This window comes from Pseudomonas sp. MS646 (genome assembly GCF_036693845.1).
GTDB classification, from domain to species: Bacteria; Pseudomonadota; Gammaproteobacteria; order Pseudomonadales; family Pseudomonadaceae; genus Aquipseudomonas; species Aquipseudomonas chlororaphis_E.
Genome location: NZ_CP144763.1, coordinates 4,966,959 through 5,079,934 on the forward strand (window position 1 = coordinate 4,966,959; position 112,976 = coordinate 5,079,934).

Consider the following 112,976-nt stretch of genomic DNA (forward strand, 5'->3'; position numbering starts at 1 on the left):
CCGCGCCGCACCGCCTCGCCGATCATCGCCTGGTCGTCGACGAGCAGGACCATCGCGGCGTTCTCGTCGCTCTTGAATTCGTCGAGCTGTAAATCATGCATGGGGGCTTACCTGAATACGGCCTGAGGCAAGACGGCCGGGGGTCGTCATGGGGCAAAAATCTCCAACAGCCTTGGCGCTATGCGGTCCAGGGCAAGTATATGGGCGGCAGCATCGATGGCGGCGGCGGCCTTTGGCATACCGTAGACCGCGCTGCTGCTCTGGTCCTGGGCGATGGTCACGCAACCCTGCTGGCGCATCAGTTTAAGCCCTTGCGCGCCATCGCGCCCCATGCCGGTGAGCAATACACCCACTGCGTCACCACTCCAGAAGTGCGCGACGCTCTCGAAAAACACGTCGATGGAAGGGCGGTAGATCTCGTGCACCGGCTCGGCGGTGTAGGCCAGGGTGCCGTCCTTCAACAGCCGCAGGTGATGGTTGGTCCCGGCCAGCAGCACCGTGCCGCCCTGGGGTGTCTCGCCTTCCCGGGCCAGGCGAACGGTGTGCCCCGAGGCACTGCTCAGCCACTCGGCCATGCCCGCGGCAAATACCTCGTCCACGTGCTGGACCAGCACGATGGCCGGGGCAAAGTCGCGCGGCAAACCCTTGAGCAGGATCTCCAGGGCCGCCGGGCCGCCGGCCGACGAGCCGATGGCCACCAGGCGCTTGCGCGATACCGCCGCACGCTGCGACGCCGGCGCCGAGCGCTCGCGGTTGCCGCGCTCACCGATCAACCAGCCGATGTTGGCGATCTTGCGCAACAAGGGCGCCGCCGCATCGGCCGGGTTGCCGACGCCCAGGGCCGGCGTGTCGACCACGTCCAGCGCCCCGTGCCCCATGGCCTCGAACACGCGGTGGACGTTCTGCTGACTGTCACCGGTGACGATCACGATCGCGCACGGCGTGTCGGCCATGATCCGCCGGGTCGCCTCCACGCCGTCCATGATCGGCATGAACAGGTCCATCAGGATCAGGTCCGGGGTGTATTCGGCGCAGCGCTGCACCGCCTCGGCGCCATTGGCGGCCACCCAGACCAACTGGTGCGCCGGTTCTAATGCCAGGGCGCGGCGCAGGGCCTCGACCGCCAGGGGCATGTCATTGACGATGGCGACCTTCAAGCGCGTGCTCCTCCGATCAATTCGACCACGGCGTCGAGCAAGGCGTCGTCATGGAAGCTCGCCTTGGCTAGATAATAGTCGGCGCCGGCGTCCAGGCCACGACGGCGATCTTCTTCGCGGTCCTTGTAGGACACCACCATCACCGGCAGCGATTGCAGACGGTTGTCGCGCCGCAGCAGGGAGACCAGCTCGATGCCGTCCATGCGCGGCATGTCGATGTCGGTGATCAGCAGGTCGAAGTCTTCCGAACGCAAGGCGTTCCAGCCGTCCATGCCGTCCACCGCCACCGCCACGTCGTAACCGCGCCCCAGCAGCAGCTTGCGTTGCAGCTCGCGCACGGTCAGCGAATCGTCCACCACCAGGATGCGCTTGCGCGGGGCCTGGGCCTGGTCCTGCCGGGCAATGCGCTCCAGGCGCCCGGTGTCGAGCAGCTTGTCCACCGAACGCAACAGGTCTTCGACGTCGACGATCAACACCACCGAGCCGTCGTCCAGCAGGGCCCCGGCGGAAATGTCCTGGACCTTGCCCAGGCGTTCGTCCAGGGGCAGCACCACCAGGGTCCGCTCGCCAATGAAACGCTCCACCGCCACGCCATAGATCGCCTCACGCTCGCGGATCACCACCACTTTGAGGGTCTGTTGGTTGTTCTGCGTCGCCGGGCGATTGAGCAATTGGGTGGCCGCCACCAAGCCGACGTGCCGACCTTCGTACCAGAAATGCTGGCGTCCTTCGACCTGGACGATGTCTTCCGGCGCCAGGTCGCACATCCGCTCGATGTGGGCCAGGGGAAAGGCATAGGCCTCGTTGCCGACATCCACCACCAGGCTGCGCACCACCGACAGCGTCAACGGCACTTCGAGGTGGAAACGGCTGCCCTCGCCCGCCGTCTGCTCCAGCACCACCGACCCGCGCAACTGCCGGACCATGTGCTGGACGGCGTCCAGGCCGACACCGCGCCCGGACACTTCGGTGACTTTGTCGCGCAGACTGAAACCGGGCAGGAACAGGAACGTCAGCAGCTCCTCTTCGCTCAGGCTGGCGGCCGTCTGCTCAAGGGACAGGCCGCGCTCGACGATGCTGCGACGGACCCGCTCCAGGTCCACGCCGGCACCGTCGTCGGCCAGCTCCAGGACCAGCAACCCGGCCTGGTGAGAGGCCCGCAGGCGAATCAGGCCTTCGGCGGGCTTGCCGGCCAGTTGCCGTTGCTCCGGGGTTTCGATGCCATGGTCCACGGCGTTGCGCAAGAGGTGGGTCAGCGGCGCCTCGAGCTTCTCCAGCACATCGCGGTCGACCTGGGTTTTCTCGCCTTCGATTTCCAGGCGCACTTGCTTGCCCAGGCTGCGCCCCAGGTCGCGCACCATGCGCACCTGGCCGGAGAGCACATCGGCGAACGGGCGCATGCGGCAGGCCAGCGCCGTGTCATACAGCACTTGCGCCCGCTGACCGGCCTGCCAAGCGAATTCGTCCAGCTCGGCGGTTTTCTGCGCCAACAGTTGCTGGGTCTCGGCCAATAAGCGCCGCGCATCGTCGAGGGCTTCCTGGGCTTGCAGGCTCAGGGCGTGCTCCTTGAGGTGCACGTTCAACGCCTCAAGGGCACGCAAGCCATTGCCCTGTTGGCGCTTGAGCCGTTGCAGGGTCGCCAGCCAGGGCTTGAGGCGCTGGGTTTCCACCAGGGACTTGCTCGACAGGTCGAGCAAGCCGTTGAGACGCTCGGCGGTCACCCGCAGGACCCGCTCGCCACCTTCGATGACCCGCTTGCCCTTGGTGGCCGGCTCCGCGGGCTGCGGGGCTTGCGGCTCGGGCAACTCGACGCGGACCGGCGCCACCGGCACCTCGATCCTGGCCGGCGTCACCAACGCGTCCTGCACGACGCTGGGATCCAGCCAACGCCCCATCAGGCTGACATAGGCCTCGATCTCCGCGGCGCCCACGTCGTTGCCCGGCGTGGCGATGCGCGTCAGCAGGTCGGTGCCTTGCAGCAAGGCGTCGATGTGCTCGGCCGTCAGCACCAGGCGCCGTTCCTGGGCGCTGACCAGGCAATCCTCCATCACGTGGGCCACGCTGACCCCGGCGTCCACCCCGACGATCCGCGCCGCGCCCTTGAGCGAGTGCGCGGCGCGCATGCATGACTCCAGGTGATCGGCCTGGGTCGGGTCACGTTCCAGGGCCAGCAGCCCGGCACTCAGCACCTGGGTCTGGGCTTCGGCCTCCAGGCTGAACAACTCCAGCAGCGACGCGTCGCGCATCTGGTCAGGGGTCATGACAGGCTCCGGGTCACGGCAGACAACAACTGTTCTTCGTCCAGCCAGCGCAGGCTGCGCCCCTTGTAGGGCAACACGCCACGGGTGTACTTGCCGGCGGACGGCGAAGCGTTCGCCAGGATGCGTTCGTCGATGGCATGAATACCGTCCACCTCGTCCACCGGTACCACCACCGCCCCGCCCTTGGCGGCGACGATGAGCATGCGCGGCTGGCTCCGGGCGCCGGACGCCGTGATGCCGCCGGGTTCCAGGTCCAACAGCTCCGCCAGCGACAGGCAGGCCACCAACGCCCCGCGCACGTTCGCCACGCCCAGCAAGGCCCGCGAACGCTGGTGCGGCAACGAATGGATCGGCTGCAACGGCGCGACCTCCACCAGGCTGCGGGTGGTCAGGCCCAGCCACTCTTCACCCAGGCGAAACATCAGCAACGAGCGGGTGACAAGGTCGCTGTCCACCGGCGCCTGGACCCGCGCCCGGTCATCCTGCTGCAAGGCGTAGCGGTCGAGCAGCCGGGTAGCGGCGGCCGAATACACCGCGCAATTGCGGCAGTGGATGTGCTCGACCAATAGCGGGCAGGACTTGTCGCCATGGATCCCGATACGGTTCCAGCAATCGTCGATTGCCTGGGCCTCGTCATGGATGACGTGGTAAGAAGCCGGACCGCTCATTGTTTACGCTCACTGTCTGCCGCGCGCCCACTGCGCGCGGCGCGTTCCTGCAATCGACGCGCGCCAGCCGCGTCTCCCTGGGAAGCCAGCAGCGCCGCCAGGTGCACCAGGGCCTCGGCGTGCTGCGGTTCAAGATAAAGCGCCTTGCGGTAGAAACCCTGGGCCTGGAGTGCGTCGCCGGCCATGTCGCTGAGCAACCCCAGCCAATAGAACACCTGGGCCACCGGCGCGTGGTTGCGCAGATACTGTTCGCACGCCGCACGGGCCTCGGCACTTTTGCCACCGTTGGCCAGGGCCGCGATCTGCGCCAGCAAGGCGTCAGCCTCGCGGTTTCCTGGCTCGGCAACCGGCGCCACCGTTGGGGCGAACGGCCGGGGCCTCGCCACCGGGGGGACAACCCGCGGTGGCGGCTGGCGCACCGGTGGCGGGGTCGGCGCCAAGGCCGGCAACGGTTGTGGCTCGGCGACGCCCTGGCGGCTGAAGGCGAACGATTGGGGCACGCCGATTGAACGCATGCCCAGCCGCCCCAGCAGGCTGCCTTCGGCCGGGCCGATAAACAGCACGCCGTCCTGGTGGGTCAGGCGCTTGAGCACCTCGAACACCCGCTGCTGGATCGGTTGGTCGAAATAGATCAGCAGATTGCGGCAAAACACAAAGTCATAAGGCGCCTCGTTCACCAGCAACGCCGGATCCAGCAGGTTGCCCACTTGCAGGCGCACCTGCTCGCGCACCCGTTCGTCGAGGCGATAGCCGTCATCTTCAGCGACGAAATACCGCTCGCGAAAACCCAAGTCCGCCCCACGGAAGGAGTTCCTGTAGTAGCGCGCCCCCCTGGCCCGCTCCACCGACAGCGGGCTGACGTCCAGGCCATCGACCTTGAACTGATGGGGCTTGAGGCCCGCGTCGAACAAGGCCATGGCGATGGAATAGGGCTCCTCGCCGGTGGAGCACGGCAGGCTGAGGACGCGCAACGCACGCAGGTGGTTGATCTCGGCCAGGCGTTTGATGGCCAGCCTGGCCAGGGTGGCGAACGACTCCGGATAGCGAAAGAACCAGGTCTCCGGGACGATCACCGCTTCGATCAGCGCCTGCTGTTCCTGGGTCGAATGCTGCAGGGTTTGCCAGTATTCATCGGCGGTTCGTCCTACCACGGCCAGGATGCGCTGGCGCACGGCCCGCTCGATGATGGCGGTGCCAACAGACGTCACGTCGAGGCCGATGCGCGCCTTGAGGAAGTCGAAAAAGCGTTGGTCACTGCTCATGGCCGCGCCTCGAAATCATGCGGGTTGAGCGGCGGAGTGGGGAACAACATGGCGTGAACCGACGCGTCGAGCAGGTCATTGACCCGCACCCATTGCAGCAACCCCTGGGCGTCTTCGCGCACAGGGCCCAGGTACGGCGCCTGCCGGTTCTCCAGGCCATAGGGTTGGAAGTCCGCCGGATCGCAACGCAAGGTGTCGGTGGCCTGTTCCAGGATCAGCCCCAGCACATGCCCCGCTTGGCCGCTGTCGGGCCGGTAATGGACCAGCACCAAGCGCGTGCTGGTGCGGGCCTCGGCGTCCTGGCCGAATGTCAGGGCGCACAGGTCGATCACCGGCACCACCGTACCGCGCCAGGCAAACACGCCCGCCACCCAGGCCGGCGCTCGCGCAATGGGCTTGAGGGGCAGGCGCGGCAGTACCTCCACCACATCGATGGCCTGCAACGCATAACGTTCGTTGCCGATGCGAAACACCAGGAACAGCGCCTGGCGGGCCGTCGGCGCGGTGCCATGCCGGGTCTCGAATTCGCCCATCAGACTTTGAAACGCGAGACGCCACTGCGCAGCCCTACGGCCACCTGGCTCAGTTCATCGATCGCGGAACTGGCCTGGCGCAAGGACTCCACGGTCTGGCTGCTGGCGTCGCCCAGTTGCACCAGGGCATGGTTGATCTGCTCGGCCCCCGTGGCCTGGGCCTGCATGCCTTCGTTGACCATCAACACCCGCGGTGCCAGCGCCTGGACCTGATGGATGATCTGTGACAGCTGCTCGCCGACCTGCTGCACCTCGGCCATGCCTCGACGCACTTCTTCGGAGAACTTGTCCATGCCCATCACGCCGGCCGATACGGCGGACTGGATCTCGCGCACCATTTGCTCGATGTCGTAGGTCGCCACGGCGGTCTGGTCGGCCAGGCGACGCACTTCGGTGGCCACCACGGCGAAGCCGCGCCCGTATTCACCGGCCTTCTCGGCCTCGATGGCGGCGTTGAGGGACAACAGGTTGGTCTGGTCCGCCACCTTGACGATGGTCACCACCACCTGATTGATGTTGCCAGCCTTCTCGTTGAGGATCGCCAGCTTGGCGTTCACCAGGTCGGCGGCGCCCATCACCGAATGCATGGTGTCTTCCATGCGCGCCAGGCCTTGCTGGCCGGAGCCGGCGGCCACCGAGGCCTGGTCGGCAGCGGTGGAAACCTCGGTCATGGTGCGCACCAGGTCGCGGGACGTGGCGGCGATTTCCCGGGACGTCGCGCCGATCTCGGTGGTGGTGGCGGCGGTTTCAGTGGCCGTGGCCTGTTGCTGCCGTGACGTGGCGGCGATCTCGGTCACCGACGTGGTGACCTGCACCGACGAACGCTGGGCCTGGGCCACCAGCGATGTCAGTTCGGCCATCATGTCGTTGAAGCCGGTTTCCACCGCGCCGAATTCGTCCTTGCGCGCCAGGTTCAGGCGTCCGCTCAGGTCGCCGCTGCGCATGACGTCTAGGATCTCCACGATGCGGTTCATCGGCGCCATGATCGCGCGCATCAGCAACAGCCCGCACAGCAGCGCGATGATGAGCGCGACGAGAAATGACAGGCCCATGGCCACCTTGGCCGCCGTCACCGCATCGCCGATGGTCTGGGTGGCGTTTTGCGCGAGCTCGCGATTGCGTTCGATGATGCGGTTCAGGTGCCCGCGGCCGCCGATCCAGGCCGGCGTCAGCTCCTTGTCCAGGATCTGCCGCGCGCCTTCGTAGTCCTTGCGCTGGTACAAGTCCAGGACCTTGGCCATGGCTTGGTTGAACGCCTGGTGGTTGGCCTCGAACTCGTCGAAAGACGCCTGGTCGGCGGGGTTCTGGATCAGTTTTTCATAGTTCTCTATTTCTTCGCGCAGGTGCTGCTCGAAGCCCTGGTAGCGGGCCTTGTCCTCGGCGGTGAGCTCGCGGTTTCCGGAAAGGCCGACGATCTGCTGGGTCAGGACGTAGTTGTCGACCCAGCCACCGCGAATCATGGAGCTGTAGTACACCCCCGGCACCGCATCGGCACGCACCCGTTCTTCACTGTCCTGGATCTTCAGCAACCGCGAGTACGAGACAACCACCATGAGCAGCATGATGGCGATGATCACCGCGAAACTCGCCAGGATGCGTTGGCGCAATGTCCAGTTCTTCACAGTAAAACCTCAGGCACTTTGAAAATGCTGGGGAGTATAGCTGAGGGCCGGGGAACGGCTGTATGGGCGCGCCCTGCAAAAAACTGTGGGAGCGAGCCTGCTCGCTCCCACAGGAGGTGTTTTCTGAAGGGGTATTTGCGTGGGGGATCAGGCGGCCTGGCGCACCTGTTTCTCCAGCTCAGCCCTCAATCCCGGCTCCAGCTTGAGCTGGCGGGCCAGTTCGTCGAGGTAGGACTTCTCCATGAAGTTTTCCTCGTCCACCAGCATCACGCTGGCGACGTACATTTCCGCGGCGATTTCCGGGGTGCCGGCGGCGCGGGCGACATCGGTGGGGTCCAGGGGCTTGTTGAGTTCGGCGTGCAGCCAGTGTTGCAGTTCCTGGTCGTTGTCGAGCTTGGTGAACTCGCCTTCGATCAGCTCGCGCTCACGCTCATCCACATGGCCGTCGGCCTTGGCGGCCGCCACCAGGGCCTTGAGGATCGCCTGGCTGTGCTGCTCGACCTGCGCCGGGGGCACGCGGTCCAGGGTCTGCGGTTCGGTTTGCGGGGCGCGGCCCTGCTGGGCCTGCCAGTTGCCATAGGCCTTGTAGGCGATCACGCCCAGCGCGGCCAAGCCGCCATAGGCCAAGGCCTTGCCGCCGAAGTGGCGGGCTTTCTTGTTTCCCAGCAGCAGCCCCATGGCCCCGGCGGCCAGGGCCCCCTTGCCGGAGAGCATTGCGCCCAGGTTGCCGGAGCCCCCGAGCAAGCCGCCCAAGCCACCGGACGCCTTGTCTTGTGAGCCGCCGGCCTTGTTCTGCAACATCTCCTGGCCAGACTTGAGGAGTTGATCGAGCAATCCACGGGTGTTCATTTACCACCTCCACGCATTCGGGTTAACCGGATCATTAAGGCCACCAGCCTAGATCGAAAGTGCCCTTGTACAGCGGCAAGTTTGCTTCCAGATGTTGCCTGACTACGCTAATAGCTAGCCATCCATGGCGTATCGCCCCGTTCCGACACTGCCCCGACCACAATTAAAGCAAGAGGGATTCCCATGTACGCGCACAAGACCGTATTGCTCAGCGCAATGACCACGGCGCTGCTGACCGGTGTCAGCCTCCAGGCCGCCGAGCTGCCCAAGGCGATTGGCGCTGGCGAAGGCCAGCTGGATATCGTGGCCTGGCCGGGCTACATCGAACGCGGCGAAAGCGACAAGGCCTACGATTGGGTGAGCGGTTTCGAGCAGGAAACCGGTTGCAAGGTGAACGTGAAGACCGCGGCGACCTCCGACGAAATGGTCAGCCTGATGACCAAGGGTGGCTACGACCTGGTCACCGCCTCGGGCGATGCCTCGCTGCGCTTGATTGCCGGCAAGCGGGTGCAGCCGATCAACACGGCGCTGATCCCCAACTGGCAGAACCTCGACCCACGCCTCAAGGATGCGCCGTGGTACGTGGTCAACCAGCAGACCTACGGCACACCGTACCAGTGGGGCCCGAACGTACTGATGTACAACACCGAGGTGTTCAAGCAGGCGCCGACCAGCTGGGGCGTGCTGTTCAACGCCCAGGACCTGCCCGACGGCAAACCGAACAAGGGGCGCGTGCAAGCCTACGACGGTCCGATCTACATCGCCGACGCAGCGCTCTACCTCAAGACCGCCAAGCCTGAGCTGGGCATCAAGGACCCTTATCAGCTCGACGAGGCGCAATACAAGGCCGTGCTGCAATTGCTGCGAGCGCAGCAACCGTTGATCCACCGCTACTGGCACGACACCACCGTGCAGATGAGTGACTTCAAGAACGAGGGTGTCGTGGCGTCCGGGGCCTGGCCGTACCAGGTCAACGGCCTGATGAACGAGAAACAGCCGATCGCCTCGACCGTCCCGAAAGAAGGCGCCACCGGTTGGGCCGATACCACGATGCTCCACGCCGATGCCAAGCACCCCAACTGCGCCTACAAATGGATGGACTGGTCGCTGCAACCGAAAGTCCAGGGTGACGTGGCCGCCTGGTTCGGATCCCTGCCGGCGGTGCCGGCGGCGTGCAAAGGCAGCGAACTGCTCGGCGCCGAAGGCTGCAAGACCAACGGCTTCGATCAGTTCGACAAGATCGCCTTCTGGAAAACCCCGCAGGCCGAGGGGGGCAAGTACGTGCCCTACAGCCGCTGGACCCAGGACTACATTGCGATCATGGGTGGGCGATAAGGCCCGGTACATAAATGGGAGCAGCCCCTGTGGCGAGGGAGCTTGCTCCCGCTGGCGTGCGAAGCGCGCCCAAAACCGAGCGACGCGGTATTAGCTGACACACCGCATCGCCTGGTTTTAGGGCGGCTGCGCCACCCAGCGGGAGCAAGCTCCCTCGCCACGGGGTCGCGTGCCAATCATTGAAGGTTCATACCCGCCCCGCTTTTTGGAGCCCCGCACCATGACGCTTGCAGTCCAATTCACCCAGGTATCCCGTCAGTTCGGCGATGTGAAAGCCGTTGACCGGGTTTCAATCGATATCCAGGACGGCGAGTTCTTTTCCATGCTGGGCCCCTCCGGTTCGGGCAAGACCACCTGCCTGCGCCTGATCGCCGGGTTCGAGCAGCCCAGTGAAGGCTCGATCCGCATCCACGGCGAGGAAGCCACGGGACTGGCGCCCTACCAGCGGGACGTCAACACGGTGTTCCAGGACTACGCCCTCTTCCCGCACATGAACGTGCGCGACAACGTGGCCTACGGCTTGAAGGTCAAGGGCGTGGCCAAGGCCGAGCGCATCAAGCGCGCCGAAGACGCCCTGGAGATGGTCGCCCTGGGCGGCTACGGCGAGCGCAAGCCGGCCCAGCTCTCCGGCGGCCAGCGCCAACGCGTGGCCCTGGCCCGCGCGCTGGTCAATCGCCCGCGGGTGCTGCTGCTGGACGAGCCCCTGGGGGCTCTGGACCTGAAGCTGCGGGAACAGATGCAGGGCGAGCTGAAAAAACTGCAACGCCAGTTGGGCATCACGTTCATCTTCGTCACCCATGACCAGACCGAAGCGCTGTCGATGTCCGACCGCGTGGCGGTGTTCAACAAGGGGCGCATCGAACAGGTCGACACCCCGCGCAATTTGTACATGAAGCCGGCGACCACCTTCGTCGCCGAGTTCGTCGGCACCTCCAACGTGATCCGTGGCGAGCTGGCGCAAACCCTGAGCGGTTATCCACAGCCCTTCTCGATCCGCCCCGAACACCTGCGGTTTGCCGACGGCCCGCTGGCCGCGCATGAGATCGAAGTCCACGGCCTGCTCCACGACATCCAGTACCAGGGCAGCGCCACGCGCTACGAGTTGAAGCTTGCCAACGGCCAGGTCCTGAACCTCAGCCAGGCCAACACCCAATGGGACGACCCGGGGACCCGCCACCAGGCCGGCCAGCACCTGGCCGTGCGCTGGGCCCGCGAGGCGATGATCCCCCTGCACGACAGCGTCCCGGGCGAGGCGTGACATGAACACACCGGCCTTGCGCTCCGCCACCGCATCGGGCTCGCTGCGACGGTTCTCCAACCTGTTGTACCGACGCCCCAACCTCTACCTGTCGATGTTACTGGTGCCGCCGCTGATCTGGTTCGGCGCGGTCTACCTGGGTTCGCTGCTGACCCTGTTGTGGCAGGGGTTCTACACCTTCGACGACTTCACCATGGCCGTCACGCCGGACCTGACCCTGGCGAACTTCGTCGCCCTGTTCCAACCCTCGAATGTCGACATCATCCTGCGCACCGTGAGCATGGCCATCGTCGTGTCCATCGCCAGCGCGATCGTCGCGTTCCCGATTGCCTACTACATGGCGCGCTACACCCGAGGCAAGACCAAGGCGTTTTTCTACATCGCGGTGATGCTGCCGATGTGGGCCAGCTACATCGTCAAGGCCTATGCCTGGACGCTCCTGCTGGCCAAGGGCGGCGTGGCGCAGTGGTTCATCCAGCAACTGGGCCTGGGACCGTCGCTGCAGTTCGTGCTTGGCGTCCCCGGCGTCGGGGGCAGCACGCTTTCCACCTCGCACCTGGGGCGCTTCCTGGTGTTTGTCTACATCTGGCTGCCCTTCATGATCCTGCCGATCCAGGCCTCCCTCGAACGCCTGCCGCCGTCGCTGCTGCAAGCCTCGGCAGACCTGGGCGCCAAACCGCGCCAGACGTTCATGCAGGTGATTGTGCCGCTGTCGATCCCAGGCATCGCCGCCGGCTCGATCTTCACGTTTTCACTCACCCTGGGGGATTTCATCGTGCCCCAACTGATGGGGCCGCCGGGCTACTTCGTCGGCAGCATGGTCTACGCCCAGCAAGGGGCCATCGGCAACATGCCCATGGCGGCCGCCTTCACGCTGGTGCCCATCGTGCTGATCGCCGTGTACCTGTCCATCGTCAAGCGCCTGGGGGCTTTCGATGCACTCTGACTCCTTGTCCCGAGCGTCCTGGGGGCTGCGTCTTGCGGCATGGGGCGGGCTGGTATTCCTGCACTTTCCGATCCTGATCATCGTCCTCTACGCGTTCAACACCGAGGACGCGGCGTTCAGCTTTCCGCCCAAGGGCCTGACCCTGAAGTGGTTCAGCGTCGCCTTCGCACGCCCCGACGTGCTGGAAGCGATCAAGTTGTCGCTGCAGGTCGCGGCCATCGCCACGCTGATCGCCATGGTGCTTGGCACGTTGGCCTCGGCGGCGCTGTACCGGCGTGAATTCTTCGGCAAGCAGGCCATTTCATTGATGCTGATCCTGCCGATCGCCCTGCCGGGGATCATCACCGGCATCGCGTTGCTGGCGACGTTCAAGAGCCTGGGGATCGAGCCGGGGATGTTCACCATCGTCGTCGGCCATGCAACCTTTTGCGTGGTGATCGTCTATAACAATGTCATCGCGCGCCTGCGCCGCACTGCCCACAGCCTGATCGAGGCGTCGATGGACCTGGGGGCCGACGGCTGGCAGACGTTCCGCTACATCATCCTGCCCAACCTGGGCTCGGCGTTGCTGGCCGGCGGAATGCTGGCGTTTGCGCTGTCGTTCGACGAAATTATCGTCACCACCTTCACCGCCGGCCACGAACGCACGCTGCCGCTGTGGCTGCTCAATCAACTCAGCCGGCCCCGCGACGTGCCGGTGACCAACGTGGTAGCGATGCTGGTGATGCTGGTGACCATGCTGCCGATACTGGGGGCCTATTACCTGACCCGAGGAGGCGAAAGCGTGGCGGGCAGCGGGGGAAAATGAATCAGCCACTGACGACTATCCAGTGAGGGAGCGATCGGCTCTCTGCCACAAAAAACAAAACAGCGAGAGGAGGACAGGGAGATGCAAACCAAACTACTGATCAACGGCCATCTGGTGGACGGCGAAGGGCCTGGTCAAGCCGTGTTCAACCCTGCGCTGGGCCGGGTGCTGGTGGAAATCAACGAGGCCAGCGAAGCCCAGGTGGACGCTGCCGTGCGCGCTGCCGACAGTGCGTTCGACAGCTGGTCCCAGGTGGCCCCCAAGGACCGCTCCTTGCTGCTGCTTCGGCTGGCCGACGCCATCGAGGCCCACGGCGAGGAGCTGGCAAAGCTGGAGTCGGACAATTGCGGCAAGCCCCTGAGCGCCGCGCTGAACGATGAGATCCCGGCGATCGCCGACGTGTTCCGCTTCTTTGCCGGCGCCAGCCGCTGCATGAACGGTTCGGCCGGCGGCGAGTACCTGCCGGGGCACACCTCGATGATCCGTCGCGACCCGGTGGGCGTCGTCGCCTCCATCGCACCGTGGAACTACCCGCTGATGATGGTCGCCTGGAAAATCGCCCCGGCCCTGGCCGCCGGCAATACCGTGGTGCTCAAGCCATCGGAACAGACCCCGCTGACGGCGTTGCGCCTGGCGCAACTGGCGTCAGAGATCTTCCCGGCCGGCGTGCTCAACGTGGTGTTCGGTCGCGGGCCGACCGTTGGCCAGCCCCTGGTGACCCACCCAAAAGTGCGCATGGTCTCGTTGACCGGCTCCATTGCCACCGGCTCGAACATCATTTCCAGCACCGCCGACAGCGTCAAGCGCACGCACATGGAACTGGGCGGCAAGGCCCCGGTGATCATCTTCGACGACGCCGACATCGACGCCGCGGTGGAAGGCATCCGCACCTTCGGCTTCTACAACGCCGGCCAGGATTGCACCGCCGCCTGCCGTATCTATGCCCAGCAAGGCATCTATGACACTTTTGTCGAAAAACTCGGCGCGGCGGTCAGCAGCATCAAGTACGGCCTGCAAACCGCCGCCGACACCGAGATGGGCCCGCTGATCACCGCCCAGCATCGCGACCGCGTGGCCGGGTTCGTCGAGCGCGCCATCGCCCAGGCGCATATTCGCCTGGTCACCGGCGGCAAGGCCGTGGAGGGCAACGGGTTCTTCTTCGAGCCGACCGTGCTGGCCGATGCCCAGCAGGATGACGAAATCGTCCGCCGGGAAGTCTTCGGGCCGGTGGTTTCCGTCACACCGTTCCTCGATGAAGCGCAAGTGCTGGCCTGGGCCAACGATTCGGACTACGGCCTGGCATCCTCGGTATGGACCGCCGACGTCGGTCGCGCCCATCGCCTGGCGGCACGCCTGCAATACGGCTGCACCTGGGTCAACACCCACTTCATGCTCGTCAGCGAAATGCCCCATGGCGGTCAGAAACGCTCCGGCTACGGCAAGGACATGTCCATGTATGGGCTGGAGGATTACACGGTGGTGCGCCATGTGATGTTCAAGCACTGAGTCAAGACAACGTTGGCAACACATGCCCACGGTTGCCGGGTCGAGGTCCTGCTAAGGTTTTCGTCGATCGATGCACGTTCGCCGGTTGACGGAAATCCTGGCAGAACCTAGGGTGTCTACAACGTATACACCCTAGGAGATCAGCCATGGCCTCGCCCGTTTTATCCTTTCGCGTGGAAGAAGGTCTGGCCCAACAGCTGGATTTGTTGGCCATCGCCACCGACCGCGATCGTCAATACCACCTCAAGCGTGCACTGGTCCGATATGTGGAGGCCGAATCCTGGCATCTGCAAGCCATCAGCGAAGGCGTGGCAGATGCCGACGCTGGAAACCTGACCGACCTGGACGCCGTGAAGGCTAAGTGGGCAAAGCGTGCCGAGCATCGTACTGACCAACAAAGCACAGAGTGACCTCGACTCGATTCACGAACACTACCAAGCTGCCCTCGGCAAGAACGGCGCAGATGCCGCCATCATCACGATCCTGGAAACCTTGCAACGCCTGCAGCGTTTTCCGGGTTCGGGCCGCCCCTCGATCGCACCCGATATCCGAGAGCTGGTGCTGACACGCTACCCGTTCGTTATCCCCTACCGTATGGTGCATGCACAAGTGCAGATTCTGCGGATATTGCACCAACGCAACGAGCGTCCACAGGACTGGTCGCCGGAATGACATCGGTGATGCCCGTCCACTCCGGCCGCCGATCCTGCCCTTAGAACCTCGAAACACTCCTCATTGCATCCACCAGGTAGCGCATGGCGATCCGGTCGCTTTCCGACAGTTCCCGATAGCGCTCCACCAGTTTCAGTTCTTCCAGGCTCAAGCGCCGCGACCTGCGCCCATGAGTCAGGTTTGGAAAGATCCCCAGTATTTCAGCGATGCCCTGTATTTTCGTCATGAGCGTATGTCCTTCTGTACGTCGAATGTAACTGATAGCGCGTGTGGATCCCGGCGTGGATCGCCTGTCACGCTAGAGAATAGGGAGGTTTCCAACCGGGAGAAGGGAGTTTTAGAGTAATTAGTCAAAAAATGCCGCAATCCTTATAAAAAAAGAAATAACTGTAAGAAATTTTGACTTAGCCCCGCTTTCCGTTCTCCCGGCACCCGCTCATCCCCTATGATTTTGCGCCTCGGTGAACCGATCCAGCTCTCAGGCATCTGTTCTAACGTTCGTCGCGTTTGGCCAAAGGCATGTCCGAACTCCTTCATCAGTCTTCTGTTGCCAGGATGGGCACGGGATTGTTTCGAGAAAGGTTGTATTTATGCACCGCAGGAACCTGCTCAAGGCCTCCATGGCCTTTGCCGCCTACACCGGGCTGTCAGCCTCAGGGCTCATGGCCGCGCGCGCCTGGGCTGCTGATCAGACCGCCGACGGCGAAGCCCGTCCCTTCGATTTCGATTCACTGAAAGACCAGGCCCGCAAACTGGCCGCCAGCCGCTACGTCGACACCAAGCAAGTCTTGCCGCCGACCCTGGCGCAGATGTCGCCCTTGCAGTTCAACGCCATTCAGTACGACGCCAATCACTCCCTGTGGAATGAGCTGGAAGGTCGGCAACTGGACGCGCAGTTCTTCCACGTCGGCATGGGCTTCAAGCAGCCGGTGCGCATGTACAGCCTCGACCCGAAGACCCGCATGGCCCGTGAGGTGCACTTCCGCCCGGAGCTGTTCAACTACGAGAAAACCACGGTCAACACCTCGCAACTGACGGGTGACCTGGGCTTCGCCGGCTTTCGCGTGTTCAAGGCGCCAGAACTGGCCCGCCACGACATCGTGTCGTTCCTGGGGGCCAGTTATTTCCGCGCCGTCGATGCCAGCGGCCAGTACGGGCTGTCGGCTCGCGGCCTGGCCATCGACACCTACGCCAAGAAGCGCGAGGAGTTCCCGGACTTCACCAAGTTCTGGTTCGAAACCCCGGACAAGAACAGCACCCGCTTCGTGGTCTACGCCTTGCTCGACTCCCCCAGCGCCACCGGTGCCTATCGGTTCGACATCGATTGCCAACCGACCCGTGTGGTGATGGAAATCGATGCGCACATCAACGCCCGCACCGCCATCGAACAACTGGGTATCGCGCCGATGACCAGCATGTTCAGTTGCGGCACCGTCGAGCGGCGCATGTGCGACACCATCCATCCGCAAATCCATGACTCCGACCGGCTGGCCATGTGGCGCGGCAACGGCGAGTGGGTCTGCCGTCCGTTGAACAACCCCGCCACCCTGCAATTCAACGCCTTTGCCGACAACAATCCGAAAGGTTTCGGCCTGGTACAGACCGACCATGACTTCGCCAGCTACCAGGACACCGTGGACTGGTACAGCAAGCGCCCGAGCCTGTGGGTCGAGCCGACGACGGCCTGGGGCGAGGGCTCGGTCGACCTGCTGGAAATTCCTACGACCGGCGAAACCCTGGATAACATCGTCGCGTTCTGGACACCGAAGAAACCGGTGGCCGCCGGCGACTCGTTGAACTACGGCTACAAACTCTACTGGAGCGCCCTGCCCCCGGTCAGCACGGACCTGGCCCATGTCGATGCAACCCGTTCGGGCATGGGCGGCTTCATCGAAGGCTGGGCGCCGGGCGAACACTACCCGACCGTCTGGGCCCGCCGCTTCGCCGTGGACTTCAGCGGCGGCGGTCTCGACCAGTTGCCACCGGGCACTGGCATCGAACCGGTGGTGACCTGCTCCCATGGCGAGGTGAAGGATTTCAACGTACTGGTGCTGGACGCGATCAAGGGCTACCGCATCACCTTCGACTGGTACCCGACCGACGACCGCGTCGACCCGGTGCAGATGCGCCTGTTCATCCGCACCAAGGACCGGACCTTGAGCGAGACCTGGCTGTACCAGTACTTCCCGCCAGCGCCGGACAAGCGCAAGTATCCCTGAGCCCTGCTGCGTCAGGGATGACGCCTTCGCGAGCAAGCCCGCTCCCATAGATTACGTGTGAACAACACGAATCCACTGTGGGAGCGAGCTTGCTCGCGAAGACGGCAGTACCAACACTCACGATTTCAGATAAGCAAAAAGCCCCGGCCAATGACGACCGGGGCTTTTTTGTTTTACCAAACACTCAATCGCGCAAATCCGATTCATGAATCGGCTGGTCCCGATGCGTCGCCCGCTGGTACTGCGCCGGCCACACGGCCTTGCGCCCGCCCAGGTCATCGTCGGCGTGCAAGGCCCAGTACGGATCACGCAACAATTCGCGGGCCAGGAAGATGATGTCTGCCTGGCAGGTCCGCAGGATGTGTTCGGCCTGGGCCGGTTCGGTGATCATGCCCACCGTACCGGTGGCGATTTCCGATTCCTTGCGCACCCGTTCGGCAAAGCGGGTCTGGTAGCCAGGGCCGGTGGGGATCTCGGCGTTGGCGGCGGTGCCACCCGAGGACACGTCGATCAGGTCCACCCCCAACGCCCTGAGGCGCCGTGCCAGCTCCACGGTTTCATCCGGGTTCCAGCCGTCCTCGACCCAGTCGGTGGCGGAAACGCGCACGAACACCGGCAGCTCTTCAGGCCAGACCGCCCGGACCGCTTCGGTGACTTGCAGCACCAGGCGGATGCGGTTTTCGAACGAACCGCCATATTGATCGCGGCGCTGATTGCTCAAGGGCGACAGGAATTGATGCAGCAGGTAACCGTGGGCGGCGTGGACCTCGACCACCTTGAACCCGGCGGTGAGGGCGCGCTTGGCCGAATCGACGAACGCCTGGATCAGGCCGGCGATCTGCCCCTCGTCCAACTGGACCGGCTGGGTGTGTTGTGGGTCGAAGGCGATCGGCGACGGACCGACCGGCACCCAGCCGCCATCCGCCGGCTTCACGCTGCCGTGGTTGCCCAGCCAGGGGCGCCAGGTACTGGCCTTGCGTCCGGCGTGGGCCAACTGGATACCCGGCACAGCCCCCTGGGCGGTGATGAAACGGGTAATGCGTTGCAGCGGTTCGATCTGTTCATCGTTCCACAGCCCCAGGTCCTGGGCGGTGATACGGCCGTCAGCCGTGACGGCGGTGGCTTCGGTGAACACCAGGCCGGCGCCACCAACGGCGCGGCTTCCCAGGTGGACCAAATGCCAGTCGTTGGCCAGGCCATCGACGCTCGAATATTGGCACATCGGTGAGACCGCGATGCGATTGGGCAGGGTCAGTTGACGAAGGGTATAGGGTTCCAGCAGCAGACTCATGGGGCACCTCTCGAATCAGTGGGCAGGCTCCAGGGTTCTGTTTGAACAGTCGACGAGTGACAAAAGCGCAACACCCGCCCCCGCGGGCAACGAAAATCGACAAGACGTCACAAGGGCTATCAAGCAGTGCTTAGAGCCTAGTCGACAACGTGGGATAAGGCAGGGTTCAGAATCTAAAACAAGCTACTGTGGCGAGGGGAGTTATCCCCGCTGGGCTGCGCAGCAGCCCCAAAACCTGGCATCGAGGTGTACCTGGCATACCTCGTCAGCCAATTTGCGGCTGCTGTGCAGCCGAACGGGGATAAATCCCCTCGCCACAGGGAGATCATCGCCTTGGGAATCTGTGTGTTTACCGCGGCTCGATATGAGCAATCATCAACTGCACGGTTTCCTGGCCGCGGAACTCGTTGAGGTCGAGCTTATAGGCCAGTTCCACCCAGCGCACGGTAGGGTTGGGCCAGATCTCGCGGTCGATGCCAAAGGCGATGCCATCAAGCTTCACCGAGCCGCACTCGCTCTTGAGGACCACCTTCAAGTGCCGTTCGCCCACCACCCGCTGTTCCACCAACTGAAACACGCCGTGGAACATCGGCTCGGGGAAATGCTGGCCCCAGGGCCCGGCATGACGCAGCGCCCGGGCCAGTTCCAGGTGGAACTCCTCGACCGCCAACGTGCCGTCCGACAACAGCCGCCCGGTCAGGTCTTCGTCGCGCAGTTGCCTGCGCACTTCAGCGTCGAACGCCTCGGCAAACAACGGGAAATTCGCTTCCGGCAACGTCAGCCCCGCCGCCATGGCGTGGCCGCCGTACTTGCTGATCAGGGTCGGATGCTGCGCCGCCACCACGCTCAGCGCATCGCGAATGTGGAACCCCGGCACCGAGCGTCCCGAGCCCTTGAGTAAGCCGTCACCGGCGTCGGCAAAGGCGATGGTCGGTCGGAAATAGCGCTCTTTCATCCGCGAGGCGAGAATCCCGATCACCCCTTGGTGCCACTGCGGGTCGAACAGGCACAAGCCGAACGGCATCGACTCCACAGGCAGCTCCTTGAGCTGGGCCAGGGCTTCGCGCTGCATGCCTTGCTCGATGGATTTGCGGTCCTGGTTCATGCCATCCAGTTGCGCGGCCATTTCCCGCGCCAGGGCCGGGTCGTCGGTGAGCAGGCATTCAATGCCCAGGCTCATGTCATCCAGGCGCCCCGCCGCATTCAGGCGCGGCCCAAGGATAAACCCGAGGTCCGTGGAGGTGATGCGCGAAGGGTCGCGCTTGGCCACTTCCAGGATGGCCTTGATGCCTGGGCGGGCGCGCCCGGCACGAATCCGCTCCAGCCCCTGGTGCACCAGGATGCGGTTGTTGGCGTCCAGGGGCACCACGTCGGCGACGCTGCCCAGGGCCACCAGGTCGAGCAACTCGCCAATGTTCGGTTGCGGCGTGCTGGCGTACCACCCCAGGCTGCGCAGGCGGGCCCGCAGCGCCATCAGCACGTAGAAGATCACCCCGACCCCGGCCAGCGCCTTGCTCGGAAACTCACAGCCAGGCTGGTTCGGGTTGACGATGGCATCGGCCGCCGGCAGTTCGAGGCCCGGCAAGTGGTGGTCGGTGACCAGCACCTTGAGCCCCGCGGCCTTCGCCGCCGCCACGCCTTCCACGCTGGAAATCCCGTTGTCGACGGTGATCAGCAACTGCGGCTCGCGAGCCAGCGCGACTTCGACGATTTCCGGGGTCAGGCCATAGCCATACTCGAAGCGGTTGGGCACCAGGTAGTCGACATGGGCCGCACCAAGCAGGCGCAGCCCCAGCATGCCGACGGTGCTGGCGGTCGCGCCATCGGCGTCGAAGTCGCCGACGATCAGGATCCGCTGGCGCTGCTCCAGCGCCACCACCAACAGGTCAACCGCCGCGTCGATGCCCTTGAGCTGCTGGAACGGAATCAGGCGCGCCAGGCTCTTGTCCAGCTCGGCCTCGGACTGCACGCCACGGGCGGCGTACAGGCGAGTCAACAAGGGCGGCAGGTCCCCCAGAAACGGCAGGGTGTCGGGTAGCTGGCGGGGTTCTATGCGCATGGAGTGACGGACATTTCTCTATAAAGCTGTGGAATTTTGATGACTTGTGGCGAGGGAGCTTGATGCCGTGGTGGCTCAACCACGCTCGCCCAGCAACCATTGCAACTGGACTTCATGCTGACCGCGGTCATCGGTCACGAACACCGTGCCCTCGCTTATCATCACGTCCCACTTGATCACCCGGGGCATGTCCTGGGCCAGGGTTTCGAGCACTTCTTGGGGCACCGCGGCGATGTTGACGTTCTTCAGGTTCTTGATCGCCGGAATCACCTTGCCTTCCCAGACGCGCAAGCTGCCGTAGGCCAGCAGGCTGGTGCGCTCGGTGCGGCGCGAGCACCAGGTCAGGCGATCGGCATCGGGCTGACCGACTTCGATCCAGTGCAGCACACGGTCATCCAGGCTTTTTTCCCACAACGCTGGCTCATCGACATCCGACAGACCACGTCCAAAAGACAGCAGCTCGTTGTACCAGAGCGCGTAGGCCAGCAGACGCACGGTCATGCGTTCCTCGGTCTCCGAAGGGTGGCGGGCGATGGTCTGCTTCACGTTCTCGTAGACATTACGGTCGAGGTCGGTGAGGTTCAGTTCAAACTTGTAGGTCGTGGACGGCTGGGCCATGAACAGGGCTTCTTGATACGGGGAAAGGCGGCAAGTCTAACCGATGACGCGGGCAATCCACGAATTGCCGACCATCAACCTGCGGCGACTGACCCTGGCCTATGATAAAACGCTCTATTCGTTCTGCCTTGTCCTACAGGATCCGCCATGTCGCTCACTGCCAAACCCCTTGCCGGCGTCAAAGTCATCGAACTGGGCACCCTGATCGCCGGGCCCTTCGCTTCGCGAATCTGCGGTGAATTCGGCGCCGAGGTGATCAAGGTCGAATCGCCGGATGGCGGCGATCCGCTGCGCAAGTGGCGCAAGCTGTATGAAGGCACGTCCCTGTGGTGGTTCGTCCAGGCGCGCAACAAGCAATCCCTGACCCTGAACCTGAAACACCCCGAAGGCCTGCAGATCCTGAAAAAACTGATCGGCGAAGCCGACATCCTGATCGAGAACTTCCGGCCCGGCGTGCTGGAAAAACTCGGCCTGGGCTGGGACGTCCTGCACGCGCTCAACCCCAGGCTGGTGATGGTGCGGCTGTCGGGTTTCGGCCAGACCGGGCCGATGAAAGACCAGCCAGGGTTTGGCGCGGTGGGTGAATCCATGGGAGGCCTGCGCTACATCACCGGCTTCGAAGACCGTCCGCCCGTGCGCACCGGGATTTCCATCGGCGACTCCATCGCCGCACTCTGGGGCGTGATCGGCGCGCTCATGGCCCTGCGCCACCGCGAAGTCAACGGCGGCACCGGCCAGGTGGTGGACGTGGCGTTGTACGAGGCGATCTTCGCCATGATGGAAAGCATGGTGCCGGAGTTCGACGTGTTCGGTTTCATCCGTGAGCGCACCGGCAATATCATGCCCGGCATCACACCGTCGTCGATCCACACCAGCGCCGACGGCAAGCACGTGCAGATCGGCGCCAACGGTGACGCGATCTTCAAGCGCTTCATGCAGCTCATCGGTCGCGACGACCTGGCCAATGACCCGCAACTGGCCAGCAACGATGGCCGTGACGCCCGCCGTGACGAGTTGTATGGCGTCATCGACCGCTGGGTCAATTCACTGCCCCTCGATGTCGTCATCGAACAGTTGAACCAGGCCGGCGTGCCGGCCAGCCGGATATTCAGCGCCGAGGACATGTTCAACGACCCGCAATTCCTCGCCCGGGAAATGTTCCTGCAGGCCAAGTTGCCAGACGGCAAGGGGTTCAAGATGCCCGGTATCGTCCCGAAACTGTCGGACACGCCGGGCACTTGCGACTGGGTCGGGCCGACGTTGGGGGAACACAACGCACAAGTGCTCGGCGAGCTTGGCTACGATGCACAGCAGATCGCCAAGCTGCGCACCGACGGCGCTATTTGACACACCACAGCGGGCCGTCACTGAAGATCAAGTTGTGGGAGCAAGCTTGCTCCCACAAAGGTTGCGCGCTAAAACACAAACGCCAGGCAAAAAGAAACCCCGAGCAGTGGGGAGACAACTCGGGGTTAAACGTAACCATTCATGGTTAGTACAACAAGCGACGAGCACCGGAGCACAATGCTCGCTCTTGTTGGTAAAAGGTCTGACTCACCAAAGCGTAGGAAGGTTCCCACGAACTCGGGTCAATTCGGGGCAACCATGACCTTGTCGCCCGCCAGGTTACGCAGCGCCGCTATCACACAGGGCTCCAGGCGCCCCTCGGCAATCAGTACATCGCGGTGCAGGCCGTCGACCACGTCCGTCAGCTGACGCTTGTCGGTCAATTGGGCTTGGTTGAACACTCGTTCGACCATAATGGCCCCGGAGGCATTCTTCAGCGTCACCAGGCATTCGCCCTTGGCGCCAGAGGGAGTCAGCGAGACCTGATACGGGCTCAAAGCCTCACCCAGCAATAGGCTGATACTTTCCATTCGCTCACCCTTCAATAGTCCGAAAACAACTGCGTGTACCCAGTAAATGACCGTGGGCCGCAACAGAAAGTTCGCCAGCGCAGCGAGGCGGCACACCTGGGCCTCGTTCAACCGAGCATGCGCGTGCAATGTGACAGGCAAACAACAGGCCGGCGCATCGCGAACGCTGCGGGATCAGGCCAGCAAGCCATCGGAACGACACCACCGGCGCCCTGCGTCCTTCCAGCCGCCCAGCAGCCCGCGCAACTGCCCATCGGCCCCGTAGAACGGCACCGACCAATGGTAGATATTGCGCAAACCGCCATTGAACAGCAGTTGCCGGTCGGCAAATCGGGATTGTCCGGTGCGCAACTGCTCCATCATTTCGCCATGCAGCTGTTCGGCGGTGGCCGGGGGGAAAACGCTGGAATCCGTCAATCGCGTGCCCCGCAGCTTTTCGAAACGCGTCGCCAACAGGTCTTCGTAACTTTTGTTGCACATGATCAGGCGCCCTTCCAGGTCGCGGATGAAGATCGGATCGGGAATCGCGTCCATCAAGGCCCGCTGCAACATCAACTGGTCCTTGAGCACGGCCTCGGCCTGGAGGCGCTGATCGATCTGGATCTGCAGGCGACGGTTCCACAGCACGGACAACAGGCCGAACAGCGCGACCGTGATCACGCACCAGTACCCCCACGTCGACACGCGCTGCCACAGCGAAGGCGCAGGGCTGGGGAGCGTGCCCGTCAGCCACTTGGCACGCAGTGCGCGCATGTCCTCGGCCGGAAACCCTTCCAGCGCCTTGTTCAGGATCCCCAGCAAGGGGGTGAGGTCCTGGCGCACCGCCAGGTAGTCCGGTTCCCAGCGCCCCTCAAGGCTGGCGCCGACCTGCAACTGCCCCGCCGGGTAGAGGTGCACGCTGGTTTCGTTCTCGATGGTGGCGAAGGCCTCCCGGCTTTCCACCAACGCCCGCGCCTCCCCATACGTCTTGACCGTGCGCAACTCGATGGTCGGGTAGTCGCGCCGGATCTCCGCCTCCAGGGCATGCCGGGCGGGCAACGCCAGGACCTTGCCCTTGAGCTGCTCCAGCGAATGGAGCACCGTCTCCCCGGCCCGGCCGACCAATACCCAGCCGAAGCCGCCAAATGCATGGCTGAAATGGAGGAAGTCCCGGCGTTCGTCATTCATCGCCAGATTGGCGGTCATGTCCGCCTCGCCATTCTCCAGCATGGTCAATAACTGGCCAGGGGAAAATGACTCCCGGTGCACGAACTCAAGGCCGGTCATCAGCGCAATGCGCTGGAGAATGTCGTGGTTCAAGCCGTCCCACTGCCCCAGCTCATTCTTGAACAGGTACAGCGGAAACTGCATCGAGGCCACCACGACCCGCGGGTTTTCCCTGATCCACTTCAATTCCCGGGCGTCCAGTACCAGCCGTTCGCCAGGGTTGAGCGGTGGCGCCTGGACGGTGGCCAACGGCGTCGCCCCGCCCCACGGCGCCCAGTACATCAACGCCAGGCCTGCCACCCAACTGCGCAAGGGTTCGGATTTGATAAAAAACAACATCTGCACTTTCCTTCGAGATGACTCGCTCGTCCCTCCCAGGGCCGAAAACCCGATCAGTTTGGCATGCAGAAACAAGAAAGCCCGTCAGGAGACGGGCTTCAAAATGTGACAGGTTCAGGCGGTCAGAGTGGCTTTCCGCGGTTGCCATGCTGACTGACAAAGGCCTGCACGGCAGCCAGGTCGTTGGGCAACACGGTGCAACGCTCATCTCTCTCAAACAAATCAGAAAGATGTGCAGGCAGTTCCAGCGCTTTTCCTACACCCGCTTGCTCCACGGCTTCCGGGAACTTGACCGGATGGGCCGTCCCCAGGACCACCATCGGGATGTCCAGGCTGCGACGGCACTCACGGGCGGCCTTGACGCCGATGGCGGTGTGCGGGTCGAGCAACTCGCCGCATTGGCTGAAGACCTCGGCGATGGTTTCGCAGGTTTGCGCGTCATCCACGGCCAGGGAATCGAACAGCTTGCGGGCTTCGGTCCAGCGCTCGGGCTCGACGCTGAAGCCGCCGCCCTGCTTGAAGCTGTCCATCAGGCCGGCGATGGCCGCGCCATTGCGACCGTGCAGGTCGAACAGCAAGCGTTCGAAGTTCGACGAGACCATGATGTCCATCGACGGCGACAACGTGGCGTGCAGGGTTTCCTTGACGTACTGGTTGCCGCTCATGAAGCGGTGCAGGATGTCGTTGCGGTTGGTGGCGACGATCAACTGGTTGATCGGCAGGCCCATGTTGCGCGCCAGGTAGCCGGCGAAGATATCGCCAAAGTTGCCGGTGGGTACCGAGAACGCCACGGAACGGGCCGGGCCGCCCAGTTGCAGGGCTGCGTGGAAGTAATAAACGATCTGGGCCATGATCCGTGCCCAGTTGATCGAATTCACCGCCACCAGCCGGGTGCCCTTGAGGAAACCCTGATCGGCGAAACTGGCCTTGACCATTTCCTGGCAGTCGTCGAAGTTGCCTTCGATGGCGATGTTGTGGATGTTATCGCCGAAGATGGTCGTCATCTGCCGACGCTGCACTTCCGAGACACGGTTGTGCGGGTGCAGGATGAAGATGTCGACGTTCTCGCAATGCTTGCAGCCTTCGATGGCGGCCGAGCCGGTGTCGCCGGAGGTGGCGCCCACGATCACCACGCGCTCGCCACGTTTTTGCAACACGTAGTCCAGCAGGCGGCCGAGCAATTGCAGGGCGAAGTCCTTGAACGCCAGGGTCGGGCCGTGGAACAGCTCCATCACCCACTCGTTACCGTTGAGCTGACGCAGCGGTGCGATAGCGTTGTGGGAAAAGACCCCGTAGGTCTCTTCGAGAATCTTTTTGAAATCGGCGTCCGGGATGCTGCCGGTGACGAACGGGCGCATGACCCGGAACGCCAGCTCGTGGTACGGCAGGCCGGCCCAGGAGGCGATTTCTTCCTGGGTGAAACGGGGCAGGTTTTCCGGCACATAGAGGCCGCCGTCCGTGGCCAGGCCGGCCAGCAGGACATCTTCGAAATTCAGGGCCGGTGCCTGGCCGCGGGTGCTGATATAGCGCATGGGGGCAAACCTTTGGTTTGAGCTTCGAGCTTCGAGCTGCAAGCTACAAGTTGACAGCGGATCGGCTTTTACTTGGAGCTTGCAGCTTGCGGCTTGCAGCTTTGATTAATTCAGATGCTCAACGCGGATCCGGACAACAGGGCCTACCACGCCCTGGAGCGCTTCGAGCGCGGCAATCGCGTCGTTGATGCGCTGCTCGACCACACGGTGGGTCAGCAGGATCATCGGCACCAGGCCGTCGTGTTCCTCGACTTCCTTCTGCATGATCGACTCGATGTTGATCCCCCGCTCGGACAGGATACTCGCCACCTGGGCCAGTACGCCCGGGTGGTCCTTGGCCTGGATCCGTAGGTAGTAGGAGCTTTCGCACGCCTCGATCGGAAGAATCGGGTGGGCCGACAACGAATCCGGCTGGAAGGCCAGGTGCGGTACACGGTTTTCCGGGTCGGAGGTCATGGCGCGGACCACGTCCACCAGGTCGGCGACCACCGAGGAAGCCGTCGGCTCCATGCCGGCACCGGCGCCGTAGAACAGCGTCGAACCGGACGCGTCGCCGTTGACCATCACCGCGTTCATCACGCCATTGACGTTGGCGATCAGGCGATCGGCCGGGATCAGCGTCGGGTGCACGCGCAGCTCGATGCCGCTGGCGGTGCTGCGTGCCACGCCCAGGTGCTTGATGCGGTAGCCCAGCGCTTCGGCGTAGTTCACGTCAGCGGTGGTCAGCTTGGTGATGCCTTCGGTGTAGGCCTTGTCGAACTGCAACGGGATACCGAACGCGATGGACGCCAGGATCGTCAGCTTGTGCGCGGCGTCGATGCCTTCTACGTCGAAGGTCGGATCGGCCTCGGCGTAACCCAGGGCCTGGGCCTCGGCCAGCACGTCTTCGAAGGTGCGACCCTTCTCGCGCATCTCGGTGAGGATGAAGTTGCCGGTACCGTTGATGATCCCCGCCACCCAGTTGATACGGTTGGCCGACAGGCCTTCACGGATCGCCTTGATCACCGGGATGCCACCGGCCACGGCGGCTTCGAACGCCACGATCACACCCTTCTCGCGGGCCTTGGCGAAAATTTCATTACCGTGAACGGCGATGAGCGCCTTGTTCGCGGTGACCACATGCTTGCCATTCTCGATGGCCTTGAGTACCAACTCGCGGGCAACGGTATAGCCGCCCACCAGCTCTACGACGATGTCGATCTCAGGGTTCGTGGCCACTTCGAAGACATCGTTGGTAATCGCAATACCGGTCGTCTGGAACTGAGGCTTTGGCGTGCGCATGGCAATTTGTGCCACTTCGATTCCACGCCCGGCACGACGAGCAATTTCCTCGGCGTTGCGCTGAAGTACGTTGAAGGTGCCGCCACCGACGGTACCTAACCCACAGATGCCTACTTTGACCGGATTCACTCTTGACTCCCCATGAAACGGCCGACGCAAGGGTCGGCCGTGAATACAGCCGCGCAGCAACGCGGCTTTGTGTTTAACGGCCCGACGAAGGTTTTCGCCGAGCCGTGACCTTCAAAAACGGATCATTCATGATCATTTGGCACCAAGGGCCAGTTTGGCGACTTGTGGCGCCGGCTGGTAGCCCGGAATCACTTGGCCGTCGGCCAAAACGATGGCCGGTGTGCCGTTCACGCCGATGGACTGGCCGAGGGCGAACTGTTTGGAAACCGGGTTCTCGCACTTGGCGGCCTTGATTTCCTTGCCATCGACCATCTTGTCCATGGCCGCCTTCTTGTCCTTGGAGCACCAGACCGCCTGCAACTGCTCGTCACCCGGCGAACCCAGGCCCTGGCGCGGGAACGCCACGTAGCGCACTTCGATGCCGCGCTTGTTCAGCTCCGGCACTTCGGCGTGCAACTTATGGCAATACGGGCAGGTGGTGTCGGTGAACACGGTGATATGGGACTTGGTTTCGCCAACGGCCGGGTAGACCACGGTTTCCGCAACCGGAATGCCGTTGATCAGCTTGGAGATGCCCTGGCGTTCGGTGATCTCGGTGAGATTGACCGGCTTGCCGTCCTTGAGCTCGAACAGGTTGCCCTGGACGATGTACTGCCCGTCGGCGCTGGCATAGAGCACGCGGCTGCCCTTGAGCTTGACTTCATACAGACCGGACATCGGGCTGGCCGAAATGGCTTCGATCGGCACTTCGAGCTGAAGGTTTTCCAGGCTCTTGCGGATAGCCTTGTCGGCCGCGTCATCGGCGATGGCAAAGGTACTGGCCAGCGCGATGGCGGCGGCGGTGAACATCTGGATCAAGCGCATGAGGACTCCTGAGGCGAACAAATGGGACGGGAAAACGCCGACCTTGAATTCGGGTTCCAGCCGCCCACTGTGCAAACCGGCAAAGCCTACCACATAAGGCCCGCGCGGCCGAATGCCGGTGATGCAAGACGCTTAGAGGATTGATGCAGGCTGACACACCGCCATCGCGAGCAAGCTCGCTCCCACACTTTGGTCGGTGCCGGTCCGCAATTACGCATCCACCACCAATCCCTGTGGGAGCGAGCTTGCTCGCGATGGCGGCAGCACTGACAACATCGCGGCAGATTTCAACCCCGCGGATGGTGCTTGGCATGCAAGTCTTGCAGCCGTGCCCGAGCGACGTGAGTGTAGATCTGGGTGGTGGACAGGTCGCTGTGGCCCAACAACATCTGCACCACCCGCAGGTCAGCGCCGTGGTTGAGCAGGTGCGTGGCGAAGGCGTGGCGCAAGGTGTGGGGCGAGAGGGATTTGCCGATGCCGGCGACCTTGGCCTGGTGCTTGATACGGTGCCAGAAGGTCTGGCGGGTCATCTGGTCGCCATTACGGCTGGGGAACAGCACGTCGCTGGGACGCCCGCCCAACAGTTCGTGGCGGGCCTCGCGCAGGTAGCGCTCGACCCAGACAATCGCTTCTTCGCCCATCGGCACCAGGCGTTCCTTGCTGCCCTTGCCCATCACCCGCAACACGCCCTGGCGCAGGTTCACCTGTTCCAGGGTCAGGCTGATCAGCTCGGTGACGCGCAGGCCGCAGGCATACAAGACTTCCAGCATGGCCCGGTCGCGCTGGCCGATGGCTTCACTGAGGTCAGGCGCCGCCAGCAACGCTTCCACGTCGGCTTCCGACAGGGACTTAGGCAGCGGGCGCCCCAGTTGCGGCATCTCCACCCGCAAGGTCGGGTCCACCGCGATCAGCTTTTCCCTCAACAGATAGCGATAAAACCCACGCAAACCGGAGAGAAATCGTGCGGTTGAGCGTGGCTTATAGGCCTGCTCCAGGCGCCACGCCAGGTGATCGAGGATCAGTTCCCGACCGGCATTGATCAATTCCAGGTTCTGTTCCTGCAGCCAGCCGTTGAACAGGGCCAGGTCGCTGCGGTAGGCCTGGCGGGTGTTGTCGGACAGCCCCTTCTCCAACCACAAGGCGTCGAGGAACTGGTCTATCAAGGGATGATCGATGGCTGGCATAAAGACTCGTGAAAAATGCAGGCTTACGCAGGGTGCTCAAAGACCTAATCGCAGGCAACAAAAAAGCAGCCCGTAGGCTGCTTTTTTTGCATCGGAAGCTGGACTTAAGCCAGTTTTTCCTTGATGCGAGCTGCTTTACCCGACAGGTCGCGCAGGTAGTACAGCTTGGCTTTACGTACGTCACCGCGACGCTTGACAGCCATGCTGTCGATTTGCGGGCTGTAGGTCTGGAAAGTACGCTCTACGCCAACACCGTTGGAGATTTTACGAACGGTGAAAGCACTGTTCACGCCACGGTTACGCTTGGCGATAACGACGCCTTCGAACGCTTGCAGACGGGAACGATCACCTTCCTTCACTTTCACCTGAACGACAATGGTGTCGCCCGGGGCAAAGGTAGGGATCTCTTTGGTCATCTGCTCTGCTTCGAGTGCAAGGATGATTTTGTTAGTCATGCTGTGCTCCTAAGGCAAGTCTCGGACTTACCATCGATACGTTGTTAACTATCGTCCCGCTCGCGGATGTATTCCTCGAGCAGCTTCTTCTCTTCTCCAGAAAGCGAGCGGCTTTCCAGAAGATCGGCGCGTCGTTCATAGGTCCGACCAAGGGACTGCTGTAAACGCCAACGCCGGATGTGCGCGTGGTTGCCACTTAGCAACACGTCGGGAACACGCTGATCCGCATACACCTCCGGTCGGGTGTAGTGCGGGCAATCCAGCAGACCATCCGTAAAGGAATCTTCCTCAGCGGAATCCACATGCCCTAAAGCTCCAGGCAGCAGTCGTGTAACCGCATCGATCAGGACCATCGCCGGCAGCTCGCCGCCAGACAGTACATAGTCGCCAATCGACCACTCTTCATCGACATGAGCTTCAATAAAACGCTCGTCAATGCCTTCATAACGGCCGGCAATCAGGATCAATGCATCCGAATTCGCCAGCTCGCGTACCGCCGACTGAGTCAGCTGGCGGCCTTGGGGCGACAGGTAGATCACCTTCGCACCTTCCCCGGCTGCCGCCCTGGCCTGAACCAGTGCATCTTCCAGGGGCTTGATCTTCATCACCATGCCCGGACCCCCGCCAAACGGGCGATCGTCCACAGTGTGATGCCGATCCGTGGTGTAGTCCCGCGGATTCCAACAAGTGAGCTGCAACAGCTCCTGTTTCACCGCGCGGCTGGTTATGCCGTACTCGCTGATGGCGGAAAACATCTCGGGAAACAATGTGATGACTTCAACGCGCAAGTTAGCCACGTTCAGAAATCCGCATCCCATTCCACCTTCATCTCGCCTGCTGCAAGGTCGACGGCCAACACGCATTGCTCGGTATAGGGCAACAGGCGTTCACGATCATCCAGGCTGCCGACGCAAGGCTTGACCACCAGTACATCGTTCGAACCGGTCTCGAGCAGGTGATCGATCTTTCCGAGCAGTTGCCCGAGTGAATCGATAACCTTCAGACCTACCAGCTGGTACCAGTAGTACTCGCCGTCGGTCAGTTCAGGGAACAGGTTGCGTGGCACGCAGATCTCATAACCGGCCAGAAGACGCGCTTCTTCACGATCATCGAGACCCTTGAGCTTCGCGACCAGGAACTTGTCGTTCCCACGTCCGCTGACCAGCTCCACCTGTTTCACGCTGCCTTCGCGCTTGAGCGTCCAGGCTTTGTAGTCCAACAGGTTCTTGATCGGATCAGTAAAGGAATACACCTTCACTTCGCCGCGAACGCCATGAACAGAATAAATCTTGCCGACAACGATCAGGTCATCAGCCGCTTTTGGCGTCGCGTTCATATTGCTCAGGCCGCAGCCTTAGCCGATTCCTTCAACAACTGAGCAACACGCTCAGAAGGTTGTGCACCAACGCTCAGCCAGTAGGCTACGCGCTCTTGGTTCACGGACAGACGAACTTCCTGACCACGGGCGATAGGGTTGAAGAAACCAACCTGCTCTTTGTGGGAACCGTCACGCGGGTTGCGGCTGTCGGTTACGGTCAGGTGGTAAAACGGGCGCTTTTTGGAGCCGCCAAGGGCAAGACGGATTGTTAGCATGTGAACATCGTTCCTGTAGTCGGTGCTGCAAATCTAAATGCACAGCGGGCATGGGTGCCCGAAAGGCCGCATATTCTAAGGAATATCCAGACTTTTGCAAATGACTTTTTCCGGCGAGTGCCGGCCTGCCATTCAGATCTGCCGCGGTCAGCGCCCGCCGGCGGCGGGTTGGCTGGAGATCCCACGTCCCCGTGGGCAGCGCCGGCATGACCGCCGGCGCGTGGATCCTTAGAGCTTGGGCATGCCGCCGCCGGGCAACATACCGCCCATGCCGCGCATCATCTTGGCCATCCCGCCCTTGGCGGAGAATTTCTTCATCATCTTCTGCATCTGCTTGTGCTGCTTGATCAAGCGACCGATGTCCTGCACCTGGGTGCCCGAACCCATGGCGATACGGCGCTTGCGCGAACCGCTGATCAGCTCGGGGTCGCGGCGCTCGGCCGGGGTCATGGAGTTGATGATGGCTTCCATCTGCTTGAACTGCTTTTCAGCCGCGCCCTGGGCATTGCCCATCTGCGCCAGGTTCACGCCACCGATGTTCGGCAGTTTGTCCATGAGGCCGCCCAGGCCGCCCATGTTCTTCATTTGTTGCAACTGGTCGCGGAAGTCTTCGAGGTCGAAGCCCTTGCCCTTCTTCAGCTTCTTGGCCAGCTTATCGGCCTTTTCCTTGTCGAGGGTCTGCTCGGCCTGCTCGATCAGGCTGAGCACGTCGCCCATGCCCAGGATGCGCGAAGCGATACGCTCGGGGTGGAACGGTTCGAGCGCTTCGCTCTTCTCGCCCATGCCGATGAACTTGATCGGTTTGCCGGTGATGGCGCGGACCGACAGCGCGGCACCGCCACGGGCATCGCCGTCGACCTTGGTCAGGATCACGCCGGTCAGCGGCAACGCATCGCCGAACGCCTTGGCGGTGTTGGCCGCGTCCTGGCCGGTCATGGCATCGACCACGAACAGGGTTTCCACCGGGTTGATCGCGGCATGCAAGGCCTTGATCTCGCCCATCATCTCGTCATCGATGTGCAGGCGACCGGCGGTGTCGACGATGACCACGTCGATGAACTTGAGCTTGGCTTCCTTTATAGCGGCCTGGGCGATGTCCACCGGTTTCTGGCTCAGGTCGGACGGGAAGAAGGTCACGCCGATGTCGTTGGCCAGGGTTTCCAGCTGCTTGATCGCCGCCGGGCGGTAGATGTCCGCGGACACCACCATCACCGACTTCTTCTTGCGCTCCTTGAGCAGGCGCGCCAGTTTGCCGGCGGTGGTGGTCTTGCCCGCGCCCTGCAGGCCGGCCATCAACACCACGGCAGGCGGGACGGCGCTCAGGTTCAGGTCTTCGTTGGCGGCGCCCATCAGGCTTTCGAGTTCGGCCTGGACGATCTTCACGAACGCCTGGCCCGGCGTCAGGCTGCGCGACACTTCGGTGCCGACGGCGCGTTCCTTGACCGAGTTGACGAAGTCCTTGACCACCGGCAGGGCGACGTCGGCTTCGAGCAACGCCATGCGCACTTCGCGCAGGGTGTCTTTGATGTTGTCCTCGGTCAGTTTCGCCTTGCCGGTGACATGGCGCAGCGTCTGCGAGAGACGGTCGGTTAGGTTTTCAAACATGCGCGATCCTTTCAGGCCCAGATGAGACCGGGATAATGGCGGCCCAGACCGTGAAAAATGTGCTCGGCGAGCCTGCGGCGTGGGCAGGTCGCGGATTATAGCGAAGAAGCGTGCAACGTACACCTGCCGGTCTTTCGTGTGGCGGGGGTTCTATGCCAAACTCAGCGACTTTCGGGCCTGCTTAACAGGATTTATGCTCCCCTTGCCACCCAGCTTGCTTGCCACACTCGCCGCCGCCTGCCTCTACGCCGCTGCGACCCTCTATCAAGGCACTCGCCTGGCCTCCGGCGCCAAGGCGAACAAACGCCTGCTGGTCACGCTTGGCGTGCTGGCGGTGCTCGGCCACGCGGCCAGCCTTTATACCCACCTGATGACGCCAATTGGCCTGGGCCTGGACTTTTTCAACGCCGCCAGCCTGATCGCCGTGGCCGTGATCGCCCTGACGCTGCTGGCCTGCTCGCGCATCCCGGTGGAAAACCTGCTGGTGCTGCTGTTCCCGCTGGGACTGACGACGGTGCTGCTGGCGCAGTTCGCGCCGTCGGGCACGGTGCAGGTCATCGACGAGGAGCCCGGCATCCTGGCCCACATCCTGCTGTCGATCCTGGCCTACGGCCTGTTCACCATCGCGGTCTTCCAGGCCTTGCTGCTGCTGGTGCAGGACCACCAGCTCAAGAACAAGCACCCGTCCGGGCTGATCCGCAACTTCCCGCCGCTGCAAACCATGGAAAGCCTGCTGTTCGGCTTCCTCTGGGCCGGCTGGACGCTGTTGTCGCTGTCGCTGATCTCCGGTTGGCTGTTCGTCGAGAACCTGTTCGCCCAGCACCTGGTGCACAAGACCCTGCTGGCCTGCCTGGCGTGGGTGGTGTTCAGCGTATTGCTGTGGGGCCGCAACCGCCTGGGCTGGCGCGGCCACAAGGCCATTCGCTGGACCCTCGCCGGTTTCTGCCTGCTGATGCTCGCGTACTTCGGCAGCAAGCTGGTCCGCGAATACATCCTGCATGTGTGACGGACGGCACTGATGGATACGTTGCCCGTGGCGCCACTGCTCGCCGTGTGGGTCGTGCTGATCCTCTGGTCGGCCCTGTTCACCGCCATCGAAGCCGCCCAGCAACACCTGCTGGCCCAGCGCAAAGCCTCCCGGGCCACTGACAAACCGCTCGCGACGCTGAACTTCGCGCTGATCAGCCTGGTTCTGTGCAACACCTTTTGTCGCACCCTGGCCGTGGTCATCGGCACCTTGCTGGCGATTTTCGCCTGGCTGGAGAACGGCCCCTGGGCCGCCTGGCTCGGCACCAGCGTAGCCCTGCTGGTGTTCGCCGACTACCTGCCGCGCTCACTGGCCAGCCGCCACCCCGATTCGGTGCTGGGGGTCGGCAACGCCTTGCTGGGCGTGCCATTGAAGATCGTTTACCCGTTGGCCTGGTTGCTCAACGCCATCAGCCAGTTGCTCCTGCGCCCGTTTGCCCGCAAGGCCAGCGTGGTGGTGCAGAGCGACGACGAAATGCCCACGCCCCCGCGCAACGAGCACGAACCCGAGCACAGCGGCGGCCGGCTGCACCCGATTTCCGGCATCCATGCCCTGGACAACATCACCGTCAACGACATCCTGGTGCCACGCAGCGAGGTCGATGGTATCAACCTCGACGACCCGATCGGCGAGATCATCGAGCAACTGCGCCTGAACCGACGCACCCGCCTGCCGGTGTTCCACAGCGACATCAACCAGGTCGAGGCGGTCCTCAACACCCGCCAGATCCGTCATCTGCTGGCGGATGCCAGCCTGACCCAGGAAGCCCTGCTGGCCGCCTCCCACGAACCCTACTTCGTACCGGAAAGCACGCCACTGCAATTGCAACTGCTGAACTTCCACAAGCAGCAACGACGCCTGGGCATGGTGGTGGACGAATACGGCGAAGTGCTGGGCATCGTCACCCTGGAAGACATCCTCGAAGAAATCGTCGGCGAATTCGAAAGCGAACACAGCCTCGACAACCCCCATGTGCATCCCCAGCCCGACGGCCGCCTGATGATCGACGGCGCGGCATCGATCCGCGAGCTGAACCGCACCCTCGGCTGGCACCTGCCTTGCGACGGCCCCAAGACCCTCAACGGGCTGGTGACCGAAGCGCTGGAAACCATTCCCGAAAGCCCGGTGTGCCTGAAGATCGGCCGCTACCGGCTGGAAATCATCGAGACCGTGGACAACCGCGTCAGCCAGGTGCTGGCGTGGCATAACAGTTCGGTGCCTGCGGCGCTCTAACCCCCCAATAACCTCTAAGTGAAACACAGTTGTGGCGAGGGGATTTATCCCCGTTGGGTCGCGCAGCGGCCCCAAACTGTTAGTCAGTTGCTTAAGATTCGGCGCAACGTCTTTTGGGGACCGCTTCGCAGTCCAACGGGGATAAATCCCCTCGCCACAAAAGCTCGTTTCGGCGTCAATAGGTATTGTTGATTCGTTAGCCTCCTTCCTATACTCAACCCGCTTATCCAGCCCTCGCCCGAACCCCGTGCCTACCCAGCACCCGGCAGGTTCCGGCCAGATCATCGGCAAAATCCGCATCAGCCCCAGGACTGTTCCTACCCGAAACAGCGACGGGATACCCGCCCACATCCCTGGGTGTTCGACCATAATAATTCGCTCCCACGGAGCACATGACTGTCAGGGATAACTGCATGACCACCACGACCTGCAACGACGCCGTGCCTGCCCAGCCGACGAACTCCGCCACACGCGTGGCCACCGCGAGTTTCATCGGCACCGCCATCGAGTTCTACGACTTCTACGTCTACGCCACCGCCGCCGCCCTGGTGATCGGGCCGGTGTTCTTCCCGCAAACCTCCGGCACGGCGCAGATGCTGTCGTCGTTCCTGACCTTCGGCATCGCCTTTCTCGCCCGCCCGTTGGGCTCGGCGCTGTTTGGCCACTTCGGCGACCGGATCGGGCGCAAGTCCACGCTGGTGGCATCGTTGCTGCTGATGGGCGTGTGTACCACCCTGATCGGTGTGTTGCCCGGCTATGCCAGCATCGGCGCCTGGGCCCCGATCCTCTTGTGCCTGCTGCGTTTTGGCCAAGGCCTGGGGCTGGGCGGTGAATGGGGCGGCGCGGCGCTGCTCGCCACCGAGAATGCGCCAAAAGGCAAGCGCGCCTGGTTCGGCATGTTCCCGCAATTGGGGCCGTCCATCGGCTTCCTGGCGGCCAACGGGCTGTTCCTGAGCCTGGCCATGACCCTGGACGACGAGCAATTTCGCGCCTGGGGCTGGCGCATTCCGTTCCTGCTCAGCGCGGTGTTGGTGATCGTCGGCCTCTACGTGCGCCTCAAGCTGCACGAAACCCCGGTGTTCGCCAACGCCGTGGCCCGCCAGGAACGGGTAAAGGTGCCGCTGGTCGAGCTGTTCAGTCAGTACTGGGCGCCTACCTTGCTGGGCGCCGCGGCAATGGTGGTGTGTTACGCGTTGTTCTATATCTCGACGGTGTTTTCCCTGAGCTACGGCGTGTCCACCCTCGGCTACAGCCGCGAGACCTTCCTCGGCCTGCTGTGCTTTGCCGTGCTGTTCATGGCCGCTGCCACGCCCCTCTCGGCCTGGGCCAGCGATCGCTTCGGGCGCAAGCCGGTGCTGATCGGCGGCGGCCTGCTGGCCATTGCCTCGGGCTTTCTCATGGAACCCCTGCTGACCCAAGGCTCGACCGCCGGCGTGGCGCTGTTCCTGTGCATCGAACTGTTCCTGATGGGCGTGACCTTCGCCCCCATGGGCGCCTTGCTGCCAGAGCTGTTCCCAACCCACGTGCGCTACACCGGCGCCTCGGCGGCCTACAACCTGGGCGGGATCGTCGGGGCCTCGGCCGCCCCATTCTTCGCCCAGAAACTGGTAGCCATGGGTGGCCTGAGCTACGTCGGCGGCTATGTATCGGCCGCTGCCGTGCTCAGCGTGATCGCGGTGCTGTGCCTGAAGGAAACCCGCCATAACGACCTGAACCGGGTCGCCTGAACCCCGCACACCCGCGCTGTGGCGAGGGCAGTCCCCCGCCACAGCAACCTGTCACAACGTTGAACAGCTTCCACGAAATAGCTGCTAACAATCACCGGCCATTGAAACCACCCCCCACCTGCCCCATCTAAGACCCATACTCCATTGCGCAGGTGCCCCATGAGCGACCAGCACTCTACTGAAGCCGCGAACGATTACGCAGACGCCGAACACATCGAACATTCCGCCTCCGGCACTGGCCTGGCCCTGCCCGGCCAGAACCTGCCGGACAAGGTCTACATCATCCCCATCCACAATCGTCCGTTCTTCCCGGCCCAGGTGTTGCCGGTCATCGTCAATGAAGAACCGTGGGCCGAAACCCTGGAACTGGTCGCCAAGTCCGAGCACCACTCGCTGGCGCTGTTCTTCATGGACACGCCCCAGGAAGACCCGCGCCATTTCGATACCTCGGCGCTGCCGCTGTACGGCACCCTGGTCAAGGTCCACCACGCCAGTCGCGAAGGCGGCAAATTGCAGTTCGTCGCCCAGGGCCTGACCCGCGTGCGCATCCGCACCTGGCTCAAGCATCATCGCCCGCCCTATCTGGTGGAAGTCGAATACCCGCACCAGCCCAGCGAACCGACCGACGAGGTCAAGGCCTACGGCATGGCGCTGATCAATGCCATCAAGGAATTGCTGCCGCTCAACCCGCTGTACAGCGAAGAACTGAAAAACTACCTCAACCGGTTCAGCCCCAACGACCCGTCGCCGCTGACCGACTTTGCCGCCGCCCTCACCTCCGCCACCGGCAGTGAGTTGCAGGAAGTGCTCGACTGCGTGCCCATGCTCAAGCGCATGGAAAAAGTCCTGCCGATGCTGCGTAAGGAAGTCGAGGTGGCCCGGCTGCAGAAAGAGATTTCCGCCGAGGTCAACAACAAGATCGGCGAACATCAGCGCCAGTTCTTCCTCAAGGAACAGCTCAAGGTCATCCAGCAGGAGCTGGGCCTGACCAAGGACGACCGCAGCGCCGACCTCGAACAGTTCGAGCAGCGCCTGGAAGGCAAGACGCTGTCGATCCAGGCGCAGAAGCGCATCGAAGAGGAAATGAACAAGCTCTCGATCCTGGAGACCGGTTCGCCGGAATACGCCGTCACCCGCAATTACCTGGACTGGGCGACATCGGTGCCATGGGGCGTGTACGGCCAGGACAAACTCGACCTGAAACATGCGCGCAAGGTACTCGACCAGCACCACGCCGGGCTGGACGACATCAAGGACCGCATCCTGGAGTTCCTCGCGGTCGGCGCCTACAAGGGCGAGATCAGTGGCTCCATCGTCCTGCTGGTAGGCCCGCCGGGCGTGGGCAAGACCAGCGTTGGCAAGTCCATTGCCGAATCCCTGGGGCGACCGTTCTACCGCTTCAGCGTCGGCGGCATGCGCGACGAAGCCGAGATCAAGGGGCATCGGCGCACCTACATTGGCGCCCAGCCGGGCAAGCTGGTGCAGGCGCTCAAGGATGTCGAAGTGATGAACCCGGTGATCATGCTCGACGAAATCGACAAGATGGGCCAGAGCTATCAGGGCGACCCGGCGTCCGCCTTGCTGGAAACCCTCGACCCGGAACAGAACGTCGAATTTCTCGATCACTACCTGGACATGCGCCTGGACCTGTCCAAGGTGCTGTTCGTCTGCACCGCCAACACCCTGGACTCGATCCCCGGCCCGCTGCTGGACCGGATGGAAGTCATTCGCCTGTCGGGCTACATCACCGAAGAAAAGGTCGCCATCGCCAAGCGGCATCTGTGGCCCAAGCAACTGGCCAAGGCCGGTGTCGCCAAGGGCAGCCTGAGCATCAGCGACAGCGCCCTCAAGGCCCTGATCGACGGTTACGCCCGTGAAGCCGGGGTGCGCCAGTTGGAGAAACAACTGGGCAAGCTGGTGCGCAAGGCCGTGATCAAGTTGATCGATGAACCGAAGGCGGTGATCAAGCTCGGTCCGAAAGACCTCGAGGCATCCCTGGGCAAACCGGTGTTTCGCAATGAACAGGTGCTGTCCGGTGTCGGCGTGATCACCGGCCTGGCCTGGACCAGCATGGGCGGCGCGACCCTGCCGATCGAAGCGACGCGCATCCACACCCTCAATCGCGGCTTCAAGCTGACCGGGCAACTGGGCGAGGTGATGAAAGAGTCGGCGGAAATTGCCTACAGCTACGTCAGCTCGCACCTCAAGCAATTCGGCGGTGACCCGAAGTTCTTCGACGAAGCCTTCGTGCATTTGCACGTACCGGAAGGCGCCACGCCCAAGGACGGGCCGAGTGCCGGCGTGACCATGGCCAGCGCCCTGCTGTCCCTGGCCCGCAACCAACCGCCGAAGAAAGGCGTGGCGATGACCGGCGAACTGACCCTGACCGGGCACGTGCTGCCGATTGGCGGGGTCCGCGAGAAGGTGATCGCGGCACGCCGGCAGAAAATCAACGAACTGATCCTGCCGGACGCCAACCGGGGCAACTTCGAAGAACTGCCGGACTATCTCAAGGACGGCATGACGGTGCATTTCGCCAAGCGGTTCGCGGATGTGGCGAAGGTGTTGTTCTGAGGATCCTGTAGCGCCTGCACTGCTGTCTTCGCGAGCAAGCCCGCTCCCACACTGGATCATCGTCGTGCACAGAATCTGTGCACGGCGATGATCCAGTGTGGGAGCGGGCTTGCTCGCGAATGGATCATCTGAAACAACACCCCCCCACCTGACACACCCGGTAGCATCTTCGGTTATGCTCGCCATTCGTCGTGAATGCCGGAGCCCTTATGTCCCCCACTCGCCTGCTTGTCCCTTTGAGCCTCGCGCTGTTGAGTGCCTGCGCCACGCAATCGAAACACAACGTGACCGTGGAAAAACTCAGCCAATGCCCGGTGCGGCTCGATAGCGGGCAAAACCTGATCCTGAGCCTGCCCAGCAACCCCACCACCGGGTACCGCTGGACGATCCAGGACTCGGCAGGCGGCGTGCTGAAAAGCCTTGGCCCCGAGGTTTACCGTAACCCGGAAGACGCGGGCATCGTCGGCGCTGCCGGCGTGTCCACCTGGCGCTTCCAGGCGTTCACCGCGGGCACCGGACGCTTGCGCCTGACGTACCAGCAACCCTGGGCACCGGAAGTGCCGCCGGTGGAAACCTTCGACTGCGCCATTTCGGTGAACTGACCGTGGGTTGGCTGATCCTGGCGTTGATGGGCGCGGCCACCTACCTCTATGGCCTGGCCATGCACGCCACGCTGTTGTGCCTGCTGGTCAAGCCCATGCCGGTGCTGGCCCTGCTGGGCTGGCTGCACGATGCGCCGCCTGGCGAATACCGGCGCTGGATCAGCCTGGGGTTGATGTTCTCGCTGGTGGGCGACGTATTGCTGGCCTGGCCTGGGGACCTGTTCGTGTTCGGCCTGGGTGCGTTTCTGCTGGCGCACCTGGCCTACCTGAAGGCCTACCTCAGCGACACTCGTCGCCCGGCGCTGCTACCGTTGGCGCTGGCGCTGGGCATCGGCGCGCTGTTGCTGGGCCTGCTCGTGTCCGGCGGACTCGGGCCGTTGTTGGTGCCGGTGATCGTGTATGGCCTGGTCATCAGCGCCATGCTCTGGCGAGCGCTGGCGCGCCTGGGCAGCCAGGTTCCCCGGCGCTCGGCCTGGCTGGCCGCCGCGGGGGCGCTGGCCTTCGTCGTGTCCGATAGCATGATCGGCATCAACCGCTTCGTCGCGCCCTTCCATGCCGCGCCTTACCTGATCATCCTCAGCTATTGGCTGGGCCAGTGGGGCATCACGGCGTCAGCCTTTACCCGACGGCCCGTCTGAGGCCAGGATCGATGCGCGCGCCCAGCGTCCACAAAGGCTCGCGCCCAGCGGTTTTTTGGTTAAAATGCCGGCCTTTTCACCCTCCATTCCCCTGGAACCCCCGTGAGCAAAGAGCCCGATCGCCTATTCGCCCAACCCTTGGCCCAAGTGCCTGACTTCGCCTTCAACGAGGACGTGGTGCGGGTGTTTCCGGACATGATCAAGCGTTCGGTGCCGGGTTACCCGACCATTGTCGAAAACCTCGGTGTGCTCGCCGCGCAGTTCGCCCAACCGGGCAGCGTGCTCTACGACCTGGGTTCGTCCCTGGGCGCGGTGACCCAGGCGCTGCGCCGTCATGTGCGCACCGACGGCTGCCGGGTGATTGCCGTGGACAACTCGGCGGCCATGGTCGAGCGCTGCCGTGAATACCTGAACGGCCAGGACTCGATGTTCCAGGAGTTGCTCCCGGTGGAGGTGATCGAAGGCGACATCCTCGCCCTGGACTTCCAGCCGGCCTCGGTGGTGGCGCTGAACTTCACCCTGCAATTCATCGCCCCGCAAGAGCGCACCGCTTTATTGGGGCGCATCCGTCAGTCGCTGCTGCCCGGTGGCGCGCTGATCCTGTCGGAAAAACTGCGTTTCAACGATGTCCAGGAGCACGCGCTGCTCACCGACCTGCACGTGGCGTTCAAGCGCGCCAACGGCTACAGCGAACTGGAAATCGCCCAGAAACGCAGCGCCATCGAAAACGTCATGAAGCCCGACAGCCTCGAAGAACACCGCGAGCGCCTGCTGGCGGCCGGGTTCTCGAAAGTCGTGCCGTGGTTCCAATGCCTTAACTTCGCCTCGTTGATTGCCCTGCCATGATTGACCTGTCCCCCCTCGCCCGCCATCTGGCCGGCACCCCCTTGGCCGCCTGGGCCGCGATGCTGCAGACGCAACTCGACCGCAAAATGGAAAAGGGCCACGGCGACCTGGAACGCTGGCAAAGCGCCCTCGATGCCTTGCCCGTCCTGCAGCCAAGCAAAATCGACTTGCTCAACGGCCTGACGCTGGACACCGATTGCAGTGACGAAACCCGCGCGCAGATGCGTACGGCACTGATGGGCCTGTCGCCGTGGCGCAAAGGCCCGTTCGACCTGTTTGGCGTGCACGTGGACACCGAATGGCGCTCGGACTGGAAGTGGTCGCGGGTCGCGCCGCACCTTGACCTCAAGGGTAAGCGCATCCTCGACGTGGGCTGCGGCAATGGCTATTACATGTGGCGGATGCTCGGGGCCGGGGCCGACACCGTGATCGGCGTCGATCCCAACTGGCTGTTCTTCTGCCAGTTCCAGGCGGTGCAGCGCTACCTGTCGCAGCCCAATGCCTGGCACCTGCCGTTCCCGTTCGAAGACCTGCCGCCAGACCTCGAAGGGTTCGATACGGTGTTTTCCATGGGTGTGTTCTATCACCGCCGCTCGCCGATCGAACACTTGCTGGCCCTCAAGGACTGCCTGGTCAAGGGCGGTGAACTGGTGCTCGAAACCCTGGTGATCGAAGGCGACGAACATCAGGTGCTGGTGCCCGAGGACCGCTACGCGCAGATGCGTAACGTGTGGTTCCTGCCCTCGGTGCCGGCCCTGGAACGCTGGCTGCGGCGTGCCGGGTTCAGCGACGTGCGCTGCGTGGACGTGAGCCTGACGAGCGTCGAGGAACAGCGCAGCACCGAGTGGATGAAGTACCAGTCATTGAGTGACTTCCTCGATCCTGCGGACCACGGCAAAACCATCGAAGGCCTGCCGGCGCCGATGCGGGCGGTAATTGTGGCGCGTAAATAGATAGATTGTCCCCTTATGTGAGCCAGTCCATGTTCACTTTAGGGCTGCCAATCATTGTGGCGAGGGAGCTTGCTCCCGCTCGGCTGCACAGCAGCCGTAAAATCCGCCAACTGGTTTTTCCTGAGGCACTGTGTTGAATGGTTTGGGGCCGCTGCGCAGCCCAGCGGGAGCAAGCTCCCTCGCCACAGGGCTATGTATTCAACCTTGCGATTTGACCCTGCGCGCCTTGAAGAACTCGCTCAACACCGTGCTGCATTCCTCCGCGAGCACCCCACCCTCGAACATCACCCGATGGTTCAAGAAGCCCTGGCTGAAAAACTGCCCCTGACTCTGGACGATGCCGGCCTTGGGTTCCAGGGCGCCGTAGACGACCCGGGCGATGCGCGAGTGGACGATGAGGCCGGCGCACATGCTGCACGGCTCCAGCGTGACGTAGAGGGTGCTGCCCGGCAGGCGATAGTTGCTCACGGCCTGGGCCGCGGCACGAATGGCGACCATTTCCGCGTGGGCACTGGGGTCGTGGCCGCTGATCGGGCAGTTGAAGCCGCGCCCGATGATCTCGCCGTCCTGCACCAGCACCGCGCCCACCGGCACTTCGCCCAGGGCCGCGCCTTGGGCGGCGAGGGCCAGGGCTTCGCGCATGAAATCCTGGTCACGGCTGCGGTCGATGATCCGCGCGGGACGAATCTGGCGCATCACGCCACCTCGATGGCGGCCATCAGGCCGGTTTCCATGTGGTCGATCACATGGCAGTGGAACATCCATACCCCCGGGTTATCCGCCACCAGCGCCACCTGGGCCCGCTCGTTCTTGCCCAGCAGGTAGGTGTCGGTGAAGTACGGGACAACCTTGTGCCGGTTGGACGCGATCACCTTGAAGCTCATGCCGTGCAAGTGGATCGGATGCTGGTACTGGGTCATGTTCTTCAGTTCGAAAATATAGCTCTGGCCTTTTTTCAGCGTGGCAATCGGCCGGTCGGCGCAGGTCTTGTCGGTGATGTCCCAGGCCTTGCCGTTGATCTGCCACAGGCTCGGCGGCTTGCCGTTGTCCACATTGACCGACACCGAACCGACCCATTCGAAATTGAAGTTGAGTTTCTCGGCATTGGCCAGGTCCGGCTCGGCGACCGGGTTGGCGGGCAGCGCGGGTGGCCACTGGGTGGGCGCATCGTTGTTGGCCACCGAGCGCAAGGTGCCCAGGCGCACCGGGCCGTTGCGCAACGACAGTTCCTCCCCGGCCGGCGGCGCCTTGATCGCCAGGCAGATGCGCATGCCCGGCCCCAGCCAGTATTCCTTGCCCAGCGGACGCGGCTCGACGGGATTGCCGTCCAGTGCGTAGATCTGTGCTTCGGCCCCCGGAATATTGATCCGGTAGGTCAGGGTATTGTCCAGGTTGAGCAAGCGCACCCGAGTGATCTGCCCGGCCGGCAGGTCGATGACCGCCTGCGACACGCCATTGATGGTCGACAGCCGCCCCGCCGTCCCGCCACGGGCCGCTTCGCGGGGCACGCTGAAGGCCACGAACTCGCCCTGCTCGTCCACGTGCCAACTCTTGAGGCTCAGGGTCTGTTCGTACTTGAAGCCGGTGGGCTCGCGCTCTTCGACGATCAACGGCCCCACGAGGCCGCGACCGAGCTCCTCGCTGCTGTTGACGTGAGGGTGATACCAATAGCTGCCGGCGTCCGGCACACGGAATTTGTAATCGAAGTACTCGCCCGGCAGCACCGGCAACTGCGAGACATACGGCACGCCATCCATCTCCAGCGGCAAGCGGATGCCGTGCCAGTGGATGGTGGTGGCGACCGGCAGGTGGTTGATGAACCGCACCCGCAGCCATTCACCCTGGCGTACCCGCAGCTCGGTGCCCGGCGCCGACGGGCCGAAGGCCCAGGCCTGGGTCTTGTGCCCGGCCACCAGTTCCACGTCCAGGGGCGCGGCGATCAATTCATAGTCGTGCCCAGCCTGGGCATCCGCCCGCTTGCCCAACCAATACCGCGATGCGCCTCCCGCGCCAACGCCCACGACAACAAGACCGGCCAGGCCACCGAGAATTTGGCGACGGGTAAACGACATGAAGGCAACCACCTATTGAATCCGCGCGAACCGGTAGGCCCGCAAAAGGCGAATACGATACACCCGCAATTGAGAAAGATTAAGTGAAGGATTGTCGCGCAGGCCCGCCAGAGGCGACGAGAGGGCCTGGGGGTGCCCCTCACCCCAGGTTATCAGCCAACCAAAGCCTCCCAGTCCTCGAAAATCATTCCTGGTAAGCGTCGGCCTTCCTTCGCAACGTTGACCTGCAAGGCTGCCAGGGCAACATCCAACACATTTTTGGTAAGCGAATAACTGCCCTTGCTCTGCAGCCAGCTCAGCACGTCCGCCAAGTGCCAGATAGACGCACTGCCCTCGTGTACGGGCGTCGGGAAGCTGCTCGGGTGGGCCAACATCAACTTGCGCATGTTCTGCCGAGACACGCCGACGATCTCGGCCACATCGGTGAGCCCGACCAGATCAGGAGCAACCTCGATCAGCCGGGCCGCTGGTACCGCACGGCGTACGTCGCCCAAAGCGCTGAGCACGGCCTTAATCGCGTCAGGGGCATCGCGCGTGAATTCGAGAGCCAACCGTCCCGGCTGTCCTATGCCTACCAAGGCATCGTCGCAACCGGACGCACCCAGCCGCTCCAACAGTTCATCCGAGGTACGGTCGTCGTCAGCAAGCTGATATTTCAGGGTAAAGGTATATTCCACTGTCTTACTCCTCAGCATCGTCATCAGCCTCGCAACGACTGCGATGGGTCGTGCAATTGTCTACAACGCGTTGTAGCGCTCGCGCATGATTGCCAGGGTTTCTCGGCGAGCTCCATATCGATGTGATGCAGAACTCACCGCAACGGCACGCTTCGTCGTTATACGGACAATAAGCGCGTCCCCAGGCATGACTGCCGCCGACCTCTATGCGCCACCCCCACGCTTCGGCATGCCTCAGCGCGTCTTCAACCTCTTTTTTCGGATGCGAGGGACGAATCATCAAGGCTCACCAGTATTCGCATGGCCTGCCTGGTTGTCAAATGACAACCTTATCCTTCCTTGGAGGATAGGCATTCCCGGCGCAACGCTGAGGGCCGAATCGTAGCGAAAGGTGACAGTGCCGGACGGCTTCTGCGTCGAGGGCCAAAACAGCGCAAGGGAAAAACGGCAAGGGCATCAAAACAAAAGCCCTGCAGAGATTATCCACAGGGCTTTTCAGATGCTCCGCGACGCAAGGATCACCCCGCCAACAACCGCGCCTTCTCCCCACGGGGTGTGAAGAACGCCAGCGCCGCCGCGACGACGAACAGCGCGGGCACGTCGCCGAGCAGATGGCCGTAATGGCTCATGCCGTCCATGCCGACGCCAAAGGACTGCACGGCCATGATCGCGCCATGCACGATGCTCGACCACACCGTAAACCAGATCAGGCTCAAGTGCCTCATCGGATCACGCGAAGCCCTGAGCAGGAACACACCTAGCGTGGCATAGAGGCCCACGATCATCAGCGGATAGTCGGAATAGCCGCTGTGCCACGTCCAACCGGACGGCCACAGGATCATCAGCGGCCAGATCGCAAACACGGAGATCAGGCCCACCCCGATCAAAACCATGCGCAAGGCGGCGAGTTTTTGGGTGTCGTTCATGGCGCTCTCCTTATTGCGGCGCAGCGGGCGCCGAAACGGGACGCGGTTGAGTATAGAAGGCCCCTTGGTTTGTAGTGCGTCGCTGAAACAAAAAAGCCGCGTGAATGCAGGTTCACACGGCTTTTTATTTGCCGTTTATCGGCTACGGAACGAAATCAAAGTGCCATCACTCATAGAGACTGAAGAAACCCGAGGATCAGCCGACACGATCCTATAAGAGCAGTGTTTAGCCCTGCTTGGCCCAGGCTGGAAAGGATAACCCGTTCGGTTATTCATCTGGTTGTATTCTCAGAGCGTCGCCTGATGAAAAAAACCCTGCTCGGCATGCGAGCGTTGATGTCCGTTCCCAAGGACAATCCCGGTCTGGTCAAGGCGCAATACATCGCGCTGTCTCGCCAGTTGCCCATGATGTATTTCATCCTGCTGACCAATACCCTGATGCTGGCGGGCACCCACTTTGCGGTCGCGCCGCGCTGGCTGGTGGTGTATTGCCCGTTGATCATGAGTTTGTTCGGCGTGATTCGTGCGGTGGAATGGATACGCACACGCAAGCAGACGCGCAGCCCGGCGCAGATGCTCACGGAGCTCAAGCGCACCAACATGCTCGCACCCTTTGTCGCCGTGGCGTTCACTGCCTGGTCACTGGCGCTGTTTCCCTACGGCACGAGCTATACCCAGGCGCATGTCGCCTTTTACATGGCGATCACCGTCATCGGCTGCATTTTTTGCATGATGCACCTGCTGCCAGCAGCCCTGGCCACCACAGCCGTGGTCAACACCGCCTTCGTGGTGTTCTTCGCCTCCACCAATATCATTACCTTCATTGCCACTGCGATTGACGTCCTGCTGGTGTCCATCGCCATGCTGATCATTCTCAAGGCACAGTACGCCGACTTCACCCGACTGGTGAACATGCAGGCGCATACGGCAAAACTCAGCGAGGAAAACCTTCAACTGGCCAATCAGGACAGCCTGACCGGCCTGGCCAATCGGCGGCAGTTCTTTTCCCGCCTCGATACGCTGCTGTCCCGCGCCAGCGAGCAGGCGATTCGCCTGCCCGTGGGGCTGATCGATCTGGATGGTTTCAAGCCGGTCAACGATCTGTATGGCCATAGCATTGGCGACAAGCTGCTCTATCAGGTGGGTCAGCGCCTGACCGGGCTGCTCGATGAAGATGTACACCTGGCCCGGCTGGGGGGTGACGAGTTCGGCCTGATCATCACTCGGGCCATGAGCGACGACCAATTGAGGGCGTTTGGCGAGAAAATCTGCGCCAGCATGCGCGAGCCGTTTCTGCTGGTGGACATCCCTATTCAGATCAGCGCGTCACTGGGCATCGCCACCTTCCCGGATCAGGCATCCAGCGCCACCCAAGTGTATGAATACGCCGACTATGCCTTGTATCAGAGCAAGCGCCACCGCCCCGGCACGGTCTGCCTGTTCAGCGCGGCTCATCGCCAGCAGCTCAATCGCGAAGGGCTGACCGAACAGGCCCTGCGCAGGGCCGATCTGGAGGGTGAGTTTAACGTGGTATTCCAGCCCATCATGGATATTCGCAGTGAGCAAACCGCCGCGTTCGAGGCACTGGCACGCTGGGAAAGCCCAGAGTTGGGTAACGTGCCGCCCAGTGAGTTCATCCCGATTGCCGAGCGCGTCGGCATGGTCAATCGCCTCACGGTGCCGTTGCTGAGCAAGGCGCTGGACGCGGCCGCAAGCTGGCCCGCGGGGATGCGCCTGTCATTCAACCTGTCCGCCCACGACTGTGGTTCGGAGGAGGCCGCCCAGCAGATCGTCGAGCTGATCAAGAGCAGCCGGTTCGACCCGGCCTGTCTCGATTTGGAAATCACCGAAACCGCGGCCATCCAGGATCTACCGCAGACCCAGCGAGCGATCGGCCGTTTTCGCGAACTGGGCTGCGGCATCTCCCTCGACGATTTCGGCACCGGCTATTCCAGCCTGAGCCAGATCCACGCGCTGTCGCTGACCAAACTGAAGGTGGACCGCACCTTCGTCACCAACATCCACCTCGACCCGGCCAGCTTCAAGATCGTCAAGTCGCTGATCGCCATGTGCCAGGACATGCAGCTGGAATGCATCGTCGAAGGCGTGGAAACCGCCGCAGAACTCGACGTACTGAAAAACCTCGGCTGCGCCTGGGCCCAGGGCTACCTATTCTCCAAACCCATGCGCGCCAGCGACATCAGCGCCTGGCTTGAAGGCGAAAAAATGACCAAGGTGCAAGTGGTTTAATCCGCCGCCAGGGCAAGGCGCAATTAGTCGAAAGCCCGCAATTACGCGGGCTTTCGGTGTGTTTCCTACCACTTGATGCCGGGCAGTGCCGGACGCGGGATCATTCCCACTCAATCGTCGCCGGCGGCTTGCTCGACACGTCATAGGTGACGCGGGAGATGCCGTCGATTTCGTTGATGATGCGTCCGGACACGGTTTCCAGCAGCTCGTACGGCAGGTGTGCCCAGCGAGCGGTCATGAAGTCGATGGTTTCCACGGCGCGCAAGGCCACGACCCAGGCGTAGCGACGGCCATCGCCGACCACGCCCACCGATTTCACCGGCTGGAACACCACGAAGGCCTGGCTGACCTTGTGGTACCAGTCGGCCTTGCGCAGTTCTTCGATGAAGATGTGGTCGGCGCGGCGCAGCAGGTCGGCGTATTCCTTCTTCACTTCACCAAGGATCCGCACGCCCAGGCCCGGGCCCGGGAATGGGTGGCGGTAGACCATGTCGTAAGGCAGGCCCAGTTCCAGGCCGAGGCGACGGACCTCGTCCTTGAACAACTCGCGCAGCGGCTCGACCAGCTTGAGGTTCATTTCTTCCGGCAGGCCACCGACGTTGTGGTGGGACTTGATCACGTGGGCCTTGCCGCTCTTGGCGCCGGCCGACTCGATCACGTCGGGGTAGATGGTGCCCTGGGCCAGGTACTTGATGTTGTCCAACTTGCAGGATTCGGCGTCGAACACGTCGATGAAGGTGCGACCGATGATCTTGCGCTTCTTCTCCGGATCGGACTCACCGGCCAGGTTGGTCAGGAACTGTTCTTCGGCATTGGCGCGGATCACCTTGACTCCCATGTTCTCGGCGAACATGGCCATCACTTGCTCGCCTTCGTGCAGGCGCAGCAGGCCGTTGTCGACGAAGACGCAGGTCAGTTGATCACCGATGGCCTTGTGCAGCAGCGCCGCGACCACCGAGGAGTCCACGCCGCCGGACAGGCCCAGCAGCACGTTGTCGGTACCGACCTGGGCACGCACCTGGGCAATGGCGTCTTCGGCGATCTTCGACGGCGTCCACAGGGCTTCGCACTCGCAGATGTCGAGGATGAAGCGCGACAGGATACGACCGCCCTGCTTGGTGTGGGTCACTTCCGGGTGGAACTGCACGCCGTAGTAGCGGCGTTCGTCGCTGAACATGCCGGCAATCGGGCAGCTCGGCGTGCTGGCCAGGATGTGGAAGTCTTCCGGCATCCGGGTGACCTTGTCACCGTGGCTCATCCACACGTCCAGGCCGAACAGGCCGTCGGCGTCGACATGGTCTTCGATACCGTCGAGCAGGCGGCTCTTGCCGACCACATCGACGCGGGCATAACCGAACTCACGCAGGTCGGAACCTTCGACCTTGCCGCCGAGTTGCTCGGCCATGGTCTGCATGCCGTAGCAGATGCCGAAGACCGGCACGCCCAGGTCAAACACCGCCTGCGGGCAGCGCGGGCTGTTGGCTTCGTGCACGGACTCGGGACCGCCGGCGAGGATGACGCCTTTGGGAGCGAACTCGCGAATCGCTTCGTCATCCATGTCGAACGGGTGCAATTCGCAGTACACGCCGATTTCACGCACGCGGCGGGCAATCAGCTGGGTGTACTGGGAACCGAAGTCGAGGATCAGGATGCGGTGAGCGTGAATGTCGAGGGCCATGACTCATTCTCATGTAGTGAATCAGAAACAACTCGGGGCTGAATGAACAGCCCCGGTGATTAACGTTTTGCTGGAAGCCTCAACCTACGCGGTAGTTCGGCGCTTCCTTGGTGATCTGCACGTCGTGGACATGGGACTCGGCCATGCCGGCGCCGGTGATGCGCACGAACTCCGGCCGGGTACGCATCTCTTCGATGTTGGCGCTGCCGGTGTAGCCCATGGAAGACCGCAGGCCGCCCATCAGTTGATGGATGATGGCGCTCAGGGTGCCCTTGTACGGCACACGACCTTCGATGCCTTCCGGTACCAACTTCTCGGCACCCGCGGAGGAGTCCTGGAAGTAACGGTCCGAAGAGCCCTGGGCCTGGGACATGGCGCCCAGCGAACCCATGCCGCGGTAGGCCTTGTAGCTACGACCCTGGAACAGTTCGATCTCGCCTGGCGCTTCTTCGGTACCGGCGAACATCGAACCCATCATCACACAGTAGGCACCGGCGACGATGGCCTTGGACAGGTCACCGGAGAAACGGATACCGCCGTCGGCGATCAACGGCACGCCCGTGCCTTCGAGGGCGGCGGCGACGTTGGCGATGGCGCTGATCTGCGGCACGCCGACACCGGCAACGATACGGGTGGTGCAGATCGAGCCTGGGCCGATACCGACCTTGACCGCGTCGGCGCCAGCGTCGGCCAGGGCCTTGGCGGCTTCGCCGGTGGCGATGTTGCCACCGATCACCTGCACGTCAGGGAAGTTCTGCTTGACCCAGCGAACGCGGTCGATCACGCCTTTGGAATGGCCGTGGGCGGTGTCGACGACAACGACGTCGACGCCGGCATTGACCAGGGCGGCGACACGGTCACCGGTGTCCTTGCCGGTGCCGACTGCCGCGCCTACGCGCAGACGACCCTGGTCGTCCTTGCTGGCCAGCGGGTAGGCCTTGGCTTTTTCGATGTCGTTGACAGTCATCATGCCCTTGAGGGCGAACTTGTCGTCGACGATCAGCACGCGCTCGATGCGGTGTTTGTGCAGCAACTCGCGAACTTCGTCCTTGCTGGTGCCTTCCTTGACCGTGACCAGGCGCTCTTTAGGCGTCATCACTTGGCGGACGGTGGCATCCAGGCGGTTCTCGAAACGCACGTCGCGGGACGTGACGATGCCGACCAGGTCGCCATCGTGCAGCACCGGAACGCCGGAGATGTTGTGCATGCGGGTCAGTTCGAACAGATCACGAACCGTGGCATCGGCCTCGATGGTGATCGGGTCCTTGACCACGCCAGCCTCGAACCGCTTGACCTTGCGCACTTCGGCGGCCTGCTGTTCGATGGTCATGTTCTTGTGGATGATCCCGATACCGCCTTCCTGGGCCATGGCAATGGCCAGACGGGCTTCGGTCACGGTGTCCATGGCAGCGGAAACCAGGGGGATATTCAGTTCGATGCCACGGGTGAGACGGGTTTTGAGACTGACTTCGTTAGGCAGCACCTCGGAATAACCAGGCACTAGGAGAATGTCGTCGAAGGTCAGGGCTTCTTGGCTGATACGCAGCATCGCGGGGGCTCCCGAGCGGGAAAATGGAAGCGCGCCATTATACTCATGCACCCCGCCTGGCTCAATGTAAAACTCTGTCTATTATTGCCGGGGTGATTGATGGGTGAAAACACACTGCTCCCGGCTGTACTCCGAACCGCGTGGCGAGGGGATTTATCCCCGCTGGACTGCATAGCAGTCCCAAAAACAGTCGGCTCAATATGCCTGATGTACCGCATGGCCTGGGTTTAGGGCCGCTTCGCGCCCCAGCGGGGATGAATCCCCTCGCCACAAAAGCAATCTCCAGTGCCCCTCTCTACAACTCCACCTTCACCCAACTCACCGGCTGATCCAGCCAATCGGCGAATTCGTCGAGGAAGTCCTGCTTGAACCCCGCCTCCAGCCAGTTGTTGAAGATGAACCCCAGGTTGGAGAAACCGCAAGGCTGCAGGAACAGGAAGCCGTTGATGTCATCTTCATGGCCACATTCAGGGCAGGTGAAGTTGTCGGTGCGGGCGGGCATCCAGTCTTCCAGACTTTCGAACAGCGCCTCGCCGATCTCCTGGCGGCATTCGGCACAGCCGGCTTCTTCGAGAAAGCCCTTGGCCGGCGTGTAGATGCAGCGCTTGGTGATGATTTCCAACCCGTTGACCGCTTCCCCGAACGGCAAGGCATCGGGGTGCAACACCACGTTGCTCGCGCCAGGTGCAATGGCATGGGCCATGCGATTGCCGGTGCGCCCGCAGGTGGTCAGTTGTTCCTCGACGATGTTCTTGCGCACCAGCCAGCGCACGATCGCCCTGGCCCGGGGTTCGTGGACTGGCAAGGTGGAGATTTTCGGAACGATGATGCTTTGGGAGTTCATGACGAGGCCTGGGGTTTCTCTGGCGGGAGCAATTAAAAGGCCGGCAGCTTAATCCCTGGTCAAGCCAGGTCAAGCACTCAGGTAACGCCCGATCAAGGCAATGCCGCTGGCGAGCACCAGCCAGGTCACCAGGCGCACGAACGCTTCACGCGACATCCTCATGGTCAGGCGACGCCCCACCCACAGTCCCAGCGCCATGGCCGGCAACAAACACAGCGCCAGTACCAGCAAGGGTAGCTCGGCATACACGCCCGCGACAGCGAACAGGCTCAGGCGCACCACGGTGCTGCAACTGATCAAGGCACTCTGGGTCGCCCGGGCCGGCTCCTTGGGCAAGCGGCTGTTCAGGTAGATGGCATACAGAAAGCCGCCGCTGCCGAACAACGCCCCGAACATCCCGCCCACTATGCCCATCGGCACCGACCACAGCGCCGACAACTGAGTCGGCCGGGCCTTGATCAACAGGCTGTAGATCGCATAGCCGCTGATGAACACGCCCATCAACAACAGCAGCACGTCGGACTTGAGGTTAAGCAGGAACATCACCCCCAGGCTGCAGCCCACCGCCATGCACGGCAGCAACCGCAGCAGCTCGGGCCGCGACACGTCCCGTCGCGAGGGCAACAGGTTGCCGAAGGCCGCGACAAAATCCAGCAACACCAGCAACGGTACGATTTTTGACAAGGGCATGAACAGCAACAGGATCGGCGCCGCCACCAGCGCCGTGCCGAACCCGGCGATGCCGAAGACGATGTAGGCCAGGCCGATGGCCAGGCCGATGATCAACCATTCGACGGGGGCGAATGCCCATTGCCCCAACCACGACAGAGGATCCATTGCACAACTTCCTTGATGGCGAAGAGGCGACTTTAGCCAAGTGCCGGGCGGCATATCCAGTATTTGTAGAGACCGCCCTACCGCTTTCGCGGGCGAGCCCGCTCCCACAGTTGATCTTCAGTACGACATAGATCGCCTGTGGGAGCGAGCTTGCTCGCGATGCAGGCAACCCGGTCTAATTGTCTGCACACCATCGGCGAATCCCCTTATCATGCCGCCCATGATTAAAGATCCCTTTGCCCGCCTGGGCCTGGACCGCGAGGTCCTGACTGTCAGCCAGCTCAACGGCCGTGCGCGGGTGTTGCTCGAAGACGTGTTCAGCAACATCTGGGTCGAGGGCGAAATCTCCAACCTCGCCCGTCCGGCCTCCGGCCATGTGTACTTCACCCTCAAGGACAGTGGCGCCCAGGTGCGCTGCGCGCTGTTCCGGCAGAACGCCGCCCGGGTTCGCCAGGCCTTGAAAGACGGGTTGGCGGTGAAGGTGCGCGGCAAGGTCTCGCTGTTCGAGGGGCGTGGCGATTATCAACTGATTCTCGACACCGTCGAGCCGGCCGGCGATGGCGCCCTGCGCCTGGCCTTCGATGCCCTGAAGGAAAAGCTCAGCGCCGAAGGCCTGTTCAGCGCCGAGCGCAAGGTGCCGCTCCCGGCCCATCCACAACGCATCGGCATCATCAGTTCGCCCACTGGCGCCGTGATCCGCGACATCATCAGCGTCTTCCGCCGCCGTGCGCCGCAGATTTCCCTGACGCTGATCCCCACCGCCGTGCAGGGCCGCGAAGCCACCGCGCAGATCGTCCGCGCCCTGAAGCTGGCGGACGCCCGGGGGTTCGATGCCCTGATCCTGGCCCGGGGTGGCGGTTCACTGGAAGACTTGTGGTGTTTCAACGAAGAAGCCGTAGCCCGGGCCGTGGACGCCTGCGTGACACCGATCGTCAGCGCCGTCGGCCATGAAACCGACGTGTCCATCAGCGATTTCGTCGCCGACGTACGCGCCCCGACGCCCTCCGCCGCCGCCGAACTGCTGGCGCCGGATGCCGGCGACCTGGTGCGCCGGGTCGAAAGCCTGCATCGCCGGCTGGTGATGCGCATGCGCGACCGCCTGATGCGCGATCAACTGCGCCTCGAAGGCCTCACCCGGCGCCTGCGCCACCCCGGCGAACGCCTGCGTCAGCAAGCCCAGCGCCTGGACGACCTGGACATGCGCCTGCGCCGCGCCTTCGAACGCAGCCTCAATACTCGCCGTGAACGGCTCATCCGTCTGGAAACCCGCCTGGCCGGACAACATCCAGGCCGGCACCTGGCCTTGCTGCGCCATCGCCTGGACAGCCTTGCCGAACGCCTGCCGCGGGCCATGCGCGAGGGCCTGAAAGCGCGACGCGTGCAGTTGCACAACCAGATGCAGACGCTGCACATCGTCAGCCCCCTGGCGACCCTTGGCCGGGGCTACAGCATCCTGCTCGACGAACGCGGCCATGCGATCCGCAGCGCCGGGCAAACCCACACCGGCCAGCGCCTGAGCGCCAGGCTCGGCGAAGGCGAACTGCTGGTGCGGGTCGAAGACAACCACCTGACACCGGTCACCCTTTCTCTACTGGATTGACTCATGCCGCGACTTTCCCTCTCCGCCCTGGCACCGCTGCTGTTGCTGTGCCTGGCCGCCCAGGCCCACGCCGACAGCTACATCACCCGCCTGTTGAACAAACCGGTGCCCGGCGGCGTGGCCGTGGTGGACCTGGGCAGCGCAGCCCAGGCACCGAAAGCCAGCTATCAGGGCAAGCCGGTGCTGGTGGTCAAGGAACAGAACAACTGGCTGGCGATTGTCGGCATCCCGTTGACCGTCCAACCCGGCACCCAGCAGATCAGCAGCGGCGGGACCACCCAACCGTTCGTGGTCGGCTACAAGAAATACCCCGAACAGCACATCACCCTGGCGAACAAACGCCAGGTCAACCCGAACCCGGCGGACCTCAAGCGCATCGACGCCGAACTGGCCGTGCAATTGAAGGCCTACCGCAGCTTCAGCCCGAACATCCCCAGCAACCTGCTGCTGGACAAACCCGTCAACGGCCCGCTGTCGAGCAAGTTCGGCGTGCGCCGCTTCTTCAACGGCGAAGAACGCAACCCCCACGCGGGCCTCGACTTCGCCGTGCCCGCCGGCACGCCCATCAAGACCCCGGCCGCCGGCAAGGTGATCCTCACCGGCAACTACTTCTTCAATGGCAACACCGTGTTCGTCGACCACGGACAAGGCTTCATCAGCATGTTCTGCCACATGTCGAAGATCGACGTGAAGGTCGGCCAGCAACTGGCACGGGGCACGGTGGTGGGCAAGGTCGGCTCCACGGGCCGGGCGACCGGGCCGCACATGCACTGGAACATCAGCCTGAACGATGCACGGGTGGATCCGGCCATTTTTATCGGGGCGTTTCAGCCCTGAAATGTGCTGAGGCTCCTGGCCTCTTCGCGAGCAAGCCCGCTCCCACATAGGGATCTCCTGCGAACACAACATTTGCAACCCACAGAGATCCCCTGTGGGAGCGAGCTTGCTCGCGGTGACGCCTCCCATCACCACCCTCCCGCAAATTGCCAAGCTCAAAACATCGACGCAATTCCTGATATCCATACCTGACACATGCGCGATTAAATCTCGCAAACCCGCCAAAAATCAGAACTTCTCTCAATTTTTTCCGACTGCTTGCGATCCTCCCCTCACACGGTTAGGGTTGAGGGCATGAAAACCTCTCACACCCTCATCCAGCTTCGCCAGCACCGCAGCCTGTGCCTCGTCAGCGCACGACTGCCGGGCTGAATCGCGGCACCTCGTCCAGGCTATGAAGCCACCCCCGTTCGAACCACCGGCAGGCCGCCTTTTTCCGGCCACGACAACAAAAGGATTCCCCCGATGAGCATGCTCAAAGACCCGTCTTCCAAGTACCGCGCCTTCCCGACCATCAACCTGCCGGATCGCACCTGGCCGTCGAAGACCATCACCGCCGCGCCGATCTGGTGCAGCTCCGACCTGCGTGACGGCAACCAGTCGCTGATCGAGCCGATGGACGCCGCGAAGAAGCTGCGCTTCTGGAAAACCCTGGTCGCCGTCGGCGTGAAGGAAATCGAAGCGTCGTTCCCGGCCGCTTCGCAGACCGACTTCGACTTCGTGCGCACCCTCATCGAAGAAGGCCACATCCCGGACGACACCACCATCCAGGTGCTGACCCAGGCTCGCGAAGACCTTATTGCGCGGACCTTCGAATCCCTGCGCGGGGCGAAGAAAGCCATCGTCCACCTGTATAACGCCACCTGCCCGTCGTTCCGCCGCATCGTGTTCAACCAGGACAAGGAAGGCGTGAAGGAAATCGCGGTGAACGCCGCCAAGCTGTTCGTCAAATACGCCGCGCAGCAACCCGAAACCCAGTGGCAGTTCGAGTACTCGCCGGAAACCTTCAGCGCCACCGAGCTGGAGTTCGCCAAGGAAGTCTGCGACGCGGTGATCGAGGTCTGGAACCCGACGCCCGAGCGCAAGGTGATCCTCAACCTGCCGGCCACCGTGGAAGTCGCCACCCCGAACATCTACGCCGACCAGATCGAATGGTTCGGCCGCCACATCAACCGCCGTGACAGCGTGATCATCAGCCTGCACACCCACAACGACCGTGGCACCGGCGTAGCCGCCACCGAGCTGGGCCTGATGGCCGGCGCCGACCGTGTCGAAGGCTGCCTGTTCGGCAACGGCGAGCGTACCGGCAACGTCGATCTGGTGACCGTGGCACTGAACCTCTACACCCAAGGCATCGACCCTGAGCTGGACTTCTCCGACATCGACGGCGTGCGCAAGGTGGTCGAGGAATGCAACCAGATTCCGGTGCACCCGCGTCACCCGTATGTGGGCGACCTGGTCCACACCGCGTTCTCCGGTTCGCACCAGGACGCCATCCGCAAGGGCTTCGCCCAGCAGAAACCGGACACCCTGTGGGAAGTGCCGTACCTGCCGATCGACCCGGCCGACATCGGTCGCAGCTACGAGGCGGTGATTCGCGTGAACAGTCAATCCGGCAAGGGCGGCATCGCCTACCTGCTGGAACAGGAATACGGCATCAGCCTGCCACGGCGCATGCAGATCGAGTTCAGCCAGGTGGTCCAGCGCGAAACCGATCGCCTCGGCCTGGAGATGACCGCCCAGCAGATCCACGCCCTGCTCCACAGCGAGTACCTGCAAGCCAACACCCCGTATGCGCTGGTCAGCCATCGCCTGCAGGAAGAGAACGGCAACAGCGCGGTGGAAGTCGAAGTGGCCAGCAAGGGCCAGGGCGAGACCAACCTGCATTGGCGCGGCAAGGGCAACGGCGCCCTGGAAGCCCTGGTGGCCGGCCTGCCGGTGCCGGTGGAAATCATGGACTACAACGAACACGCCATCGGCGCCGGGACCAACGCCAAGGCTGCGGCCTACATCGAGCTGCGGGTCAACGGTGAACGCGCGGTGCACGGTGTGGGCATCGATGAAAACATCACCACCGCCAGCTTCAAGGCCCTGTTCAGCGCGCTGAACCGCTCGCTGAGCCAGATAGAAGCCAAAGCGGCCTGATCCTCCGCTGAATACAAAAAGCCCCGGGGTGTGAACCCCGGGGCTTTTTTGTGGGCTGGCATTAACGGACGTTCTGCGTTCGGCTCTTGTAGGAGCGCGCTTGCTCGCGAAGACGGCGGCGGCTCAGCCCCCCAATGTCAAGCATGGGTGTCGACAGGGCCGGCCATCGCCTGCAGCAACGATGCCCGCAAGGTTTGCAAGGCAGCCTGGGTGCCCATGATCTGGGTCTGGATGGCCATCGCCTGCTGGGTCTTCTGTTCGGCGCTGGCCTGGCTCTTCTGCACTCGCGCCAGCTCAGCTTGCTGCTGGGCCAGGAGCTTCTCGGCCTGCTCGATTTGCTTCTTCAACTGCTCGACGACATCGATACCGCCGCTGGAAGGCGCACCGGCCACGTTGGCGCCGCTGGTATCGACTTTCAGTGTTTTCCCCTTCTCATCGCCAGCTTCGGTCGCTGTCGTGGTAGTCGCCGTTTCTTCGCCAGCGCCCTTGATCCGAACGGTGGGGGCCGAAAGCGGATAAGGGTTTACGGTAGTTGCGCTGATAGTGGTCATGGGTACGCCTCCTTGGATGACTTTCTATCGGCCTGCGCCCCCCTTTCTAAAGGGCTGAATCGTTACATTTAGATGAATTCGAAGTCATCTGCATCCAGGTTCGCGGGAAACCGCGTGCGGTACGCGGCCAGGTCGGCTGCGTTCAAGCGCACCGTGAACACACCGTCGGCGTCGCCGGCGCTGAGCAAGGTCTCGCCCTGGAAATCCAGCACCTGGCTGTCGCCGGTGTAGGCGAAGCCCTTGCCATCGGTACCGATGCGGTTCACCGCGGCGACATAACACAGGTTCTCGATCGCCCGGGCCGGCAGGAGCCGGTTCCAATGCTGGCGACGCGCACCTGGCCAGTTGGCGGTGTACAGCAGCAGGTCGGTGTCCTCGGCGTCGCGGCTCCAGACCGGAAAGCGCAGGTCGTAGCAGATCAGCGGACGAACCCGCCAGCCCTTGAGCTCGAATAGCACCTGGCGCTCCCCCGGCGTGTAGTGGTTGTGCTCCCCCGCCATGCGAAACAGATGACGCTTGTCGTAATGCAGCACTTCACCGTCCGGCCGCACCCAGAGCAGGCGGTTGCGGTGGCTACCGTCGGCGGCCTGGACAATCAGGCTGCCGGTGATCACCGCATCGAGCCGCGCCGCCTGGGTGCGAAGCCACACGCTGGTGGGGCCGTGCTCCGGCTCCGCCAGGGTGTGCGACGCCATGGAAAACCCGGTGGTGAACATTTCCGGGAGGATGATCAAGTCCGCCCCGCGGGCCTGTTCCAACAGGCCTTCGAAATGCTCCAGGTTGGCCTGGCGATCGTGCCAGGCCAGCGTGGTCTGGATCAGGGCAATGTCGAGGTTCGGCAACGCGCTCAAATCACGCATAGTTTTTCCGCCGCTTCACGCAGCGTCTCCTCGCGCTTGGCAAAGCACAGGCGCACCAGGCGCTGGCCTTGGGGTGGGTCCTGATAGAACACCGACACCGGAATCGTCGCCACGCCGTGTTCACGGGTCAGCCAGACCGCCATGTCGACGTCGTTCAGGTCCGGGCGGATCTGGCTGTAATCCACCAGCTGAAAGTAAGTCCCGGCCACGCGCTTGAAGCTGAACCGCGACGGAGCCAGCAGATCGCAGAACAGGTCACGCTTGGCCTGGTAGAAGGCCGGCAGCTCATCGACGTGCTCGGGGTGCTCGGCCATGTAGTCGGCCAGGGCGTACTGCAACGGCGTCACACCGCAGAAACTGACGTACTGATGGACCTTGCGCAGCTCCGCGCTCAGAGCCGGCGGTGCCACGACGTAGCCGGTTTTCCAGCCCGTGACGTGATAGGTCTTGCCGAACGAACTGACCACGAAGGCCCGCTGATACAGTTCTTCGTGGGCCAGCACGCTGGCATGGGACACACCGTCGAACACCAGGTGTTCATAGACTTCGTCGCTAACCAGGTAGATATCGCGGTCGCGAATCAACGTCGCCAACCGATCCAGCTCGGCGCGGCTGATCAGCGCGCCGCTGGGGTTGTGCGGGGTGTTGAGGATGATCATGCGGGTACGCGGGCTCAAGGCTTCGCCAAGCTTCTGGAAGTCGATGGCGAAATCTTCCAGGCCCAGTTGCACGTGCACGCAACGCCCACCGGCCAACGTTACGGCGGGCTCGTAGCTGTCATAGCAAGGGTCGAACACGATCACTTCGTCACCACGGTGGACCACGGCGGCAATGGCACAGAAAATCCCCTGGGTCGCACCAGGCGTCACGGTGATCTCCTGGTCGGCATCGACGCTGGCGCCGTAGCTGCGGGTGATTTTCGCGGCGATCTGCTGACGCAAGGCCGGCAGGCCGGTCATGGGCGAATACTGGTTATGGCCTTGGGCAACATGCCGACCGACCGCATCGCGCAAGGCCTGCGGGCCATCGAAATCGGGAAACCCCTGGGACAGGTTCAGCGCGCCGGTCTGCGCGGCAAGCTGGGACATCTGGGTGAAAATGGTGATGCCGACGTTTGGCAACTTGCTGGTGATCATCAACGGTCCCTTGCTCTGCCCCCGGCTCTGGCGCGGCGCGGGAGAGACCGAGAATAGCCCAATCGTCGGGCATGAAAAAGGGTGCCCAGGGGCACCCGATATCACTCAATGACATCACAGCCATCCCGACACAGAACCCTGTGGCGAGGGGATTTATCCCCGCTGGGTTGCGCAGCAACCCCAAAGCAGTGAATTCAATCTACCTGACACACCGAGTTGTGGGTTTTAGGGCTGCTACGCAGCCCAGCGGGGATAAATCCCCTCGCCACAGGTTCTGGATGCTGTCTCTGTGGGCAACGCCCCTCTGAGCAGTCAATCAGCGCTTATCGCGACGCTTCTTGTCGGCCTTCTTGTGGTGCGACATCAAGCGGCGCTTCTTGTTGACCTGGCGGTCGGTGAGCGTGTTCTTGTTGCCTTCGTACGGGTTCTCGCCGCCCTTGAACTCGATGCGGATCGGCGTGCCGACCAGCTTCAGGACGCGGCGATAGGTGTTTTCCAGGTAACGGACGTAGGACTTGGGCACCTTCTCGATCTGGTTACCGTGAATCACGATGATCGGCGGGTTGGCACCACCCAGGTGGGCGTAACGCAGCTTGATCCGACGGTTGTTGACCATCGGTGGCGCGTGCTCGCCGACGGCGTCTTCGAGGATCTGGGTCAGGCGGTTGGTCGGCCAGCGGGTGACCGCCGACTTGAACGAGTTCTGCACCGAGGCGTAGAGGTTGCCCACGCCCGTGCCGTGCAGGGCCGAGATGAAGTGGATGTCGGCGAAGTCGACGAAGAACAGCCGGCGCTGCAATTCGACCTTCACGAAATCCCGCTCGCTGGGCGTCATGCCGTCCCATTTGTTGATCGCGATGACCAATGCGCGACCGGCCTCCAGGGCAAAGCCCAGCAGGTTCAGGTCGTGATCGACCACGCCTTCGCGCGCGTCCATCACGAAGATCACCACGTTGGCGTCCTTGATCGCCTGCAACGTCTTGACCACGGAGAATTTTTCGACTTCTTCGTGGATCTTGCCGCGCTTGCGCACACCAGCGGTGTCGATCAGCGTGTACTTCTCTTCGTTGCGTTCGAAGGGAATGTAGATGCTGTCGCGGGTGGTGCCGGGCTGGTCATACACGATCACCCGGTCTTCACCGAGCATGCGGTTGACCAGGGTCGACTTGCCCACGTTCGGACGACCGATGATGGCGATCTTGATACCGTCTTTTTCGCTCGGGCCCGGAATACGCTTGGCTTCTTCGCCTTCGGCGACGATTTCCTCTTCGCCCTCTTCCGGCTCGTCTTCATCGTCCTTCGGGAAGTCCGCCAGGGCGATTTCCAGCAGTTGGCTGATACCACGGCCGTGGGCACCGGCGATCGGGATCGCCTGGCCCATGCCCAACGGTGCGAATTCGGCGCGGGCCATGTCCGGGTCGATGTTGTCGACCTTGTTGGCCACCACGTGGGAGCGCTTGTTACGTTTGCGCAAATGCTCGGCGATCATCTGGTCGGCGGCGGTAAAACCGGCCTTGGCGTCTACCAGGAACAGCACCACATCGGCTTCTTCGATGGCGAGCAACGACTGCTCGGCCATTTTTTCGTCCATGCCGTGTTCATCACCGGAGATGCCGCCGGTGTCGACCAGGATATAGGTACGCCCTTGCCACTTGGCCTCACCGTATTGGCGATCACGGGTCAGACCGGACAAGTCGCCGACGATGGCGTCGCGAGTCCTGGTCAGGCGATTGAACAAGGTGGACTTGCCGACGTTCGGTCGGCCCACCAGGGCGATTACGGGAACCATGCGGCTCTCCACTTCGTTATTTCAGAAAATACAAAAGCCGCTGCGAGGCAGCGGCTGGTGCTCGGAGGCCGTCCTGTGGGAGCGGGCTTGCTCGCGAAAGCGGTGTGTCAGTCGAGAATTTGTCTTCTGATACGCCGTATTCGCGAGCAAGCCCGCTCCCACAAAGGACAGGCCGCTTGAGGTCTAGCCCCAAGCATAGTCTTACTTGATGGTCAGGGCTTCCAGCTTGCCGCTGTTGCCATACACATAAATCATGTTGCCCACCACCAGCGGACGGGCACGCAGGCCGTCGCTGTCGATGCGCTCACGGCCGACGAAACGGCCGTCTACCTGGCTGAGCAGGTGCAGGTAACCTTCCAGGTCACCCACTGCAACGTAGCTGGAGAACACTTCCGGGGCCGACAACTGGCGGCGGGCCAGGGAATCATTGCTCCACAACGCGGTGGTAGAACGCTCGTCGACGCCTTCGACCGTGCCCGAGGACAGGCTCACGTAGACGCTGCCAAACCCTTGGGCGACACCGGCGTAGCTGGACGCATCGCGTTGCCACAGCGGACGACCGCTTTCCAGGTCCAGTGCGGCCACGCGGCCCTGGTAGCTGGCGACGTACAGTGTACCGCCGGACAACAGCAGGCCGCCGTCGATGTCGACCACGCGCTCCAGTTCCGAACGACCTTGCGGGACAGCAACGCGCTGCTCCCACACCGGCACGCCGTTGGAGATGTCCAGGGCGACCACCTTACCCGTCGACAACCCAGCCACCGCGAGGCGGTTGGTGACGACAGGCGCGCTGGTGCCGCGCAGGGTCAGTACTGCCGGTGTGCTGTCATAGACCCAGCGCTGGTTGCCGGTGGCGGCATCCAGGCCGATCAGACGGTCATCCTGGGTCTGGACCACGACCACGTCACCGTTGGTGGCCGGCGGGGCGAGCACTTCACTGGACACGCGGGCGCGCCATTTCTCTTCACCGCTGCTCGCATCGAGGGCGACGATCTCCCCCTTGAGCGTGCCGATCATGACCAGACCGTAACCCACGCCCACGGCGCCGGACACAGGCAGTTCGAGGTCCTTTTCCCACTTGGTGTCGCCGTTCATGCGATCCAGTGCATACACTTCACCGGTGACGTCACCGGCGTAGATCGTGTCGCCATCGATGGCCGGCACCAGCATGTTGTAGGTTTCGCCCTGGCCTTCGCCGATGGAACGGCTCCATTGCTTCTGCAGCACGACTTCTTCTTTGAAATCGGTCAGCTCGGCCGGAGGCAGTTCTTTCTTGCTGTTGCTGCTGCAACCCGCGGCCAGAATGGCCAGGGTCAGCAATGCTGCATGTTTCCAACGGATCACGTCACGCATCCCCTTTGGCCAGGTCGTCCAGCTTGATTTGCAGGCCACCGACTGCGGCTTCATCCGACAGCGCAGCCTTGGCTTTTTGGTAGGCCGCGTGAGCCTCATCGGTGCGCCCCAGCTGTACCAGCAGGTCGCCCTTGAGTTCTTCGCGGGTCGCCAGGAAGGCCTTGTCGGCATCGCCGTCAAGCAACTTCAGGGCGTCTTCGGTCTTGTTCTGTGCCGCCAGCACCTGCGCCAGGCGCTGACGCGCCACTTCGCCCAGGGTCGGGTTGGCCGGCTTGTCGACAATGCCCTTGAGCTCGGTGGCGGCGTCGTCCAGCTTGCCGTTGTCCACCGCTACCTTGGCCACGAACAGGCGACCGTACTGCGCGTACGCGGTGCCGCCGAACTCGCTGTTGAGCTTGCCGGCCAGATCCGCGACACGTGCCGCGTCAGGCTTGCCGTCTGGCGTCAGGGTGGTTTCCAGCAATTGCTGATAGAGCACCGAGGCGCCTTGCGACTGGTTGTTCTGGTATTTCTGGTAGGCCTGCCAGCCGAACACGATGACCAGCGCCAACAGGCCGCCAGTGACCAGCGGCTTGCCATTGCGCGTCCACCAGTCCTTCAAATCCGCCAGCTGTTCATCTTCGGTACTCGACACCCCAATACTCCTTAATCGCTAAATCGGCTGTTTGACAGCTTCAACCCTGCACGACGCAGGTGGCCAGGTGTGCAGCAAGCGCATCCCAGGCAATGCTTTGTTGTTCGCCCTGGCCACGCAGGGGTTTGAAACCTACCACTTGTTGGGCCAGTTCGTCGTCACCAAGGATCAGTGCATACAGCGCACCGCTCTTGTCGGCCTTCTTGAACTGGCTCTTGAAGCTGCCGGCACCGGCGTTGATCTGCAGGCGCAGGTTGGGCAACTGGTCGCGGACCCGCTCACTCAGCGACAATGCCGCCAGCTCGGCCGCTTCGCCGAACGCGCAGAGGTAGACGTCAACCTGACGGGACAGCGCCTGCGGCACCTTGTCCAAGGCCTCGAGCATCAGCACCAGGCGCTCGATGCCCATGGCAAAGCCCACGCCCGGGGTCGGCTTGCCGCCCATCTGTTCCACCAGCCCGTCGTAGCGGCCGCCGGCACACACGGTGCCCTGGGCGCCGAGCTTGTCGGTGACCCATTCGAATACGGTCTTGCTGTAGTAATCCAGGCCACGGACCAGTTTCGGGTTGATCACGTAGGGAATGCCGGCGGCGTCGAGACGAGCCTTGAGCCCTTCGAAGTGCACGCGGGACTCTTCGTCCAGGTAGTCGGCCAGCTTCGGCGCATCCACCAGCACGGCCTGGGTGTCCGGATTCTTGGTATCCAGCACCCGCAGCGGGTTGGTCTTGAGCCGACGCTGGCTGTCTTCGTCCAGGTGCTCGAGGCGGGCCGAGAGGAACTCCACCAACGCGTCACGGTACCGAGCACGGGCTTCGGCGGTGCCGAGGCTGTTGAGCTCCAGCTTGACCGCGTCGCGGATGCCCAGCTCACCCCACAGGCGCCAAGTCAGCACGATCAGCTCGGCGTCGATGTCCGGGCCATCGAGGTTGAACACTTCGCAGCCGATCTGGTGGAACTGGCGATAACGGCCTTTCTGCGGACGCTCGTGACGGAACATCGGGCCGATGTACCAGAGCTTCTGCACCTGGCCGCCACCGGTGATGCCGTGCTCGAGCACCGCACGTACGCACGCCGCCGTGCCTTCGGGGCGCAGGGTCAGGGAATCGCCGTTGCGATCGTCGAAGGTGTACATCTCTTTTTCGACGATGTCGGTCACTTCACCAATCGAGCGCTTGAACAGCTCGGTGAACTCGACGATCGGCATGCGGATCTGCCGGTAACCGTAGTTATCCAGCAAACGCGCCACGGTGCCCTCGAAATAGCGCCACAGGGGCGTCTGCTCGGGCAGGATGTCGTTCATGCCACGAATGGCTTGCAGGGACTTGCTCACAGATTTTCCTTAAATTCGTTCGATCAGCCGCGCGCGATCACCGCTGCGTCGGCCTCGACCTTCTCGGCCGCCTTCTCGCGGATCAGCCGTTCCAGCTCATCCACCAGATTGTCATTCGTCAATTTCTGCGACGGCTTGCCGTCGATGTAAATCAGGTTCGGCGTACCGCCGGTGAGGCCGATATGGGCCTCCTTGGCTTCGCCCGGCCCGTTGACCACGCAGCCAATCACCGCGACATCCAGCGGCACCAGCAGGTCTTCGAGTCGCCCTTCCAGCTCATTCATGGTCTTGACCACATCGAAGTTCTGCCGCGAGCAGCTCGGGCAAGCGATGAAGTTGATGCCACGGGACCGCAGGTGCAGGGACTTGAGGATGTCGTAGCCGACCTTCACTTCCTCGACCGGGTCCGCCGCCAACGAGATGCGGATGGTATCGCCAATCCCTTCGGCGAGCAGCATACCGAGGCCGACGGCGGATTTCACCGTGCCCGAACGCAACCCGCCCGCTTCGGTGATGCCCAGGTGCAGCGGCTGGACGATTTCCTTGGCCAGCAGCCGGTAGGCTTCAACGGCCATGAACACATCGGAGGCCTTCACGCTGACCTTGAAGTCCTGGAAATTCAGGCGTTCGAGGTGCTCGACGTGACGCAGCGCCGACTCGACCAGCGCCGCCGGGGTCGGCTCGCCGTATTTCTTTTGCAGGTCTTTTTCCAGGGAACCGGCGTTCACCCCGATGCGAATCGGGATGCCACGGTCGCGGGCGGCATCCACCACGGCACGCACGCGGTCTTCGCGACCGATGTTGCCGGGGTTGATGCGCAGGCAATCCACACCCAACTCGGCCACGCGCAGGGCGATGCGGTAGTCGAAGTGGATGTCGGCCACCAAGGGGACCTTGACCAGTTGCTTGATCTTGCCGAATGCCTCGGCGGCGTCCATGTCCGGCACCGAAACCCGCACGATGTCGACACCGGCGGCTTCCAGGCGGTTGATCTGCGCGACCGTGGCGGCCACGTCATTGGTGTCGCTGTTGGTCATGCTCTGCACAGCGATAGGAGCATCGCCGCCCACGGGCACGTTGCCGACCCAGATTTTTCGGGATTCGCGACGCTTGATAGGAGATTCGCCGTGCATGACTTATTGACCCAACTTCAGGCGAGCGGTCTCGCCACTGGTGAACGGAGCCACATCGACCGGCTGGCCGTTGTAGCTGACCTGTGCGCCACGGGCATACCCCAGGCGTACGGCGAAAGGCGGCTTGCCATTGATGGACGTGCTGTCGCCCTTGCGCTTGAGGCCACTGAACAGGACCTTGCCGTTGCCGTCGGTGACCTGGGTCCAGCAGTCGGCGGTGAACTGAATCTGGACCTGGCCTTCACCGGCTGCCGGGGCAACCGAGGTCGCCGGAGCGGCTGGGGCGGCTGGAGCGGCCGGCACTGCCGGAGCGACTGGAGCGGCGTGGGTGGCAGGCGCAGCCACTGTTGGCGCTGGCGTGCCTGGCGCGGCAGGGGCGGTGGCAATCGGTGCGCCGCCCGTGCTCGGGGCAGCAGGCGTGGTCGGTGCCGGGACAGCTGGCTCAGCGCCGGCCTGGGCGTCGGCATCGTCCGGGCTTTGTGGCAGCGCCAGATTGGTCTCGCCTTCGGCCTGGCCTTCCACGACGGCCTGGTCTTCCGGCTCGTCCAGCGGATGGATCTGGGTCGTGCCGTCGGCGCCTTCGACCTCGACGTGCTCGGAGTTCATCGCCACCGGCTCTTTGTTGCGCTGGGACGTCTGGTCCTGCCACCAGACGAAACCGCCACCGATCACCGCGATCAGCAACAACAGGCTGACAATGCGCAGGATCGTGTGGGAAACACGAACTGGCTCCTCGATGCGTCCCAGGCTGTGCACATTGCTGCCCTGGGCGTCGGAACCGGTGTATTGATCGAACTGCTGGACCAGAACGGTCTGGTCCATGCCGAGCAACTTGGCATAGGCGCGGATATAGCCGCGGGCGAAAGTGTGCCCGGGCAGCTTGTCGAACGCGCCCGCTTCCAGGTTGCTCAGGGAAGTCACGGTGAGATTGAGCTTGTGGGCCACTTCGGCCAGCGACCAACCATTGCTTTCGCGGGCTTGACGCAGGGTCTCACCGGGATTTACGCGAGTCGCTGCTACAACTTCGGGATGCGCCGCTTTCATCATTGCTCCGACAGGTATTGCTGATATTCCGGCGTACCGGGATAGAGTCTTTTGAGTTGCAGGCCATAACTTGCAGCCTTGTCGCGATCTTCAAACACATGTGCCAGCCGAACGCCGAGCAATAGACTACGTGCATTTTGCTCGCTGAGCAGGCTAAAACGCTCGTAGTAGTCACGCGCGGGCACATAATGCCTGTCTTCGTAGGACAACTCAGCCATTTCCAGCAGGGCCCGCGGTTGTTGGCGGTTGAGGCGCAGGGCCTTTTCCAGCTGCTGGCGGGCCAGGTCTCGCTGGCCCAGTTGCGCGGCCGTCATGCCAAGGTTCTCGAATACCCGCGAGCGCTCTGGGTAAAGGGTGTCGGCGGCGGCCTGCTCGAAGCGCTCGTAGGCTTCCTTGTAACGCTTCTGCTCGTAAAGAAAACCGCCGTAGTTGTTCAGGATCCGTGCGTCCTGGGGCCGTGCCGAAAGCGCCTTGCGAAAATGCTGGTCGGCCAGCTCCGACTCCAGTTCGGCCTGGAACACCAGGGCCAGGGCCGCGTTGGCGTCGGCGTCGTTGTCGTCCAGGTCCAGGGCTTTCTTGAGCGGGACCTTGGCCCGTTCGGTCATGCCCTGCTGCAAGTAGCCAATGCCCAGTTGCACATAGGCCGCACGCGCCTCATCGCGCCCCTTGCTGGTTTTCATCGGGTTGTAGTCACCCGACAGAACACAACCGGAACACAGCCCGGCCAACAGCAAGATGAGCGCGAAGCGCAGGGACATAGAGTTCCTCTCTTAGTGACTGTTCGCAGCGTTCTGCGCCACATCGTCGGAGGCGTTCAACTCGCGCACGGCAATGTAGCGTTCGCTGCGACGGGTGCGATCCAGCACCTGCCCTACCAATTGGCCACACGCGGCATCGATGTCTTCGCCGCGGGTGGTGCGCACGGTGACGTTGAAGCCAGCGTGGTGAAGCTGATCCTGGAAGCGACGAATCGCATTGTTGCTCGGACGCTCGTAACCGGAATGCGGGAACGGGTTGAACGGGATCAGGTTGATCTTGCACGGGATGTTCTTGAGCAGTTCGATCATCTCGACCGCATGCTCGACTTTGTCGTTCACATCCTTGAGCAAGGTGTACTCGATGGTCAGCACGCGCTTCTCGCCCAGGGCCGACATGTAGCGCTGGCATGACTCGAGCAGCATCTTAAGCGGATACTTCTTGTTGATTGGCACCAATTGGTTACGCAATGCGTCATTGGGTGCGTGCAGCGACAACGCCAGGGAGACGTCGATGTGCTTGGCCAGCTCATCGATCATCGGCACCACGCCGGAGGTGGACAGGGTCACCCGACGCTTGGAAATGCCATAGCCCAGGTCATCCATCATCAAGTGCATGGCCGAGACGACGTTGTCGAAGTTCAGCAGCGGCTCACCCATGCCCATCATCACCACGTTGGTGATGGCACGGTCGACGGTCGCCGGGACGCTGCCAAAGGATTTGTTGGCAATCCACACCTGGCCGATCACTTCGGCGGCGGTGAGGTTGCTGTTGAAGCCTTGCTTGCCGGTGGAGCAGAAACTGCAATCCAGGGCACAGCCTGCCTGGGACGAAACGCACAAGGTGCCGCGTTTGCCCTGGGGAATGTAGACGGTCTCGACGCAGCTGCCGGACGCCACGCGCACCACCCACTTGCGGGTGCCGTCGCTGGAGATGTCCTCGCTGACCACTTCGGGGCCGCGAATCTCGGCAACCGCCTTGAGCTTCTCGCGCAAGGCCTTGCCGACATTCGTCATGGCGTCGAAGTCGTCGACGCCGAAGTGGTGAATCCATTTCATCACCTGGCCGGCACGGAAACGCTTCTCCCCGATCGAGTCGAAAAATTTCTCCATTTCCGGCTGGGTCAGGCCCAACAGGTTGGTTTTGCCGTTCGATGTAGTCATGGATTCACCTTCACTCAAAAGCCTGGGCTTAGCGAGTGGTTACTTCAGTAGCGGAGAAAAAGTAAGCGATTTCGCGAGCAGCAGCGGCTTCGGAGTCCGAACCGTGAACGGCGTTGGCGTCGATGGACTCGGCGAAGTCAGCACGGATGGTGCCGGCAGCCGCTTCTTTAGGGTTGGTGGCGCCCATCAGCTCACGGTTGCGAGCGATAGCGTTTTCGCCTTCCAGAACCTGGACGACAACCGGACCGGAAGTCATGAAGGCAACCAGTTCACCGAAGAAACCGCGCTCGCTGTGCTCGGCGTAGAAGCCTTCGGCCTCGGCCTTGGACAGTTGCTTCATTTTCGAAGCTACAACGCGCAGGCCAGCGTCTTCGAAGCGGGTAACGATCTTGCCGATGACGTTTTTAGCAACGGCGTCAGGCTTGATGATGGAGAAAGTACGTTGAACAGCCATGGTGTAACTCCAGAAACGATAATTTGTGAAAAATTAAACCCGCGAATTATACGCGGGTTCAGGGGTATTGCCTAACCTGCCGGGTCGATCAGTCGATTTCTTCGATCCAGAGCGTCTGAACCGCCTCCAGGACCTTCTCGCCGCAACGGCCGGAAGCATTGTCGAAGTCGGGCAGCTCCATGATCCATCGCTGCAGATCGACGAAGTTGACCGTCAACGGGTCTACGTCTGGCTTCGCTTCGGCCAATTCCTCAGCGATGCGCCGTACATCATTCCAACCATAGCTCATGACAGTGTCACCATCAGTGCGGCGCTTCGGCCGCATGGTTAAGCGAATATTTCGGGATCTCCACCACCAGGTCCTCGGTGCCGACCTTGGCCTGGCAGGTCAGGCGCGACGTCGGCTCCAGGCCCCAGGCGCGATCCAGGTAGTCTTCTTCGAGCTCATCGGCTTCGTTCAGCGAGTCAAACCCTTCGCGAATGATGCAATGGCACGTGGTGCAGGCACAAACGCCGCCGCAGGCGCTTTCGATCTCGATGTGGTTGTCGTGGGCCACTTCCAGCAGGGATTTGCCGGTTTCGGCCTCGACCACCATACCGTCCGGGCAGTGCTCGGCGTGTGGCAGAAAAATGATCTGCGGCATCAGTTATTCCTCGATTTCATTCAGGTTGCGCCCCGCCAGGGCGGCCTTGACTGTCGAGTCCAGGCGGCGGGCAGCAAAGGCATCGGTGACGCTCGACAGACGCTTGGTCTGCTGCTCGATGGCATGGCCATCGGTGCCCTTGATCAATTCGGACAGTTCCTGCATCTGCAATTCGATGACCATGCGCTCTTCGGCGTCCAGCAAGCGATCGCCATCGGCCTCGAGGGCACCCTGCACCGCTTCGATCAGGCGCTGGGCATCGACTTGTTGCTCGCGCAGCACGCGGGCCACCTTGTCGTCGCCGGCGTACTGGAACGAGTCCTTGAGCATCCGGGCGATTTCGCCGTCGGTCAGGCCATAGGACGGCTTGACCTGGATGCTTGCCTCGACACCCGAACCCAATTCGCGGGCGGTGACGTTGAGCAAGCCGTCGGCATCGACCTGGAAGGTCACGCGGATCTTCGCGGCACCGGCCACCATCGGCGGGATGCCACGCAGTTCGAAGCGCGCCAGGGAACGGCAGTCGCTGATCAGCTCACGCTCGCCTTGCAGCACGTGAACCATCATGGCCGACTGGCCGTCCTTGTAAGTGGTGAAGTCTTGGGCGCGGGCGACGGGAATGGTGGTGTTGCGCGGAATCACCTTCTCCATCAGGCCACCCATGGTCTCGAGGCCCAGGGACAGCGGAATCACATCGAGCAGCAGCAGTTCGCCGCCGTCACGCTTGTTGCCGGCCAGGGTATCGGCCTGGATCGCGGCGCCGATGGCCACCACCTGGTCCGGGTCGATTTCGGTCAATGGCTGACGGCCAAAGGCTTCGGCCACGGCCTGGCGAACGCGAGGCACACGGGTCGAGCCACCGACCATGACCACGGCCTTGACGTCTTCGAGCTCGACGCCCGAGTCACGCACGGCGCGACGGCAAGCCTTGAGGCTGCGGGCGACCATGGGTTCGATCAATGCATCGAAGGCTTCACGGCTCAGCACAGCGCTCCAGCCTTCGTAGTGCACTTCAACGCTGGCGGCGTCGGTCAGGGCTTCCTTGGCGGCGCAGGCGGTTTGCAGCAGGTGGCGCTGCGCACCCGGATCAAGGTCGGCGGACAGGCCCGCCTGCTCGATGATCCAGCCGGCAATGGCGTGGTCGAAGTCGTCGCCGCCCAGGGCGCTGTCGCCGCCGGTGGCCAGGACTTCGAAAACACCGCCGGTCAGGCGCAGGATGGAAATATCGAACGTGCCGCCACCCAGGTCGTAGATCGCGACGAGGCCTTCGGCGTGCTGGTCCAATCCGTAGGCCACCGCCGCGGCAGTCGGCTCGTTGAGCAGGCGCAGTACGTTGAGGCCGGCCAGCTTGGCCGCATCCTTGGTGGCTTGACGCTGGGCGTCGTCGAAGTAGGCCGGGACGGTGATCACCGCACCCACCAGCTCGCCGCCCAATGCGGCTTCGGCACGCACGCGCAGGACCTTGAGGATGTCGGCCGACACCTGCACCGGGCTTTTCGGCCCCTGCACGGTGTCGATGAACGGCATGTGGGATTCGCCGCCAACAAAACGATACGGCAGTTGGTCGCCCAACTGCTTGACGTCGGCCAGGCCGCGCCCCATCAAGCGCTTGACCGACACGACGGTGTTCAGCGGGTCAGTGGAGGCGGCCAGCTTGGCCGATTCACCCACCTCGACGCGGTCGGCGTGGTAGCGAACGGCGGATGGCAGGATCACCTGCCCCTGCTCGTCCGCCAGCGGTTCGGAGAGACCGCTGCGCAAGGCAGCGACCAGGGAATTGGTAGTACCCAAGTCGATTCCCACTGCCAGGCGACGCTGGTGGGGTTGTGGACTTTGGCCGGGTTCGGCGATCTGCAGTAGGGCCATCGTAATCAGGACTTATCTGTAATCAGGCGTGCGACCGGAGCGGCACTGGGTTAATCGTCGAGGCGCTCTTCGAGCTGGCGCACTTCGTAGGTGAGCTTGTCGAGGAACTGCATGCGCCGCATCAGGCGTTCGGCCTGTTCGCGTTGCGCGGCATCGTTCCAGCAGGCTGCGAAGCTTTCGTTCAGTGTGTGCTGGGCGTCTTTGAGACGGCGCTTGAAGGCCGCGACACCGGCCAGGTCGGCGCTCTCCTGGAGGTCTTCGAGCTCTTCGCGCCACTGCATCTGCTGCAGAAGAAACTCAGGGTCGTGCACCGTGACTTCCAGGGGCAACTCATGACCGCTGATGGCGAGCAGGTAGCGCGCGCGCTTGGCCGGATGCTTGAGCGTCTGGTAGGCCTCATTGAGGTTGGCAGACTGCTCCAGCGCCCGGCGCTGCTCGGCTTCGGAGGCATCGGCAAACCGGTCCGGGTGTACACCCCGGGCCAGCTCCAGGTAACGCGCGGACAACTGATCGAGATCCAGCTGGAACGCAGGCTGCATCTGGAACAAGGCAAAATGACAAGGAGTTCCCACGAGCCGCCTCAGATGTTGAAGCTTTCGCCGCAGCCACACTCACCGCGTACGTTGGGGTTGTTGAACTTGAAGCCTTCGTTCAACCCTTCCTTGACGAAATCCAGCTCGGTGCCGTCCAGGTACGTCAGGCTCTTCGGGTCGATGATCACTTTCTGACCATGACTTTCGAACACCTGGTCGTCTTCGCCCACTTCATCGACGAATTCGAGCACGTAGGCAAGGCCAGAGCAGCCCGTGGTGCGAACACCCAGGCGGATACCCTCGCCCTTGCCGCGCCCCGCGAGGGAACGCTGCACATGTTTAGCTGCCGCTTCTGTCATCTGGATAGCCATGGAAACTCCTTAGCGGTGCGCGGATCAGATCAAGCCTTTCTTCTGCTTGTAATCGCGAACGGCGGCCTTGATGGCGTCTTCAGCGAGTACCGAGCAGTGGATCTTCACTGGCGGCAGGGCCAGTTCTTCGGCCAGCTGGGTGTTCTTGATGGTTTCGGCTTCATCAAGGGTCTTGCCCTTCATCCACTCGGTGGCCAGGGAGCTGGACGCGATGGCCGAACCGCAGCCATAGGTCTTGAACTTGGCATCTTCGATGATGCCTTGCTCGTTGACCTTGATCTGCAGGCGCATCACGTCGCCGCATGCCGGGGCGCCGACCATGCCAGTGCCGACATCAGGATCCTGCGCGTCCATCTTGCCGACGTTGCGCGGGTTCTCGTAGTGGTCGATGACCTTTTCGCTATATGCCATTTGCTTCAATCCTCATCAGTGAGCCGCTCTGGTGGCGACTTCTTCAGTGCGCAGCCCACTCGATTTTCGAGATGTCGACGCCGTCTTTGTACATGTCCCACAGCGGCGACAAGGCGCGCAGCTTGGTGACGGCCTCGCAGACTTTCTGCGCGGCGTAATCGATTTCCTCTTCGGTGGTGAAGCGGCCGAAGGTGAAGCGAATCGAGCTATGGGCCAGTTCGTCGTTGCGGCCCAGGGCGCGCAGTACGTACGAAGGCTCGAGCGAAGCCGAGGTGCAAGCCGAACCGGACGACACAGCCAGGTCCTTGAGTGCCATGATCAGCGACTCGCCTTCAACGTAGTTGAAGCTCAGGTTCAGGTTGTGCGGGACGCGGGCGGTCATGCTGCCGTTGACGTAGAGTTCTTCGAGGTGCTCGACCTGCTTGAAGAAACGGTCGCTCAGGGCCTTGATGCGGACATTCTCGGCGGCCATGTCTTCCTTGGCGACGCGGAAGGCTTCGCCCATGCCGACGATCTGGTGGGTCGCCAGGGTGCCGGAACGCATGCCACGCTCGTGACCGCCACCGTGCATGGTCGCTTCGATGCGCACACGCGGCTTGCGGCTGACGTACAGCGCGCCGATGCCTTTGGGACCATAGGTCTTGTGGGCCGAGAAGGACATCAGGTCGACCTTGAGCTTCGACAGGTCGATCTCGACCTTGCCGGTGGACTGCGCCGCGTCGACGTGGAACAGCACACCCTTGGAACGGGTCAGCTCGCCAATGGCGGCGATGTCGTTGATGGTGCCGATTTCGTTGTTCACGTGCATGATCGAAACCAGGATGGTGTCGTCGCGCAGCGCGGCTTCAACCATGGCCGGGGTGATCAGGCCGTCTTCACCCGGCTCGATGTAGGTGACTTCGAAGCCTTCACGCTCCAATTGGCGCATGGTGTCCAGGACAGCCTTGTGCTCGACCTTGGAGGTGATCAGGTGCTTGCCCTTGGTGTGATAGAAATGCGCGACACCCTTGATTGCCAGGTTGTCGGACTCGGTGGCACCGGAGGTCCAGACGATTTCACGCGGGTCGGCGTTGACCAGATCGGCGACCTGGCGACGAGCGTTTTCAACCGACTCTTCGGCTTTCCAGCCGAACACGTGGGAACGGGACGCCGGGTTACCGAAGTTTCCGTCGACCAGCAGGCATTCACTCATTTTTTGCGCGACACGCGGATCAACCGGGGTGGTCGCAGAGTAATCAAGGTAAATCGGCAATTTCATGGACTCTCTCCTAAATCAGGCTGGCTGGCGTTCCGCGTGCTCTGCGGCGGTCATTCGACGGCGGACGCTTCAATCTTGTCCAGGTGCGGCGCCCTGCCATTGCAACGGCGCTGGTCCTGACGCTGGGCTACTTCTTGCACCTCACGGCGGGTGACAAGGTCGGCCAAGCTGATACCGCTCAGAAACTCGTGGATCTGCAGGCTCAAGTCGCACCACAGGTGATGGGTCAGGCAAGTATCGCCGCCATGGCAGTCGCCCAGCCCTTGGCATTTGGTCGCATCGACCGATTCGTTCACGGCATCGATCACCTGGGCGACCTGGATGCCTTGCATTTCACGGGACAGCTGGTATCCGCCGCCGGGGCCGCGCACGCTGGAGACCAGGTTGCTGCGGCGCAGCTTGGCGAACAGCTGCTCAAGATAAGACAGGGAAATGCCTTGGCGCTCGGAGATATCGGCCAGGGACACCGGCCCGTGCTGCGCGTGCAATGCCAGATCCAGCATTGCGGTCACGGCGTATCGGCCTTTTGTAGTCAGTCGCATGGACAATTACCACGGAGTTCGGAATGGGGGCGAGTATGCAATTCCCGAGTATTTAAGTCAAGTATAAGACCTAGTGGGTTACTCGGATTTACCCGCGAAAGAGCGCGCGCATGATAGCAAAGGCTTGGCGGGCAGGACCAGTGATACCGCGTTATCGTTCTTCGCGAGCAAGCTCGCTCCCACAGGGGGTCTGCGTCGTACATGAGTGATGTGCTCGACAGAGATCCCTGTGGGAGCGAGCTTGCTCGCGATGAGGCCAGCAGGGTCTCAGCTGGCCTGGCTTTCATCCTTGTCCTGCACACACGCAAAGTCTTCCTCGCGCAGTTCAGGCAGGTCCTTGGCACAGTAATTACTGCCCAGTTCCTTCAGGGCGCCGCACATCCCCTCCAGGCGACCATCGACGGCCTGCAGGTGATCGAGCAACTGGTTGATCGCGCGGGCCACCGGGTCGGGCATATCTTCGCCGACGCCGTAGGCATCGAAGCCGATCTTCTCGGCCATGGCTTTGCGCCGGGCATTCTGCTCGTCATCGGACTTGACGATGATCCGCCCCGGAATACCGACCACGGTCGCCCCGGGCGGCACAGCCTTGGTCACCACGGCGTTGGAGCCGACTTTGGCCCCCGCGCCCACTGTGAACGGCCCGAGCACCTTGGCGCCCGCCCCCACCACCACGCCGTCTTCCAGCGTCGGGTGGCGCTTGCCTTTGTTCCAACTGGTGCCGCCGAGGGTCACGCCCTGGTACAGGGTCACGTCATCACCGATCTCGGCGGTTTCGCCGATGACGATGCCCATGCCGTGGTCGATGAAAAACCGCCGACCGACCTTGGCGCCAGGATGGATCTCGATCCCGGTCAACCAGCGTCCGAAGTTCGAGACCAGCCGCGCCAGCCATTTCCAGCCCATATTCCACAACGCGCCAGACAACCGATGCAGCCAGATGGCGTGCATTCCCGGGTAGCAGGTCAGCACTTCAAAGGCATTGCGCGCCGCCGGGTCACGATGGAAAACGCTTTGGATATCTTCACGCAAACGTTCGAACATTTTATTTCTTCCGCTTAATCAGCTCACCACGGGCCGCTTTCTGGGTTTCCGTGAGGATGCCGCGCAATATATTCATCTCCGCCCGGCTGACCGAGCTTCGTCCGTACAACCGACGCAGGCGCGCCATCAAGTGCCTTGGCTTGTCCGGGTCGAGGAACTCGATGTCCACCAGGGTCTGCTCCAGGTGTTCAAAGTATCGTTCCAGCTCATCCATCGTCGCCAGTGTCTCACTGCGCGGCGAGCCGACCTCGGTTTTTTCGACCTTGCTTGGCTGCCCTTCGGCGGCCAGCCAGGCCATGCGCACTTCATAACTCAACACCTGCACCGCCGCCGCGAGGTTCAGGGAACTGAACGTCGGGTCGGAAGGGATATGCACGTGAAAGTGACATCGCTGCAGCTCTTCATTGGTCAGGCCGGAGTCTTCACGGCCGAACACCAGGGCGATCTCGCTGCCCTGCTCCGCTTCCTCGATGACCTTGGTCCCGCACTCGCGGGGGTCGAGCAACGGCCAGGGGATGCGCCGGTCGCGGGCACTGGTGCCGAGCACCAGGTTGCACCCGACCAAGGCGTCTTCCAGGGTGGCGACCACTTGCGCACCGGCAAGGATGTCATCGGCGCCGGACGCCCGGGCGTCGGCTTCGTGATGGGGGAACAGCCGCGGCTCGACCAGCACCAGGCGTGACAGGCCCATGTTCTTCATGGCCCGCGCAGCCCCGCCGATGTTACCCGGATGGCTGGTATTGACCAGGACGACACGAATGTTCTGCAACAAGGGAGGCGCTCCCGAACACGATAAAGGGAGCAAATCTTACATAAGCACCTACCGTTAAGCTATGAAAGCGAACACCAACCTTCTCCTCGGAAAACTTTCTGATAGAATGCGCGGCTTTCTTTAACAACCTTAGGTGACACATCCATGCAGCCCATGCTGAATATCGCGCTGCGCGCCGCCCGCAGCGCCAGTGAACTGATCTTCCGCTCCATCGAGCGCCTGGATACCATCAAGGTCGACGAAAAAGACGCCAAGGACTACGTGTCCGAGGTGGATCGCGCCGCCGAACAGAAGATCGTCGACGCCCTGCGCAAGGCTTACCCGAACCACTCGATCCTGGGCGAAGAGACCGGCATGCACGCCGGCACCGGCATCGAAGGCGAAGAGTACCTGTGGATCATCGACCCACTGGACGGCACCACCAACTTCCTGCGCGGCATTCCCCATTTTGCTGTCAGCATCGCCTGCAAATACCGTGGCCGCCTGGAACACGCTGTCGTGCTGGACCCGGTTCGCCAGGAAGAATTCACCGCCAGCCGTGGCCGTGGCGCCCAGTTGAACGGTCGTCGCCTGCGCGTCAGCGGCCGCACCAGCCTGGACGGCGCCCTGCTGGGCACTGGCTTCCCGTTCCGCGATGACCAGATGGACAACCTGGACAACTACCTGGGCATGTTCCGCGCCCTGGTCGGCCAGACCGCCGGCATCCGCCGCGCTGGCGCCGCCAGCCTGGACCTGGCCTATGTAGCCGCCGGCCGTTTCGATGCATTCTGGGAGTCGGGCCTGTCCGAGTGGGACATGGCCGCAGGCGCCCTGCTGATCCAGGAAGCTGGTGGCTTGGTGAGCGACTTCACCGGCGGCCACGACTTCCTCGAAAAAGGCCACATCGTGGCGGGCAACACCAAATGCTTCAAGGCGGTGCTGACGGCTATCCAGCCACACCTGCCGGCTTCGCTGAAACGCTAAGCAACGCAGCCACAGAAAAGCACCCTTCGGGGTGCTTTTTTTGTGCCTCGGTTTTATGGATGAGGCAAATCCTGTGGGAGCGGGCTTGCCCGTGAAGACAATGTCTCATTGGACATGGATGCAAGCTGATCCACCGCCTTCGCGGGCAAGCCCGCTCCCACACGGGATTGGGGTGGGTCAGGAATACGGCGTAAAAAAAGCACCCCGAAGGGTGCTTTTTCAATTCTTCCGAATTACTGGGCCGGTTCGTTCTGGCCCAGGATCAGTTGGCCTTCCTTGCTCACCGGGATCTGGTTGCCCGGGTCGCGATCCATACGGACTTTGCCTTCCTTGCCGTCGAGCATGTAGCGCACGTCGTAGCCGACGACCTTGTCACTGATGTCGTTGACGGTATTGCAGCGGGTTTGCGTCGTGGTGTACGTGTCACGCTCCTGCATGCCTTCCTGAATCTTGTTACCGGCATAGCCGCCGCCGGCCGCGCCGGCCACGGTGGCGATTTTCTTGCCGGTGCCGCCGCCCACCTGGTTGCCCAGCAGGCCACCGGCCAGGGCGCCGATCACGGTGCCGGCGATCTGGTGCTGGTCCTGGACCGGCTTCTGCCGGGTTACGGTGACGTCCTTGCACACTTCACGCGGGGTCTTGATCTGGGTCTTGACCGGTTCCACGGCCAATACTTGCGCATACTCAGGGCCACTTTTTACCAAGCTGTAGGTCGCGACCGCACCACCGGCAGTCACACCGACAGCACCCAATACCGCACCAACCAGCATCGATTTGTTCACTTGAACCTCCTGACCATCACAAGCGGAATAATCCGCGCTTCTCCCAGCCTTGGAGCATAAAAAAAGGCGCGAGTTCAACTCGCGCCTTTTCGGTCGTGACGGACGGGGACAAGCCTTATGGGCGGTCGTCCACTTCCGTTTCGGTGGCCGCTGGAGGAATGAGGTCCTCGGTGCTCAGGTTCAGCCAGATCAGCACCACGTTGGCGATGTAGATCGACGAGTAGGTACCCGCCAGTACACCGACGAACAGCGCGATGGAGAAACCAAACAGGTTATCGCCACCAAAGAACAGCAGCGCGGCGATCGCCAGCAGCGTGGAGATCGACGTCGCCATGGTCCGCAGCAGGGTCTGGGTGGTCGAGATGTTGATGTTCTCGATCAAGGAGGCCTTGCGCAGCACGCGGAAGTTCTCACGCACCCGGTCGAACACCACGATGGTGTCGTTGAGCGAGTAACCGATGATCGCCAGCACCGCCGCCAGCACCGTCAGGTCGAAGGTGATCTGGAAGAACGACAGGATGCCCACGGTCACGATCACGTCGTGGATCAGCGAGACGATGGCGCCCACCGCGAACTTCCACTGAAAGCGGAAGGCCAGGTAGATCAGGATGCCACCCAGCGCCATCAGCATGCCGAGGCCGCCCTGGTCGCGCAGCTCTTCACCCACCTGCGGGCCGACGAACTCGACGCGCTTGACCTGCGCCGGGTTGTCGCCACCGGCCTTCTGCAAGGCTTCGGCAACCTGGTGACCCAGTTGCGGGTCTTCGCCCGGCATGCGCACCAGCAGGTCGGTGGTCGCACCGAAGCTCTGCACGATGGCTTCGCCGTAGCCCGAGGTCGCCAGTTGCTCACGCACCTTGGTGACGTCGGCCGGACGCTCGTAGGTCAGCTCGATGAGCGTACCGCCAGTGAAGTCCAGGCCGTAGTTCAGGCCCTTGGTGGCCCAGCTGAACAACGCCAGTACGGTAAGAAACAATGTGACGCCGAACGCAACGTTGCGAACGCCCATGAAGTTGATTGTACGTAACATGGCAGCCCCTTAAATCCACAACTTCTTGAAGTCACGACCGCCAAAGATCAGGTTGACCATTGCGCGGGTCACCATGATGGCCGTGAACATCGAGGTAAAGATCCCGAGGGACATGGTCACTGCGAAGCCCTTGACCGGGCCAGTGCCCATGGCGAAGAGAATCCCGCCGACCAGCAACGTGGTCAGGTTGGCGTCGAGAATCGCGGTGAATGCCCGGCCGAAGCCTTCGTTGATTGCCCGCTGGATCGACATGCCCGCGGCGATCTCTTCACGTATCCGCGAGAAGATCAGCACGTTGGCGTCCACCGCCATGCCCATGGTCAATACGATACCGGCGATGCCCGGCAGGGTCAGCGTAGCCCCCAGCAGCGACATCAGGGCCAACAGCATCACCATGTTCACCGCTAGCGCGACCGTGGCAATGATGCCGAAGAAGCGGTAGATGGCGATGATGAACAGCGACACGAACAGCATGCCCCACAGCGAGGCGTCGATACCCTTGGTGATGTTGTCGGCACCCAGGCTCGGGCCGATGGTGCGCTCTTCAGCGAAGTACATCGGCGCGGCCAGGCCACCGGCACGCAGCAGCAGGGCCAGTTCCGAGGCCTCACCCTGGCCGTTCAGGCCGGTGATGCGGAATTGGCTGCCCAGCGGCGACTGGATGGTCGCCAGGCTGATGATCTTCTTCTCTTCCTTGAAGGCCTGCACGGCGACGTCTTTCTCGACGCCGTTTACCACTTGCTTGGTGTAGGTGGTGATCGGCTTCTGCTCGATGAAGATCACCGCCATGCTACGGCCGACGTTGCTGCGCGTGGCGCGGCTCATCAGTTCGCCACCGTGGCCGTCGAGGTGGATGTTCACCTGCGGACGACCGTGCTCGTCGAAGCTCGCCTTGGCGTCGGTCACCTGGTCACCGGTGATGATCAGGCCACGCTCGATCTGCGCCGGTGGACGGTTGCCCTCGCGGAACTCGAAGCTCTCGGAAGTGGCCTTGGACGCGCCCGGCTCGGCACCGAGGCGGAATTCCAGGTTGGCGGTCTTGCCGAGGATACGCTTGGCTTCGGCGGTGTCCTGCACGCCCGGCAGCTCGACCACGATGCGGTTGGCGCCCTGGCGCTGCACGATCGGCTCGGCTACACCCAGCTCGTTGACCCGGTTACGCACGGTGGTCAAGTTCTGCTTGATGGAGTATTCGCGGATTTCCGCCAGCTTGGCCGGGGTCATCGCCAGACGCAGCACCGCCTGACCATTGAGGTCGGCCGGTACGATGTCGAAATCGTTGAAGGTCTTGCGGATCAGTGCACGGGCCTGCTCGCGGGTATCTTCATCGCTGAAGCCCAGCTGAATGGCACCGTTGAACGCTGGCAGGCTGCGATAGCGCACGCGCTCCTTACGCAACAGGCTCTTGACGTCGCCTTCGTAGACTTTCATCCGCGCGTCGAGGGCTTTTTCCATGTCCACTTCCAGCAGGAAGTGCACACCGCCGGACAAGTCCAGACCCAGCTTCATGGGGTGCGCGCCGAGTTTGCGCAGCCATTGCGGGGTGGTCTGGGCCAGGTTCAGGGCTACGACGTAATCATCGCCGAGCGCCTTGCGCACCACGTCCTTGGCCGGCAATTGATCTTCGGCCTTGACCAGGCGCAACAGCCCGCCCTTGCCACCGCTGGCAACCGACGAAGCCTTGACCTCGATACCGGAAGCCTTGAGCGCTTCGCTCGCACGATCCAGATCCGCCTGGGTGACCTGCAGGGCCGTGCTTGCGCCACTGACCTGAATGGCCGGGTCATCCGGGTAGAGATTGGGAGCGGAATAAATCAGACCGATCGCCAGCACCGCCAGGATCAGTACATATTTCCACAGAGGGTATTTGTTCAGCATCACGCCGCCCGCTTATGACGCGGGGCGCCTTGCGCGCCCCGTCGATTGAAGAGAAGTTTGAAACCTTAGATCGCTTTCAGCGTGCCTTTTGGCAGCGTGGCCGCGATAGCGCCCTTCTGGAACTTCATTTCAACAGTGTCGGACACTTCCAGTACCACGAAATCATCCGCCACTTTGGTGATCTTGCCAGCGATACCGCCGGTGGTGACCACTTCGTCGCCCTTCTGCAAGCTGCCGAGCAGGTTCTTCTGCTCTTTGGCGCGCTTGGCCTGTGGACGCCAGATCATCAGGTAGAAGATAACCAGGAAGCCGACCAGGAAAATCCACTCGAAACCGCCACCCATAGGCGCGGCTGCGGGAGCAGCGGCATCAGCCATGGCGTTAGAGATAAAAAAGCTCATTTAGCACTCCAGTTGCAAGTATTGAATCTTAGGATCGGAAAACTCAGTCCAAGGGCGGAACAGGCAACCCGCGCTTGGCATAGAAGGCCTCGACAAAGGCGGCCAATGTACCCTGTTGAATAGCCTCGCGCAAACCAGCCATAAGCACCTGGTAATGGCGCAAATTGTGGATCGTATTCAGCATGCTACCGAGCATTTCGCCGCACTTGTCCAAATGATGCAGATAAGCGCGGGAGAAGTTCTGGCACGTGTAGCAGTCGCAGGTCGGATCCAGCGGCGAATCATCATGGCGATGAAACGCGTTACGGATCTTCAGCACACCCGTGTCGACGAACAGATGCCCATTGCGGGCATTACGGGTTGGCATCACGCAATCGAACATGTCCACCCCGCGGCGCACACCCTCAACCAGATCTTCCGGTTTGCCAACGCCCATAAGGTAACGAGGTTTGTCAGCGGGCATCTGGCCCGGCAGGTAATCGAGCACCTTGATCATTTCGTGCTTGGGTTCGCCCACCGACAGGCCGCCGATGGCCAGGCCGTCGAAGCCGATCTTGTCGAGGCCTTCGAGCGAACGCATGCGCAGGTCCTGGTGCATGCCGCCCTGGACGATGCCGAACAGCGCCGCCGTGTTGTCGCCATGGGCGTTCTTGGAGCGCTGGGCCCAGCGCAACGACAGCTCCATGGACACCCGCGCAACGTCTTCATCGGCCGGGTACGGCGTGCATTCGTCGAAGATCATCACGATGTCCGAGCCCAGGTCGCGCTGCACCTGCATGGATTCTTCCGGGCCCATGAACACCTTGGAACCGTCCACCGGCGAGGCGAAGGTCACGCCCTCCTCCTTGATCTTGCGCATGGCGCCCAGGCTGAACACCTGGAAGCCGCCGGAGTCGGTCAGGATCGGGCCTTTCCACTGCATGAAATCGTGCAGATCGCCGTGGGCCTTGATCACTTCCATGCCCGGGCGCAGCCACAGGTGGAAGGTGTTACCGAGGATGATTTCAGCGCCAATCGCCTCGATGTCGCGCGGCAGCATGCCCTTGACCGTGCCATAGGTGCCCACGGGCATGAACGCCGGGGTTTCCACCGTGCCACGAGGGAAGGTCAGACGACCGCGACGTGCCTTGCCATCGGTGGCCAGCAACTCGAAGGACATGCGACAGGTGCGACTCATACGGTTTCCTCGGGCCCGCGGGGCGCGGGGTTACGGGTGATGAACATCGCATCACCGTAGCTGAAAAAGCGGTAACCCTGCTCGACGGCGGCCTTGTAGGCGGCCATGGCTTCGGGATAACCGGCGAACGCCGAAACCAGCATCAACAGCGTGGATTCGGGCAAATGGAAATTGGTGACCAGGGCATCGACCACATGGAACGGCCGGCCCGGGTAGATGAAGATGTCGGTGTCGCCACTGAACGGCTTGAGCACGCCATCGCGGGCGGCGCTTTCCAGGGAACGCACACTGGTGGTCCCCACCGCCACCACCCGGCCACCGCGGGCGCGACAGGCCGCCACGGCGTCGACCACGTCCTGGCTCACTTCGAGCCATTCGCTGTGCATGTGGTGGTCTTCGATGCGCTCCACCCGCACCGGCTGGAATGTGCCGGCACCCACGTGCAGTGTCACGAACGTGGTCTCGACGCCCTTGGCGGCAATCGCCTCCAGCAACGGCTGGTCGAAATGCAACCCCGCCGTCGGCGCCGCCACCGCGCCCAGGCGCTCGGCGTACACCGTCTGGTAGCGCTCGCGGTCCGAACCTTCGTCGGGGCGATCTATATAAGGAGGCAACGGCATGTGCCCGACGCGGTCGAGCAGCGGCAACACCTCTTCGGCAAATTCCAGCTCGAACAACGCATCATGCCGCGCCACCATCACCGCCTCGCCGCCACCGTCGATCAGGATCGACGAACCCGGCTTGGGCGACTTGCTGGAGCGCACATGGGCCAGCACCCGATGGCTGTCGAGCACCCGCTCCACCAGAATCTCCAGCTTGCCGCCGGAGGCCTTCTGGCCAAACAACCGTGCCGGAATCACCCGGGTATTGTTGAACACCATCAAGTCGCCTGGGCGTAAATGCTCAAGCAAATCAGTGAATTGACGGTGAGCCATGGCTCCGCTGACCCCATCCAGGGTCAACAGTCGACTGGCGCGACGCTCGGCCAGAGGGTGGCGAGCGATCAGCGAATCCGGGAGTTCGAAGGTAAAGTCAGCAACACGCATGATGGGGTTCGTCTAGCAGGGCCGGAAAGTCTAGCGGAAATATCGAAAATTGACCATGAAACGTGATTGACCAACGGTAGGCACCTCTCTATACTTCGCCGCCATTGAGCCCTGATGGCGGAATTGGTAGACGCGGCGGATTCAAAATCCGTTTTCGAAAGGAGTGGGAGTTCGAGTCTCCCTCGGGGCACCATCTTAAAGAAAGACCTTGAAATTCAAGGTCTTTTTTTTCGTCTGCAGGAAAGTGCTTAGGTCATGGCTAATCACTCCTTTGTGGCGAGGGGATTCATCCCCGCTGGGCCGCAAAGCGGCCCCAAATCCCAAACCTCTGGCAAAGAAGAATCTGTGGCTAGTAGGAATCTGTGGCCAGTAGAAACCTGTGGCGAGGGAGCTTGCTCCCGCTTGAGCGCAAAGCGCTCACAAAAATGTCACACCCCCATTGATGCTCCGCCGTGCGACACCCCGTTAACCCACCGCTGACAAAGGACTCCACCCCATGGAACTGCTGCTGGAAACGGTCGCTCTTTACTCGCTGAAGCTGGCTTATGAGACGGAGGGGCATAGTCCGATTTTGCGGGATGATCCATTGATGGGCGGGTGTGATCGGGAAGTCTTTGGGTTGCTAGTGCGGCGGGAGGATGTGGCTGGGATCCAGGAGAAGATCCAGCAGTGCCTGGCGTTGGCGCTGGAGGCCATTGGAGGTGCCGATACGGTGCTCGGCGCCGAACTGCAGCGGCTGACTGCAGAACTCCACGCGGCACAAACAGCCGAACAGCTTAGGCCACCGCTCAGTGCGCTTAAGGGCTATCTGAAAGATATTCTATAAAACCCCCACGTTCAGCGTGAGGATGCATCCAGCGACGCTCCGTCCCCTCCTGCATCCCCTGCGCATCGGCATTTTTTCAGGCTTCCATGCCAATAGCCAAGAGTGCCCTCTGCTCCTGTAAGTGCTTGCGGAACCGGATGGCATAGTCCTCTGCAACGGCCGCCTGAATGCTGGGACGGCCGGCCAGCGCGCGACGCCAGTCAGCCACCCGATGCAATCCATCGAACAACTGATGTTCGGGCTCGAAACCCAATATGTCGAAGTAACGAAAGACGGGAGCCATGGCGATATCGACCAGGCTGAACCTCTCGCCGGCGAAATAAGGTCCGCCGGATATTTCACCGTTGAGTCGTTCCAGCTTGGCTCTCAACGCGGCAGATTTGCCAAGGGCTGTCTGCTGGTCGGTGGCGTTCAAAAATCCCCATGCGTCCGCCAATGCAGCAGAGGCGAATTCGACCCATGCACGGTGTTGTGCGCGGACCCACGCACTCGATGGATGCAACGCGGGTTCCGGGTAGATCTCCTCCAGGTATTCACAGATGGCGACGCTCTCGAATAGAACGGATTCGCCTTCATTACTGACAGGAACCTTGAGCAGTGGAACCTTACCGGCTGGGGATATCGCCAAGAACCAGTCCGGCCTGTCGCGAAGGTCTATATCAATCCGTTCAAAGGCAAGGCCTTTTTCCAGTAACACGATGGCCACTCGCTGAACGAATGGGCACAAAGGATGGCTGACAAGTGTGAATGGTGACATTGGAATAGGCCCATCGAAAAAATAGAAGCCCGCCGCCCGAAAGAGGACGGGCCGTATGAAAGCCACGCCGATGAGAAAGCCTGAGTTGCATTCAGCTTTCAATAAAAGGCAGGAGGCGTTGGCAACTAGAGCGAACGACCACCGTCGACGATGAGCTCCGAGCCAACCGTCCACCGCGACTCGTCCGACGCCAGGTACAGCACGGCCTTGGCCACTTCCTCGGGCGTACCGAACCGGCCAAATGGAATGGTCGCGGCGATATCTTGGTTGACCTGTTCACGGTAGGCATCGGGGATACGAGTTTGTCGTAAAGCGGCGTATCGATCGGGCCGGGGCTGACCGCATTGACGCGAATACCACGCGGGAGAAGTTCGCTAGAAAGCGTCTTCGACATGTTCAGGAATGCAGCCTTGGTCGCGCCATAAACCGATGAACGCGCGTCGCCGAGGTGCGCACTCACCGAAGTATTGAGCACCACCGACGCAGGGTTCGCGAAGACCGGTAGCAATGCCTGGATCAGGAAGTACGGCCCTTTGACGTTAATGTCGAAAGAGCGATCGAACATTTCTTCCGTCCACTCTTCGATCGGCAGCCAAACGGATACGCCTGCATTGAGAAAGGCAACATCGAGTTGGCCATAGTGAGCCTGAACGGCCTGCGCCAGTTCCTTCTGCGCATCGATGCTGGCTGAGTCAGCACGCAGTACCAATACTTCGCTTCCCAGTTCCGCCTGGGCCTTTGCAATGGACTCCGGATTGACGCCGGTAACAATCACGCGGGCACCTTCGGCGAGGAACTGCTTGGCCGTTTCCAGGCCAATGCCGCTGGTGCCGCCGGTGATGAGAGTACGCTTGCCTTGCAATCGGGACATGTCAGTTTCCTTTTCGGTTTTCACGGTCAGTCGATGGACTGACCTGCCTGAGGGAAACTATGTATTCATACCTGCGCATTGATAAGATGACCTATTCGAATACATTTCATGCCTAAATTGCATGAATGAGAGGCCTGAATGGATCGACTGCTGTTGATGACCTGCTTTGTTCGCGCTGTCGAGACAGGAAGCTTCTCGGCTGCGGGGCGTGACCTGGGACTGGGGCAACCCAACGTCAGCCGCTATGTGGCGGCGCTGGAAGATCATCTGCAAACCAGGCTGCTTCACCGATCCACACGCAAGCTTGCCCTCACTCCCGAGGGAGAACGCTACTACGCAGATGTCCGGCGCATTCTCGACGCCGTGGAAGAATCGGAATCGTCCCTCAGGGAAAACATCACCCCGTCCGGCTTGTTGCGAGTCGCCTGCCCGACCGCGCTAGCCCACGCATTCGTGGTGCCCCATGTAGCCCGCTTCCTGGCTCGCTATCCCGAGTTGACGCTCGACCTGCAGATCAGTGATCGGTACGTGAATCTGGTCGACGAAGGGGCTGAACTGGCGATACGCATCGGGCACCTGGAAGACAGCGCAATGCGCGCCCGGCCCCTGGGCTGGTTCGAGCGCGTGTGCGTCGCCAGCAACGAGTACCTGGCCAAACACGGAACCCCCACGACCCCCAATGACCTGAGAACACACGAGTGCCTGATCTATACCTTGCTGTCGACAGGCACCACATGGCGCTTCCGGGATATCGATGTTCCCGTCTCCGGCAGGCTCCGGGTCAGTTCACCTGAGGCCATACGCGAGTGCGTAAACGCGGGGCTGGGGATCGCACAGGGGCCTGAATGGCTTTACGAGGAGGGGCTGAACAATGGCAATCTGCGGGTGTTGCTGAAGGAGCACGCAGCGCCGGCTGTTCCTGTTCAGATCATCTACGTTGCCGACCGGCTTCTTCCCAGGAGGGCTGTTGTTTTTATGGATTTTATTGCTGAGGTGTTTGCGAAGAGCTCTGCGTTTAGGGATCGGCCTGGGGGGGGTGTAGTTGCACTGGGTGGGCTTGGTAACAAGGAGACGCCAGTTCAGCCATAGCCATAGAAATAAATCCGTTCCCTTTTTTTGTTCGACGTCACCGCTCGCTCAAACATGCCCACCAGCTCAGGGTCCATAAGCGATAGTCATCGGGAATATTCAGAACATGCAGCTGCTTGTGCTCAAGCAGCCGGGCGTACTCTGCCCGTAGACGATGCTCGTGCTTACGCTCCATCACAAAAATGACATCGGCCCAACGGATATCCGCTGGGCCGATTGCCTTGTGCGTTCGAGCTGGTGCCCGATGAGCGACCTCCGAAACCAGGACGCCGGACCCTCGACATAAGTAACCCCATCCTCTTTCTTGGTTGTTGTTTGGCGGGAGATGAGACTGGGATTTAGAGCAGAATTGGTCGATGCTTAAATTTGGCGCTTGGGGCGATTGGTGGTATAGATACCGTGTTAGTAGAAAAACTAGGGCGGCCGGCTGTGGTTACCAATACCGCGCAAACGAACAGCAGCGAATGCTTTTTAGACGTCAATAGGGGCAGATTTATCGGTATGAAAAACAATATAATGGATAACATATAAAAAGGATTATGATGTGGAGCATCTTGACCCTCCGCCCCCCGACCAATGGAACAAACGACGCGCATGGTTTGAGTCATTTATATTTGACTACGAAGAAAGAGGATCCTACTTGGTAGGAGAGCAAGCGTCCGCTTTCATTTGCGAGGTACAGGCTTGTTTTTGTAGCGGAGCATGGGCTGCAACTATAGTTCTAGCATTTACTGTCATTGAAGCGAATCTGCAAGAGACTAGTGGAGCAAGCAAAAAACAACGTTCCATAGACTTGCTTCGCTCATACAACTCAGGACAAAAATTTGACGCGCTGAGAAAACGCAGAAACGCTCTAATTCATGCAACACCTGACTATCCCGCCATCACAATTGATCAGCAATGGGATGGACGTGAAGCACTAGAGTTTGAAGCTAAAGAAGCTATAAAACTAATGTTTATGGCATTTTATTCTCAGACCGGAACATAACTCAACATATCAACACCACATATAAATTAAACCCTAAATTTAAATACAAAAAACCACCCGCTGCTCCTGCCCCCCAGCAAATCACCATGCCTCGAGCCTCCTGTAGCAGAAATCCTAGAACACGCTCAAGGCATATTCAACCTCCAATATCAAAGCCTTCAAAATTAAGCGACAATTGCCTATGAAACTCAAACAAACAACCAGGAGAACTTTCAACATGAACCTTCAAATAATCCCAATAAAAATTATCGCAACCTCTAGAGGCTTTGTTGGACAAAACGAATTCGCACAACTCATATGACATTTTCAAGCTATTGCGGATAGATAAATCAACGGCTTTCAAGGCCATTTTTTCCGGAAACGGATTCTGAACAAGATTAATATCTAGAACCCTATCCTCAATAGAGCGACGGCAAAAATCAGCGGTGTAAAACGACTCATCTTTCACATTAAAAATAGCAGCATCTACAGTGAAAAATGTGGTTTTACATAAATCTTCAATTCTCGAAACTGTGACATACCCCTCCCGAGCGGCCCAAGTATCTTCAAGAGACCAAATATCATAAGGACGTCCCAAAAAAAAGAATCGAAACCCTCCAAATCGATTTCGAACTGGAAGATACTCCCGTATTTGCAAGTAAATTTCCTCCGCTGACGCCGTAGAAACCAAATCAATATCTGAACGGAATGACTCCATCGCGCCCAAATTTAGATCGCGGATCATCCCCCCAAAAATCGCCAAGTCAGGAAGAGATTCCTTGAGATGTTGTATGGGATGTGCCTCCCCAATATCGTGCCCGAGAAACTCCAAGACTTTAGATTTAGCTCTTTTCAAATTCATTTAATCACACGCCAGCCTGATAAGACCGAAGCTCTTGAAGAAGATTTACCGCATATGAGTCCGTCATACCAGAAATCATATCGGTGAGCAGCAGACACTGACGATATCTCAGTGGCAATTCTTTAAGCTCTTTGGGGGGACTATTATATATGCGCCGATAGTTCTCAGAAATCCGCATAAAAACATATCTATTATAAGGATGACTCGGTCTAAAAGATTCAATATCAGGATTCGTTTCCAAAATAGCCGCCCAAAAAATATCCATAAGGCCGCGTATTGTATTAAAACCCGTCAGCTCGACCTCTAGAACTGACCTATGCTGAAACGTGTGATTAATGGAAAAATTGCCCAGCAACTCACGAAGCAGATGCGCATCTGAAAGCTCCAATAATGCCTTGCTTTGGGTACCATTTAAAAAGGAGTCTTGATGCTCAGAAAATGTTTTAACGCAAGAATTCAACATCAACCCGATCGCATAAACTCGAAAGCGTTGCATCGAAACATCATTCAGCTCCGCCGGAGATAGCTCCTCACGACGGTATTCAAGATGCTTATATCGAGCCTTTGTCACCAAATCATCTATAGAATGATCGTTCTTACCGTGATGTTCCAAGTAAGCTAGCAAATCAGAAAAAGAGGCGAGCCCCTTCTTAACCGTATCCTCAATATCAAGCACTGCATAAGCAATATCATCGCAGGCTTCCATAATGTATGACATAGGATGACGTTTTCCGAGTTCCAAACCAACAGCGTTCAACACTTGCTTGGCGATCCCCTCTTCGGATAAGAAAAAACCATGCTTCTTCGTGCACACGCTAGATTTATTAACCGCAATAGAACTAACGGGATACTTCATCATTGCAGCTAACGTTGCGTAAGTAAGATCAAGTCCAAAGTCATCATTAAGTAATTGAAGACGCGTAACTAATCTAAAAGCCTGAGCATTCCCTTCAAACTTCAAGAAATCCCGATAGTGTCGCTCCGTCAATACACTAAACTTCCTACCCGCAACAAGTTGAACATTATCTGCAAACCAACTCTGTATTGCTCCTTCACCTTGATGCCCAAAGGGTGGATTACCGAGATCATGAACTAATCCAACTGCGGCCAAGAGAGAAGGGATGTCTCTAGTAGAATTAACAATATCGCTAGCAATGCCATTAGCATAGACTAAGGTGGTACCAAAACTACGAGCCAAGTTCGAAACCTCATAAGAATGAGTCAACCTATTTCGAACACTGTCGTTCCGGTCTAACGGGAACACTTGCGTTTTATCCGCCATACGCCTGACAGGGGCACAGAACAAAATTCGATCAAAATCTCGCTCGATCTCTGTACGAAATTCTGTTTTTTGCGCCTCAGCTATTGCGATAGGAACCACTGCAGCTGCATCGTTCTTTTTCCGACGACCGGTGCTGAGCAGCTTTTTCCAAGGGCTCGTTCCGAATGGCACCTCTAGTGCTACCGCCTCCCCAATAGACGTCAAAATTTTATCTCCTTGATAAAAAACGAATTTTTGCCATCTCTTTGTGGCGATAGCGTTGGAAGTGTATTATGCCTGCCCCCCCTCCAATCGCCTAGATCCTCCTTTAACAAAAGCTCCTCGGGCGTTCAAATCAAACGATTGACAAAAACAATCAGGAATAAGCGAACCATTCCTCCACTCAATAAGTGGTACCTGCCGAGGAAGAAAACACCTAAAGGCACATTGCCATGAAACTCGAATAATGCTTGAATACGGTAATATACAAGGACACTACGAGACCACTATGAAGGGATCTGAAGTTTATAAAATGCTCATGAGCAAGGGTATTGGACATCTCTACCATGCTAACTCCCTGACCACAAGCATAAGTCAATTAAAATTGAGGGGCCTCGCTTCGCGCAAGCTTGTAGAGGACTCCGGACTTCCGCAAACCTATCAGTACACAGACTCAACCGACAAACAACTTGGAGTATGGGGAGATATTTTTTTAGACACAGTTGATATTCACAAACGAGCTTCAAGACTCAACTATTACGGACCAATTCTTTTCATATTAGATATCGGAATCATACAATGTATTGATAATGTTTTAATCACCAAATCAAATCCATCTAAATGGGGCCTCCATACATCTTTTGAAGATCGCTATTTTACAACCTACGAAGACTTAGTGAGCGGATGGGAATATGGAAACTTCGATCAAATGCTAACAATTCGTAATCCAGCCACCCCTCTGAAGTTCGATGGTTACTTAGGTCAAATTCTAATCGATGAACCCGGAACAGCAAACGATCCAAGCAAAGAATTTTCACTAGCCCTGTCGGCAATATCTTGCCTTACTAATACTCCTTTAAGCCGTCGTCAGTGCCCACAGTGGTGCAAATGCAAAGAAGGCTATACAAATACACACCGACTTGCGCAGATGTATTCTTTGTGTTGAAACAATCTTCTTCGACTACACGATTTCCTAGGGCGATATTTCGTTCGCTGCTCCAAAAAGCCGTACGAAGGGGCCATGCAGATTTGGCCGAAACTGTTGCTTATCTGCTTGCGAGCCATGGTGATTCGAAATGGCTGCATACGCGAACTGGGATAATAGCCTTTGAAGAATGTTGGCCCTATGCAGAATTATTAAGCAGTGAGATGCCTACCGTCCATGTATTGAAAGCGGTCGCTAACGCCACTAAAAATAAAGACGCTGCAGGCTTAGGTTCCTTGGGTTATGCACATTCAATTGGCGATTTAAGCGTGACCTCTTATTTCGATGATAGTTTCGCCATTCGAGTGGTAGCTGCTGGTCTAAAAAGACCAACCGCTTTTTTTGAGTGGGCTGTTAAGCAAGCAACCACCCCCGAACAAATTTCCATTACTCGTGCTGCTGAATTTTTTTTTAAACGAGCTACTTGGCCTTGGGATAAGGGCTTCACTATAGCCGCATCCTTTCTTGCTTGCTCCCCCCTCCCGCCCCGCCCTCCTGTTTTTTGTTTAACCCATGACAAGTTTCCATATTGGATAGCGGTGGACAAGCACACACCAGAAGGAAAAAACATAATAGCCAGCGCTGCTAAAGAACTTGCGATTTCGCCATTAAAACTTTCTTGGATTAGTTTTTACATGGAGAGCTCCATAACAAATACAAACACCATTTCGCCATGGTGGACCGCAGAAAGAAATTGGAAATTAGCTCAACTAGAAACTGATGAAATAGAAGCTGCAGAAATATGGAGACGAGCCTCAGAGCTAATTGAAAAGAAGACAGAAAAATACGTTGCCATTATGAGACTATTTTTAAGCCTCCCCTAAAACAACGCTCCGTCTTCACACATACACACAAATTATAGAGACAGCCAAAAAATCCGAACAGCACTTCAAGATAGAAAATACAACACCGGGCACTTAACTTGCGCGCAATTTTTCACCTATGCATTCCTAGCATCCTAAATTAACGGCTTCGGGTTTAGACCCTACTGGACTCGTAATTATATCAACCAACATGCCACCGCCCTACTCTTCCTCGACTTCATTTTGCTATCACCGAATCTAGGAACCGGGCCTAGAGTAACTTCACAACCTGATGCTCATGCGGGGGAGGTAGAGATAAGTTCTTATCGTCCTACCCCCTTGTATACGTACATTCCTCAGAGAGTTTTCTGACCCAACTCGGTTAGCTGACGGCGCAGCAACGCTCCCCCATTTATCAGTGTAAGTGCACAATCGGAGCTGCCAGTGCTATAATTCGTGTCGCTTTTAGCTTTGGTTCGCACGGAAGCATTGGAGGAGATTTATGACTATCTACACTGCGGGTTATGAAGGGCTTGCGATTGACGCATTCATAGCGCGGCTTAAAGAGGCCAAGATTGACAAGGTGCTTGATGTTAGGGAATACCCACTCTCTCGCAAAAAAGGCTTCTCAAAAAAAGCTTTTGCCGAATATCTGAGTGCTGCAGGCATTTCATACGAACACAGTCCGCCCCTTGGATGCCCGAAACCGATACGCAATCGGTACAAAATAGATGGCGATTGGTCTGCATACTCTCGAGACTTCAGAGCTTACATTCAGACTCAAGACACAATATTAAATGAATTGCTATCCGATGCTACGGAACAGCGAATTTGTATGGTTTGCTACGAGGCTGACGCGAAATTCTGTCACCGCAGCCTGATCGCTGAGGCCGCTCAGGCTTTAGATCACTCGGTAGAAACAAAACATCTTCCTATCAAAACAGAGACATTTGCTGAACTTCTTCGCTCTGTCGCCTAGGAGGATAGATCAAGCTAATGATCAGCCATTGCCCTGGGAAACGGTGAATGGTCCCCATTAGAAAATGCAAATCCTTTCCGGGAAGTTCGATTTCAAGCTTGTTTCGAAATGGGACCTCCCAGCCATTTACTCCATGCTGGCGGCGAACGTTTCTGTAGAGCTGGCTAGCTTCCCAGTCAACAATCTTGTGCGTGTATGATTTAATCTCTCCCTCATCCATACACTCATATACATAATGGAAATCAAACGGTACTTTTTCCAGTCGTTTGATGCTCATCCGCTCTTGTTGATCATCGAATAGGCTTGGCTGTCGCTGCATCTGCTCAAGCTTATCGATCTCCTGTGAGGTCCACGCCTCCGAAGCAGCCTTCCGAATAAGTAGTTCTGTTATTCGAGCAGGCTTAACTAGACCTAAAGTAATGTTGCAGTCCACCCTCGCCTTTTCTAAAGCATCAAAGCTATTGTAGACAGGCAGCTTATCCAGCAACACCCGTCGCTCCCTCCAGTCCCCTGCAGGTAAAGCTTTGCCCAGTGAAATTGTATCGACCCCAATCCTATGACTCTCAGGTCTCCGATCTCCCGGACTTCTTTCGATATGTGCTTCGATCCACTGCCATTTCGAAAATTGCTGATCACTGGTTACCAGACGGAACGGAACGGGATAGAGCCGAATAAGATTACCGTCTTCGTCCATACCCGCGACACAGGATGTCTCAGCATACTTAGCACTGGGCGAGGGATACGTTTTGCAAAGGATTAGAATCCGAGTTTTCCGTCTCATTTAGCCAGGTCCATTTGAGTATTTTTAAAACTGTAACTACGCGGCCTAATAATGGCCAGTTATCACCACAAAAATTTTTAGCTGTTCCGTCCGTTATCTATTTTGCAATGGGTCATATGGGCCACAAAAATACGCGTAAAAGAACCTCTCTCCCATCGTTCCTGTCATATCTCCGCCCAACGAAAAAGGTCTTGCTGTGCAAGACCTTTTTCGTTGGGCGGCAAGCGGATTGATCTACCGCGTCTCAACAATATCCAACGCCCGATTCGCCAACAATTCACTCACCTCAATCACCTGCAAAATCCCCAACGCAACACGCCGCCGTGACCCATCCAGGTCAAACGCCAAATCACTGATCATCGCATTCGCCGAAGCCAGATTTTCACTGAGATTCGCAAGCAAACACTCAGAATCAACCTCTGGATCAATCCGAAAAATGGAGTCGGACTTGTCAGACGTTTCGCCCTTAGGCTTGGGTTTCAGGTAGTAATCCAACGCTCGCGTGGCAGCGTCGTCGATTTTCTTGTTGCGGGCGGACTGTGCGCGGGAAGTGGGTTCGTCTGCCGCAGGAGGATTCGGTGTAACTTTTACCATCGTCTTGCTTCCTGTAGTTGGAGCCATCACCCGCTCGCGACTAAACGATGGGAGGCAGCTGTACGCAGGTTAGTCGACCGGGGAAACAAGAAACCGGCGCGTCCGAAGACGCCCTGCGCACAGCCACCATCGAGTGCAGGATAGAAATCCTGACTGGATGACGCCTTGCACAACCTGTTTCACCCTGGGCGACTAAACCCGATCACTGACAATCAGTGACAGGTCCAAACTACCGACGCCACCCCAGGCGCACAAGCCGGCGGATTCTGGCGTAGTTGTAGGCAAAGGCGCAAGGCGATGTGAGTTCTAGGGCACGATCTGACGGTGGGTGGTCACCATGAATGGCCTGCCGTCCAGGGCTCTTTGCTCCAGGACAATCCTGTTCTTCTCCACCTCCTTGATGCGCGCCTGCCCTGATGCCCCTGCCGGGTAGATATCACTGAGGTTGGGCATGCTAGAGCCGACAAACTGCGCCACCATCAAAGGCGAGATCACTTTGCCGTCCACCCTATACGTCTTGGGCAAGGTCTTCATTTGCTCCAATGTGAACGAAAGGTACTCGCTATCCGCATTCCAGCTACCCGCGCCGTTAACGCTGTACTCAAACCGATAGGGTTTCGAAGGCTCTGTTCCAACCAGCGCGATCACGCCGTTCAGATTGTAATGGTTGTTGGCGAAGTACTCGGTCATGCCCTTGAACTCGAACTGAATACCGCCATCGAGATAGCTGAACTCCTCGGTCCAACGTCCAATGAAATGGCTTTTGTAGTAGTCAGCCCTCATGTCGGCCAACCAGGTTGAAATGGCGGGGAACCCCGCCATCAAGCCAACAATTGCTACAAGAGCGGCCCAGCTTTTTACCGAGTACTGCTTAAGTGTCGAGACAGCGGTCATTAATAGCTCCTGATCCACGAGGAGGCGTGCAGCACTCCGGTTCGTCTGTGCAGTTACTGCTTCAGGTCTTCTATCAGCTTGCCGACTGCCAGATCAGATACGCGGGAAAACGCTGCACGCAGTGCTTCGGGATCGGTGGCGTACTGCTCAGGGGTGTAGACGAGGGTGTTGCTTTCGTTGAAGGGCGAGATGGTATTGAAGTTGCGCCAAACCGATGTGCCGCTGCGTTTCATGGAGCCGTTGACGCCAATGACTGGGTAAAGCACGGAGCTGTAGTTTTTCAGACTCAGTCCCCACTGCGAAACCATGATTTCAACGTCGGCATCCGCTTTCTCGCCTTCCGCCACGAGGGTGAACATACCCTCTTGCTTAATGCGCTTCTCGAAGCTTTCACGTACCAGTTTTCCCAGATCGATACCGTGGGCCTGCATGTTGTTCAAAATCGCTTGAGAGATATCTGCCGTCGCGCCATCGGCCGCCTTGGTGCCCATGACCGAACCGGCACCCGTCAATGCGCTCGTGCCAGTGCTCGATGCGCCAGCCGCCATGCCAGTCGCTGCGCCTGCCCCGGCACCCAGGCCTGCCCCCCAAGCCTGGGTCATGCTCGTGTACTTGAAGTTTTCCACCGCAAAGTACACAGGAAGGATCTTGATGGTCTTGATCTGGTGGCGGTCTTCAACACTCAAAGATTTGGTGACACACCCGGAAAGTAGAGTGACCGAGAGCAACGCGAGAAACAGACTTTTCATTGATAGGAATACCGACGGCATGAATGACGTGTCGCATGAGCGAAGGAACCTTTGAGTTCCAAAACGTCTCTCTGACCGCTCCGGTTTTCTCTCAGGATAAAAGGTCGCCATGACCGACAACCGTTCTAGGCTATGTACGAAATAGCTTGAAACTTGGTTATGCGGCGTTAAAAACCGGCTCGGAATGCTCATTGACAACCAGTCAACTGCGCTTCCTCACCGGTTTTTGCCTTGCCTAACCTGCGTTTCAAACTATTTCGTACACAGCCTAGTAGAAGCGGTCTTCCTGCTTCAAGCCATAAATGCGCCCGAACGTCCTGAAGGAGATCCACAGGAACAACAACGTCAGCAATACCCCGCCCGCCATGACGATAAAGCTGGCGCGATTGGTGTGCAGCTCGCTGGCGATGCTGCTGACCTGGGGAAACCAGCGCGAATAAAGCAGTGGAACGTCTCCACCTACCGTGTACTGATGATGTTCGCTGTAGCGCTGGTCAAAGTATTCGTCTTCATGAACCTGTTGATCCCCATCGACATATCGGTAATGAATGATGACGCCGTTGGGATTCATCGGGATGCCTTCCAGCTGCGTCACCGTGCCTTTCACCTCGACAGGGGTCCAGCGAATGGCGCCATAAATGGTCCCTGAGTGTTTTGCCAGTGAGGCTAGAAACAGCAGCAAGATGCAAGCAATGGTCAGCAGCACTATGCGGTTGTAGAGATAATCTTTTTCAGCTTCACGCGGGTAAAACATGCTCCGGTCCCTCGGGATAAAATTCTTGCGCATCCTATCGGCGCTTGATCCAACAACTTGAGTTTCTCCAGTGATTTGCCCTTGTTCCTGGGGGCATCTGTCGGGCTTTACAGGGCTGCTGCGCAGCCCAGCGAGAGCAAGCTCCCTCGCCACGTTGGTTACCTGCGATTGGAGCCGCTACGCGCCCTCGCCCTTCTCCGATGACTCATCGCTGTGCACCACCACCAGCAACTGTGCCTGTACGTTGCCCACCGAACGCAACCGATGGGGCTTCTGCGCATTGAAATGCAGGGCATCGCCACGGTTCAACAGCACGCGCTCGTTCATGAAATCCACTTCCACCTGGCCTTCGTGCACGAACAGGAATTCTTCCCCTGTGTGCTCCTTGAAGGCGTGATGCGCAGTGAACTCAGCCGCCGGGTAGAGGATGAAGGGCAGCAGGCTGCGCTCGGACACCTGGTGGGCCAAGACCGCGTATTCGGAGCTGCCGCTGCTCGCCGCGAGGGATTGGCGGTCTTCGCTGCGCACCAGGCTGTAGCTGTCGAGGGAGACGTTTTCTTCGGAGAACAGCTCCTCGACTTTCACGCTCAGCGCCTTGGCGAGCTTGAGCGCGGTGGCGATGGAGGGCGTGCTCAAGCCTCGCTCCACCTTGGACAGGTAGCTCTTGGTCATCCCGGTTTTTTCGGCCAGGACGTCCAGTGTCATGCCGAGTTTTTTCCTGAGCAATTTCAAGCGAATGGACATAGGTAACCAACATTTCCAGAGAAACGGACAATCTGCGATTGCAAATGACACTTTGTGTCATATAGTCTATTTAGTGTCATTAGCACCTTCCCTTCACAGCTTCCATGACGCGGATCAAGAACGCTCAAAGAACGAATCAGGAGAACGGATATGAGCAAGACACTGGCAACGCCCAAGGACCAGTTGGTCCAGCATGCTGTTAACCAGATGCAGAAATCACTGCCGGATAATACGTGGACTGTACGACAAAAGCTGGCCCTGACCTGCCGCATCCTGTTCGAGAACGGCCACGACTCAGGGCTGGCCGGGCAGATTACCGCGCGCGGGCCGCAGCCGGGCACCTACTACACCCAACAACTGGGCTTGGGCTTCGACGAAATCACCGCCGGCAACCTGCTGCTGATCAATGAAGACCTGGAGGTGCTGGAAGGCCACGGCATGCCCAACCCGGCCAACCGCTTCCATACCTGGGTCTACCGTGCTCGGCCGGACGTGAACTGCATCATCCACACCCACCCGACCCACATCGCCGCGCTGTCGATGCTGGAAGTGCCGCTGCAGATTTCCCACATGGACCTCTGCCCGCTGTACGAAGACTGTGCGTTCCTGGAAGGCTGGCCGGGCGTGCCGGTGGGCAATGAGGAAGGCGAATTGATCGCCGGTGCCCTGGGTGACAAGCGCGCCATCCTGCTTTCCCACCACGGCCAGTTGTCCACCGGTGCCACCGTAGAGGAAGCCTGCAACATCGCCCAGTTGATCGAGCGCGCCGCGAAGTTGCAATTGCTGGCCATGGCCGCCGGCGAAGTGAAACCGATCCTGCCGCACCTGGGCCGCGAAGCCCACGACTGGATCGCCCGCCCGAAGCGCCACGCGGCCGCCTTCGACTACTACGTTCGGCAGAACCTGCGCCAGCACGCCGATTGCCTGAACTGACCCTATTAGGAGCCTCGCCATGTCTACCCCCAATATCCACGGCATCATCGGTTACACCATCACGCCCTTCTCCGCCGACGGCCAGGGCTTGGACCTGGACGCGCTGGGCCAGTCCATCGATCGCCTGATCGACAGCGGCGTCCACGCCATCGCGCCCTTGGGCAGCACGGGCGAAGGCGCCTACCTGAGCGACGCCGAGTGGGACCAGGTCGCCGAGTTCAGCATCGCCCGCGTCGCCGGCCGGGTGCCGACGGTGGTCAGCGTGTCGGACCTGACCACCGCCAAGGCGGTGCGTCGCGCGCGTTTCGCCCAGGCGAAGGGCGCCGATGTGGTGATGGTGTTGCCGGCCTCGTACTGGAAACTGAGCGAGGCGGAAATCCTCGCCCATTACAAAACCATCGGCGCCAGCATCGACCTGCCCATCATGCTTTATAACAACCCGGCCACCAGCGGCATCGACATGTCGGTGGAACTGATCCTGCGGATTTTCAACGCGGTGGAGAACGTCACCCTGGTCAAAGAGAGCACTGGCGACATCCAACGCATGCACAAGCTGCAAGTGCTGGGCGAGGGCCAGGTGCCGTTCTACAACGGTTGCAATCCGCTGGCGCTGGAAGCCTTTGCCGCCGGCGCCAAGGGCTGGTGCACCGCCGCGCCGAACCTGATCCCGCAGCTCAATCTCGACCTTTACGCTGCCGTGCTGGCCAATGACCTGAACAACGCGCGGGCGTTGTTCTATCGTCAGTTGCCGCTGCTGGACTTCATCCTCAAGGGCGGTTTGCCCGCCACCATCAAGGCCGGTTTGCGTACCCTCGGTCTGGAAGTGGGCGATCCGCGCTTGCCGGTGTTCCCGCTCGATGAAGTGCGCGACGGCCAACTGCGGACCATGCTGGAACAACTGCGCTGATCGACCCACTGGCCTTGCGATCGACAGGGGGTGTTCAAGCACGCCCCCTGTTCGGTCGCTGTCGAGGTAATGAGATGAACACCTATCACCCACTGAACTGCGACCTGCATGATTACCTTGAGATTGCCTGCCTGTACGGCTACACGTTGGACATTGAGCTGATTGACGGCCAACGCCTGACAGCCCGGGCGATCACCACGCGCACCGCCCCCACGCGGGAGGAGTTTCTCGACGTGGAAACTGCGGAAGGTCGCCTGGAGATTCGTCTCGATCAGTTGCTGGCGATTACGCCGCAGGATGACAGCGCCCGGTTTGGTCGGGTTGTGCTGGCGTAGCGGAGTCTGCCGGGCGGGAGGTTTTGGGGCTGCTGCGCAGCCCAGCGGGAGCAAGCTCCCTCGCCACGGGGGAACTGCCTGCCGTCCCCTTTCGATAAGTGCCGGCGTGCTTTGGTCGTCAGGTCGGGGGATAGGCCTCGTTGAACGCCCCGGCAAAATCTTCCGCCTTCGAAAAGAGCAGCATCTCCACATCACCGATCTCCACATCCAGTTTTCGGGAGACGTTCACCAGCAACTCGATGTAGGTCGAGTAAACATCGGTCGTCGCAATTCGAATCCAGCGCTGTTCACGCGCCTGGGTTTTCAAGCGGGGCCAACAGGCGTTGAGGTGGGTGTTTCGACCCGCCAAATGCGGAAACCACCAGCGTTGCTCATCGCTGTGAAGTATCTGTAGAACGTTCAGGGAAAATGCAACCCGCGCATCGAAGATGGCGTGTTCGGTTGGATTCGAGAATGCCGCCACCTTCGACCATGAGGCGATGCCCTTGTGCTTGTCCGGCACCCGCCCCTGTGACATGGTCTGAACGTAGCCTTGCATCGTTGCGAGCGCGTTTCCCCTGACACCTCCCCACACGCGCACCGCGTAGTCTGCGAGGGCCATTCTTTGTTCGGGCGACGTGGTCCATTCCTGGGCGACATGTCGCTTCAGGGCGCGCGCTTTTTCGTACCAGTTCGAGCCATCGATCTCCCATTTGAATGAACGGTGGACGAGGGCGGTATCGAACTTCCAGGTGTAGATATGGGGAAGTGATGGCAAGTGCTGTGTGGCGTAGGAAAGCAGCGCATTTTCGAGAGACTGCATGGACGAGACCACGTATTGGACGGGGTCGAGATATTAAATGACTCCCGGTCGAGCAGCGAATTTTCCTGCTTTGCGCGCAGCGAGAAACCACGGCACTAAAGAGCAACGGGGACAAAATGCTGGGGGTGGCAACGCGCCGAACGGGCTAGATAGTGCTATCTTCTTTTGATAGCATCAGACGCATGAAAAACAGGCACCGTAAAACCCTTGAAGCGATCCACCGTACGCCAACGAGTGCGGCGATAGTGTTTGCTGATATTGAAGCCTTGGTCATTCATCTGGGTGGCCAAGTGCTGGAGCGCGAAGGTTCTCGGGTCAAGCTGACGCTGGGAGAGGCCCAATGGCGCTGCCATCGGCCACACCCTGGGAAAGAAGCCAAGAAATATCAGGTAGAAGAGGCTCGCGAATTTCTCCAGCGGGCAGGAGTTGAGCTATGAACAGCATGACTTATAAGGGCTACACAGCCCGAATTGAGTTCGATGAGCGTGACGACATCTTCGTCGGTCGAATTCTGGGTGTGCGTGACATCATCAGTTTTCACGCCGATTCCGTGACGGCGCTACGAGCGGAGTTTGCCAGTGCTGTTGAGGATTACTTGACGGACTGTGCCGAGCAAGGCGTCAGCCCTGAGAAGCCAGCCTCCGGCAAGGTGATGTTACGCATTCGTCCTGAAGTGCACGCTGCCGCTACCATTGCAGCCCAAACCGCTGGCAAAAGCCTGAACCAGTGGGCTGATGAGGTGTTTGAACGCGCGGCGCACGTCTAACGTCAGATACACGGATTGATTTGAAAAAAGGTCTTGCTGAGCAAGACCTACCTGTATTGAGGACACCGGAACAACCACTTCAAGAAACCTCCTACATCGCGCCCCTCTCTTCCCGCGTTAGCGTCTGCGCTGCATTTAGCGGACGAGACTCACTACGTGGCGACACGCGAAAAAGACATTCCCCGGGTTCGCAACCCGCCCGGTGGTGACGGGCATCACCTTACTTATCGGGACATGAGCGCCAGCGAACTGGCCGAGCGTGACGCTCTACAGCAGGCTTATGAAGCCATGCTTGCCCGCCAGGCAGCTTACGAACAAACGCGCTGGGCCACGGTGGATAGCAAACCGTTGTCCAGCGTGACCGGAAGCGTGTTTGCCAAAAGCTGCAAGCTCCCCCGATGGCATCATCGATTACAACAACCCCAACGGCTACGTCCCGGCAGATCTGGTCAAGCAGTACGGCGATCTCATGTGGCTCGGGGGCCGGAGCGCCGACCCGTCCGGCACGATCCCCCTCAAGCGGATCGGCGCTGGCACGGTACCCGTTACCGTGGGCAGGCTCGCGCTGGGCGGCTCGGCAACTTCTACGGCTGCCGCTGCCGGCGGCACCGTTGGGGCAGCTCTGCTGACAGGCATCGTCGCTTTGCTCTGGCCGTCCAGCCTGGGCGACAGCGCGCTGTACAGCGAAGACCAGCTACGCGACCTCAAGCAGGCCCGCAGCCGCATGCGCCTGAGCATCGAGCAGCAGGCCGATGGCAGCCTCAAGGGCTACGGCTTCTACACCGGCCAGAACCGCGATTGGGAAATGGTCGATGTTGTCCAGTTCACACCGAGAGCCGATCAGTTCGTCGCCGACTTGGGTGATGACATCGAGCTGATCTGGACCCCGGCCATCAACCCGTCCGACACCCTTGGCATCCCTGCTCTGGAAGCTGCGCCCCAAGCTCCTCACATCTGGATCTATCCCCCGACGCCAGTGGCCGACAGCATTATCGTCGATCCGATCTATCCGCCGGAGTACAGGGATTTCATTCTGGTGTTTCCGGCGGATTCGGGGGTTCGGCCGGTTTATGTGGTTTTGAGTGTTCCGGGGGATCATAAGTATTACGAAGCTCCGATACTGCTACCGGCCTTCCCCGATGCCGTCAGGGTAAAATCAAAATCGTCCGTACAAGGCGGGGGCAAAAAAAGAAGACGTTGGGTGGATAAGAAGGGACGTATTTATGAATGGGATTCCAAAAGTAATGCCGTAGAAAAGTACGACAAGCTAGGAAACCATCTGGGTGAGTACGACCATTTGACAGGCCGTCAAACAAAACCTGCCAAACCCGGCAGGACAACCCCAAGACAATAAAAGAGGAACACCATGCCATTCTTCTCAATAACAGGCTTCTACCCAGACGACAAAAAGGACGATTCATTACAGTTCGAAACTCACATAAAAGATGCCGAACAAAAGGAGGCATTGGCCCAAATAACTGAAGCCAAGCCATTCAACGAAATTGGCCCAGGAGAGCTGGAGATAACAGAAAAACAGCTAAGAAAAATAGAAAAAATTCTAGATATAAAATTTCCTACCGGGCTTGAATATTACATCGGAACTTGTGCCGACTAGTCCTTGGTCGAGGAAGCGCCGCTGCGCCCCTCGGACCTTAGCTGGTCAAAGATAAGAGGGTCTAGCTATCCGATGGGGCTGCGCAGTCAAAGGGGTCTAGTCTCATCAAGCTATTTGAGACGTCTTTTGGCCCTTGGCCTTTGTCGCTCTCTTGCCTTTGTGCTCAAACTCCCATCCCTTACAAGCCAGCGCCACATGCTTGGGAATCATTGAAGTCCCGCTGCTGTAAGCGGTGATAGTGCGACGGGTAAAGCCCAACTCCTGCGCGGCGGTCGTCAACGAGAGTTTGTTGGCAGTCATCCAGCGCTTGAATGCCTGGGTCGGCATCACCTCACCGGCTTGCTCCAGCGCCAACCGATACAAGGTGACCGCCGCCAGTTCCAAGTCATCTCCCCAGCTCACATCGAAGCCCCATTCGCCCACTTGGGCGGTGCCGAATAACGACAGATCCTCCAAGGGCTTGAGTACGGGGAATTGTCGGATGTGTTCCCGCAGGTCAACGTCGTAGCGCTTACCGTTGGCAAACTCCACCTGCAAGGCATGTTTGCCGGGGGCAGGCTTCACGCTGCTGATTCTGGCTTTGCTGATCATGGGTCAGCTCCTCCGATTCTGTTCATTCCACACACGCTGCAGGTCAGCGGTGTGCTTTGCCGCCCACGCCAAGGCGGCTTTCAGGGACTTAGGGTTTGCCCCTCTGCCAAGCACCTGGAGCCCGTCGATCTCCACCAGCGACTCACCATCGGGCGTTTGCACATGAAAATGCGGCGGCGCGTGATCGTCCGGGTAGATTTTTATTTTCCAGTTACGGTCGCTGTATACGGTAGCCATGGCAGGCATGCTAGGGAATTTTTTTCCCTAGTACAAGGTCAGCCGTCAGATGCAGGGCACGATTCTTTTTCCCGCCGAAGCGCCACTGGCCTGAGGAGGCTTGAGCAAATAAAAGCGCAAGGCGACGTCGATTCGTGAGTCTGGCCGCTGCGCAGCCCAACGGGGATAAATCCCCTCGCCACGGGCTGTGTTTTCCTCACCTGATCTCAAACGCCCTCAGCTAAATCATCTGCTGCCACCCACACGTGCGATCCATTCAGATCGAACACCAGATCACGGATCATCCGGCTTTTCCTGCATTAGCGAAAACGGACCAACCATTTCCAGAAACCTCCTACAACCTTCCCCTGGGCTCCCGCGTTAACGTCTGTCTTGCCTTTATCGGACGAGACGCTCAGCGCAGTGACACGCAAACAAGACATCCCCAAGGTCCGAAACCCGCCCGCCGGTGACGGGCATCACATCACTTACAGAGACATGACTGCCAGCGAACTGGCCGCGCGCGAAACCCGACAGCGGGATTATGAAGCCATGCTTGCCCGACAAGCAGCCTATGAACAGGCGCGCTGGGCTCCGGTGGATAACAAACCGCTACCCGAGGTGACTGGGTGCGTGTTTGCCAAGAGCTGCAAGCTGCCCAACGGCATCATTGATTACAGCAACCCCAACGGCTACGTACCGGCGGATCTGGTCAAGCAGTACGGCGACCTGATGTGGCTCGGCGGCCGCAGTGCCGACCCTTCCGGCGCGGTGCCCCTCAAGCGGATCGGCGCGAACACGGTGCCCGTGACGTTGGGCCGGTTCGCGTTGGGCGGTTCGGCAGCGTCTACGGCTGCTGCCGGCAGTACCGTCGGCGCAGCTCTGCTGACGGGCATCATCGCCCTGCTCTGGCCTTCCAACCTGGGTGACAGCGCACTCTACAGCGAGGACCAGCTACGCAACCTCAAGCAGGCGCGCAGCCGCATGCGCCTGAACATCGAGCAGCAGGCCGATGGCAGTCTCAAGGGGTATGGCTTCTACACAGGTCAGAATGGCGGCTGGGAGATGGTCGACGTTGTCCAGTTCACTCCGCGGGCCGAGCAGTTCGTCGCCGACCTGGGTGATGGCGTCGAACTGATCTGGACGCCGGCCACCGACCCTTCCGACACCCTTGGCATCCCTGCTCTGGAGGCCGCGCCCCAGGCACCTCCCGTATGGATCTACCCGCCGACACCGATGGCCGACAGCATCATTGTCGACCCGATTTATCCGCCAGAGTACAGGGATTTCATACTGGTGTTTCCGGCGGATTCGGGGGTTCGGCCGGTTTATGTGGTTGCCTCTGTCAGACGAAGCGGTAATGCTGATTATGACTATCATCCAGCGCCAGATACCGAAGAAATTACCGGTTTTCCAGATCTCAAAGCCGCAAAAAAGAAAACACCAAAACAAGCAGGGGCAGGCCTGAGAGAGCGGTGGGTCGATCCTAAAGGAAGGACTATTTATGAATGGGACTCCAGACATGGTGAGCTCGAGGCATACCGAGCAAGCGATGGAAGCCATTTAGGCGCGTTCGATCACGAAACGGGTCAGCAAGTAAGTCAGGCTAGAAAAAACCGCAGCATTAAAAAGTATTTGTGAGGACTTCAATGGGCTTGAAGCTTAGATTGGATTGGTACGACAAAAAAACCGAACTGGCTGGAGGCAAAGAATATTCGAAGGACATGGAAGATGACTTGTCGGTGATCTCTGAGTTGGATCTGGAAAGCGAACCGGAAATATATGACGGAGGCTTTGATGTGCTTGCTGGATGGATACCTGTCATCCAGCCCTTCTTTGATCATCCAATCGATCCAGAAAAGTTCGACTATCAGATTGCATTTCGATACCGGACCAAGTGGTGAAACTGACCTAATCATCTAATCCATTTTTCGCTCTCGCGATGTGGGGCTGCTACGCAGCCCAGCGGGAGCAAGCTCCCTCGCCACGGGGGTTAGTCCGCCTCTTCACCGTCCAGTTGGGTCACCAGTCGCTCTTCTCAGCGCCGGTAGTGGCCCATAGCAAGCTCGCGATGAGGCTCTGATGACCAGCACCGGTTTGTGGACGAAATGGTCGCCGGCCCAAGCCGCTGATGAATACGACTCGATCACCGGCGAACAAACAAAACCCGCCGACCCGACAAGGAGAGTAGAAAAGTGAAACCCATCGTTGAAGTTTTTGACATGGAAACGGAAGAGCTAATACAGACAGTGGAAGTTCCAAGCGTCTATATGGACCAGTTGGCTGTGCTTATGGGCTGGACAACACCGGAAGATTTTTGCTTTGTCTACGAGCTGTTACCGCAGCAGATAAAAACGATAGAAGAGTGGACTCACACAACATTTCATGGCGACAACCGCATCATTCAAATCGTCTGCCTTGAATAACCCTTGGTAATCCTCTCCCGATGAACTACGTCGGGCGGTTTTGGGGCTGCTACGCAGCCCAGCGGGAGCAAGCTCCCTCGCCACGGGGATTGGGTTTTCCTTTCGGTCTCGGGCAACCTCCTCCCCTTCCCGAACAACCGATCGCCAATCCCCCACTCAGCCGGCAAAAAAACTTCAATATTTCCCCTCCCGCAAAGCTTTCATCCGCTCCAGCAAAGTCCTCGCGTCTTGCGCCCTTCGATAATCCCCGCTTCGCTTGCACACCCCTTGCCCGCCACCATGAACCTACACACCTTCATCCGTCACTCCAGGCTCGCCACCGCGGTGCTGATCCGCCTGCATCGAACGTTTTCGTTCATGGCCGGTTACCTGACGCGGCTGGGCTTCGATTCCGAACGGTGGCCGGTGGCCCGTGACGAGGGCGCCGCGGACAGGTCGGCCGGGGCCATTTGCCCGGAGCTGGCTGCGACCGTGTTCAGCCACGCGCGCGAAGGAGCCATTCTGGTGGACCCATTCGGCCGAGTCATTGCCGTGAACGAGGCGTTCACCCGCCTCACCGGTTACGGGCAAGACGAGGTGCAGGGTCGGGCGCTGAATGCCCACCCCATGGTGCGGCGGCTGCTGACGTTTTACGCGCCGATGAAGAACGCACTGGATTTCCACGGGCATTGGTCCGGCGAAATCCAGAGCAGCCACAAGGACGGCCGTGAGATGACGTCGCGCATCAGCATCAGTGCCGTGCATGATCGGTACGGCAATGTTCAGCATTACGTGGCGTTGTTCAGTGACATGACGCAGATCAAGCAGCGCCTCCAGTTGCTGGAGCGCGACGCCCGGTATGACGCGCTCACGCAACTGCCCAATCGGTTGCTGTTGGCCGAGCGGATGCGCCAGGCGTTGGGCAAGGCGCGGGCGCACCAGCAAAAGGTGGCCATCGCCTTTATCGACCTCGACGGCTTCAAGGCCCTGAACGACAGTTACGGCCATGACTGGGGCGACCGGGTGTTGCAGATTGTCGCGGCGCGGATCAACGCGACCCTGCGCGAGAGCGACACGCTGGCGCGGCTCGGTGGCGATGAGTTTGTCGCCGGGCTGGTCGGGCTACAGGCGGTGGAAGACAGCGAGCCGTTGCTCAAGCGCATGCTGCAAGCGGCCAACGCCCCCATCCTGATCGGCGCGCAGACGGTGGAAATCGCCGCCAGCATCGGCGTGGCGTTTTTCCCCGAGCACGGTCAGGAAATCGATGCGCTGATCAGCAAGGCGGACCAGGCGATGTACCTGTCGAAAAAGGCCGGCGGTAATCGCCTGGCGTTTTGTCCAACGCGCTTCATTCCCCTCAATAGCGAAGCCTGACGGTGGTACCGAGGGTTCTTTCGCTGCCGGTCATGACGCCGTAGTCGCCGGCGCCGAGCAGTGAATAGACCGCGGTGATGTACTGACGGTCGAAGACGTTGCGCACCCAGCCTTCCACTTCCCACCCACGGTCCTGGCTGCGCAGGCCCAGGCGCAGGTTGATGAGGCCGTAGCTGGGTTGATAGCTGCCCTCGCCGCCTTCGAGGGTGCCGTAGTAACCGGTGCGCAAGCTGTAGTCGATGCCGCTGTAGACCTCCAGCCCGTTCGACAGCGGATGGCTGTGGTCCAGGCCGCTGCTGAGGGTCCATTCCGGCGCGTTGTAGAGACGCTCGCCGCTGAGGTCGCAGGTCCACTGGCCCGAGGCCGGCGGGCACGGTGCGTTGGGGAAGCTGCGGTAGCGTGCGTCGCTCCAGGCCAGGCCCAGGCGCCCGGTGAGTCGGGGCGTCAGTTGCCAGGCCGAGTCCAGCTCGACCCCGCGCAGGCGCACCTTGCCGACGTTGATCAGGTTGTCCCGCAGCGGCGGCGCGAACAGGGAGGTGGGCGGGCTGTAGGTGAGCGCCTGGTAGTTGTCGACGTCGGTCTGGTAGAGCGCGAGATCGAGCAACGCACGCTCCTCCCAGAACCGCGTCTTCAAGCCCAGTTCCATGGACGTGGCGCGCTCCGGCTCGAAGGTCGGCGCGGTGAACGGGCCGACCACGTCGAAGTTGATGCCGCCAGCCTTGTAGCCCCGCGACCAACTGACGTAGCCCATCACCGCCTCGCTGAAGCGGTAGCTGGCGCTGAGCAGGCTGGAGACGTTGTGCTCTTCGATCGAATCCTGGCGGTAGTAACCCTCACCCAGGGCGATGTCGCGCAGCAACTGCCCTCCGGCCTGGAACACCGGTGGCAACCCCGTCAGCGGGGCCAGGTTGCTGACGTCGCGCGAGACCCAGCCGTCCTTGCGCTCGTGGCTGTAGCGCAGGCCGCCGGTGAGTTCCAGCGGGTCGATCGGACGCCAGGATAGCTGGCCGAAAATGGCGCGGCTGTCGCCCTTCTGTTCTCCGTCATAGCGTTGCCGGGCGCCGTCCAGCAGCAGCGCCGGCACCTGCTTCGGATCGGTGAAGGTGATGCCATAGAGTTTCTGCAAGGATTCCAGTTGGTCGCCGACGAACCAGGGCGCGGCGTCCTGGCCGAATTGAACATCGATGTCCCGATCCAGGTGCTGGCGCAGATAGTAGAGCCCGGCGACATAGTCGATGGACGAGCCGGCCGTGCCGGACAAGCGCCACTCCTGGCTGAACTGGCGCTGGCCCAGCTCGGTCTCGGATTGGGCCACCGACAGCGCGGTGCTGTCGCCGTCACGCGTTGCGCGGTAATCCCAGTCTCGGTAGGCGGTGATGCTGGTCAGGCGCATGGCCTCGTCCAGGTCCCAGTTCAATTCCAGTGAAACGCCGTTCTGCAGGGTTTGCGGACGGCCCGGCGCGTCGATGCGTGCCTCGCGCTTGTAAGGGTCGGGCTCCGACAATGGATAGCCGAGGAACTGGGCGCGCTTGCGGGTCTGCTGGCTGTAGTGATTGACCAGCAGGACGTTGCCGGCTTCGTTTTGCTCGGCATAGTCGGCGATGAGGCGCGCGCTGAAGTCGGTGGTCGGCGTCCACAGCAATTGCCCGCGCAGGCCCTGGCTGTCGGCATCGCCAAGGCGCGCGCCGTCTTGCAGGTTTTTCACGGTGCCCTCGGTGGTGCTGTGGAAGATATTCAATCGCCCCGCCAGTACGTCGTCCTGCAACGGCCCGGAAATCGTCCCGCGAGACTCCCGCAGGCCGCGCTCGCCGTAGCTGGCTTCAAGGTTGGCTTCGGGCTGGAAGGTCGGCTGGCGGGTGACGATGTTCAGCGCGCCCGCGGTGGTGTTCTTGCCGAACAAGGTGCCCTGGGGCCCGCGCAGCACTTCGATGCGCTCGATGTCCATCAACTCGGTGAAGGCCATGCCCTGACGCGCCAGGTAGACGCCATCGACGTAGGTGCCGACGCTGCCTTCCAGGCCATCGTTGTAGGCCGTCGCGCCGAACCCGCGCAGGCCGAAGCCAGCAAAACGGGCGTCGTGACCGGAGACCACCAGGCCGGGCACTAGTTGTTGGATGTCTTGCAGGCGGTGCAGGCCGGCTTCGTCCAGTTGCTCGCCGTAGAGGACGTTGATCGGGATGGGCACGTGTTGCGGGTCTTCCTCGCGGCGGCGAGCCGTCACGGTGGTTTCGTCGAGTTCCAGTGTGTGGGTCGACACGGCGGGCGCAGCCGTGGCCCACGCCCAAGGCAACACCGAGAAACCTGCGAGCAAGAGCAGTCGATAATCCGAACCCGCCACGTTATCGCTCCCGAGCCGTCGCGCGATACACGGTGTCTGGGCAGGCCAGCGCCTTGACGCACGCCAGCAACTCGCGACTGTCAGCGGGCTTGAGCAGTACCGCGTCGAAGGCCAGGTCCTGTGGGTAATCCTGCGGTCTGCGTGGCGGCACCGCCGAATAGAGCATCACCGGAAGATCGGCCCATCGCTCGCGCACCCGTTGCAACAGTTGCCAGCCGTCCATGCCGGGCATCATCTGGTCGCTGATCAGCAGATCCAACGGCTGCTCGGCCAGGCAGGCCAGGGCCTCTTCACCCTGGGTCGCGATGCTCACGTCAAACCCGTAGCCGGCCAACAGGTCATACAGCCATTCGCTGTTCTGCTCGACATCGTCCACCAGCAACACATGCAGGCCCTGGCCATCCAGCGGTGCGACATGGTTGTCGACGATGCCGTTTTCCAGGTCCTGTTCCTGGGCGTATTTCAACGGCAGCTGAAAACTGAAGTGGCTACCGCCCTGCCCGGTGGCGTGCAGTTCCAGCCGGCTGTCCATGCGCTTCAGCAGTTGCGTGACGATGGACAAGCCCAACCCGCTGCCTTCGTAGCGTTGCGCATTGCGGCCCCGGCGGAACGGTTGCAGCAGTTGTTCGAATTCGTGTGGATCGACGCCGACGCCGGTGTCGATCACGCTCAAGCGCAGCTCCACGCCGTCGGCGCTCGCCCCCGCAGCCGCGCTCACCTCGAAACGGATACGGCCGTTGTGGGTGAATTTCGCGGCGTTGGCCAACAGGTTCATGAGGACCTGCCGCAGCCGTTTGAAATCGGCCTCGACCAGCGGCGGCAGGTCATCGGCCAACACGGCTTCGAACGTATTGCCCTGGCGCGCGGCGAGAAAGCCCGCCTCGTCTGCGATCTCGTTGAGGAAGCCATACAGATAACCCGGCGCCAGAACCAGTTGCATCTGCTCCATTTCCCCCCGGGAGAACTCGAGCATCTCGTCGATCAGTTCCAGTTGCTGGCGGGCATTGCGCTCGATGTTGGTCGGGTAGTCGCGATGGACCCCGCCCTGCAACAGGCGCGCGTAGTCGATGATGCGCACCAGCGGCGAGCGCAAATCGTGGCTGATACGAGCCATCAAGGCACTGCGGGCCGCCAGCGATTCGCGCAACTGCACCGTGCGCAACGCCACGGTGCTTTCCAGGCGTTCGTGCTCGGCCTGGCGCTGTTGTTCGAGGGTGGCCAGGGCGTGCTTTTCCCGGTGCCGGCCGCGGCTGACCTCCATGATCAAGGTGCACACCAGCAACGCCACGCCCGGCAGGGTCGACGACAGGCTGTATTTGCTTTGCGGCGACTGCCAGGGCAAGTACTCCTGGGGAAAGAACAGGCGCATCAACAGTTGGGCGAACAAGAGCCCCGGCACCAGCCAGGCCATCCAGCTGTAGCTCAGCCGTGCACGCCAGGCCATGAACAACGTGGCGAGCAGCACGCCGTAGAAACTCAACAGGGACACCTGCA

112 protein-coding genes, 1 tRNA gene and 3 pseudogenes (2 of these 116 cut by a window edge) are annotated in these 112,976 nt (G+C 60.9%); 40 read left to right on the top strand and 76 right to left on the bottom strand.

Features of this window, described 5'->3' with window-relative positions:
* The 8 genes from V3H56_RS21810 to V3H56_RS21845 all read right to left on the bottom strand — a co-directional run.
* Positions 1 to 101, bottom strand: partial view of a PleD family two-component system response regulator gene (locus tag V3H56_RS21810; protein WP_042730683.1) — the beginning only. 901 nt of this gene lie to the left of the window's left edge; 101 of the gene's 1,002 nt are visible here — the first part of the coding sequence; it begins with the start codon at positions 99 to 101; its stop codon lies beyond the left edge, outside the window.
* A 45-nt stretch (positions 102 to 146) separates the two neighbouring features.
* Positions 147 to 1,157 (bottom strand): chemotaxis response regulator protein-glutamate methylesterase, encoded by a 1,011-nt coding sequence (locus V3H56_RS21815; RefSeq protein ID WP_047736736.1) that lies wholly within the window; start codon positions 1,155 to 1,157, stop codon positions 147 to 149.
* On the bottom strand, positions 1,154 to 3,418 hold the full coding sequence (locus V3H56_RS21820; protein WP_047736738.1) for a hybrid sensor histidine kinase/response regulator: 2,265 nt from the start codon (positions 3,416 to 3,418) through the stop codon (positions 1,154 to 1,156). The genes V3H56_RS21815 and V3H56_RS21820 overlap by 4 nt, the downstream gene beginning before the upstream one ends.
* Positions 3,415 to 4,086: a chemotaxis protein CheW gene (locus V3H56_RS21825; RefSeq protein ID WP_047736740.1), complete on the bottom strand. Its 672-nt coding sequence runs from the start codon at positions 4,084 to 4,086 to the stop codon at positions 3,415 to 3,417. The genes V3H56_RS21820 and V3H56_RS21825 overlap by 4 nt, the downstream gene beginning before the upstream one ends.
* Positions 4,083 to 5,348, bottom strand: coding sequence for a protein-glutamate O-methyltransferase CheR (locus V3H56_RS21830; protein WP_047736742.1), 1,266 nt, complete (start codon positions 5,346 to 5,348; stop codon positions 4,083 to 4,085). Before V3H56_RS21830 ends, V3H56_RS21825 begins: the two co-directional genes overlap by 4 nt.
* Positions 5,345 to 5,881: a chemotaxis protein CheW gene (locus V3H56_RS21835; protein WP_047736744.1), complete on the bottom strand. Its 537-nt coding sequence runs from the start codon at positions 5,879 to 5,881 to the stop codon at positions 5,345 to 5,347. The genes V3H56_RS21830 and V3H56_RS21835 overlap by 4 nt, the downstream gene beginning before the upstream one ends.
* The gene (locus V3H56_RS21840) at positions 5,881 to 7,503 is read right to left on the bottom strand and encodes a methyl-accepting chemotaxis protein (protein WP_042730677.1); all 1,623 of its coding nucleotides are present in this window, start codon (positions 7,501 to 7,503) and stop codon (positions 5,881 to 5,883) included. The genes V3H56_RS21835 and V3H56_RS21840 overlap by 1 nt, the downstream gene beginning before the upstream one ends.
* 147 nt (positions 7,504 to 7,650) lie before the next feature.
* Positions 7,651 to 8,352 (bottom strand): tellurite resistance TerB family protein, encoded by a 702-nt coding sequence (locus tag V3H56_RS21845; protein WP_047736746.1) that lies wholly within the window; start codon positions 8,350 to 8,352, stop codon positions 7,651 to 7,653.
* Between the two features lie 183 nt (positions 8,353 to 8,535).
* Here V3H56_RS21845 and ydcS point away from each other — a divergent pair, with 183 nt between their 5' ends.
* The 7 genes from ydcS to V3H56_RS21880 all read left to right on the top strand — a co-directional run bounded on the left by ydcS (position 8,536) and on the right by V3H56_RS21880 (position 14,877).
* The gene (gene ydcS / locus V3H56_RS21850; protein WP_042730675.1) at positions 8,536 to 9,687 is read left to right on the top strand and encodes a putative ABC transporter substrate-binding protein YdcS; all 1,152 of its coding nucleotides are present in this window, start codon (positions 8,536 to 8,538) and stop codon (positions 9,685 to 9,687) included.
* A gap of 220 nt (positions 9,688 to 9,907) precedes the next feature.
* Positions 9,908 to 10,945 (top strand): ABC transporter ATP-binding protein, encoded by a 1,038-nt coding sequence (locus V3H56_RS21855; protein WP_042730041.1) that lies wholly within the window; start codon positions 9,908 to 9,910, stop codon positions 10,943 to 10,945.
* 1 nt (position 10,946) lies between these two features.
* Positions 10,947 to 11,891: an ABC transporter permease gene (locus V3H56_RS21860; RefSeq protein ID WP_047736748.1), complete on the top strand. Its 945-nt coding sequence runs from the start codon at positions 10,947 to 10,949 to the stop codon at positions 11,889 to 11,891.
* Positions 11,881 to 12,699, top strand: a complete 819-nt coding sequence (locus V3H56_RS21865; RefSeq protein WP_047736749.1) for an ABC transporter permease — start codon at positions 11,881 to 11,883, stop codon at positions 12,697 to 12,699. The genes V3H56_RS21860 and V3H56_RS21865 overlap by 11 nt, the downstream gene beginning before the upstream one ends.
* An 81-nt stretch (positions 12,700 to 12,780) precedes the next feature.
* Positions 12,781 to 14,205, top strand: a complete 1,425-nt coding sequence (locus V3H56_RS21870; protein WP_042730044.1) for a gamma-aminobutyraldehyde dehydrogenase — start codon at positions 12,781 to 12,783, stop codon at positions 14,203 to 14,205.
* A gap of 146 nt (positions 14,206 to 14,351) precedes the next feature.
* Positions 14,352 to 14,615: a transcriptional regulator gene (locus tag V3H56_RS21875; protein WP_047736750.1), complete on the top strand. Its 264-nt coding sequence runs from the start codon at positions 14,352 to 14,354 to the stop codon at positions 14,613 to 14,615.
* Positions 14,578 to 14,877, top strand: coding sequence for a type II toxin-antitoxin system RelE/ParE family toxin (locus V3H56_RS21880; protein ID WP_047736752.1), 300 nt, complete (start codon positions 14,578 to 14,580; stop codon positions 14,875 to 14,877). Before V3H56_RS21875 ends, V3H56_RS21880 begins: the two co-directional genes overlap by 38 nt.
* 40 nt (positions 14,878 to 14,917) lie before the next feature.
* Here V3H56_RS21880 and V3H56_RS21885 read toward each other — a convergent pair whose 3' ends face one another.
* On the bottom strand, positions 14,918 to 15,103 hold the full coding sequence (locus V3H56_RS21885; protein ID WP_042730047.1) for a hypothetical protein: 186 nt from the start codon (positions 15,101 to 15,103) through the stop codon (positions 14,918 to 14,920).
* A 364-nt stretch (positions 15,104 to 15,467) separates the two neighbouring features.
* Between V3H56_RS21885 and V3H56_RS21890 the strand changes: the two genes are divergently transcribed.
* Positions 15,468 to 17,096, top strand: coding sequence for a glucan biosynthesis protein D (locus V3H56_RS21890; RefSeq protein ID WP_047736754.1), 1,629 nt, complete (start codon positions 15,468 to 15,470; stop codon positions 17,094 to 17,096).
* 184 nt (positions 17,097 to 17,280) lie between these two features.
* On the opposite strand, the gene V3H56_RS21895 is transcribed toward V3H56_RS21890, so the two are convergent.
* From V3H56_RS21895 to V3H56_RS21905, 3 genes are all read right to left on the bottom strand, one after another.
* Positions 17,281 to 18,387, bottom strand: coding sequence for an NADH:flavin oxidoreductase/NADH oxidase (locus V3H56_RS21895; RefSeq protein ID WP_047736755.1), 1,107 nt, complete (start codon positions 18,385 to 18,387; stop codon positions 17,281 to 17,283).
* 349 nt (positions 18,388 to 18,736) lie between these two features.
* Complete coding sequence (recJ, locus tag V3H56_RS21900; protein ID WP_042730050.1) at positions 18,737 to 20,446, bottom strand: single-stranded-DNA-specific exonuclease RecJ; 1,710 nt, start codon at positions 20,444 to 20,446, stop codon at positions 18,737 to 18,739.
* Positions 20,447 to 20,521: 75 nt separating this feature from the next.
* Positions 20,522 to 21,064: a YaeQ family protein gene (locus V3H56_RS21905; RefSeq protein ID WP_047736757.1), complete on the bottom strand. Its 543-nt coding sequence runs from the start codon at positions 21,062 to 21,064 to the stop codon at positions 20,522 to 20,524.
* A 147-nt stretch (positions 21,065 to 21,211) separates the two neighbouring features.
* Between V3H56_RS21905 and V3H56_RS21910 the strand changes: the two genes are divergently transcribed.
* A complete protein-coding gene (locus V3H56_RS21910) occupies positions 21,212 to 22,411 on the top strand; it encodes a CaiB/BaiF CoA-transferase family protein (protein WP_047736759.1) in 1,200 nt (399 codons plus the stop codon).
* A gap of 242 nt (positions 22,412 to 22,653) precedes the next feature.
* Here the strand turns inward: V3H56_RS21910 and V3H56_RS21915 are convergent, their stop codons facing one another.
* The 11 genes from V3H56_RS21915 to ffh all read right to left on the bottom strand — a co-directional run bounded on the left by V3H56_RS21915 (position 22,654) and on the right by ffh (position 33,129).
* Complete coding sequence (locus tag V3H56_RS21915) at positions 22,654 to 22,941, bottom strand: DUF3509 domain-containing protein (RefSeq protein WP_042730053.1); 288 nt, start codon at positions 22,939 to 22,941, stop codon at positions 22,654 to 22,656.
* Between the two features lie 174 nt (positions 22,942 to 23,115).
* Entirely contained in the window at positions 23,116 to 24,486 is a 1,371-nt protein-coding gene (locus V3H56_RS21920; protein WP_047736761.1) for a transporter substrate-binding domain-containing protein, read from the bottom strand.
* Between the two features lie 122 nt (positions 24,487 to 24,608).
* Positions 24,609 to 26,018: a threonine synthase gene (gene thrC / locus V3H56_RS21925; protein ID WP_047736763.1), complete on the bottom strand. Its 1,410-nt coding sequence runs from the start codon at positions 26,016 to 26,018 to the stop codon at positions 24,609 to 24,611.
* A gap of 105 nt (positions 26,019 to 26,123) precedes the next feature.
* Positions 26,124 to 27,428 carry a homoserine dehydrogenase gene (locus tag V3H56_RS21930; RefSeq protein ID WP_042730056.1) on the bottom strand — a complete coding sequence of 435 codons (1,305 nt, stop codon included), beginning with the start codon at positions 27,426 to 27,428 and terminating at the stop codon, positions 26,124 to 26,126.
* Between the two features lie 132 nt (positions 27,429 to 27,560).
* The gene (locus V3H56_RS21935; protein WP_042730057.1) at positions 27,561 to 28,292 is read right to left on the bottom strand and encodes a DsbC family protein; all 732 of its coding nucleotides are present in this window, start codon (positions 28,290 to 28,292) and stop codon (positions 27,561 to 27,563) included.
* A gap of 287 nt (positions 28,293 to 28,579) precedes the next feature.
* Positions 28,580 to 29,476, bottom strand: coding sequence for a site-specific tyrosine recombinase XerD (gene xerD, locus V3H56_RS21940; RefSeq protein ID WP_047736764.1), 897 nt, complete (start codon positions 29,474 to 29,476; stop codon positions 28,580 to 28,582).
* 104 nt (positions 29,477 to 29,580) lie between these two features.
* The gene (gene rplS / locus V3H56_RS21945; RefSeq protein ID WP_003175895.1) at positions 29,581 to 29,931 is read right to left on the bottom strand and encodes a 50S ribosomal protein L19; all 351 of its coding nucleotides are present in this window, start codon (positions 29,929 to 29,931) and stop codon (positions 29,581 to 29,583) included.
* Positions 29,932 to 29,975: 44 nt separating this feature from the next.
* Complete coding sequence (gene trmD / locus V3H56_RS21950) at positions 29,976 to 30,749, bottom strand: tRNA (guanosine(37)-N1)-methyltransferase TrmD (protein WP_172679732.1); 774 nt, start codon at positions 30,747 to 30,749, stop codon at positions 29,976 to 29,978.
* Positions 30,731 to 31,267, bottom strand: coding sequence for a ribosome maturation factor RimM (rimM, locus tag V3H56_RS21955; RefSeq protein WP_042732326.1), 537 nt, complete (start codon positions 31,265 to 31,267; stop codon positions 30,731 to 30,733). Before rimM ends, trmD begins: the two co-directional genes overlap by 19 nt.
* 5 nt (positions 31,268 to 31,272) lie before the next feature.
* Complete coding sequence (rpsP, locus tag V3H56_RS21960; RefSeq protein WP_007927680.1) at positions 31,273 to 31,524, bottom strand: 30S ribosomal protein S16; 252 nt, start codon at positions 31,522 to 31,524, stop codon at positions 31,273 to 31,275.
* 228 nt (positions 31,525 to 31,752) lie between these two features.
* Positions 31,753 to 33,129 (bottom strand): signal recognition particle protein, encoded by a 1,377-nt coding sequence (gene ffh, locus V3H56_RS21965; protein WP_042732327.1) that lies wholly within the window; start codon positions 33,127 to 33,129, stop codon positions 31,753 to 31,755.
* 193 nt (positions 33,130 to 33,322) lie between these two features.
* Between ffh and ccsA the strand changes: the two genes are divergently transcribed.
* From ccsA to cmoB, 8 genes are all read left to right on the top strand, one after another.
* Complete coding sequence (gene ccsA / locus V3H56_RS21970; RefSeq protein ID WP_042732328.1) at positions 33,323 to 34,135, top strand: cytochrome c biogenesis protein CcsA; 813 nt, start codon at positions 33,323 to 33,325, stop codon at positions 34,133 to 34,135.
* Positions 34,136 to 34,147: 12 nt separating this feature from the next.
* Positions 34,148 to 35,389, top strand: coding sequence for a CNNM domain-containing protein (locus V3H56_RS21975; protein ID WP_047736769.1), 1,242 nt, complete (start codon positions 34,148 to 34,150; stop codon positions 35,387 to 35,389).
* A 413-nt stretch (positions 35,390 to 35,802) separates the two neighbouring features.
* A complete protein-coding gene (locus V3H56_RS21980) occupies positions 35,803 to 37,116 on the top strand; it encodes an MFS transporter (RefSeq protein ID WP_053147811.1) in 1,314 nt (437 codons plus the stop codon).
* Positions 37,117 to 37,275: 159 nt separating this feature from the next.
* A complete protein-coding gene (lon, locus tag V3H56_RS21985; protein WP_047736773.1) occupies positions 37,276 to 39,690 on the top strand; it encodes an endopeptidase La in 2,415 nt (804 codons plus the stop codon).
* Between the two features lie 209 nt (positions 39,691 to 39,899).
* Entirely contained in the window at positions 39,900 to 40,292 is a 393-nt protein-coding gene (locus V3H56_RS21990) for a protease inhibitor I42 family protein (protein WP_042732435.1), read from the top strand.
* A 2-nt stretch (positions 40,293 to 40,294) separates the two neighbouring features.
* On the top strand, positions 40,295 to 40,930 hold the full coding sequence (locus V3H56_RS21995; protein WP_042732436.1) for a lysoplasmalogenase: 636 nt from the start codon (positions 40,295 to 40,297) through the stop codon (positions 40,928 to 40,930).
* Positions 40,931 to 41,032: 102 nt separating this feature from the next.
* Positions 41,033 to 41,776, top strand: coding sequence for a carboxy-S-adenosyl-L-methionine synthase CmoA (gene cmoA, locus V3H56_RS22000; RefSeq protein WP_047736775.1), 744 nt, complete (start codon positions 41,033 to 41,035; stop codon positions 41,774 to 41,776).
* On the top strand, positions 41,773 to 42,729 hold the full coding sequence (cmoB, locus tag V3H56_RS22005) for a tRNA 5-methoxyuridine(34)/uridine 5-oxyacetic acid(34) synthase CmoB (RefSeq protein WP_047736777.1): 957 nt from the start codon (positions 41,773 to 41,775) through the stop codon (positions 42,727 to 42,729). The genes cmoA and cmoB overlap by 4 nt, the downstream gene beginning before the upstream one ends.
* Positions 42,730 to 42,927: 198 nt before the next feature.
* On the opposite strand, the gene tadA is transcribed toward cmoB, so the two are convergent.
* The 5 genes from tadA to V3H56_RS22030 form a co-directional block, all read right to left on the bottom strand.
* Positions 42,928 to 43,425, bottom strand: coding sequence for a tRNA adenosine(34) deaminase TadA (tadA, locus tag V3H56_RS22010; RefSeq protein ID WP_047736779.1), 498 nt, complete (start codon positions 43,423 to 43,425; stop codon positions 42,928 to 42,930).
* Complete coding sequence (locus V3H56_RS22015; protein ID WP_047739483.1) at positions 43,425 to 44,801, bottom strand: multicopper oxidase family protein; 1,377 nt, start codon at positions 44,799 to 44,801, stop codon at positions 43,425 to 43,427. The genes tadA and V3H56_RS22015 overlap by 1 nt, the downstream gene beginning before the upstream one ends.
* A 152-nt stretch (positions 44,802 to 44,953) precedes the next feature.
* A complete protein-coding gene (locus tag V3H56_RS22020) occupies positions 44,954 to 45,478 on the bottom strand; it encodes a DNA-binding protein (protein WP_042731063.1) in 525 nt (174 codons plus the stop codon).
* Between the two features lie 4 nt (positions 45,479 to 45,482).
* Positions 45,483 to 45,758, bottom strand: coding sequence for a hypothetical protein (locus V3H56_RS22025; protein WP_080964311.1), 276 nt, complete (start codon positions 45,756 to 45,758; stop codon positions 45,483 to 45,485).
* 238 nt (positions 45,759 to 45,996) lie between these two features.
* Entirely contained in the window at positions 45,997 to 46,404 is a 408-nt protein-coding gene (locus V3H56_RS22030; RefSeq protein ID WP_047736781.1) for a DUF6632 domain-containing protein, read from the bottom strand.
* Between the two features lie 303 nt (positions 46,405 to 46,707).
* On the opposite strand from V3H56_RS22030, the gene V3H56_RS22035 reads away from it, so the two are divergent.
* Positions 46,708 to 48,654: an EAL domain-containing protein gene (locus tag V3H56_RS22035; protein WP_212802991.1), complete on the top strand. Its 1,947-nt coding sequence runs from the start codon at positions 46,708 to 46,710 to the stop codon at positions 48,652 to 48,654.
* Between the two features lie 100 nt (positions 48,655 to 48,754).
* Here V3H56_RS22035 and guaA read toward each other — a convergent pair whose 3' ends face one another.
* The 4 genes from guaA to V3H56_RS22055 all read right to left on the bottom strand — a co-directional run bounded on the left by guaA (position 48,755) and on the right by V3H56_RS22055 (position 53,562).
* The gene (gene guaA / locus V3H56_RS22040) at positions 48,755 to 50,332 is read right to left on the bottom strand and encodes a glutamine-hydrolyzing GMP synthase (RefSeq protein WP_042731058.1); all 1,578 of its coding nucleotides are present in this window, start codon (positions 50,330 to 50,332) and stop codon (positions 48,755 to 48,757) included.
* Between the two features lie 79 nt (positions 50,333 to 50,411).
* Positions 50,412 to 51,881: an IMP dehydrogenase gene (gene guaB / locus V3H56_RS22045; RefSeq protein ID WP_042731057.1), complete on the bottom strand. Its 1,470-nt coding sequence runs from the start codon at positions 51,879 to 51,881 to the stop codon at positions 50,412 to 50,414.
* A gap of 295 nt (positions 51,882 to 52,176) precedes the next feature.
* Entirely contained in the window at positions 52,177 to 52,725 is a 549-nt protein-coding gene (locus V3H56_RS22050) for a hypothetical protein (protein ID WP_042731056.1), read from the bottom strand.
* Positions 52,726 to 52,794: 69 nt separating this feature from the next.
* Entirely contained in the window at positions 52,795 to 53,562 is a 768-nt protein-coding gene (locus tag V3H56_RS22055; RefSeq protein ID WP_047736785.1) for a sulfite exporter TauE/SafE family protein, read from the bottom strand.
* 220 nt (positions 53,563 to 53,782) lie between these two features.
* Between V3H56_RS22055 and xseA the strand changes: the two genes are divergently transcribed.
* The 3 genes from xseA (at position 53,783) to leuA (ending at position 58,144) form a co-directional block, all read left to right on the top strand.
* Entirely contained in the window at positions 53,783 to 55,162 is a 1,380-nt protein-coding gene (xseA, locus tag V3H56_RS22060) for an exodeoxyribonuclease VII large subunit (RefSeq protein WP_042731054.1), read from the top strand.
* Between the two features lie 3 nt (positions 55,163 to 55,165).
* Complete coding sequence (locus V3H56_RS22065) at positions 55,166 to 55,999, top strand: peptidoglycan DD-metalloendopeptidase family protein (RefSeq protein WP_047736787.1); 834 nt, start codon at positions 55,166 to 55,168, stop codon at positions 55,997 to 55,999.
* A 465-nt stretch (positions 56,000 to 56,464) separates the two neighbouring features.
* Positions 56,465 to 58,144: a 2-isopropylmalate synthase gene (gene leuA, locus V3H56_RS22070; RefSeq protein WP_042727983.1), complete on the top strand. Its 1,680-nt coding sequence runs from the start codon at positions 56,465 to 56,467 to the stop codon at positions 58,142 to 58,144.
* Positions 58,145 to 58,281: 137 nt separating this feature from the next.
* Here the strand turns inward: leuA and V3H56_RS22075 are convergent, their stop codons facing one another.
* The 22 genes from V3H56_RS22075 to trmJ form a co-directional block, all read right to left on the bottom strand.
* The gene (locus tag V3H56_RS22075; RefSeq protein WP_042727984.1) at positions 58,282 to 58,695 is read right to left on the bottom strand and encodes a hypothetical protein; all 414 of its coding nucleotides are present in this window, start codon (positions 58,693 to 58,695) and stop codon (positions 58,282 to 58,284) included.
* A 68-nt stretch (positions 58,696 to 58,763) separates the two neighbouring features.
* Positions 58,764 to 59,555: an amidohydrolase gene (locus V3H56_RS22080; protein WP_042727985.1), complete on the bottom strand. Its 792-nt coding sequence runs from the start codon at positions 59,553 to 59,555 to the stop codon at positions 58,764 to 58,766.
* The gene (locus V3H56_RS22085; protein WP_047736788.1) at positions 59,543 to 60,691 is read right to left on the bottom strand and encodes a pyridoxal phosphate-dependent aminotransferase; all 1,149 of its coding nucleotides are present in this window, start codon (positions 60,689 to 60,691) and stop codon (positions 59,543 to 59,545) included. The genes V3H56_RS22080 and V3H56_RS22085 overlap by 13 nt, the downstream gene beginning before the upstream one ends.
* Positions 60,692 to 61,007: 316 nt before the next feature.
* Positions 61,008 to 62,480: a ribosome biogenesis GTPase Der gene (gene der, locus V3H56_RS22090; protein WP_042727987.1), complete on the bottom strand. Its 1,473-nt coding sequence runs from the start codon at positions 62,478 to 62,480 to the stop codon at positions 61,008 to 61,010.
* Between the two features lie 201 nt (positions 62,481 to 62,681).
* A complete protein-coding gene (gene bamB / locus V3H56_RS22095) occupies positions 62,682 to 63,833 on the bottom strand; it encodes an outer membrane protein assembly factor BamB (RefSeq protein ID WP_047736791.1) in 1,152 nt (383 codons plus the stop codon).
* Positions 63,826 to 64,467, bottom strand: a complete 642-nt coding sequence (locus V3H56_RS22100) for a tetratricopeptide repeat protein (RefSeq protein ID WP_042727989.1) — start codon at positions 64,465 to 64,467, stop codon at positions 63,826 to 63,828. Before V3H56_RS22100 ends, bamB begins: the two co-directional genes overlap by 8 nt.
* Positions 64,468 to 64,507: 40 nt before the next feature.
* Positions 64,508 to 65,797: a histidine--tRNA ligase gene (hisS, locus tag V3H56_RS22105; protein WP_047736793.1), complete on the bottom strand. Its 1,290-nt coding sequence runs from the start codon at positions 65,795 to 65,797 to the stop codon at positions 64,508 to 64,510.
* A 23-nt stretch (positions 65,798 to 65,820) separates the two neighbouring features.
* Entirely contained in the window at positions 65,821 to 66,930 is a 1,110-nt protein-coding gene (gene ispG, locus V3H56_RS22110) for a flavodoxin-dependent (E)-4-hydroxy-3-methylbut-2-enyl-diphosphate synthase (RefSeq protein ID WP_020795607.1), read from the bottom strand.
* 3 nt (positions 66,931 to 66,933) lie between these two features.
* Entirely contained in the window at positions 66,934 to 67,974 is a 1,041-nt protein-coding gene (locus tag V3H56_RS22115; protein ID WP_123579934.1) for a RodZ family helix-turn-helix domain-containing protein, read from the bottom strand.
* On the bottom strand, positions 67,974 to 68,732 hold the full coding sequence (gene pilW / locus V3H56_RS22120; RefSeq protein ID WP_042727992.1) for a type IV pilus biogenesis/stability protein PilW: 759 nt from the start codon (positions 68,730 to 68,732) through the stop codon (positions 67,974 to 67,976). Before pilW ends, V3H56_RS22115 begins: the two co-directional genes overlap by 1 nt.
* A 12-nt stretch (positions 68,733 to 68,744) precedes the next feature.
* Complete coding sequence (gene rlmN, locus V3H56_RS22125; RefSeq protein WP_042727993.1) at positions 68,745 to 69,893, bottom strand: 23S rRNA (adenine(2503)-C(2))-methyltransferase RlmN; 1,149 nt, start codon at positions 69,891 to 69,893, stop codon at positions 68,745 to 68,747.
* A gap of 28 nt (positions 69,894 to 69,921) precedes the next feature.
* Positions 69,922 to 70,347, bottom strand: a complete 426-nt coding sequence (ndk, locus tag V3H56_RS22130) for a nucleoside-diphosphate kinase (RefSeq protein ID WP_042727994.1) — start codon at positions 70,345 to 70,347, stop codon at positions 69,922 to 69,924.
* Positions 70,348 to 70,435: 88 nt separating this feature from the next.
* Positions 70,436 to 70,636, bottom strand: coding sequence for a Fe-S cluster assembly protein IscX (gene iscX, locus V3H56_RS22135; protein ID WP_042727995.1), 201 nt, complete (start codon positions 70,634 to 70,636; stop codon positions 70,436 to 70,438).
* A 13-nt stretch (positions 70,637 to 70,649) separates the two neighbouring features.
* A complete protein-coding gene (gene fdx / locus V3H56_RS22140; protein WP_042727996.1) occupies positions 70,650 to 70,991 on the bottom strand; it encodes an ISC system 2Fe-2S type ferredoxin in 342 nt (113 codons plus the stop codon).
* A 3-nt stretch (positions 70,992 to 70,994) separates the two neighbouring features.
* Positions 70,995 to 72,857, bottom strand: coding sequence for a Fe-S protein assembly chaperone HscA (gene hscA, locus V3H56_RS22145; RefSeq protein ID WP_212802996.1), 1,863 nt, complete (start codon positions 72,855 to 72,857; stop codon positions 70,995 to 70,997).
* Between the two features lie 50 nt (positions 72,858 to 72,907).
* Positions 72,908 to 73,429 (bottom strand): co-chaperone HscB, encoded by a 522-nt coding sequence (gene hscB / locus V3H56_RS22150; protein WP_047736804.1) that lies wholly within the window; start codon positions 73,427 to 73,429, stop codon positions 72,908 to 72,910.
* Positions 73,430 to 73,437: 8 nt separating this feature from the next.
* Entirely contained in the window at positions 73,438 to 73,761 is a 324-nt protein-coding gene (iscA, locus tag V3H56_RS22155) for an iron-sulfur cluster assembly protein IscA (RefSeq protein ID WP_030139597.1), read from the bottom strand.
* A gap of 24 nt (positions 73,762 to 73,785) precedes the next feature.
* The gene (iscU, locus tag V3H56_RS22160) at positions 73,786 to 74,172 is read right to left on the bottom strand and encodes a Fe-S cluster assembly scaffold IscU (protein ID WP_003185157.1); all 387 of its coding nucleotides are present in this window, start codon (positions 74,170 to 74,172) and stop codon (positions 73,786 to 73,788) included.
* Positions 74,173 to 74,215: 43 nt separating this feature from the next.
* Positions 74,216 to 75,430, bottom strand: coding sequence for an IscS subfamily cysteine desulfurase (locus tag V3H56_RS22165; RefSeq protein ID WP_042727999.1), 1,215 nt, complete (start codon positions 75,428 to 75,430; stop codon positions 74,216 to 74,218).
* Positions 75,431 to 75,480: 50 nt separating this feature from the next.
* The gene (gene iscR / locus V3H56_RS22170; RefSeq protein ID WP_042728000.1) at positions 75,481 to 75,972 is read right to left on the bottom strand and encodes a Fe-S cluster assembly transcriptional regulator IscR; all 492 of its coding nucleotides are present in this window, start codon (positions 75,970 to 75,972) and stop codon (positions 75,481 to 75,483) included.
* Between the two features lie 267 nt (positions 75,973 to 76,239).
* Complete coding sequence (gene cysE / locus V3H56_RS22175) at positions 76,240 to 77,016, bottom strand: serine O-acetyltransferase (protein ID WP_042728001.1); 777 nt, start codon at positions 77,014 to 77,016, stop codon at positions 76,240 to 76,242.
* Between the two features lies 1 nt (position 77,017).
* Complete coding sequence (gene trmJ / locus V3H56_RS22180; protein WP_042728002.1) at positions 77,018 to 77,788, bottom strand: tRNA (cytosine(32)/uridine(32)-2'-O)-methyltransferase TrmJ; 771 nt, start codon at positions 77,786 to 77,788, stop codon at positions 77,018 to 77,020.
* A 144-nt stretch (positions 77,789 to 77,932) separates the two neighbouring features.
* On the opposite strand from trmJ, the gene suhB reads away from it, so the two are divergent.
* A complete protein-coding gene (gene suhB, locus V3H56_RS22185; protein ID WP_003185165.1) occupies positions 77,933 to 78,751 on the top strand; it encodes an inositol-phosphate phosphatase in 819 nt (272 codons plus the stop codon).
* Between the two features lie 233 nt (positions 78,752 to 78,984).
* On the opposite strand, the gene V3H56_RS22190 is transcribed toward suhB, so the two are convergent.
* The 6 genes from V3H56_RS22190 to queA all read right to left on the bottom strand — a co-directional run bounded on the left by V3H56_RS22190 (position 78,985) and on the right by queA (position 85,065).
* Positions 78,985 to 79,533 (bottom strand): glycine zipper 2TM domain-containing protein, encoded by a 549-nt coding sequence (locus tag V3H56_RS22190; RefSeq protein WP_042728003.1) that lies wholly within the window; start codon positions 79,531 to 79,533, stop codon positions 78,985 to 78,987.
* 115 nt (positions 79,534 to 79,648) lie between these two features.
* Positions 79,649 to 80,563: a protein translocase subunit SecF gene (gene secF, locus V3H56_RS22195; protein WP_042728004.1), complete on the bottom strand. Its 915-nt coding sequence runs from the start codon at positions 80,561 to 80,563 to the stop codon at positions 79,649 to 79,651.
* A 9-nt stretch (positions 80,564 to 80,572) separates the two neighbouring features.
* Entirely contained in the window at positions 80,573 to 82,441 is a 1,869-nt protein-coding gene (secD, locus tag V3H56_RS22200) for a protein translocase subunit SecD (RefSeq protein ID WP_042728005.1), read from the bottom strand.
* Between the two features lie 65 nt (positions 82,442 to 82,506).
* Positions 82,507 to 82,842, bottom strand: a complete 336-nt coding sequence (gene yajC / locus V3H56_RS22205) for a preprotein translocase subunit YajC (RefSeq protein ID WP_024777037.1) — start codon at positions 82,840 to 82,842, stop codon at positions 82,507 to 82,509.
* Positions 82,843 to 82,885: 43 nt separating this feature from the next.
* Complete coding sequence (gene tgt / locus V3H56_RS22210) at positions 82,886 to 84,001, bottom strand: tRNA guanosine(34) transglycosylase Tgt (protein ID WP_161796089.1); 1,116 nt, start codon at positions 83,999 to 84,001, stop codon at positions 82,886 to 82,888.
* Positions 84,002 to 84,015: 14 nt separating this feature from the next.
* Positions 84,016 to 85,065: a tRNA preQ1(34) S-adenosylmethionine ribosyltransferase-isomerase QueA gene (gene queA, locus V3H56_RS22215; RefSeq protein ID WP_042728007.1), complete on the bottom strand. Its 1,050-nt coding sequence runs from the start codon at positions 85,063 to 85,065 to the stop codon at positions 84,016 to 84,018.
* A gap of 108 nt (positions 85,066 to 85,173) precedes the next feature.
* Here queA and V3H56_RS22220 point away from each other — a divergent pair.
* Positions 85,174 to 85,258: transfer RNA gene (locus V3H56_RS22220), tRNA-Leu, on the top strand.
* Between the two features lie 303 nt (positions 85,259 to 85,561).
* Entirely contained in the window at positions 85,562 to 85,891 is a 330-nt protein-coding gene (locus V3H56_RS22225) for a hypothetical protein (RefSeq protein ID WP_338473857.1), read from the top strand.
* 76 nt (positions 85,892 to 85,967) lie between these two features.
* Here the strand turns inward: V3H56_RS22225 and V3H56_RS22230 are convergent, their stop codons facing one another.
* Both V3H56_RS22230 and V3H56_RS22235 read right to left on the bottom strand, forming a co-directional pair.
* On the bottom strand, positions 85,968 to 86,588 hold the full coding sequence (locus tag V3H56_RS22230; protein ID WP_338473858.1) for a glutathione S-transferase family protein: 621 nt from the start codon (positions 86,586 to 86,588) through the stop codon (positions 85,968 to 85,970).
* A gap of 185 nt (positions 86,589 to 86,773) precedes the next feature.
* Positions 86,774 to 87,519: pseudogene (locus V3H56_RS22235) on the bottom strand (SDR family oxidoreductase).
* Between the two features lie 138 nt (positions 87,520 to 87,657).
* On the opposite strand from V3H56_RS22235, the gene V3H56_RS22240 reads away from it, so the two are divergent.
* A complete protein-coding gene (locus V3H56_RS22240) occupies positions 87,658 to 88,608 on the top strand; it encodes a LysR family transcriptional regulator (RefSeq protein ID WP_338473859.1) in 951 nt (316 codons plus the stop codon).
* Here V3H56_RS22240 and V3H56_RS22245 read toward each other — a convergent pair.
* A pseudogene (locus tag V3H56_RS22245) lies at positions 88,599 to 88,904 on the bottom strand (phosphotyrosine protein phosphatase). The gene V3H56_RS22240 and the pseudogene V3H56_RS22245 overlap by 10 nt on opposite strands.
* A gap of 248 nt (positions 88,905 to 89,152) precedes the next feature.
* Between V3H56_RS22245 and V3H56_RS22250 the strand changes: the two are divergent.
* Positions 89,153 to 89,596, top strand: coding sequence for a hypothetical protein (locus V3H56_RS22250; protein ID WP_338473860.1), 444 nt, complete (start codon positions 89,153 to 89,155; stop codon positions 89,594 to 89,596).
* Between the two features lie 136 nt (positions 89,597 to 89,732).
* Here V3H56_RS22250 and V3H56_RS22255 read toward each other — a convergent pair whose 3' ends face one another.
* Positions 89,733 to 90,437, bottom strand: a complete 705-nt coding sequence (locus tag V3H56_RS22255) for a hypothetical protein (RefSeq protein WP_338473861.1) — start codon at positions 90,435 to 90,437, stop codon at positions 89,733 to 89,735.
* A 4-nt stretch (positions 90,438 to 90,441) separates the two neighbouring features.
* A complete protein-coding gene (dgt, locus tag V3H56_RS22260) occupies positions 90,442 to 91,923 on the bottom strand; it encodes a dGTP triphosphohydrolase (protein WP_338473862.1) in 1,482 nt (493 codons plus the stop codon).
* A 283-nt stretch (positions 91,924 to 92,206) separates the two neighbouring features.
* Here dgt and V3H56_RS22265 point away from each other — a divergent pair, with 283 nt between their 5' ends.
* The 3 genes from V3H56_RS22265 to V3H56_RS22275 all read left to right on the top strand — a co-directional run bounded on the left by V3H56_RS22265 (position 92,207) and on the right by V3H56_RS22275 (position 94,684).
* On the top strand, positions 92,207 to 92,863 hold the full coding sequence (locus tag V3H56_RS22265; protein ID WP_338473863.1) for a hypothetical protein: 657 nt from the start codon (positions 92,207 to 92,209) through the stop codon (positions 92,861 to 92,863).
* Between the two features lie 83 nt (positions 92,864 to 92,946).
* Positions 92,947 to 93,726 (top strand): hypothetical protein, encoded by a 780-nt coding sequence (locus V3H56_RS22270; RefSeq protein ID WP_338473864.1) that lies wholly within the window; start codon positions 92,947 to 92,949, stop codon positions 93,724 to 93,726.
* 481 nt (positions 93,727 to 94,207) lie between these two features.
* Entirely contained in the window at positions 94,208 to 94,684 is a 477-nt protein-coding gene (locus V3H56_RS22275) for a DUF488 domain-containing protein (protein ID WP_338473865.1), read from the top strand.
* Here V3H56_RS22275 and V3H56_RS22280 read toward each other — a convergent pair.
* From V3H56_RS22280 to V3H56_RS22305, 6 genes are all read right to left on the bottom strand, one after another.
* Positions 94,641 to 95,378, bottom strand: coding sequence for a hypothetical protein (locus V3H56_RS22280; RefSeq protein WP_338473866.1), 738 nt, complete (start codon positions 95,376 to 95,378; stop codon positions 94,641 to 94,643). The two genes, V3H56_RS22275 and V3H56_RS22280, sit on opposite strands and share 44 nt — an antisense overlap.
* A gap of 321 nt (positions 95,379 to 95,699) precedes the next feature.
* Positions 95,700 to 96,059 (bottom strand): DUF6124 family protein, encoded by a 360-nt coding sequence (locus tag V3H56_RS22285; RefSeq protein WP_338473867.1) that lies wholly within the window; start codon positions 96,057 to 96,059, stop codon positions 95,700 to 95,702.
* A gap of 306 nt (positions 96,060 to 96,365) precedes the next feature.
* Entirely contained in the window at positions 96,366 to 96,953 is a 588-nt protein-coding gene (locus V3H56_RS22290; protein WP_338473868.1) for a hypothetical protein, read from the bottom strand.
* A gap of 53 nt (positions 96,954 to 97,006) precedes the next feature.
* Entirely contained in the window at positions 97,007 to 97,702 is a 696-nt protein-coding gene (locus V3H56_RS22295; RefSeq protein ID WP_338473869.1) for a hypothetical protein, read from the bottom strand.
* Positions 97,703 to 97,970: 268 nt separating this feature from the next.
* The gene (locus V3H56_RS22300) at positions 97,971 to 98,456 is read right to left on the bottom strand and encodes a DUF3592 domain-containing protein (protein ID WP_338473870.1); all 486 of its coding nucleotides are present in this window, start codon (positions 98,454 to 98,456) and stop codon (positions 97,971 to 97,973) included.
* Between the two features lie 177 nt (positions 98,457 to 98,633).
* A complete protein-coding gene (locus tag V3H56_RS22305) occupies positions 98,634 to 99,200 on the bottom strand; it encodes an XRE family transcriptional regulator (RefSeq protein ID WP_338473871.1) in 567 nt (188 codons plus the stop codon).
* Positions 99,201 to 99,350: 150 nt separating this feature from the next.
* Here V3H56_RS22305 and V3H56_RS22310 point away from each other — a divergent pair, with 150 nt between their 5' ends.
* The 3 genes from V3H56_RS22310 to V3H56_RS22320 all read left to right on the top strand — a co-directional run bounded on the left by V3H56_RS22310 (position 99,351) and on the right by V3H56_RS22320 (position 101,375).
* Positions 99,351 to 100,133, top strand: a complete 783-nt coding sequence (locus tag V3H56_RS22310; RefSeq protein WP_212803007.1) for an aldolase — start codon at positions 99,351 to 99,353, stop codon at positions 100,131 to 100,133.
* Positions 100,134 to 100,152: 19 nt separating this feature from the next.
* Entirely contained in the window at positions 100,153 to 101,040 is an 888-nt protein-coding gene (locus tag V3H56_RS22315) for a dihydrodipicolinate synthase family protein (RefSeq protein ID WP_123579901.1), read from the top strand.
* Between the two features lie 74 nt (positions 101,041 to 101,114).
* Complete coding sequence (locus V3H56_RS22320; RefSeq protein WP_338473872.1) at positions 101,115 to 101,375, top strand: Rho-binding antiterminator; 261 nt, start codon at positions 101,115 to 101,117, stop codon at positions 101,373 to 101,375.
* 118 nt (positions 101,376 to 101,493) lie between these two features.
* Here the strand turns inward: V3H56_RS22320 and V3H56_RS22325 are convergent, their stop codons facing one another.
* Positions 101,494 to 102,177: a hypothetical protein gene (locus tag V3H56_RS22325; RefSeq protein WP_212803009.1), complete on the bottom strand. Its 684-nt coding sequence runs from the start codon at positions 102,175 to 102,177 to the stop codon at positions 101,494 to 101,496.
* 182 nt (positions 102,178 to 102,359) lie between these two features.
* On the opposite strand from V3H56_RS22325, the gene V3H56_RS22330 reads away from it, so the two are divergent.
* From V3H56_RS22330 to V3H56_RS22345, 4 genes and pseudogenes are all read left to right on the top strand, one after another.
* A complete protein-coding gene (locus V3H56_RS22330; RefSeq protein ID WP_092205428.1) occupies positions 102,360 to 102,614 on the top strand; it encodes a type II toxin-antitoxin system HicA family toxin in 255 nt (84 codons plus the stop codon).
* Positions 102,611 to 102,943, top strand: a complete 333-nt coding sequence (locus V3H56_RS22335) for a type II toxin-antitoxin system HicB family antitoxin (RefSeq protein ID WP_212803010.1) — start codon at positions 102,611 to 102,613, stop codon at positions 102,941 to 102,943. Before V3H56_RS22330 ends, V3H56_RS22335 begins: the two co-directional genes overlap by 4 nt.
* A 156-nt stretch (positions 102,944 to 103,099) precedes the next feature.
* A pseudogene (locus V3H56_RS22340) lies at positions 103,100 to 104,297 on the top strand (S-type pyocin domain-containing protein).
* A gap of 12 nt (positions 104,298 to 104,309) precedes the next feature.
* Positions 104,310 to 104,558 carry a pyocin S6 family toxin immunity protein gene (locus V3H56_RS22345; RefSeq protein WP_212803011.1) on the top strand — a complete coding sequence of 83 codons (249 nt, stop codon included), beginning with the start codon at positions 104,310 to 104,312 and terminating at the stop codon, positions 104,556 to 104,558.
* Positions 104,559 to 104,663: 105 nt separating this feature from the next.
* On the opposite strand, the gene V3H56_RS22350 is transcribed toward V3H56_RS22345, so the two are convergent.
* A complete protein-coding gene (locus V3H56_RS22350) occupies positions 104,664 to 105,149 on the bottom strand; it encodes a DUF2442 domain-containing protein (protein ID WP_212803012.1) in 486 nt (161 codons plus the stop codon).
* Positions 105,150 to 105,152: 3 nt separating this feature from the next.
* A complete protein-coding gene (locus V3H56_RS22355; protein WP_175456215.1) occupies positions 105,153 to 105,386 on the bottom strand; it encodes a DUF4160 domain-containing protein in 234 nt (77 codons plus the stop codon).
* Positions 105,387 to 105,788: 402 nt separating this feature from the next.
* Here V3H56_RS22355 and V3H56_RS22360 point away from each other — a divergent pair, with 402 nt between their 5' ends.
* The 4 genes from V3H56_RS22360 to V3H56_RS22375 all read left to right on the top strand — a co-directional run bounded on the left by V3H56_RS22360 (position 105,789) and on the right by V3H56_RS22375 (position 109,144).
* The gene (locus V3H56_RS22360) at positions 105,789 to 107,006 is read left to right on the top strand and encodes a colicin E3/pyocin S6 family cytotoxin (RefSeq protein ID WP_338473873.1); all 1,218 of its coding nucleotides are present in this window, start codon (positions 105,789 to 105,791) and stop codon (positions 107,004 to 107,006) included.
* A gap of 8 nt (positions 107,007 to 107,014) precedes the next feature.
* Positions 107,015 to 107,269, top strand: a complete 255-nt coding sequence (locus V3H56_RS22365; protein ID WP_053147751.1) for a colicin E3-like toxin immunity protein — start codon at positions 107,015 to 107,017, stop codon at positions 107,267 to 107,269.
* Between the two features lie 291 nt (positions 107,270 to 107,560).
* Positions 107,561 to 107,791 carry a hypothetical protein gene (locus V3H56_RS22370; protein ID WP_047736854.1) on the top strand — a complete coding sequence of 77 codons (231 nt, stop codon included), beginning with the start codon at positions 107,561 to 107,563 and terminating at the stop codon, positions 107,789 to 107,791.
* 279 nt (positions 107,792 to 108,070) lie between these two features.
* Positions 108,071 to 109,144, top strand: coding sequence for a sensor domain-containing diguanylate cyclase (locus V3H56_RS22375; RefSeq protein ID WP_338473874.1), 1,074 nt, complete (start codon positions 108,071 to 108,073; stop codon positions 109,142 to 109,144).
* Here the strand turns inward: V3H56_RS22375 and V3H56_RS22380 are convergent.
* Positions 109,128 to 111,482, bottom strand: a complete 2,355-nt coding sequence (locus V3H56_RS22380; protein WP_338473875.1) for a TonB-dependent receptor — start codon at positions 111,480 to 111,482, stop codon at positions 109,128 to 109,130. The two genes, V3H56_RS22375 and V3H56_RS22380, sit on opposite strands and share 17 nt — an antisense overlap.
* 1 nt (position 111,483) lies before the next feature.
* Positions 111,484 to 112,976 carry the 3' portion of a 7TM-DISM domain-containing protein gene (locus tag V3H56_RS22385; protein WP_338473876.1) on the bottom strand. 898 nt of this gene lie beyond the right edge of the window, so 1,493 of the gene's 2,391 nt are visible here — the last part of the coding sequence; its start codon lies off the right edge, out of view — the gene reads right to left on this strand; it ends in the stop codon at positions 111,484 to 111,486.

Excerpts from the sequence above, each read along its gene's own strand:
- V3H56_RS21820 (WP_047736738.1), bottom strand. The coding sequence starts at position 3,418 with ATGACCCCTGACCAGATGCGCGACGCGTCGCTGCTGGAGTTGTTCAGC.
- V3H56_RS21825 (WP_047736740.1), bottom strand. The coding sequence starts at position 4,086 with ATGAGCGGTCCGGCTTCTTACCACGTCATCCATGACGAGGCCCAGGCA.
- V3H56_RS21830 (WP_047736742.1), bottom strand. The coding sequence starts at position 5,348 with ATGAGCAGTGACCAACGCTTTTTCGACTTCCTCAAGGCGCGCATCGGC.
- V3H56_RS21835 (WP_047736744.1), bottom strand. The coding sequence starts at position 5,881 with ATGGGCGAATTCGAGACCCGGCATGGCACCGCGCCGACGGCCCGCCAG.
- V3H56_RS21845 (WP_047736746.1), bottom strand. The coding sequence starts at position 8,352 with ATGAACACCCGTGGATTGCTCGATCAACTCCTCAAGTCTGGCCAGGAG.
- ydcS (WP_042730675.1), top strand. The coding sequence starts at position 8,536 with ATGTACGCGCACAAGACCGTATTGCTCAGCGCAATGACCACGGCGCTG.
- V3H56_RS21855 (WP_042730041.1), top strand. The coding sequence starts at position 9,908 with ATGACGCTTGCAGTCCAATTCACCCAGGTATCCCGTCAGTTCGGCGAT.
- V3H56_RS21860 (WP_047736748.1), top strand. The coding sequence starts at position 10,947 with ATGAACACACCGGCCTTGCGCTCCGCCACCGCATCGGGCTCGCTGCGA.
- V3H56_RS21865 (WP_047736749.1), top strand. The coding sequence starts at position 11,881 with ATGCACTCTGACTCCTTGTCCCGAGCGTCCTGGGGGCTGCGTCTTGCG.
- V3H56_RS21870 (WP_042730044.1), top strand. The coding sequence starts at position 12,781 with ATGCAAACCAAACTACTGATCAACGGCCATCTGGTGGACGGCGAAGGG.
- V3H56_RS21875 (WP_047736750.1), top strand. The coding sequence starts at position 14,352 with ATGGCCTCGCCCGTTTTATCCTTTCGCGTGGAAGAAGGTCTGGCCCAA.
- V3H56_RS21885 (WP_042730047.1), bottom strand. The coding sequence starts at position 15,103 with ATGACGAAAATACAGGGCATCGCTGAAATACTGGGGATCTTTCCAAAC.
- V3H56_RS21890 (WP_047736754.1), top strand. The coding sequence starts at position 15,468 with ATGCACCGCAGGAACCTGCTCAAGGCCTCCATGGCCTTTGCCGCCTAC.
- V3H56_RS21895 (WP_047736755.1), bottom strand. The coding sequence starts at position 18,387 with ATGAGTCTGCTGCTGGAACCCTATACCCTTCGTCAACTGACCCTGCCC.
- recJ (WP_042730050.1), bottom strand. The coding sequence starts at position 20,446 with ATGCGCATAGAACCCCGCCAGCTACCCGACACCCTGCCGTTTCTGGGG.
- V3H56_RS21905 (WP_047736757.1), bottom strand. The coding sequence starts at position 21,064 with ATGGCCCAGCCGTCCACGACCTACAAGTTTGAACTGAACCTCACCGAC.
- V3H56_RS21910 (WP_047736759.1), top strand. The coding sequence starts at position 21,212 with ATGTCGCTCACTGCCAAACCCCTTGCCGGCGTCAAAGTCATCGAACTG.
- V3H56_RS21915 (WP_042730053.1), bottom strand. The coding sequence starts at position 22,941 with ATGGAAAGTATCAGCCTATTGCTGGGTGAGGCTTTGAGCCCGTATCAG.
- V3H56_RS21920 (WP_047736761.1), bottom strand. The coding sequence starts at position 24,486 with ATGTTGTTTTTTATCAAATCCGAACCCTTGCGCAGTTGGGTGGCAGGC.
- thrC (WP_047736763.1), bottom strand. The coding sequence starts at position 26,018 with ATGCGCTATATCAGCACCCGCGGCCAGGCACCGGCCCTGAATTTCGAA.
- V3H56_RS21935 (WP_042730057.1), bottom strand. The coding sequence starts at position 28,292 with ATGCGCTTGATCCAGATGTTCACCGCCGCCGCCATCGCGCTGGCCAGT.
- xerD (WP_047736764.1), bottom strand. The coding sequence starts at position 29,476 with ATGCCAGCCATCGATCATCCCTTGATAGACCAGTTCCTCGACGCCTTG.
- rplS (WP_003175895.1), bottom strand. The coding sequence starts at position 29,931 with ATGACTAACAAAATCATCCTTGCACTCGAAGCAGAGCAGATGACCAAA.
- trmD (WP_172679732.1), bottom strand. The coding sequence starts at position 30,749 with ATGGGATGCGGATTTCTGAACGTGGCTAACTTGCGCGTTGAAGTCATC.
- rimM (WP_042732326.1), bottom strand. The coding sequence starts at position 31,267 with ATGAACGCGACGCCAAAAGCGGCTGATGACCTGATCGTTGTCGGCAAG.
- rpsP (WP_007927680.1), bottom strand. The coding sequence starts at position 31,524 with ATGCTAACAATCCGTCTTGCCCTTGGCGGCTCCAAAAAGCGCCCGTTT.
- ffh (WP_042732327.1), bottom strand. The coding sequence starts at position 33,129 with ATGTTTGAAAACCTAACCGACCGTCTCTCGCAGACGCTGCGCCATGTC.
- ccsA (WP_042732328.1), top strand. The coding sequence starts at position 33,323 with ATGCTCCCCTTGCCACCCAGCTTGCTTGCCACACTCGCCGCCGCCTGC.
- V3H56_RS21975 (WP_047736769.1), top strand. The coding sequence starts at position 34,148 with ATGGATACGTTGCCCGTGGCGCCACTGCTCGCCGTGTGGGTCGTGCTG.
- V3H56_RS21980 (WP_053147811.1), top strand. The coding sequence starts at position 35,803 with ATGACCACCACGACCTGCAACGACGCCGTGCCTGCCCAGCCGACGAAC.
- lon (WP_047736773.1), top strand. The coding sequence starts at position 37,276 with ATGAGCGACCAGCACTCTACTGAAGCCGCGAACGATTACGCAGACGCC.
- V3H56_RS21990 (WP_042732435.1), top strand. The coding sequence starts at position 39,900 with ATGTCCCCCACTCGCCTGCTTGTCCCTTTGAGCCTCGCGCTGTTGAGT.
- cmoB (WP_047736777.1), top strand. The coding sequence starts at position 41,773 with ATGATTGACCTGTCCCCCCTCGCCCGCCATCTGGCCGGCACCCCCTTG.
- tadA (WP_047736779.1), bottom strand. The coding sequence starts at position 43,425 with ATGCGCCAGATTCGTCCCGCGCGGATCATCGACCGCAGCCGTGACCAG.
- V3H56_RS22015 (WP_047739483.1), bottom strand. The coding sequence starts at position 44,801 with ATGTCGTTTACCCGTCGCCAAATTCTCGGTGGCCTGGCCGGTCTTGTT.
- V3H56_RS22025 (WP_080964311.1), bottom strand. The coding sequence starts at position 45,758 with ATGATTCGTCCCTCGCATCCGAAAAAAGAGGTTGAAGACGCGCTGAGG.
- V3H56_RS22030 (WP_047736781.1), bottom strand. The coding sequence starts at position 46,404 with ATGAACGACACCCAAAAACTCGCCGCCTTGCGCATGGTTTTGATCGGG.
- V3H56_RS22035 (WP_212802991.1), top strand. The coding sequence starts at position 46,708 with ATGAAAAAAACCCTGCTCGGCATGCGAGCGTTGATGTCCGTTCCCAAG.
- guaA (WP_042731058.1), bottom strand. The coding sequence starts at position 50,332 with ATGGCCCTCGACATTCACGCTCACCGCATCCTGATCCTCGACTTCGGT.
- guaB (WP_042731057.1), bottom strand. The coding sequence starts at position 51,881 with ATGCTGCGTATCAGCCAAGAAGCCCTGACCTTCGACGACATTCTCCTA.
- V3H56_RS22050 (WP_042731056.1), bottom strand. The coding sequence starts at position 52,725 with ATGAACTCCCAAAGCATCATCGTTCCGAAAATCTCCACCTTGCCAGTC.
- V3H56_RS22055 (WP_047736785.1), bottom strand. The coding sequence starts at position 53,562 with ATGGATCCTCTGTCGTGGTTGGGGCAATGGGCATTCGCCCCCGTCGAA.
- xseA (WP_042731054.1), top strand. The coding sequence starts at position 53,783 with ATGATTAAAGATCCCTTTGCCCGCCTGGGCCTGGACCGCGAGGTCCTG.
- V3H56_RS22065 (WP_047736787.1), top strand. The coding sequence starts at position 55,166 with ATGCCGCGACTTTCCCTCTCCGCCCTGGCACCGCTGCTGTTGCTGTGC.
- leuA (WP_042727983.1), top strand. The coding sequence starts at position 56,465 with ATGAGCATGCTCAAAGACCCGTCTTCCAAGTACCGCGCCTTCCCGACC.
- V3H56_RS22075 (WP_042727984.1), bottom strand. The coding sequence starts at position 58,695 with ATGACCACTATCAGCGCAACTACCGTAAACCCTTATCCGCTTTCGGCC.
- V3H56_RS22080 (WP_042727985.1), bottom strand. The coding sequence starts at position 59,555 with ATGCGTGATTTGAGCGCGTTGCCGAACCTCGACATTGCCCTGATCCAG.
- V3H56_RS22085 (WP_047736788.1), bottom strand. The coding sequence starts at position 60,691 with ATGATCACCAGCAAGTTGCCAAACGTCGGCATCACCATTTTCACCCAG.
- der (WP_042727987.1), bottom strand. The coding sequence starts at position 62,480 with ATGGTTCCCGTAATCGCCCTGGTGGGCCGACCGAACGTCGGCAAGTCC.
- bamB (WP_047736791.1), bottom strand. The coding sequence starts at position 63,833 with ATGCGTGACGTGATCCGTTGGAAACATGCAGCATTGCTGACCCTGGCC.
- ispG (WP_020795607.1), bottom strand. The coding sequence starts at position 66,930 with ATGCACGGCGAATCTCCTATCAAGCGTCGCGAATCCCGAAAAATCTGG.
- V3H56_RS22115 (WP_123579934.1), bottom strand. The coding sequence starts at position 67,974 with ATGAAAGCGGCGCATCCCGAAGTTGTAGCAGCGACTCGCGTAAATCCC.
- pilW (WP_042727992.1), bottom strand. The coding sequence starts at position 68,732 with ATGTCCCTGCGCTTCGCGCTCATCTTGCTGTTGGCCGGGCTGTGTTCC.
- rlmN (WP_042727993.1), bottom strand. The coding sequence starts at position 69,893 with ATGACTACATCGAACGGCAAAACCAACCTGTTGGGCCTGACCCAGCCG.
- ndk (WP_042727994.1), bottom strand. The coding sequence starts at position 70,347 with ATGGCTGTTCAACGTACTTTCTCCATCATCAAGCCTGACGCCGTTGCT.
- iscX (WP_042727995.1), bottom strand. The coding sequence starts at position 70,636 with ATGAGCTATGGTTGGAATGATGTACGGCGCATCGCTGAGGAATTGGCC.
- fdx (WP_042727996.1), bottom strand. The coding sequence starts at position 70,991 with ATGCCGCAGATCATTTTTCTGCCACACGCCGAGCACTGCCCGGACGGT.
- hscA (WP_212802996.1), bottom strand. The coding sequence starts at position 72,857 with ATGGCCCTACTGCAGATCGCCGAACCCGGCCAAAGTCCACAACCCCAC.
- iscA (WP_030139597.1), bottom strand. The coding sequence starts at position 73,761 with ATGGCTATCCAGATGACAGAAGCGGCAGCTAAACATGTGCAGCGTTCC.
- iscU (WP_003185157.1), bottom strand. The coding sequence starts at position 74,172 with ATGGCATATAGCGAAAAGGTCATCGACCACTACGAGAACCCGCGCAAC.
- V3H56_RS22165 (WP_042727999.1), bottom strand. The coding sequence starts at position 75,430 with ATGAAATTGCCGATTTACCTTGATTACTCTGCGACCACCCCGGTTGAT.
- iscR (WP_042728000.1), bottom strand. The coding sequence starts at position 75,972 with ATGCGACTGACTACAAAAGGCCGATACGCCGTGACCGCAATGCTGGAT.
- cysE (WP_042728001.1), bottom strand. The coding sequence starts at position 77,016 with ATGTTCGAACGTTTGCGTGAAGATATCCAAAGCGTTTTCCATCGTGAC.
- suhB (WP_003185165.1), top strand. The coding sequence starts at position 77,933 with ATGCAGCCCATGCTGAATATCGCGCTGCGCGCCGCCCGCAGCGCCAGT.
- secF (WP_042728004.1), bottom strand. The coding sequence starts at position 80,563 with ATGTTACGTACAATCAACTTCATGGGCGTTCGCAACGTTGCGTTCGGC.
- secD (WP_042728005.1), bottom strand. The coding sequence starts at position 82,441 with ATGCTGAACAAATACCCTCTGTGGAAATATGTACTGATCCTGGCGGTG.
- yajC (WP_024777037.1), bottom strand. The coding sequence starts at position 82,842 with ATGAGCTTTTTTATCTCTAACGCCATGGCTGATGCCGCTGCTCCCGCA.
- tgt (WP_161796089.1), bottom strand. The coding sequence starts at position 84,001 with ATGTCCTTCGAGTTGCTGGCCACCGATGGCAAGGCACGTCGCGGTCGT.
- queA (WP_042728007.1), bottom strand. The coding sequence starts at position 85,065 with ATGCGTGTTGCTGACTTTACCTTCGAACTCCCGGATTCGCTGATCGCT.
- V3H56_RS22225 (WP_338473857.1), top strand. The coding sequence starts at position 85,562 with ATGGAACTGCTGCTGGAAACGGTCGCTCTTTACTCGCTGAAGCTGGCT.
- V3H56_RS22240 (WP_338473859.1), top strand. The coding sequence starts at position 87,658 with ATGGATCGACTGCTGTTGATGACCTGCTTTGTTCGCGCTGTCGAGACA.
- V3H56_RS22255 (WP_338473861.1), bottom strand. The coding sequence starts at position 90,437 with ATGAATTTGAAAAGAGCTAAATCTAAAGTCTTGGAGTTTCTCGGGCAC.
- V3H56_RS22265 (WP_338473863.1), top strand. The coding sequence starts at position 92,207 with ATGAAGGGATCTGAAGTTTATAAAATGCTCATGAGCAAGGGTATTGGA.
- V3H56_RS22275 (WP_338473865.1), top strand. The coding sequence starts at position 94,208 with ATGACTATCTACACTGCGGGTTATGAAGGGCTTGCGATTGACGCATTC.
- V3H56_RS22280 (WP_338473866.1), bottom strand. The coding sequence starts at position 95,378 with ATGGACGAAGACGGTAATCTTATTCGGCTCTATCCCGTTCCGTTCCGT.
- V3H56_RS22285 (WP_338473867.1), bottom strand. The coding sequence starts at position 96,059 with ATGGTAAAAGTTACACCGAATCCTCCTGCGGCAGACGAACCCACTTCC.
- V3H56_RS22290 (WP_338473868.1), bottom strand. The coding sequence starts at position 96,953 with ATGACCGCTGTCTCGACACTTAAGCAGTACTCGGTAAAAAGCTGGGCC.
- V3H56_RS22295 (WP_338473869.1), bottom strand. The coding sequence starts at position 97,702 with ATGAAAAGTCTGTTTCTCGCGTTGCTCTCGGTCACTCTACTTTCCGGG.
- V3H56_RS22300 (WP_338473870.1), bottom strand. The coding sequence starts at position 98,456 with ATGTTTTACCCGCGTGAAGCTGAAAAAGATTATCTCTACAACCGCATA.
- V3H56_RS22305 (WP_338473871.1), bottom strand. The coding sequence starts at position 99,200 with ATGTCCATTCGCTTGAAATTGCTCAGGAAAAAACTCGGCATGACACTG.
- V3H56_RS22310 (WP_212803007.1), top strand. The coding sequence starts at position 99,351 with ATGAGCAAGACACTGGCAACGCCCAAGGACCAGTTGGTCCAGCATGCT.
- V3H56_RS22315 (WP_123579901.1), top strand. The coding sequence starts at position 100,153 with ATGTCTACCCCCAATATCCACGGCATCATCGGTTACACCATCACGCCC.
- V3H56_RS22320 (WP_338473872.1), top strand. The coding sequence starts at position 101,115 with ATGAACACCTATCACCCACTGAACTGCGACCTGCATGATTACCTTGAG.
- V3H56_RS22325 (WP_212803009.1), bottom strand. The coding sequence starts at position 102,177 with ATGCAGTCTCTCGAAAATGCGCTGCTTTCCTACGCCACACAGCACTTG.
- V3H56_RS22330 (WP_092205428.1), top strand. The coding sequence starts at position 102,360 with ATGAAAAACAGGCACCGTAAAACCCTTGAAGCGATCCACCGTACGCCA.
- V3H56_RS22335 (WP_212803010.1), top strand. The coding sequence starts at position 102,611 with ATGAACAGCATGACTTATAAGGGCTACACAGCCCGAATTGAGTTCGAT.
- V3H56_RS22345 (WP_212803011.1), top strand. The coding sequence starts at position 104,310 with ATGCCATTCTTCTCAATAACAGGCTTCTACCCAGACGACAAAAAGGAC.
- V3H56_RS22350 (WP_212803012.1), bottom strand. The coding sequence starts at position 105,149 with ATGATCAGCAAAGCCAGAATCAGCAGCGTGAAGCCTGCCCCCGGCAAA.
- V3H56_RS22355 (WP_175456215.1), bottom strand. The coding sequence starts at position 105,386 with ATGGCTACCGTATACAGCGACCGTAACTGGAAAATAAAAATCTACCCG.
- V3H56_RS22365 (WP_053147751.1), top strand. The coding sequence starts at position 107,015 with ATGGGCTTGAAGCTTAGATTGGATTGGTACGACAAAAAAACCGAACTG.
- V3H56_RS22375 (WP_338473874.1), top strand. The coding sequence starts at position 108,071 with ATGAACCTACACACCTTCATCCGTCACTCCAGGCTCGCCACCGCGGTG.